Source organism: Salinisphaera shabanensis E1L3A, from assembly GCF_000215955.2.
In the GTDB taxonomy this organism is placed as follows: Bacteria; Pseudomonadota; Gammaproteobacteria; order Nevskiales; family Salinisphaeraceae; genus Salinisphaera; species Salinisphaera shabanensis.
The window spans coordinates 56,600-140,774 of the sequence record NZ_AFNV02000009.1 but is presented as its reverse complement, the minus strand read 5'-3'; the positions used below and the strand labels follow the sequence as shown (position 1 = coordinate 140,774).

Here is an 84,175-nt window from a genome sequence, read left to right as displayed (position 1 = left end):
GAACAACCTGGTGGGTTTACACAGCTAGCGTCCGCACGCCGGTTGGAACCCGAGGGTGCAGGCACGGGCAAAATGACTGTGGGCCTGTGACGATTCGCCCAGGCCGTTACGGCTTTCAGCCAACAAGAACAGGGCGCGCGGGTTGTCCGGTTGGTTCTCGAGCAGCGGTTCGAGCGCATTAATCGCGCGTTCGTAACGGCCCTCGTCGACATAGAGCCGGGCCAAGGCTTCCTGGGCTTCGGCATGCGCCGGGTTGAGCGTTTGGGCCTGACGATAGTCTTGTTCGGCTTCGGCGCGCTTGCCCCGCGCGGCAAACGCCTGCCCGCGGCGATAGTAGGCCTCGGCTGAAGAGGAGCGCAGTGCGATCGCAGCACTGAATTCGTTGATCGCTTGATCGAAGCGAGCGTCCGAAAACGCGCGGCGTCCCCTTTTCATCGCCGCAGCCGCGGCATAGCGCGTGTAGCCGCTTGCACCGTTGGCGACCAGCAGTTCGGCGATATCGCGCTCCTCGTGGTCGAGTGCATAGGCCAGCGGGGCGACGCCGGCGGCCTTGGCTTGTGGGTCGGCGCCGCGCGCAAGTAAAACCCGCACCACATCGTGATGGCCACCGACGACCGCCTGGAATAGCGCGGTACGGCCATGATTGTTCCTTGCTTCGATATTGGCGCCGAGATCGAGCAGATAGCCGATCATCGGTCGGTGTCCGGAACGCGCAGCCATGATCAATGGCGTATTGTGCTCATGATCGGGTCGGGTCGGATCGGCGCCGGCGGCGACCAGAATATGGGCGATCTCGGTATTACGCTGATCGGGCTGCCATGCCGCAATCCAAAGTGGCGTCTGTTCCCATTTATTGGCCGCGTCGGGTTTAGCGCCAGCGCCGACCAAGGCGCGCGCAACGGCGGGGTGGTAGTTCTGCGCGGCCCAGTGCAGGGCGGTGAATCCGTTGCGCCCGTCGCGCGCTTCCAGTTCGGCATGCCGATTGATGAGTACACGCACGACACGCAGGCTGCCGTATTCCGCGGCGACGTTGAGCGGCGTCTGGCCCTGGGCTGTGCGCAGGTTTGTCGAAAGGCCATTATCGAGCGCGACGGATACGGCGTGCGAATCGTCGCGGGCGGCGGCGTAGTGCAGGCACTGCCAACCGACATGCTGCTCACGCACCAGATCGGCAGTACGTGAAACCAGGCAAGCGATATCGCGATACGGGTCGACAGCGAGCGCGGTGACTATGCCGGCGACCGCAATCACGACGATGGCAAATATCGTCTTCATGCCCTCATCTTAGTGCAAACACCGTGGATGAGAGGCAGCATGGCTTGTACGAGTCGGTAGACTATGCCGTTTCGCTCGTCCCAACACCGACGTTTTTGCTCCATGATCGAACTGCACGACAGCCTCAGCGGCCAACGCCAGCCTCTAAAAACACTGGAGCCGGATCATGTGCGGCTTTATGTTTGTGGCGTAACTGCCTATGACTACTGCCATCTTGGGCACGCGCGGGTGATGATCGTGTTCGACATGTTCGTGCGCTACCTGCGTGCGATCGGTTGGCGCGTGACGTACGTGCGCAACGTGACCGATATCGACGACAAGATCATCAATCGCGCAAACGAAACGGGTGAGACGCCGGAGGCAATCTCGACGCGCTTCACCGAGGCCATGCGCGAGGACGAAGCCGCGCTAGGGCTGAAGGCGCCGAGCGCCGAGCCGACCGCCACGGGGCACGTCGATCAGATCATTGCCATGATCGAGCGGTTGATTGAAAACGGCGCCGCCTACGCCAGCGACAACGGCGACGTCTATTACGACGTGAGCACATTCGACAACTACGGCGCTTTGTCCGGGCGACGTCTTGCCGATCTGCGCGCAGGCGAGCGTATTGCAGTCAACGAAGCCAAGACTGACCCGCTCGATTTCGTGCTCTGGAAAGCCGCCAAGCCGGATGAGCCGAGCTGGGATTCGCCGTGGGGCCAGGGCCGTCCCGGCTGGCATATTGAATGCTCGGCGATGTCCACGCATTGCCTGGGCGCGAGTTTCGATATTCACGGGGGCGGGCTGGATCTGCAGTTTCCGCACCACGAGAACGAGATTGCACAAAGTGAGGCTGCGACCGGCCAGCGTTATGTCACCACCTGGATGCATAACGGCTTCGTGACCGTCGACGACGAAAAGATGTCGAAATCGCTTGGCAACTTCCTGACCATTCGTGACGTGCTCGCGAAGTACGATGCGGAAAGCGTGCGTTATTTCGTCCTCTCGACCCACTATCGCAGCCCGTTGGCCTACAACGTGGATGCGATGGATGCGGCGACCAGCGCCTTGTCACGGCTCTACACTGCGCTGCGCGACGTGGCGCCCAACGACGCGCAAAGCGAAGCGGCCGACGCCTACGAGGCCCGCTTTACCGATGCCATGGCGGATGACTTGAATACGCCGGCCGCGATCGCCGTGCTGTTCGAAATGGCGCGGGACTGCCAGCGTCTCAAACAGGATGATTGCCAGGCGGCCGGTGCGATCGCTGCGCGGCTGGCTCTGCTCGCCGGTCGGATCGGTCTGCTGGAACAGTCGCCGCAGGTGTTCCTGCAAGGCCACGCCGGTGAAGAGGGCCTGAGTGCGGATACGATCGAGGCCATGCTCCAAGAGCGTCGCGACGCGCGTGCCGCCAAGAACTTCGCCCGCGCTGATGAAATTCGCGATGCGCTTACCGCACAGAACATTGTGTTGGAAGATGGCCCCGACGGCACGCTCTGGCGCCGGGGCTGAACGCGCGAATCAGTCCGTTGCGGCCGATTGTTCGCGCATTTCGGCTGCGCGCAGCGTGTTGCTCATCAGCATGGCGACGGTCATCGGGCCGACGCCGCCCGGTACCGGGGTGATCCACGCGGCACGCTCGGCGGCCGCTTCGAACTCGATATCGCCGACGAGCTTGCCGGAGTCGAGCCGGTTCATGCCGACGTCGATCACGGTGGCGCCTTCGCGGATCCATTCGCCCTTGATCAAGCCCGGCTTGCCGACGCCCACAACCAGAATCTCGGCCTGACCGACCTCGTACTCGAGATCGCGCGTAAAGCGATGACATACGGTCGTGGTTGCGCCCTTGAGCAGAAATTCCAGCGCCATCGGTCGGCCGACGATATTCGACGCGCCGACAACGACTGCCTGGCGGCCACGAAATGGCTCGTCGATCGATTCGAGCAGCCGCACGATGCCGAGCGGCGTGCAGGCGCGCAGTTGTGGCACGCGCTGGGCGAGCCGGCCGACGTTATACGGATGAAAGCCATCGACATCCTTGTCGGGCCGTACACGCTCGATGACCTTGGTCGCATCGATATGGTCGGGCAAGGGTAGCTGAACGAGTACGCCATCGATCTCGTCATCGGCGTTGAAGCGATCGATCAGCGCCAGCAACGCATCTTGCGAGATGTCCGCGTCGGGGTAGGTCGCTTGCGACACGAGCCCGGCCTGCTGGCAGGCCTCGATCTTCTTGCCGACATAGATTTTCGAGGCCGGGTCGCTGCCGACAAGAATGACGGCAAGGCCCGGTGCGCGCTGGCCGCGCGCCAGGCGACGGTCGACCGCGTCGCGTACGGCATGTCGAAAATCCTGGGCGATCTGCTTGCCGTCGATAAGGCGGGCGACCATGGGCATCAAGGCGGTTGGAAAGAGAGCGCGGATTTTCGCACGCCCCGCGAAGGGCGACAATTTGCGCACCGATTGCCACCGGCTGGAACACGATGCTCGCATGCACCGCGGTGACCAGATAGAATTCGCGGCGCTGCACTCGCATGGCGTAAATGTATGGCGCGGGCTCAGCGTTGTATCGAAGAGCATTGGTATGTCGATCAGCGCCGAGCAATGCTTGTTTCGCGGCCGGGTTATGTGGCGAAGCGCAGCTGAGCCTGGTAACAGACTGCTCGCAAGAGCAGGTGCATGAATACGGCACAAAGGCCGTATAATTTGAAGAGATAGGAAAGACAAACCGGGGTATGGCGCAGTCTGGTAGCGCACCTGCTTTGGGGTGAGTCGTACACCGACGAACGCCGAGAAATGCATGTTTCGAGGCAGGGTTACTTGGCGAAGCATGGCTGAGCCTAGTAACAGACTGCTCGCAAGAGCAGGTGCATGAATACGGCACAAAGGCCGTATAATTTGAAGAGATAGGAAAGACAAGCCGGGGTATGGCGCAGTCTGGTAGCGCACCTGCTTTGGGAGCAGGTGGTCGCAGGTTCAAATCCTGCTGCCCCGACCATTCCTACTCGTCGCGCACGAGCGCCCCTCCAAGTTTTCCGCGCCCGTAGCTCAGGGGATAGAGCAACGGCCTTCTAAGCCGTCGGTCGCTGGTTCGAATCCAGCCGGGCGCGCCATCCATATGGGCCGCCGAAGCGCGGCCCATATGGATGGCATATTCGACTCGCCATTCGAACCAGCGACGAATAAACAAGCATGGTTCGACGAGCGCGCGAAGCGCGCGAGAACGGCGGAGCGAAGCGACGCCGGCCCGAAGGGCGAGCGGCGCAGCCGCGAGTAATCCAGCCGGGCGCGCCATCCATATGGGCCGCCGAAGCGCGGCCCATATGGATGGCATATTCGACTCGCCATTCGAACCAGCGACGAATAAACAAGCATGGTTCGACGAGCGCGCGAAGCGCGCGAGAACGGCGGAGCGAAGCGACGCCGGCCCGAAGGGCGATCCGGCGCAGTCGGCGAATAATCCAGCCGGTCGCGCGTTGCGAGACTAAAGCTTTCTTGGACGCCAGATGGATGTCCGCGCCGGCGCGTCGCGTACCTGGTAATTCTGCGATCAGCCCGCGCTTGCAGATAGGGGCCGCTAGCCATGATGCAAGCGGTTCTGTGCAATGCCCGTGTCGCAGGTCGAACGGCGCAATGACGATAAATAATTGCGCTGGCGTCTATCAGGGGTAGCATCGTTCAACGAACATGACTAGAATACGCCGCCTGCGCCGTCGCTGGCTTGTGATCGCGGCGGATCACGCAGGATGCTTTCGATGGTGGGCGTAGCTCAGTTGGTAGAGCCCCGGATTGTGATTCCGGTCGTCGTGGGTTCGAGTCCCATCGTCCACCCCAATCCTGTCGCCGGCAGGTTGGCGAAGGCAGTACCGGCGCTTATTATGGCGTCTCGCGATCGCCCGATCGCTTGAAGATTCCGGCAACGCCGGATCACGGATGGGCCGTTAGCTCAACGGTAGAGCAGTTGACTCTTAATCAATTGGTTGAAAGTTCGAATCTTTCACGGCCCACCAATTTCTCTTAATTCGCTCGACGGCTATCAAGCGCGGTTCGCGGATCGAGTTGGGATCGACGTCTAAGCGACTTTTCGTCATGTATGTCGGCTAATAGGGCGCGATAGACTGTTGAATGCCGGGTCAGCGCACCCATTTCCATGGCTGTACATCCGAAAGGACAAGAGTTTCGTCCATGGAAACACTCGATCTGAATGGCAACGGCGTTGTCGCATCACGTATCGGTTTAGGCACCTGGGCCATTGGTGGCTGGATGTGGGGCGGTACGGACGAAGCCGAATCGATTCGTACGATTCAGAGCGCGCCGGACCACGGCATCACCCTCATCGATACTGCGCCGGTTTACGGATTCGGCCGGTCCGAAGAAATTGTTGGCAAGGCCGTAAAACAGGGCGGGCTGCGCGATAAGGTCGCATTGGCGACCAAGTGCGCGCTCGAGTGGGATGCCAAGGAGCGCGTGGCTCGTAACGCCACCAAAAATCGCATTCTCAAGGAAGCCGACGATTCGTTGCGTCGTTTGGGCACGGACTATATCGATCTGCTGCAGATCCATTGGCCGGATCCGAACGTCGATATGTATGAGACGGCCAGTGCGATGGCGACATTGCGCGAGCAGGGCAAGATCCGTGCGGTCGGCGTATCCAATTTCACGCCTGCGCAGCTCGATGCCTTCAGTGAAGTGACCACGATCGACGTCGTGCAGAACCCGTATAACCTGTTCGAGCGCCAGATCGACGAAGATGTGCTGCCTTGGGCGCAGGCACACGATACGCGGCTGCTCGCCTACGGCGCACTGTGCCGGGGGCTGTTGTCGGGCCGTATGCATGCCGATCGCGAGTTTCCCGGCGATGATCTGCGTAACAACGATCCGAAATTCCAGCAGCCGCGCTTCGATCAGTATCTGGCGGCGGTGAATGAACTCGAGCAGTTCGCGCAGGACAACTATGGCAAGCACGTGCTCGACCTGGCCATTCGCTGGGTGCTCGATCAGTACCCGCACAGCGTTGCACTCTGGGGTGCGCGCACGCCTAAGCAGCTCGAAGCGGTGGATAACGTCTGGGGTTGGCACCTCGACGAGGCGGCCAGGAACCAGGTTAAAGAGATTGTCGATCGGCATGTGGTCGACCCGGTCGGCCCCGAATTCATGGCGCCGCCGGCACGTGACGCATAACGAATAGGGTGGTTTCGCGAGTGGGCTGGCCAGCCTTGATATACTCGTGGGTCAATATTCGCAGCAGTGGTCGCAATCCGGCGGCGCTGTACATACCAGACGATTGGATAGAGGTAGTTAATGGACGTTTCTGTTGAGAATCCCGGTGGGCTGGCCCGTCGCCTCAAGGTTCAGATCCCGGCCGAGCGGGTCAGCGAAGCGGTCGACGCCAAGGTCAAGCGCGTCGGACAGCACGCCAAGATTCCGGGTTTTCGACCGGGCAAAGTGCCGTTGAAAGTGCTTTACCAGCGCTACGGTGCTCAGGCGCGTCAGGAAGCCGCCGGCGAGCTGATCCAGAGCGTCTATCCTGAAGCCATCGAGCAGGCCGAACTCAAGCCGGCCGGGCAGCCGCAGATCGAGCTGGGCGAAGTCAACGAAGAAGGTCCGCTCGAGTTCACGGCCAGTTTCGATGTCTATCCGGAAATCGAACTGACTGGCCTGGATGGCCTGGCGGTCGAAAAACCGGTGGTCGAAGTCACCGATGCGGATATCGACAAGACCATCGAACGCATTCGTGAGCAGAACAAGGCTTACGAGGCAGTCGAGCGCGAGTCTCAGGACGGTGATCAGGTCGTGGTCGACTATGTCGGTCGTATCGATGGCGAAGCCTTCGAAGGCGGCACCGGCAACGATATCGAAGTCAATATCGGCGAGCAGCAGTTTCTGCCCGATCTCGAACGCGCCCTGGTCGGTCGTAAGGCCGATGAGCAGTTCGACGTGGATGTGTCCTTTCCAGAGGACTACGGCGCCAAGGATCTGGCTGGCAAGACGGCGACGTTCGATGTGACTGTCAAGGCCGTCAAGGAAGCCAAGCTGCCGGAAATCGACGACGAATTCCTGAAGCAGATGGGCGTGGAAGAAGGCGGTATCGACGCGCTGAAAGAAAAAGTGCGTGAGTCGTTGGATCAAGAAGCCAAACATGCGGTCGACACCAGCGTTAAGACGCAGGTGATGGACGGCGTTCATGCGGCCAACCCGATCGAAGTGCCGGAGTCGATGGTGGCGCAGGAAATCGATCGCATGCGCAAGGAAGCGTTGCAGCGCATGCCGCAGGAAATGCAGGGTGACGAGGAGCAGGCCAAGAAGCTGCTGCCTGATGAAGTTCTGCGCGAAAACGCCGAACGTCGCGTCGCCCTCGGCCTGCTGATTGCCGAAATCATCTCGGAGAAAGAGATCGAACTCGACCAGGATCGTGTCAGCAAGAAGATGGATGACATCGCTGCCGGCTATGGTGATCAGGCCGAACAGGTCAAGGCCTATTATCAGCAGAACCCGCAGCTGATGCAGGGGCTGCAGGCGATGGTCATGGAAGAGCAGGTGGTCGATACGCTGCTCGAAGGCGCGACCGTCACCGAAAAAGAGACCGAGCTCGACGAACTACTCAACGCCCAGCGTCAGAACGGCTGATCGAGGTACGGCCTCGACGTCACTGACGTGGCAAGGGAAACTAAAGTTTATGTCTGAACATAACGACAACATGCAGCCCCAGAATCTGGGGCTGGTACCGATGGTCATCGAGCAGACCGCCCGCGGCGAGCGCTCGTTCGATATCTATTCGCGTCTGCTCAAGGAGCGCGTGATCTTTTGCGTGGGCCCGGTCGACGACCAGATGGCCAACCTTATCGTTGCCCAGCTGCTGTTCCTGGAATCCGATAACCCGGATAAGGACATCCAGCTGTATATCAATTCGCCGGGCGGTGTGATTACTGCCGGCATGTCGATTTACGACACGATGCAATTCATCAAGCCCGACGTGGCCACGATGTGCTTGGGTCAGGCAGCAAGCATGGGCGCGGTATTGCTGGCCGGCGGTGCGCATGGCAAGCGCTACGCATTGCCGAATTCACGGGTGATGATCCATCAGCCGCTGGGCGGCTTCCAGGGTCAGGCAACGGATATCGAAATCCATGCCCGTGAAATCCTGCATGCGCGTGAACGGCTCAATGAAGTGCTTGCGCATCACACCGGTCAGCCGTTGGACAAGATCAAGCACGACACCGAGCGCGATTTCTTCATGAGCGCGCAGGCCGCGACCGACTACGGCGTGATCGACGATGTACTGACGTCGCGCGCAGCACTTTCGGGCCAAGGTGCCGATAAGAACAAGTAAGCGCTTCAAACACCGCGGATGTAAATTCCGTGACAAGCGTTTATCCGGTGTGCCATACAGGGCGTATGGCAGGCCCAGACTGAAGAGGTCCTAGACAATGGCGGAAGACTCCAACAGCAACGGCGGCTCTAACTCAGGCCGCACCCTCTATTGTTCGTTCTGTGGCAAGAGCGAGCATGAGGTTCGCAAGCTGATCGCTGGTCCGTCGGTATTCATCTGCGACGAGTGCGTGGATCTGTGTAACGACATCATGCGCGAAGAACTCGCGAGCAAGCCGGCCAAGAAGGGCCTGCCGAGCCCGCAGGAAATCAAGCATGTGCTCGACGATTATGTCATTGGTCAGGAGTCGGCCAAGAAGATTCTCGCCGTGGCGGTGTACAACCACTACAAACGCCTGAATGCCGAAACCGGCGAGGGCGAGGTCGAACTGCAGAAATCCAATATCCTGATGATCGGGCCGACCGGCTGCGGCAAGACGCTGCTGGCCGAAACGCTGGCCCGATTGCTGGATGTGCCGTTCGCGATTGCCGATGCGACCACGCTTACCGAAGCCGGTTATGTCGGCGAAGACGTGGAAAACATCATCCAGAAGCTGCTGCAGAAGTGCGACTACGATGTAGAGAAGGCCCAGCGCGGCATTGTCTACATCGACGAAATCGACAAGATTTCGCGCAAGTCCGAGAACCCGTCGATCACCCGTGACGTGTCGGGTGAGGGCGTGCAGCAGGCGTTGCTCAAGCTCATCGAAGGCACGACAGCATCGGTTCCGCCGCAGGGCGGGCGCAAACATCCCCAGCAGGAATTCCTGCAGGTGGATACCGGTGGCATCCTGTTTATCGTGGGCGGCGCGTTCGCCGGTCTGGACAAGACGATCCAGACCCGCGAGGGCCGGTCAGGTATCGGCTTCTCGGCCGAGGTTAAGGGTCAGGACGACCAGCGCTCGCTGGGCGATATGCTGGCGACGGTGGAACCCGAGGATCTGGTCAAGTATGGCCTGATTCCCGAGTTCGTCGGTCGTCTGCCGGTGATTGCCACGCTTGAAGAGCTCGACGAAACCGCGCTCATCTCGATTCTGCGTGAGCCCAAGAACGCGCTCACCAAGCAGTACGCCAAGCTCTTCGAGATGGAAGACTGCGAGTTGGAACTGCGCGAAGACGCGCTGAGGGCGATCGCCAATCGTGCGATGGAGCGCAAGACCGGCGCACGCGGCTTGCGTACGATCCTCGAGTCGATTCTGCTCGATGTCATGTACGAGCTGCCGGCCATGGAGAACGTCTCCAAGGTCGTGGTCGACGAGGCGGTGGTCAAGGGCGATGCCCAGCCGTATATCGTTTATGAAAACGCCGACGCGACCCGCGCCGGCGCCTGAAGCGTCTCGGACGGCGCACAATGCGCCGTCCAGCGCTCTGCGGTTTGTCTGTGCGTCGATTGAAAACGGCGCGGGCAGCCGCATTCTTAACAGTTAAATACACAGTGGCCGGCATCATGCCGGCCGCTTTTTAAGCGAGGGTCCAATGACGGACAACACCCTGGTACCTGTTCTGCCGCTACGGGACGTCGTCGTCTTTCCTCATATGGCGATCCCGCTGTTTGTCGGACGCGAGAAGTCGATCACCGCGCTGGAAGCGGCGATGGCTGAAGACAAGAAGATTCTATTGGTCGCGCAGCGCTCGGCGGATATCGACGATCCGGGCGCCGACGATATCTATGAAGTCGGCACGCTGGCCTCGATCCTGCAGCTGCTCAAGTTGCCTGATGGCACGGTCAAGGTTCTCGTCGAGGGCGCTGATCGCGCACGTCTTAACAATCTGCACGAAGCTGACGGCAGCCTCGTGGCCAGTTGGGACGTGATTGACGACGATGCCGACGATAGCGCCGAGACCGACGCGCTCATGCGCTCGGCGATTTCGACGTTCGAATCTTATGTGAAGCTCAACAAGAAAGTGCCGGCGGAATTGCTGCCCTCGCTGTCCAGCATGGATTCGATCGGTCGGCTGGCCGACACCATTGCCGCCCATCTGAACCTCAAGCTCGAAGAGCGCCAGGACGTGCTCGAGATCGCCGACGCGCAAGCGCGGCTTGAGCATATCGTGGCCAAGACCGACGCCGAGATCGAGGTCCTGCAGATCGAAAAGAAGATCCGCGGGCGCGTGAAGCAGCAGATGGAGCGCAGCCAGCGCGAGTACTATCTCAACGAGCAGATGAAGGCTATCCAGAAAGAGCTGGGTGAGATAGACGACGCGCCGAACGATCTCGACGAACTCGAAGAGAAGATCGAGAAGGTCGGCATGCCCAAGGAGGTCAAGAAAAAGGCCACCACCGAGTTCAACAAGCTCAAGAGCATGTCGCCGATGTCGGCGGAAGCCACGGTCGTGCGCAACTATCTCGACTGGCTGGTCGATGTGCCGTGGAAGAAGCGCTCCAAGACCAAGATCGATCTCAAGACCGCGCAGGACACGCTCGACGCCGATCACTACGGTCTGGAGCGGGTCAAGGAGCGCATCATCGAGAACCTCGCGGTGCAAAGCCGGGTGAAGAAGATCAAGGGCCCGATTCTGTGCCTGGTCGGGCCACCCGGCGTGGGCAAGACATCGCTCGGTCGTTCGATCGCCAAGGCTACAAACCGTGAGTTCGTGCGCATGAGCCTGGGTGGTGTGCGCGACGAAGCGGAGATCCGCGGGCATCGGCGCACCTATATCGGCTCGCTGCCGGGCAAGATCATTCAGAACATGGCTAAGGTGGGCGTGCGCAACCCGCTGTTCCTGCTCGACGAAGTCGACAAAATGGCACAGGATTTCCGCGGCGATCCGGCTTCGGCGCTGCTGGAAGTGTTGGATCCGGAACAGAACAACACGTTTGGCGACCACTATCTCGAGGTCGACTACGACCTCTCCCAGGTTATGTTCGTCTGCACCGCGAACACGCTTAACATACCGCCGGCGCTGCTCGACCGTATGGAAGTCATCCGTCTGTCGGGCTACACCGAAGATGAGAAGGTGAATATCGCCGAGCGTTATCTCGTGCCCAAGGCTATGAAAGAGAACGGCCTCAAGGACGAGGAGCTGGCGATCTCCGATAACGCGCTTACGGACGTCATTCGTCGCTATACCCGTGAAGCCGGCGTGCGTAACCTGGAACGTGATATCAGCAAGATCTGTCGCAAGGTGGTCAAGGAGCTGATCAGCCACGAAAAAGACGGGTCTGTGCAGGTCTCCAAGCGCAATCTCGACAAGTACCTCGGTGTGCCCAAGTTCCGTTACGGGCGCGCAGAGGAGACCGATGGGGTCGGCCAGGTCACCGGACTTGCGTGGACTGAAGTCGGCGGCGAATTGCTCTCGATCGAGTCGGCAGCGGTACCGGGCAAGGGCAAGCCGCTGCATACGGGCTCGCTGGGCGACGTAATGCAGGAGTCGATCCAGGCTGCTCTTACGGTTATCCGCTCGCGCGCGGCTACCCTGGGTATCGAGCGCGATTTCATGCAGAAATCTGATCTTCATGTGCACGTGCCTGAGGGCGCAACGCCCAAGGATGGCCCGAGCGCGGGTATCGGCATGTGTACGTCGATGATCTCGGCTCTAACGCAGATACCGGTACGTGCGGACGTGGCGATGACCGGCGAAATCACGCTCAGAGGCGATGTCTTGCCTATTGGCGGACTCAAGGAAAAGCTGCTGGCCGCACACCGCGGTGGCATCAAGATCGTTGTCATACCGCATGAAAACACCAAGGATCTCGCGGAGATACCGCCCAATATCAAGAATCGACTCGATATTCGTCCGGTGCGCAAAATCGACGAAGTGCTCGAAATCGCGCTCACACGAAAGCCGCAGCCACTCTCCGATGATGCTGCGGCCGCCGACAATACGGGCAAGAACGATCCGGCCGCCCTGCGAGCGCATTAGTCGCCGGTCGGCGGCAGATCGTAATGAGGTGTAACCCTTTGTTGACGGTACAAAGAGCCGCTTGGTATAACAGCGGCTTATTGTTCGCGGCCCGGCGTTTGAAAGCGCCAGCGTGAACGCGCATGGTCGGCGATGCGTTCGCGATCGGGCGTATGCCTAGGGGCCGGTTTTGGCCGGCTCCTTAATCGAATTCTCGTTTCATTCCTCAGGGGATATTTGCTATGAACAAAACCGAACTAGTCGACGCGGTCGCTGATGATGCTGATCTGTCCAAGGCCGACGCCTCGCGTGCCGTGGACGCCATGATCGACGCCGTGACCGACGCCCTGAAGAAAGGCGATAAGGTCTCGCTGGTCGGCTTCGGCGTGTTTTCCGTACGTGAGCGCGCCGCCCGTCAGGGTCGCAACCCGAAGACCGGTCAGTCGATCACGATTCCCGCTGGCAAAACTCCTGGCTTCAAGGCTGGTAAAGCGTTGAAAGACGCTGTAAACTAGCGCGCCTTCGCTGGGTGAACGGTTACACCGATCATGCCAGAGAGGGTGCTTAGCTCAGTTGGTAGAGCGTCGCCCTTACAAGGCGAATGTCGGCGGTTCGAACCCGTCAGCACCCACCATTATTAAGTTTTCGGAGCGGTAGTTCAGCTGGTTAGAATGCCGGCCTGTCACGCCGGAGGTCGCGGGTTCGAGTCCCGTCCGCTCCGCCAGTCTTTATCGATGCACGCATCGGTTCGGGCAAATCGAAGGCCCTCTCGTTTTGAGGGTCTTTTTTTGTCCATGGCTGTTTTGAGGGCTGATCGTCAATATCATGGTGCCAGGCGCCTGATTCGCGATTGGCCAAGTGTTTGGAGCGGTAGTTCAGCTGGTTAGAATGCCGGCCTGTCACGCCGGAGGTCGCGGGTTCGAGTCCCGTCCGCTCCGCCAGTCTTTATCGATTTACACATCGGTTCGGACAAACGAAAGGCCCTCCCCGGAGGGCCTTTTTTATGCGCAACGCCCGCGTTCGTTTGTTAAGCCGAACGGATCGCCGTTCGGGCCTCCCATGGGCGCGTCGTATACGGCACAATGGCGCTTTCGCAAAACGAGCGCATCGAGCTTTGACTTGGCGTTGCGTTCGATAGATCACATACGCCGGAGCGCGATCAATGCTGCAGAGAATCCGCGACAATGCCAGCGGCCCGTTGGCCTATGTCGTCGTTGCCGTCATCACCCTGGTTTTCGGTGTCTGGGGGATCGGCTCCTATTTCACGCCATCTGCGGACCCGGTCGTCGCCAATGTCGGTGGCACGGATATCACCCGCAACCAGCTTGAAAACGCATACCAGCAGCGCTATCAGCGTTTGCGCCAGATGATGGGGGATAACTTCGACCCCAGCATTCTCAACCCGGAGCGTTTACGCGCGACGGTACTGGATGGCTTGATCAACCGTGAGGTGATGGATCAGTACGCACAGGATGCGGGCTATCGTGTCACCGACGGCGCGCTGCTTGGCGCGATCCGCAACGACCCGCAATTTCAGGAGAACGGCGAGTTCTCTGCGCAGCGCTATCGCGGTCTGCTGGCGCAAGCGGGCATTGCGCCGGCCCAGTACGAGGCGAGTCTGCGTCAGGATCTGACCAGCCGTCAGCTACGCGACGAGATCAACGAAAGCGCCTTTGCCGCGCCTGCCGAGGTCGACCAGGCATATCGTCTGGCCAACCAGCAACGTCGTGTTCGTTATCTCTCGTTCGATCCCGCCAGCTATCGCGATGGTATCGAGGTCGACGAGGCGCAGATTCAAACCTATTACGACGACCATCCGGATGCGTTCAAACGGCCGGAACGCGTCAAGCTCAGCTATGTATCGCTGGACCGCAGCAGCGCGGCGGCCGATGCCGGCGAACCGGACGAACAAACGCTGCGCGCGCTCTTCGACGAAAACAAGCAGCAGTTTGGCGAACCCGAGCGTCGTAGTGGTGGCTTTCTACGAGTGGCTACCGGCGACGATGCGAATGCCGCTCGCGATACGATCCAGGAACTCGCTTCTGCGTCGGGCGATCTGCAAGCGCGCGCTGCCTCGAACGATAACGTTGAATACGAGAGCGTCGACGACGCACAGCGCGCTGATTTGCCCCAGGCTGTCGCGGATTCGCTCTTCGATCTGGAGCCGGGCAAGACTTCGACGCCTGTGAAAGGTCCGCAGGCGTGGTATCTGGTGCAACTGTCGCAGATCACGCCCGCGAGCGAGCCGTCGTTCGACGATACCGAGGTCCAGGCGCAGCTCAACGCAATCGCCAGCGCCCAGCAGGGCCAACAGGCCTTCAGCGACAAGAGCGATCGGCTTGAGTCGTTGGCCTACGAAGCGCCGAACGATCTCGATACGCTTGCTGACGAGCTCGGTCTCGAAATCCAGACGACGGACTGGGTCACCCGTGACGGCGGGTCGGGCATCGGCCAGTACGACGCCGTGCGCAAGGCCGCCTTCACCGATGCTGTACTCAAGGACGAGCTCAACAGCACGCCGATCCAGTTGGGCGCCGAGCGCCAGATCGTATTACGCGTGGCCGAGCATGAGCCCGCGACCCGCCAACCTCTGGATACGGTCAAGGACGATATCCGCGAGCGTGTCATCGCGCGCGAGGCGAGCCAGAAGGCGCAGGCCGCGGCCGATGCGGCGTTGGACAAAGCAAAGTCTGGAACGTCGTTGCAAACGCTTGCGCAAGACGGCGGGGCGATCGAGCAGAAAGGCTTTGTCCAACGATCGAATCGGGATGTCGACCCGCGCATTCTAGAAGCGGCTTTCAATATCTCTCAGCCCAGCGAGGATGCGCCCGGTTATCGGGTTACGGGCACCCGCGACGGTGATATCGCGCTCGTCGCGGTCGATTCGGTACGTGAAGCGCCCGCAAGCGAGGCTGGGACGCCGCGTGAGCGCTTTGCCAACCAGCAGCGTCAGTATATCGCCGGGCTTGAATACGCGGTGCTGGGCGAGTATCTGCGCGCTCAGACCGATATAGAGGTCAACGAAGACCGTATCAACTAGGCGCTTTGCCTGGGTCGCAGTTTGCTGCGACGGTTTTGTTGGGATGGCAGCCGCGGTGTTTTAGCACCGCGGTTTTTTTTTGAAACAAAAAAAGCGGCCCGCAGGCCGCTTTGATTCTATGCCGGTGGCAAACGCCGGATCACGCGCCTGCTGTTGCGCCCATGATGTGGTAGCCGGCATCGACATACAGCACTTCGCCGGTAATACCGGAAGCCAGGTCCGAGCCGAGGAACGCGGCCGCATTGCCGACTTCTTCCTGGGTCACGTTACGGCGCAGTGGCGCGCCTTCACGCGCATGCGAGAGCATGTCGCGGAAACCGCGGATACCGGCAGCCGCGAGCGTCTTGATTGGCCCGGCCGAAATGGCGTTGACGCGAATTCCCTGGGCGCCGAGTTCTGCGGCCATGAAGCGCATGCTCGACTCGAGGCTGGCTTTGGCCGGGCCCATGATGTTGTAGCCGGGCATGACGTGGGTGGACCCCAGATACGTCAGCGTGATCAACGAGGCGCGCTCCGACAGCATCGAGCGACCGGCCTTAGCCAGGGCGCCAAAGCTATAAGCGCTGATGTCGTGGCTGATGCTCGCGGCCTCGCGCGTGAGCGTATCCAGATATGTGCCGTTGAGTGCTTCGCGCGGCGCAAAGCCAATCGCGTGTACGAGGATATCGATCTCGGACCAGTGTTCGCCGAGCGACTTGAACAATCCCTCGATCTGATCGTCCTGCGCCACATCCAGGGGGAGCACGATCGATGCGCCGAGCCCTTCGGCCATCTTTTCAACCCTTGGTTTGAGCTTTTCACCCTGATAGGTCAGCGCGATTTCTGCGCCTTGATCGCGCATTGCCTGGGCAATGCCATAGGCGATCGAGCGTTCGCTGGCCAATCCCGTGATCAGCGCCTTCTTGCCTTCTAGAAATCCCATGTCTGCTCCTCTAAGCGTCGCGCCGAACGGGGTGCCATCAACTCGAAGACACCGGCTGCAACCGCAGTCGTTGTCCTGGACGAATGGTGCTCCCGGACGACATATCGTTCAAGCTGCGCAGGGTCGTGACCTGCATTGAAAAACGAGCCGCGATCGACCAAAGCGAATCGCCGGTCTCGACCTCGTAGAAATCGGGTAGGGGCGCTGGGCCGTCGATCGCTATCGATTGCCCAGGCTGCAGTCGCGTGTTGGGCTCGAGCCGGTTCCAGCGGCGTAGATCGGCGATCGTGACATCGTTGGCGTCAGCAATCTCCCAGAGCGAATCGCCGGCGCGCACGATATGTGTGCTGGGTTCCGGCGGTGTGGCCGAGCCGGGGATGGTGAGTTTCTGGCCGGGGCGTAGCGATGTACTCACGCCGGGGTTGCTGCCGCGCATGGCGGCGACGTTAACGTTGTAACGCTGGGCGATTTCCCATAGTGAATCGCCGTTCTGCACGATATATGTTTCGGCCGGTTCAGCAACGGGCGTGGGTTGGCCGGGCGCGCCGGTACGTGGAATCGTGAGTTTTTGTCCTATCCGAATCCGATCGCTCCGCAGCCCGTTGGCCTGACGAAGTGCTGCCACGCTCATATGGTATTTCGCGGCGATGACGCCCAGAACATCGCCGCGGCGCACGGTATAGCTGTGGGTATTGCGTTGTACGAGCGTCCTGGGCGATGCGCTCGCCAGGGCTTTCTCGAAGGCGTCCGCCTTACCGGCCGGGACCAACAGGCGCGTGCCTTTACCCGGCGCGCTCGCCCAGCGCTGGAGCGCTGGATTGAGGCGACGCAAATCCTCTTCCGACATGTCGAGCATGCCGGCAGCCACGGCGATTTCGGTCTGGCTCGGCAATGCCACAGCGCGGGTGCGTGGCGTGTTGTCCAGCAACGGCCAGTCGAATCCGAAGCGTTCGGGCGCGAACATGATTCGCCGCAGCGCCAGCAGCTTGGGTACATATTCAGTGGTTTCCAGCGGCAGTTCCAGATCCCAGTACGTAGCGTCGGGATCACTTTGCTGGGCACGGGCCAGGGCGGCGTCTACCCGTCCAGGACCGGCATTGTAGGCTGCTAGCGCGAGCAGCCAGTCGCCGCCATAGCGCCGGTGCAAATCATCGAGGTAAGACAGCGCGGCATCGGTCGAGGCGATGACATCGTTACGCCCGTCGTACCACCAGTCGCGGGCCAGCCCCATATGGTCGGCCGTACCCGGCATGAACTGCCACAGGCCGCTCGCGCCCATATAAGAGCGTGCCGAAGGGTCGTAACCGCTTTCCACGATGGGCAACAGTGCCAGTTCGGTGGGCAGGCCACGTTCGTCGATGCGACGTACGATATGCCACAGAAACGGCCGAGCGCGATCCAGCGATGCCTGTAGATGGCGTTGATGGGTGGCGAATTGCTGGGTCCAACGGCGTACACGATAGCGTTTGCCGTAGCCGTCGAGCTCGAAGCCGTTGCGAATCTGCGACCAGAGATCGGTTTCAGGGTCCGGCCAGTTGGCAGTACTCGCGCCAGCCAGTTCTAGATCGTCTTCGCCATCTTCACTGTCGAAATCATCCTCGACTTCGACTTCGACTTCGACCGCGTCCGCTGACGCTACGGCAGGAGCCGTATCCGCGTCGGAAGTGGCGGTTTCGTTCTGCGCGGCCGTATTTGCAGGCGTGGCGGGTGCGCTTGCGGGTGGCTTCGTGGCACAGCCGCTGAACAGCAGGGCGGTCGAGGCGATTAGCGCGGCAACCGCGCCACTCGCCTTAGGAGGCATCCTTCCATTCACGCAACACAGCAAAAATTTCACCCGCGTCGGTCAAGGGCCGGCCCGCACGCCGCTCGGCAGCCGCCACGACATCCGGCTGATCCCAGCGTAAAAACGGATTGATCTCACGCTCCTCGGCCAATGTGCCGGGCAAGGTGGGCTGATCGTTCGCGCGCAGCTCGTCGACTTCGCGAATCACGGTTGCGATTGCACTGCTGTCGGGTTCCACCGTTTGGGCAAATGCCAGATTCTTCTGCGTGTATTCGTGCCCGCCGTAGACCTCGGTCGCCTCGGGCAGTGCGCGCAGACGTGCGAGCGAAGCCTGCATTTGCGCATGAGTGCCTTCGAACACGCGGCCACAACCGCCGCGGAACAGGGCATCGCCGGCCAGCAGCACGCCGGGCGTAACGTATGCGATATGACCGAGCGTATGGCCGGGCACGTCAATCACCTCAAAATCGACGCCGAGAAAATCGAGCGTGAAATGATCGCCGCCAGTGACGGGATGGGTGATTTGCGCGATACGGTCCGCTTCGCCTGCCGGGCCGTAAACCGGCGCAGAATGCTCCGCGAGCAGGCTGTCGAGGCCACCGACATGATCGCCGTGATGATGAGTGATCAGATAGGCACCGACGGCAAGCCCATGTTCCGACAGGTATTGCTGTACGGGTTGGGCCTCGCCGGGGTCGACGATTGCGACCGTGTTGCTGCCCTGGTTTTTGACCACCCAGATATAATTGTCGGACAGAGCCGAAAGTGCTTTGATCTCGAGCATCCGCGAATGTTGCCAACCGCCTGAGGCAAAATCAATTGTTTCGATTCCTGCCTGGCCAATACACCGACTCCGCCGACTGGCTTGCCACGCCGCGTGCGCGACTGTTCCTGCAGTACGAGCGGCGGGTGTTGGCGCAGTTGTTGCCGAATCTGACCGGTTACCGCTGTGTGCAGATCGGCAGCTGGGGGCATGAACGTGCGACGCTGGCCAGCGCCGGCACATTGTGTCAGTGGCAGCTAGGCTTCGGATCGGCCTGTCGTGCCGATGTCGGCTTCGATGGCCGGCATCTGCCGCTGGCAAGCGGCAGCGTCGATGCACTGGTGCTCGCCCATGCGCTCGAACAGGTCGCCGAACCGCATGTGTTGTTGCGCGAATGTGCACGGGTACTCAACGCACGCGGCCAATTGGTGATCCTGGCATTCAATCCGTGGTCGCTGTGGGCGATGCGACAGCGTTTGCCCGCACGGCGCGCGCCGCGTTTTCAGCCGTGCTCGGCCCCGCCTAGCGCGTCTCGTCTCTACGACTGGTTGCGTCTGCTGGAATTCGAGCCCGAACGCCTGGTTCGCTATGGTCTCGGTTTCCCGTTCTTCGGTGGTTATCATCGCGTGGGCGAGGATCGACGCAGCGCGCGCTGTATCGCCTGGTGTGCGCAGTCTTATGCGCTGCTTGCGCGCCGTCAGGTTGCGCCGCGCACGCCGATTCGCAAACCGTTGCCGGGACAGCGCAAACGCGCGGCCGTCGGTTTGGCGCGCCAGGCCTCGCATCACGTAAGATGCCGCCGATGAGCGAACCTGTAGTGATCTATACGGACGGCGCCTGCCGCGGCAATCCCGGGCCGGGGGGCTGGGGCGCGCTGCTGCGCCACGGCGAAAATACCCGCGAGCTATGCGGCGGCGAAGCCAACACGACGAACAATCGAATGGAGTTGATGGCGGCCATCGAAGCGCTGAATGCGCTCAAGCGTGCTTGCCGTGTCGAGCTGCATACCGATTCCAATTATGTCCGCCAGGGCATTACCAGCTGGATGCACAACTGGAAGCGCAACGGCTGGAAAACGGCGGCCAAGAAACCGGTGAAGAACGACGATCTCTGGCGGGCGTTGGATGAAGCCACCCAGCGTCATGAGATCGAATGGCACTGGGTGAAAGGCCACAGTGGCGACCCAGGCAACGAAGCCGCTGATGCGCTGGCCAACCGCGGCATTGATGAGCTGAAACGTTAGAGCCCGTTTGCTCGCCCACGTAACTTGACCGAAAGCCTATGCGACAGATTGTTCTCGATACCGAAACCACCGGCCTGGAACCCGCCCAGGGCCATCGCATCATCGAAGTGGGCTGTGTTGAGCTCGCCAATCGCCGACTTACCGGCAACGATCTGCATCTGTATATCCATCCGGATCGCGAAATCGATCAGGGTGCGATCGATGTGCACGGCATCACCCTCGAATTTCTCGAGGACAAGCCGCGTTTTGCCGAGATTGCTCAGACGTTGGCCGAGTACCTCGAAGGCGCCGAACTGATCATCCACAACGCGCCATTCGATCTGGGCTTTCTCAATCACGAGTTCAAGGCGGTCAATCCGGCCCACGTGGCGCTCGAGTCGCGTCAGCCGGTGATCGATACGCTGGTCGAGGCGCGCCAGCTCTACCCGGGCCAGCGCAACAGTCTGGATGCGCTTTGCAAGCGCTTCGAGATCGACAACTCCAATCGTGAATTGCACGGTGCGCTGCTCGACGCGCAGCTTCTGGGCGATGTCTATCTATCGATGACCGGCGGGCAGATCGATATCGGTCTCGCCGCCGAAGACAGCGCCGAAAGCGGCGCCCTGGCTACCGCGGGTCTGGCCGAGCATCTTGCCCAGGCAGCAACCCGCCCGCGTGTGACCCGAGCCAGCGAAGACGAGCAGGCCGCCCATGCGCGCTATCTCGATATGCTGGCTAAAGCCAGCGGCGATCGTTGTCTATGGCGCAGCCTCGACGAAGCCTAGCCCACCTTCGCCAGCAGGCTACGCCGCGACCGGCAAGGCGGTGGCAACTCGATCAGTAGTAGAGCACGAGATAGACGACCAGTAACAACGCGACCCAGAGCGCCATCCAGCCGGTACTCCATGTCCGCGACATGACTCCGCGCGCGTCATAACGCAGGCGTAGTCGTCCCATGCCGCGGGCAGCAACGCTGTTCACGCCGCTGCCGAATTTGGTGACCACTGCGTGATACACGCGCTCGGCGACATAGCCGAAGCGTGGCAGCAGCATGCGATAGACCCAGTCGGTATCCAGATGCACGGCACGCTTGGGCAGCGGATAAAGCCCGGCCCGCCATGCCAGCCAGAACACCAGCGCCGAGAATGCCAGCAGCTGTAGCTGGCTGACGATATGACTGGCGGTATACGGGTTGTAGTCCACCGGGTACGGCAGGATCGAATACAGCAACGAGGGCATCAGCCCGAGCGCGATGCAGGCAACCGCAGTCAGGCCCATGGCGATCTGCATGTTGCGCGGCGCCTCGTCGCATTCAATCTGGTCGTTGGGGGCGAAGAAGGCGAAATACGGGATCTTGATACCCACGTACATCAGCGCCCCAGCCGACGCGGCGGTGAGCGTAATCCATGTGCCAGCCCAGTGTTCGTGCGCGACGGCTGCCAGAATCAACGACTTGCTCACGAACCCGGCCATCAACGGGAATGCGCTGATCGACGCCGCACCGATCACACAAAACGCCGCGGTCCACGGCATCTGGCGGGCCAGCCCGCCGAGTTCGGTCGCGCGGACATGACCGGTCTGACGCAGCACCGCGCCAATGGCCATGAACAGCAGCGCCTTGTAGAGAATATGGGTCACCGCGTGGGCGGCAGCGCCATTGATGGCGAGCTCGGTGCCAATGCCCACCGCCACGACCATGAAGCCGAGTTGCACGTTCAGGCTGTAGGACAAGACCCGGCGCAGGTCGTTGGCGAGCATGGCATAGACAATCGGAAAGATCGTCATCACCGCGCCGATGGGAATCAGCAGATCGGTGCCGGCATAGCCGCGCGCCAGCGCATAAATCGCCATTTTGGTCGTGAATGCCGACAGCACCACCGTGCCGGTTGCACTTGCGGACGGGTAGGCGTCCTGCAGCCAGTTATGCAACAGCGGGAACGCCGCCTTGATGCCGAACGCGAGCAGGATCAGCCAGCTGCCCGGTGCGTCCAGACCGAGATGACCGAAGGCCAGATCGCCGGTGGCATGAATATAGATCGCCGCGCCGCCCATCAGGAACATGCCGGAACCGATCTGTACCAGTAGGTACCGCCGCGCCACGATCATGGCGTCGCGCAGTCCGCGGATGACCAGCAACAGCGCCGAGGCAATCGCGGTGACTTCCCAGAACATGAACAGCGTGATCAGATCGCCGGCGAGTACGGCGCCCAGCGCCGAGCCGGCATAGATCAGCGCGGCCGCCGGCTCCAGGCGGCTGTGGGTATGCCACATGTACACGCCGGACAGGAAGGCGGCCACGTTGAAGATCACGCCGAAGGTGAAGGCGAGACCGTCGACGCGCAGCGGCGTGAGCGTGTAGTCGAGCAGTTCCATCGTGGTGGTCGTGCCCAGCGGAATCTGCCAGAGCCAGAGCAGGCTCGCGGCAGGCGCGCCCAGCAGTACGACCATACGCAGCCGGTAGGGCAGTAGGGGAATCACGCTGCCGGCGATAATCAGCAGCATCCCCGGGTTATTCAACCAGGCAGGGAGCATGTCAGGTGCGGTGCTCGTAGTAGTCTTCGCCGCGCATGATCAGGCGGCGCAGCAGGATGGCAGCCAGTACCAGCACTACGCCGGTCACGAACGCCAGCACGGCGTGGAATGCCGGCATTTCTGCAAAGCCGAACTCTGCGTGCGGATGAATGAACAGGCTGGGTACGAGGGTGAGCGCGCATACGACATAGAGCGCGCGCGCCCAGTGGGTACGTGCAGGAGTGCTTGGCCGGCGGTACTGCTGCGGGTTGCGTTCGATCAACATGGCGAATTCACCTCGTATTGCTACGGCGCCCACGGCGCAAGCAGTTTGAGAAACGGCAACGGATAGAAGAACCAGACGATGCAACCGGTCGCCGTGATCGATAGCGGAATCACGCAGGCCCAGGGTGCTTCATGCCAGTTCCGGGGTGTATCCGGGCGCGGGTTGTGAAAGAACGCCCGCGTTGGAATTTCCAGCAGATAGACGATATTGAGCAGCGAACTCAGCGCCAGCACCATGATGATAGCGGTATGGCCCGAATCGGCCGCGCCTTCCATGAGATACCACTTGCTCCAGATACCGCCCATGGGCGGAATACCGATCAGCGATACCGATGCGATGAAAAACGCCGTGAACGTGATCGGCATCGCATAGCCGAGCCCGTCCAGCTCGCTGACATATTTACGGTGGGTTGCGGTATAGATCGCGCCCGCGCAGAAGAACAGCGTGATCTTGGCAAAGGCGTGCATGGCGATATGCATGCCGCCGCCCAGAATGCCGAAGCTCGAGGCCATGGTCGCGCCGAGCACGATATACGAAAGCTGGCTGACCGTGGAATAGGCCAGACGCGCCTTGAGGTTATCCCGTGTCATCGCGATCAGTGACGCGCCGAGAACGGTGAAGGCGGCCACCCACATCATCAATTCGGAAGCCCCGGTATCGGCCAGGAACTGAACGCCGAATACGTACACCGAGAGCTTGAGTACGATGAATACACCGGCCTTGACCACGGCCACCGCGTGCAGCAGTGCCGATACCGGCGTGGGCGCGACCATCGCGGCCGGCAGCCAGCGATGAAACGGCATGAGCGCGGCTTTGCCGGTGCCGTACAGAAACAGCGCATAGAGTGCGCCGGCGCCCAGCACGCTGAGGCCCGCCTCGCCGAACAACCCGGCCTCGTCGAAGGTGATGCTGCCGGTGATCAGGTAGGTGATGATGATCGCGGGCAGAAAGAAGCCGATCGACGTGGTCAACAGGATGCCGAGATACACCCGGCCGCCGTTACGCGATTCGACATCACCGTGGTGGGTGACCAGCGGATAGGTCGACAGCGTGAGCATCTCGTAAAAGATGAACAGCGTCAGAAGGTTGCCGGAGAACGCAATCCCGATGGCCGCAGATATGGCCAGCGCGAAGCACACGAAGAAGCGGGTCTGGGCATGTTCTTCATTGCCGCGCATGTAGCCGGCGGCATAGATCGTGGTCACTGACCACAACCCGGATGCAACCAGGGCAAAAAGCAGCCCCAGTGGCTCAAGTGTGAATGTCAGCCCCACACCGGGCAGCACCTCGAACAGGGTCAGGGAGGGGCGCGCGCCCGCGGTGACCGGCTCGACGAAGAGCGCGATCCCTGCGAACAAGGCCACCGCCGTCGCCACGCTGATACTTTCCCGCAGATTCGGCCAGCGGCCGCACGCAGCCACCAGCAAGCTCATGAGCGCTGGGAACGCCACCAGCCAGCCTAGCCAATGCGCACTCATGAGCCGTCTCCCAGCACCGCACTGGCTGCCCGCTGAGCGGCCGCGATCAGCGGTGTCGCATACAGGCCAACCGCGATATTCGCGAGTACGAGAGTCCAGGTCGCGACCAGCATGAGCACGGGGGCTTCGCCTACGTCGGGCCGTCCTTCCGGTCGCTCACGGAAATACAGTACCTCCACGACACGTCCGATATAGATCAGTGCCATGAGTGAGCTCACGAGTATGGCCGCCGCAAGCCAGTAGTGGCCGGGGGCGATCACGGCTTCCAGTAGCACCCACTTGCTGATGAAGCCGCCGGTCGCCGGCACGCCGATCAACGACAACCCGGCGACGACGAATGCGGCCGAGGTGATCGGCATCTGGCGACCCAGCCCGGCGATATCGTTGAGCGAGATCGTACGCAGGCGCCAGAACATCGCCCCCACGGCCATGAACAGGGCACCCTTGATCAGGCCATGGTTGACCATGTGTACCACCGATGCCGATACGCCGGCGCTGCTGGCCAGCGCGAAGCCCATCACGATGTAACCGATCTGGGCGATGCTCGACCACGCCAGCAGACGCTTGACGTCGGTCTGAAAGATCGCGGCCATGGAGCCCGACAGCATCGCGGCGACAGACAAGACCAACAGCACCTCGCCCAGCGGCAGCCGGTCGAAGGCATAGGCGGCCCCGAATACGGTGAACAGGAAACGCATCAGCGCATAGACCGCGACCTTCGTGGCGGTGGCTGCGATGAACGCGCTCACGCTCGAGGGCGCATAGGTATAGGCGTTGGGCAGCCAGACGTGCACCGGGAATAGCGCGAATTTGAGACTGGTGCCAACCACAATGAAGGCGAGCCCTGCTTCGACGGTTCGCGTATCGGCAACCGCGGGCAGACGGCTGGCGATATCGGCCATGTTGAGGCTGCCGGTCATCATGTAGAGAAAACCGATACCAATCAGCAGAAAGGTGCCGCCGATGGTGCCCATGATCAGGTATTGAAACGCCGAAAGCAGCGCCCGACGCTTCGAGCCCATCGCGATCAGCGCATACGAGGACAGCGACGAAATCTCAAGGAATACGAACAGGTTGAATGCATCGCCGGTGACCGTGATGCCGGCCAGGCCACAGAAACACAGCAGCAGCGCGGCATAGAACAGATAGGCGCGCTCGCTGGCAATCTCGGCGGCGACGCTGGCCTTGGCATAGACGCTGCTGATCGCGGCGATGCCGGTAACCAGCAGCAGCACCACGGTATTGAGCGCGTCCAGGCGCAGCTCGATGCCGAACGGCGGCGACCAGCCGCCCATGGCGTAACTGATCGGCCCACCGATCTTGACCTGAACGAACAGCAGAAACGCCAGACCGAAACAGGCCCAGGTGGTGAGCAGATAGACGAACCACGAGGGCCCGCCACGGTGCAGCAGCACGCACAGGGGCGCAGCCAGCAGCGGCAGAACGATGACCAGGGCGGGCATCTGGGCGAAAAAGGCTTCGATCACGAGCGAGTCTCCCGATCGTCGTCTGCTTCGTCTTCTTCTTCACGGCCGTCGTCGTGGTCCTGCTGTGCGCTTTCGCGCTCCTGGCGTGCCTCGGCACGGGCCGTACGCTCGGCTTCTTCCTCGGTTTCTTCTTCCTGGGTCTCGAAGTCGGCCTCGAGCACGTCGTCTTCCTCGATACTGCCGTAGGCTTCGTTGATACGCACCACCAGCGCCAGGCCCAGCGCGGTGGTGGATACCCCGACCACGATCGCGGTCAGGATCAGCACATGGGGCAGCGGATGGGCATAGAGCGCGTCTTCGCTGCCCTCGCCGGACATGAGGATGGGCGCGGTCGAACCGCTGATCTTGCCCATGCTGATATAGAACACGAACACCGCGGTCTGGAACAGGTTCAGACCGATGAGCTTCTTGACCAGGTTGTCGTGCGAGATGACGGTGTAGAAACCGATCATCATCAGCACGATGACCACCCAGTAATTGAACAGGCCGAAGAAGTTATCGGCGATCGACGCCAGACTCATCGCGCGTCCCCGGGCGGTTGTTCGTCGTCGTTGCGGCGGCCGCGGCCGGCAAAGACGTAAAAGATCGATGTGATGACCGACACCACGGTCAGCCCGACGCCGAACTCGACCAGCAGCAGCCCGTAATGCTGGCCGTGGATCGCATCGTGGGCGAGATAGTCGTAGTCGAGAAAGTTGCCGCCCCGAAGCATGGCATAGACGCCGGTGCCGGCGAATATCAGCGCCCCGAGCGCGCCGGTGATGCGCAGCAGGTTGGGCGATACCGCCCGGCGTGCCTCGGCCAGACCGAAAATCAAGGCATACAGAATAATCGCGGCGGCGAACACCACGCCGGCCTGAAAGCCGCCGCCGGGACTGTAGTCGCCATGGAACTGGACATACAGCGCAAAGAGAATGATCGGGGCGATCAACAGCTTGGTGACCACCCGCAAGACGGTATGTTCACGCATCAGCGATTGCGCTCCGCAGACTTGTTCGGACGCCGCCAAGCCACGCCCAGCAACATGAGTACGCCGATGCCGGCCGTGAATACCACCACCACCTCGCCGAGCGTATCGTAGCCACGATAGCTGCCGAGTACTGCCGTGACGGTATTGGGTACGTCGATCTCATCGCTGACCGTTTTCAGGTAATGGTCCCGTAGCGGATGCTGTTGCACCGGTGTATCGGCGGCGCCGAAGTGCGGCATATCCAGGCTCGCGTAGATCAGAACGGCGCCGGTCAGGACCGTTACGCAAAGTCCGATCAGCGTGCGCGACCGGGGCACGGGCTTTTCACGAGCCCGAGTAAGCCCGAAGGTGGCCAGAAACAATACGGTGGTCACGCCGGCGCCGACGGCGGCTTCGGTAAGCGCGACATCGACGGCGTCGAGCAGCGTGAACAGGCTGGCCGAGAGCAGGCTGTACAGGCCGGTGAGCATGGCCACAGGGAACAGGTTGCGCAGCCGTGCGATCGCCAGGCCGACGATCGCCATGAAGCTCAGCAGAACAATGTTGAGCGCGATATCCGTGGTCACTTGGCAATCCTGTTGTCGGTGAACCGCGGCGACGAAGGCTTCGTCACGGGGTGCTGGCGTGGCGACGGCCTCATGCTACACCACCCCCCCGCGCCGTGCACGGATCGCAATCCGCAGGCCGGGGTAGCGGGCGTCGACAAACGCCCGGCCGTTGTCGGTCGGGGCGTGCATCAACGCTTATCGTGATCGACTTGCGGCTCGATCCCGTCTTCCAGCGCGGCGCGGGCCAGGGCATGGGTCGCGGTCGGGCTCGTGATCAGCAGAAAAAGCATCACGAATACCAGCTTCGCGGTTACGAGCGTGAGCCCCGCCTGCAGCATCAGGCCCGCAAGCATCAGGATCATGCCGCCGGTATCGGTGACCGATGCGGCATGCATACGGGTATAGAAATCGGGCATGCGCAGCATGCCGATACCGCCGATCACGCTCAACAGCGCGCCGCCGGCCAGCAGAATCCAGCTCGCGGTATCGATCAGAGCATTCATCGCAGAACCCGTCGAACGGTGCGATACGGATGACGGCCAGCCTTATACATCGGGCTTTTCCTTGCTGGCGGCTTCCCAGCCGAGATCGCCGTACTGCATGAACTTGAGCACCGTCACCGTGCCGATGAAATTGATCAGCGCGTAGATCAGGCCGAGATCGAGGAATTCCGGGCGGCCGTTTAGAAAACCCAACACAGCCACGAACAGCACGGTCTTCGTGCCGAACAGATTGATGGCCAGGATGCGGTCGTAGACCGTTGGCCCCAGCAGGGCGCGCACCAGGATCAGCAGCATGGTGACCACAACGGCGATAATGGCAACGAGAAACATCATTGGCTGGCCTCGCGGCGAGCGGGCGCGCCAAAGGGGCGTTCGAGCCGGCGTACACGCTGGTCCATGTCGCCGCCTTCCATATCCGTGGCGTTGTCTGCGGTTATTGCATGCACGATGGCGTCACCGCTTCGCAGCGCCACGGTCACCGTGCCGGGCGTCAGAGTGATCGAGTTGGCGAATACCGCCTGGCCGAGCTCGCTCGACTGATGGGCGCGCAGGCGCACGATCGTCGGCGAGATACGACGCCCGGGCAACACGATGCGCTTGGCGACATCCCAGTTGGATTTGGCGATTTCGCCGCCCAGCCAGAGCGCATACAGCGGCACCCGGGCAAGCAGATGCAGCGGCACGCTCTCGCGGTCGACGATGCCCATGCGATGGCATACATAGGCACAGAACAGCACCGAAAAGCCGCCCAGGCCAAGCACGATGGGCTTGTAAACGCCCGACAATAGGAGCCACAGGGTGGCAGCGCCGATGATCAGCCCGAGCAGATAGCGCACGCGGTCCCCGAAAGAAGTTGCTTGACTGAAGGCTACAAAGCGCCCGGGTTCCCGTCAATCGGAATCGGCGTCGGCCCGGCGTTCGGCCCGGGCCGCGAGCGTCTTGCGGCGGCGATGCGCGAAAAACGCGATAACGGCGCTGGCCACCAGCAGGCCGCCCGAAATCATCAGCTGTTTCGCGTCAATGAGTTGCTCGGGCGAGAACGTCTGCTGCGCGAGCAGGTCGGGCAGGTTGACGGTCGCGCCGAAGCTCACGAACGTGATCATGGGTGGCAGCATGCCGATGATGCTGGCCAGGAAGTAGGGCACCCAGGGCACGCGCAGCAGCCCACAGGCGTAGTTGACCAGGTCGAACGGCAAGAACGAGGCGCGCAGGACCACCGTGGTCGGGAAGGCCTGCTCGACGAGCAGCCGTCGGAACGCGGCGATGCGGGGGTTCTTGTGGTCCTGGGCGTGTTCTTCGCTGCGAAAGAAGCGGGCCATGAAGTAGGCGATGTTCGCGGATAGATTTTCGCCGATCAGTGCATAGACCAGTCCGGGCCCGAAGCCGAACAGGCTGCCGGCCGCGATGGTCAACCACATGGCCGGGAAAAAAGTCAGCGAACGCAGCCCGTAGATCACGATATAGGCCAGTGGTGCGAACGGATTGTCGACCACGTATTCGTAGACCAAACGCATGATCTCGCGAATCGACAACCCCTGCACATAGATCCACACCAGAGCGGCGACGAGCAGCGCGCCCCAGATAGCGCCTGCGATCAGCCGCGACCTGCGGCGCGACGATTGTTCACTCATGGCTTGCTCGCACTGGCGGTGATCACTCGGAAATAGGGTGGTTGCGGCTCGCGGGCGCGCTCGGCACAGTCATGTACGTGCAGGCCGGCTTTTTCGAGCCAATCGCTGAGCTGTGCCACCTCGAATCCGAGATTGACATGGTCATAGGCGGCCACCGTCGAGGCATGCTCGTGGCGCCCGATCGTGGCGAGCGTGAGCCGTCCGCCGGGGCGTAGTATCCGCGCGGCCTCGACCAACGCCGTCTGCGGCGTCTCGCTATAGCTGAGCGCATGCAAAAGAAACGCCTGATCGAAGCTCGCATCGTCGAACGGCAAGGCGTGCATATCGCCGATTCGAAAGCCGACGTTGGCCTGCTTGCCCAGGCGCGTACGTGCGGCGTCGATTACGGCGGCACTGCGATCGACGCAGGTCACGTGCCGGGCACGGCGGCACAGCAGCTCTGCCAGCACGCCATCGCCCGAGGCGATATCGAGCACGTCGCCAAGGTCGAGCAGTTCGATAAGTGCCCGGCTCATGGCCTCCCAGGTGCGCCCAGGCGAATACTGGCGCTCCATGCTACCCGCGACCGATTCCACCCAGCTGCTGCGCGCGCTGCGCTGGCGCACGATCGCCGCGGCGTGTTCGCGATCGCGGTGGATAACCGAATCGTCCAGCGTATCGAGCAGCGCGCCCCACAACGGGCGCATGTCGTGACGCCAGCGTTTGACGTCGACGCTGTAGAAACGCGCGTTCGCCACGGCGCGGTCCTGGACCAGTTCGGCTTCGCGTAGACGCGCCAGGTGGCTCGATACCCGGCTCTGAGTGAGCTGGGTCACATTCGTGAGTTCGGCCACCGTCATGGGCTGGTCGATAAGCAACAGCAACAGCCGCAGCCGTGTTGGCTCGGCCAGCAGGCGCAATAGCTGTGTGCTGTCGGCAAGATCGAGCATTGGCAACGAACCGGAGATAGAAGCGGTATCACGGCTACCCGCTACGGGGCCCGACGATCAAGGCCAATAGCGCAGCGCCAATAAAAAAAGGCCGCCCGTAAAGAGCGGCCCGGCGGGCGACAGGATACCCGATTCAGCTGGAGGTCGAGTTGTTACTGCTGCTGCTATCGTTATTGGAGTCCGACGAAGAGGCCGAACTGTTCGGCGTGCTCGACGCTGCCGTATTCGAATTCGAAGAACTAGAACTCGAAGCGCTGCCCCGTTTGGCTGCAGTCGATCCGCTGCTGCGTTTGCGAGTCGTCGTCGATTTCTTCGTGCCGGTCTTTGCCGTCGTGCCACCGCTTTTGCGGGTTGCGGTGGTCTTTTTCGCAGTCGATGACTTTGCTGACGCGGCGCGCTTGCTCGTTGTGGATTTGGCTTTCGTCGCGCCGGTGCCGGATTTACCGCTGCTGGACTTAGACGACGCGGTACGTTTCTTGGCGGTGCTTTTCGTCTTGGCCGGCGCTGCACTTTCAGCCTTGGCTGCGGCATCGCTGGCCGCGGACTCAGCCTTCGAGGCGGTCGTGCTGGCCTTGGCCTTGGCGGCGCTCGCGGTCTGGTTGGTCTTGCGCTTGGCCTGCGTCTTGCGCTTTTTGGCCTGGGTTGCCTGCGTCTTGGCTTCGGCCTTGGTTTGCACCGCAGCGTCCTGGGTAAGCTGTTCGCTGCCTTCCAGGTTGCGGCGAATTTCTTCGTTGATCTTCGAGCGCGTGCTGTCGAGGATCGCCATGCTCTCGCGCGCGTTATTCATGATCCGGTCAATAGTGTCCTGAATCAGCTGCAGCTGAGCGACGGCAAGCTCGCGCGGCGCGCCCCCCTTGCGCAGGGTCTTGAGGCTTGCGATTGCCTGTTCGTAGTGGGTCTTCAAAGCCGCGAGTTCGTGCTCGGCGAGTTGTTCGATTCCGTCGTAGACCGCGCGATTGGCCGACGTGAATGCACCGGTGTAGTTCTTGCGCAGCTTCTCTACATCTTTGCGCAATTTGCTGATGCGGTTATCGGATTTCGCCATGACCTGGATTCGCCTTGCGTTAAAAGGAAAACGTAGATAAGCACGCGCCGTGCGAGCTGTCAAAACACTGCGCAGTGTTACAGAACTCGCAGGGCATGCTTGCGCGGTTCGCGCATGCGCAGGCGCTTTGCCGATTGTGGCGTTATCGACAGTACGCTACCGTATCGGCCCGAGTTCCAGACCCCGGCCGCAGACTGCGACCGGGTCAATGTTCATCTTCAATGGAGTCAGCATCCATGCTTTATGAGGGATCAAAACTGTCGGTCGAAGTGACCGACGGGATCGCCGTGCTGTGTTTCGATGCGCGCGAAGAATCGGTCAACAAATTCGACCAGGCCACCATCAACGATCTCAACGAGGCCGCGAAGGCGCTGGCCCATGCTGATGATGTAAAAGGCCTGCTGGTCAAATCCGCCAAGCCGGCGTTCATTGTCGGTGCCGACATCATGGAGTTCGGCGAGCGCTTCAAGGCGTCCGACGGCGAAATGCGCGAGTGGATGGCCGACGCCAACCGTATGTTCTCCACCATCGAGGATCTGGACTTCCCGAGTGTCACGGCCATCAACGGCATGGCGCTCGGCGGCGGTCTGGAAATGTGCCTGTCGACGGATTACCGCGTGATGGGCGCCAAGGCGCAGATCGGCTTCCCGGAAACAAAGCTCGGCATTTATCCCGGCTTCGGCGGTACGGTACGCACCCCGCGTCTGATTGGCGCCGATAACGCAATCGAATGGATCGCCGACGGCAATCCGCGCCGTGCCGACAAGGCCTTCAAAGCCGGCATGGTCGACGCCGTGGTCGCCGAGGACGAACTCGAAGCCGCTGCCCGTGATCTGCTCGATCGCGCCATTGCAGGCGAGTTCGACTGGAAGGCGCGCAAGGCCGAAAAGAAAGCCCCGCTCAAGCTCAACAAGACCGAAGCCGCAATGACGTTCCAGACGTCCAAAGGCTATGTGCTTGGTCAGACCAAGGGCATGTACCCGGCGCCCATCGAGGCGATCGATCGCATGGCCAAGGCAGCCGGCATGGATCGTGACGGCGCCATCAAGGAAGAGACCGAGGGTTTCATCAAGCTGGCCAAGACCACTGAAGCCGCCGCGCTGATTCAGCTGTTCCTCAACGATCAGCTGATCAAGAAGAAAGGCAAGAAGTACGGCAAGATCGCACACACCATCGAGCAGGCCGCTGTGCTCGGCGCCGGCATCATGGGCGGCGGTATCGCCTACCAGAGCGCCTACAAAGGCGTGCCGATCCTGATGAAGGACATCAAGGAAGAGGCCATCGCTCAGGGCCTCGAAGAGGCAGCCAAGCACTTCTCCAAGGGCGTCGAGCGCGGCAAGATGGATACCGCGAAGATGGCCGAGGGCATGTCGCGTATTCGCCCAACCCTGACCTACGGCGACTTCGGCACTGTCGACGCGGTGATCGAAGCCGTGGTCGAGAACCCGAAGGTTAAGAAGAGCGTTCTTGCCGAGACGGAAGAAAAAGTCTCGGAAAAAACGATACTTGCATCGAATACTTCAAGTATTTCTATCGATACGCTCGCTGCCGATCTCAAGCGTCCCGAGAACTTCCTCGGCATGCATTTCTTCAACCCCGTGCACAAGATGCCGCTGGTTGAAGTGATCAAGGGCGAGAAGAGCTCGGAAGAGGCGGTCGCTACGATCGTCGACTACGCGCATCGCCTGGGCAAGACCCCGATCGTGGTCAACGACTGCCCCGGCTTTCTGGTCAACCGTATTCTGTTTCCCTACTTCTTCGGCTTCCAGCAGCTGATCACCGACGGCGCCGACTTCGCCAAGATCGACAATGTCATGGAGAAGTTCGGCTGGCCCATGGGTCCGGCGTATCTCTCCGACGTGGTCGGCATGGACACCTCGCAGCACGTCGAGGAAGTACTGGCCGAAGGCTATCCGGATCGCATGGCGCAGGACGGCACCTCGTCGCTCGACGTCATGGTCGAAAATGGCCGCCTGGGTCAGAAGAGTGGCGCGGGCTACTACAAGTACGAGAAAGACAAGAAGGGCCGTCCCAAGAAGACACTTGACGACAAGGCCTACGAGCTGGTCGCCAGCGTGCAGAAGGACGGCCAGAAGGATTTCGAGGCCGATGAAATCGTCGACCGCATGATGGTCCCCTTGATCATCGAAGCGGCGCGTGCGCTCGAAGAGGGCATCGCCGAAACCCCGAACGAGGTCGATATGGGCCTGATCATGGGGCTGGGCTTCCCGCCGTTCCGTGGCGGCGCGCTCAAGTATGCCGATGCGCAGGGCTTGAAGACGTTCTGTGAGAAAGCCGACAAGTACAGCCACCTCGGCAAGCTCTATGAGCCGACCGAGCGCATGCGTGAAATGGCCGCCAACGGCGAAACGTACTTCGGACAGTAAGGCGTTCGGCTCAACCAGTTTCGAGAGAAAATCATGCAAGACATTGCCAAACAAGACATTGTGATAGTTGATGCGGTACGTACCGCAATGGGCCGCTCCAAGGGCGGCATGTTCCGCAATACCCGCGCTGAAGAGCTATCGGCCGCGCTGATGAAAGCGCTGCTCGAGCGTAACTCGGCCATCGATCCGGAAACCGTCGAAGACGTGATCTGGGGTTGTGTCCAGCAGACCAAGGAACAGGGGCTCAACATCGGTCGTAACGCCGCACTGCTGGCCGGACTTCCGCATGCGGTGGCCGGGCAGACCGTCAACCGGCTGTGCGGGTCCTCCATGCAGTCGATTCACACCGCCGTGGGCCAGATCGCGGCGGGCATCGACGGGATCTTCATCTGCGGCGGCGTGGAGCATATGGGCCACGTGCCCATGGACTACAACGTGGATATCGCCCCGCAGCTGTCCAAATACGTGGCCAAGCCGGCCGCGATGATGGGGCTGACCGCCGAAATGCTGGCCAACATCCACAGTATCGACCGTGAAGCCCAGGACACGTTTGCGCTGAACTCGCATCAGCGTGCCCATCGGGCGAACGTGAACGGTGAATTCGACGACGAAATCGTGCCGGTTAAGGGCTATGACGCCGACGGTCATATGTTCATGGCGAAGCGCGACGAAGTCGTGCGTGCCGATGCAAGCATGGAAGGCCTGGGTTCGCTGCGCCCGGCGTTCAACCCGCGTGGCGGCACGGTCACGGCTGGCAACTCGTCAGCCATTTCCGACGGCGCCGCTGCCGTGCTCGTCATGTCGGCAGGCAAGGCGCAGGAACTCGGCCTGAAGCCCATGGCGCGAATTCGCGGCATGGCCGTGGCGGGCTGCGACCCGTCTGTGATGGGCCGCGGCCCCGTGCCGGCGAGCAAGAAAGCACTCGAACGGGCAGGCGTAAGTCTTTCCGATATCGACTATTTCGAGCTCAACGAAGCCTTCGCGGCGCAAAGCCTCGCCGTGCTCAAGGAACTCGGCATCGAAGATCGCCAGGATGTGATCAACATCCGTGGCGGTGCGATTGCCCTGGGTCATCCGCTCGGGACGTCGGGTGCACGTATCACCGGCGCGTTGGCACATATCCTCGAAGACAAGGATGCCACGATGGGTTTGGCGACCATGTGTATCGGCATGGGTCAGGGCATCGCGACAGTCATCGAGCGCGTGAACTAGCGTTCGGGCTTCATCGCGTCCGTAACGAGAGCCGGTGGGTGACACCGGCTCTTTTTTTTTTGCCTGACAGCGCTGCACCGCACGGTTAATATCGCGACATGATCATATCTTCGCTTCGTTCGTTCAGTCTGTTGTATCTGTTTGCCGCGATGGTCGCGACCTCGGCCTTGGCACAGGAAACACCGCCCACCCCGGCTGTCGCTGCACCGGCGACTGCGCGCATGGTGGCCAGCGAACGCCAGGATTTCGCGACCTATCCGCTGATCGTCGATCGCATCGCGCAGCGTGGCGGTATCAACGGCAACATCTCCGCAACACGGACGGTAGAAGGCGCGTTGACGCGTATCACCTATGAGTTGGCCGACAACGCACAGATCGATGAAGCCGCGACCGAATATGCTCAGCGCCTGGGCAGAGCCGGTTTCGATATCGTGTACGAGTGCGAGGCGAGCGACTGCGGCCCCACGTTCGTGCGTGCATCGCCCGGCTATCGGCTCGACGCCGAGCGTTTTCGTACCAGCGACGACAACCAGCGCTACCTTGCTGCCCGCAAGGCCGATAGCGGCGGCGATATCTATGTCGGCGTGCAGATTGCAGCAGGACGTACCGGCGTGGCCGTCCAGGTCGACACGCTCCGGGTGAAACCGCGCGAAATCGGTGCGATTTCGGTCAATGCGGCACAGATGGCCAACGACCTGGATACCCAGGGCCGTGTCGCGCTCTACGGCATCTTCTTCAATACCGATAGCACCGAGGTTAAACCCGAGTCGCGGCCCACGTTGTCGGAGATCGCGAAACTCATGGCGGAGCGCCCGAGTCTCAAGCTGCTGGTGGTCGGTCATACCGACAGCCGCGGCACATTCGACTACAACATCGATCTGTCGCAGCGGCGCGCGGAGGCCGTGGTTGGTGCGCTGGCCACGCGTTACGGCGTACAGCGCAACCGGCTCAAGCCGTGGGGTGTGGGCTACGCGGTGCCGCGCGCCAGCAATAACAGCGATGTCGGCAAGTCCCAGAATCGCCGTGTCGAGCTGGTCGTCTGGTAACGCGACAGCCTTCAGGCCTCAGCGCAGAGAAAAGACCACAGGAACCACCAGTTCGAGCCGGTTGCGGCGCATGGATGTGGGCATGCGCGGCAACGGTTCGGCGCGGGTGAGCATCTGCTCGGCGGCGCGGTCGAGCATTTCCGAGCCGGAACTCTGCGTGATACGACGGCTCACGATACGACCGTTCTGATCGACGACGATATACAGCCGCACGGTGCCTTCTGTTTCGGCTTGTCGCGCTGCCGCGGGGTATTCCTTGTGCCGCGAGAGCCAGGCGCGCAGGCGCACGATGTAGTCCTCGGTCGACTCATCGCTGCTGCCGTAGGCGCCGTTGGCATCGCTATCGATCTCGCGGGTTTCGGCGGTCGCGATTTCCGGCGCCTGTGCGGTCACCTGCTCGGTCGGTTCGACGGCGTCGATGGCGTTGATCGGGGCCACCGCGACCGCGTTGGCTGGCTCGGCGGCGGGGGCGACGACCGGTGCGGCCTCGATCGCTTCGGCGGCCGCGTTCGGCTCGCCGGTACTGGACGATGCCGGGCTTTCGGCCGGATCCGGACCGATATTGGCCACTGCTTCAGCCGCTTCTGGCGGCGCCGCGGCGCTCGCGTCGGGTGCGTTGGTTTCGGTGGCGGGCGGCGCGCTGGCGGCGGCCACCTCGGGCGTGGGCGCATCGATCGGGGCTTGCGCAGCCATGGCTTCCGGCGGTGGGCCGGGATTGAGCTGGTCGAGCGAGACCATCACGCCTTGTGGCGAATCGGGCGCCTCGTTGCGGTTGAAGCCACCGATCAGGAATGCCACCAGTAAGACAATATGCACGCCGACCGCAATTGCGAGCGCGAACAGCCATTGGGTATTGGAAATCTGCATCGCGGCCTTATTCCGGCGCGAGGGTGATCAGGCGTAGCCTCTCACCGCCGGCATCGCGCAGCGCCTGCATGACGGCAACGACGCGTGTGGCATCGCCGTCTCCGTCGGCCTTGAGTCGTAATGCCAGATTCGGATCGGTCTCGAGTGCTTCGCGCGCACGAGCCTCGATTGCATCGAGTTCGATAGGCTCGCCGTCGATAGCGATATCGCCACTGGCCGCAATCTGTATCTCCAGCCCGTCGCGTCGCGCCTGGGCTTCGCTCTGGGAGACCGGCGGCTGGATATCGAATGCCTCGGGCGAGGCAAGACGCCCGGCGAGCATGAAAAAGATCAGCAGCAGAAAAACGACGTTGGTCAACGGCAGGATGGAGTCATCGCCATTGATGCGTGAACGCTGGCTGCGCTTGAAGTGCATCGCCATGGCCTAGCGACCGCCACCACTGGGCGCGGTTTCCATCAGCGAGAGTTGCTTGACGCCGGCCGCAGAGAGCGCATCGAGTATGCGCACCGTATCCTGCAGCTTCACGCGTTCGGCTGGACGTACGAGTACACGCCGATCAGGCGCATCGGCGAGCGCGATACGCACGCGTTGTACCAGTTCTTCCATGCCTACGTACTGGCCGGCAAAACGTACGCCGTCCAGGCGAACGTCCACGAGTAGCGCGCCTTCCACGGCCGGCGCGCCGCTGCCTTCGGCGGGCGCGTCGAGCACGATCGAATGCAGGTCGAGAAAGCTCGACGCCAGCATGAAAAACAGCAGCAGGATGAATACGACATCAATCAGCGGCGTCAGGCTGATCAAGGATCGCCGCCGCCGTGCCGCACGCAGCCCGGCGCTAAACGAACGGGGTGTTGTGGCTGTGGTCGTCGTCATCGTCGCTTGCGATCGGGGCGGACGTTCGGGTGAGATCAGCGGTAAATACGCGCGTCACGACACTGTCCATCTCGTGGGCACAGCGATCCACGGCCCGCTCGAGCCAGTTCAGCGCCACGATCACCGGCATGGCGACTGCCAGGCCCACGGCCGTGGTCAGCAGCGCCTGCCAGATACCGCCCGATAGAACGGCGGGGTCCACCTGACTGCCGGCCTGTTCGAGATCGCGAAATGCTTCGATCATGCCCAGCACGGTGCCGAGCAGGCCGAGCAGCGGGGCAAGTGCCGCGATCACTTCCAGCGGGCGTAGATGGCTGCGCAGTGACTCCAGCATGTCGCCGCCGTATTGCATGATGTCTTCGCGTAGCACGCCTTCGGCGACGCCGGCGCGCTGGCGCAGCTCGATTGCGCGGGCGAGCGTGCGTGCCGCCGGGTTGGGCGAGCGGCGGGCGCTGGTGATCGCGGCACTGGCGTTGCCGCCACGATAGAGCTTGAGCGCGTTGCGTGCTGTGCGTCGATCATTGATACGTACACGCCGGAACTGGAACAGCTTGGCGAGTACGATCGTGATCGCGATCAGCGACATCAGCAGCAACAGGGCGACGACCGGCCCGCCCAGCGCGATGATCTCGACGGCACCGTTTATGGCGTCTAGGAACTGGTTCACGCGCGCGCTCCCGGTCCGGAATGCGTGGTTCGGGTCATCGGTGTGGACATCGCGCTACCGTGGTTATTTGATGAACGGCACGTTGCCACGCTGCGATACCGACAACAGCGACAGACAGTCGTTACGCACGCCCTGATCGTCGCGGCAATCGATTACATCGTTCAGCAGCAACTGGCCAATATCCTGGCAGGCCAGGTTCTTGATATCGAAGACCTTGATGCTTGTCTTGTTCTGCGCCATCGGCCCGATCTGAACGGCCAGCCTACGCGCGACAATGCCGTCGTTGTCGAACATCACCACGTCGAGCTGTACGTTCTCGTAGTTCGAGTCGGTCAGGTTCTGGGTTACGAGATAGGCACGACAAGCGCCTTCCACCGGCTCGAGCTTGTTGAGTTCGACCTCGATGCCGCCGGCCTGGGCCGAAGCGGTGGCGCTTGCGACGACAAGGAAGGCGGCGATCAATGCACGTATGACCATAACTAATGTCCCAAAGACGAGCGTGGGCGCGATTCGGCCCGGCGACAGCGCGCGAAACCCCGTGGCACTGAACCGCCGCGCCGTTTTCCCCCGGCGAAACGGCAGCGCGTGCGCGTTGTTGTGTTAAACCCTTGCCAGTATTGCTGTTGCCCCGCGCGGGCGCAACCGTTGGCCGTAGTCATCGACAGTGGCCGGGCATGGCGGCAGACTGCTGGCTGATGCAGTCATTCAGCAGGAGTGAGTCTTGAGCGTTTTTTCGCAAATGGCCGCGGCCGGTCATGAACAGGTTTGTCATATCAGCGACGCCGCCACCGGTCTGCGTGCGATCGTGGCAATGCACTCGAGTGTGCTCGGCCCCGGGTTGGGTGGCGTGCGCATCCGTGCATATGAAGATGAACAGGCCGCGTTGGTGGACGTGCTGCGTCTATCGGAAGCCATGAGTTACAAGGCCGCTTGCGCCGGTCTGCGCTGTGGCGGGGCCAAAGCTGTGGTGCTCGCGCCGTTCCCGCGCGACCGTGAGGCGGGCATGCATGCACTGGGCCGGGCCATCGATGGTCTGGCGGGGCGCTATGTGGCCACCGAAGACATGGGAATGAGCGAATCCGATATCGCTTTGCTCAATGAGGTCACGCCGCATGCGGTGGGCCGCAGCCTCGAGGCAGGCGGTTCGGGCGATCCGTCCCCGCATACTGCGGACGGCGTTATTGCCGGCATGCGCGCGGCCTTACGCGCCGCCGAGCGACCGATCGAGTTCGCGGGTCTGCGTGTCGCGGTTCAAGGCTGCGGACATGTCGGCCTGGCGATCGTCGAACGCCTGATCGCAGCCGGTGCCGAAGTAATTGCCTCCGATATCGATGACCAGGCCTGTGAAGGTGCGGCCGCGGCCGGCGCACAGATCGTGGATAACGACCGTATTCACGCCGAATCAGTCGATATCTTCGCGCCGAGCGGCGTGGGTGCGATTCTCGACGAAAGCCGTATCGCTGAGCTGAAATGCGCGATCGTGGCCGGGGCGGCCAACAACCAGCTGGCCACGCCCGAAGATGGGATGCGCCTGGCCGAACGCGGCATCGTCTATGCACCGGATTATGTGATCAATGCGGGTGGCCTGATCAACGTCAGCGATGAACTCGACAGCGAAGGCTACAACGCCGAGCGCGTGCGTTTTCGTGTGGCGTCGATCGAAACGACGCTGGACGAGATTTTCGAGCAGGCCAAGGCGCAACGCCGGCCGCCCGAATCGGTCGCGCTCGATATGGCGAAGAAACGTATCGAGGCAGGGGAACGCTAGTTGGCCCTCCGGCCCGGTTGCAGGCATGGACGCGACCAATAAACGGCAGATCGTTCTTTGCGACGTCGCCGTTGTTTTAGCGGCGGTTTCACAGAGCACGCCTTGACCGGATTGTCGCCGTGTCGTTCGCGGGAAACAGCAGCGCGGACTGGCGACCACAAAAAAGCCGCGCCCGGATTCGGGCGCGGCTTTGTATCGGGCCGTGCAGGAAGAATCAGGCCGCGTTGTCCCAGTCGGGGGCAAACGAGGGATTGATGATCCGACCGTCTTCCGAGTGCAGCGCTTCGACTTTGCGCATCTCTTCTTCGGTGAGTTCGAAATCGAAGATGTCGAAATTGTTGGTCACATGCTCTTTCTTGGACGAGCGGGGGATCACCACCACGTCGCCGTGCTGTACCAACCAGCGCAGGGCGACCTGGCCGCCGTTCTTTCCATGCGCCTTACCGATACGCTCGAGCGTCGGTTCGCTGAACACACGACCCTGGGCCAGTGGGCAATAGGCGGTAAGGGCCATGCCGTGCTCTGCCAGCTTATCCAACACCGGTTGCTGACTGATATAGGGGTGAAACTCGACCTGGTTCGTGGCCAGCGGTGCAGTCGACTGGCCCACGGCTTCTTCGATGAGCGTCGTGGTGAAGTTGCTGATGCCGATATTGCGCGCCAGACCCTGCTCACGCACTTCGTTGAGCGCACCGAGGGTTTCCTTGAGCGAAATATCCGGATTCGGCCAGTGCAGTAGCAGCAGGTCGACATAGTCGGTATCGAGTTTGTTCAGACTTTCGCGTACCGAGGCCTGCAGGTCGCCGTCAGCGAACTGGTCGGTCCAAACCTTGGTGGTCAGGAAGATGTCTTCGCGATCGAGCCCCGACTGCTTGAGTCCGCGGCCGACGGCTTCTTCGTTCTTGTACATCTGGGCCGTATCGATATGTCGATACCCCACTTCCAGTGCATGGGCGACCATCGATTCTGCGTCCGCGGGCTCCAGTTCGAACGTACCGAACCCAATAGCCGGGATTTTTGCGCCGTTTGCGTTGACGTGTTGCATAGAAGACTCCTGTTCCGTGCCGTCACCTTAGGTAAGGTCTGTTACTCATGCTTTCAATCGAGACAGCCTGTATGCACAACACCTTGTCGCTAAGGGCAAAAACATGAGTGGAGGCGTCGCACGGGCGTTCAAACTGGAGAAAGGCGAGTTCGTGCCGGTGGCCTGGTCGTTTGCCTATTTTTTCTGTTTGCTGTGCGGCTACTACATCCTGCGTCCGCTGCGCGACGAAATGGGCATCCAGGGTGGCGTGGATGCGCTCGCCTGGGTGTTCTCGGCCACGTTCATCCTCATGCTGGCCGTCGTACCGGCTTTCGGCTGGGCGGTCGCGCGTTTTTCGCGCCGCGGGGTGGTCGTGGCCAGCTACGGCTTTTTTGTCGTCAACCTGCTCGTGTTTTTTCTGCTGCTGCGCGCCGAGATCGAGCCCACCTGGACAGCGCGGGCATTCTTCGTCTGGGTGAGTGTTTTCAATCTTTTCGTGATCTCGCTGTTCTGGAGCGTGATGAACGATATGTTCGATCAGGCCCAGGCGTTACGCCTGTTCGGCCTGATTGCGGCCGGCGGCAGTCTGGGCGCGATTGCCGGTCCGGGTTTGACCACGCTGCTGGTCGAGCGTGTCGGCCCCGTCAATTTGTTGCCGCTATCCGCGGCGCTGCTGATTATCGCGGTCGTCTGCGCGTTGCAGGTCATGCAGCGTGCCGGCTCGCAAACCGGCGCCGCGCCGAATGCACGGGTGCGTAGCGAAAGCGTCTGGGCCGGGGCGACCCATGTCGCACGTTCGCCTTATCTGCTGGGTATCTGCGTGTTCATCGTGTTCTATTCCGCGCTGTCGACCTTCCTGTATTTCGAGCAGGCGCGCATCGTCGAGAATGCGTTCGATAGCAGCGCACAGCGCACGCAGGTGTTCGCGGCCATGGATCTGGCGACCAACACGCTAACGCTGGCATTACAGTTCTTCGCCACCGCGCGTCTGGTCGCCTGGCTGGGCCTGCCTATCGCCTTGGCGATGATCCCGGTCGCCGTGGCCGCGGGCTTTGGCGCGCTCGGCTTAGCGCCCACGCTTGCTGTGCTCGTGGTATTTCAGGTCGTGCGGCGGGCCGGCAACTACGCGATCACCAAACCCGCGCGCGAGATGCTGTTCTCGGTCGTGAGTAGCGAAGACAAGTACAAGGCCAAGAACTTCATCGATACCGTGGTTTACCGCGGCGGCGACGCAGCCAGTGGCTGGCTTTTTACTGGCCTGTCAGCCATCGGGCTGGGGCTGTCGGCACTGGCCTTTGCGGCCGTGCCGCTGGCCACGCTCTGGGCGTTATTTGGCATCATGCTGGGGCGCGCGCGTCGTGCGCGCGAGCGCGGGCAGGACGATCAGGAAACGACAACACAAATCCACCGAGGTGGGATATGAACCGATCCGATTCGATACTCGACAAATCGTTCACGCGCCGCCGCGTGCTTGGCTATGGCGCGGCCGGGGCAGGGCTTGCCGCAATGCCCTGGCAGGTTTCGCTTGCCGCGCAGATTGACGCCGCGGGAGGCGACCAGGCCATGCGCACGCGCGCCATTCCTGCGAGCGGCGAACAGATACCCGTGATCGGCATGGGTTCGTCCGGTTCGTTTGCAACACGTAGCGAAAGTACGCTCGCGGACCTGGCCACGGTCATGAAAGAGTTCGTCGCCATGGGAGGCACACTCGTGGATACCTCGCCGTCTTATGGCAACGCCGAAACCAATATCGGCAATATTGCGCGCGAAACCGGTGTGCGCGAGCAACTATTCATGGCGACCAAGGTGCGCAAGCGCAGTCGCGAACGAACGCTTGAGCAGTTTCGTGCGTCCATCGATGAACTGGGTGAGCCGATCGATCTGCTGCAAATCCATAACTTCATCGGGCTCGATAACCAGTGGGCCACGCTGCAACAGCTCAAGGAAGAAGGGCGGGTGCGTTATATCGGTATCACCCATTATCTGACCAGCGCCTTCGATGAACTCGAACATCAGATGGCGACCAAGGACCTGGACTTCGTACAGTTCAACTACTCCATCATGACGCCGGATGCTGAAAGACGATTGCTTCCACTGGCCGCCGATCATGGGATTGCCGTGCTGGTGAACCGCGCTTTCAACGATGGCCGGATATTCGGCGAGACGAAAGGCAAGGAACTGCCCGATTTTGCCAAGGAGTTCGATTGCTTCTCCTGGGCCCAGTTCGCGCTCAAATACGTGCTCGCTAATGAAACGGTCACCGCCGTAATTCCGGCCACCAGCGACCCTGAACACCTGCGCGATAACATGCACGCCGGCTACGGCAAACTACCTGACGCCGATATGCGCAAGCGCATGAGACAAACCATGCGTGCTTTGTAGAGGGGTCGGTACGTCGGTGCGACAGCAGTCGTCATCGCGCGAATAGACGCTTGAGCGGATCGTCCAGGGCGCGGCTACAAGCCGCGCTGAAAACCTTGGGTTCAGACGTCTCGCAAAATGTCTGGCCAATCCCCGGACTACAGTGGGCGTTGCCGGCGAGCAATCGCTAAACATGACATCAGCGCCATATAGGTTATGCGGCCTTGTTGAAGCGCAGTTCGTTTTCGTCGGTCCCGTCGAGATCGACCGTCACCGTATCGCCGGCGACGAACTCGCCGGCCAGGATCCGTTTGGCCAGCGGATTTTCCACCAGCGTCTGGATCGAGCGCTTGAGCGGACGCGCGCCATAGACCGGGTCGAAGCCGGCTTCGGCGAGCTTGTCGACTGCGGCATTCGAAATATCCAGCGTAAGCTCGCGTTCGGCCAGGCGGGTATGGAGTTCACGCATCTGGATACGTGCGATCTCGCGGATTTGCGCCTGGGCGAGCGGATGGAACACCACCGACTCGTCGATACGGTTGATGAACTCGGGCCGGAAATGCTGGGCCACGACTTCCATCACCGACTCGCGCATGGTGTCGTAGCTGGTATCCGACAGTTCCTGGATGAGCTGACTGCCCAGATTGGAGGTCATCACGATCACGGTATTGCGAAAATCCACGGTACGGCCCTGGCCATCGGTGAGTCGCCCGTCGTCGAGGACCTGCAACAGTATGTTGAAGACATCACTGTGCGCCTTCTCGACTTCGTCGAGCAGGATCACCGAATAGGGCTTGCGACGTACCGCCTCGGTCAGATAGCCGCCTTGTTCATAGCCGACATAGCCGGGCGGGGCACCGATGAGGCGCGCAACCGAGTGCTTTTCCATGAACTCGGACATGTCGATCCGCACCATGGCCGACTCGGTGTCGAACAGGAAGGTTGCAATCGACTTGCACAGCTCGGTCTTGCCCACGCCGGTCGGGCCCAGGAACAGGAATGAACCGATCGGCCGGTTCGGATCCGACAGGCCCGAGCGCGAGCGTCGAATGGCGTCGGAAACCGCTGATACCGCTTCGTTCTGGCCGATTACGCGTTCGTGCAACGAATCTTCCATGCGCAACAGCTTGTCGCGCTCGGCTTCGAGCATGCGATTGACCGGTATGCCGGTCCACCGCGAGACGATCTCAGCGACTTCTTCATCGGTGACGTTGTTGCGCAACAGCTTGGTGGCCGCGGGTGTTTGCTCCGCTGCCTGCGCTTCGGCCAGTTCGCGTTCGAGCTGCGGGATGCGCCCGTATTGCAGTTCCGACATGCGGTCGAAATCACGCGCACGCTGGGCTGCCTCGAGTTCCTTCTTGGCCTGCTCGAGTTCTTCGCGCTTGTTGGCCGCGCCCGCCACCGACGCTTTCTCCGACTTCCAGATTTCTTCCAGGTCGGAATACTCGCGTTCGAGCTCGTTGATTTCCTCGTCGAGCCGGTCGAGGCGTGTCTTGGAGCCCTCGTCGGATTCCTTCGACAACGCCTGTTTCTCGATCTTGAGCTGGATCAGACGGCGATCGAGCCGGTCGAGCTCTTCCGGTTTGGAATCGATCTCGATACGGATCTTCGACGCGGCTTCATCGATCAGATCGATCGCCTTGTCCGGCAGTTTGCGATCCGTGATGTAGCGCTGCGACAGCTTGGCGGCGGCAATGATGGCGCCGTCGGTGATATCCACACCGTGGTGGACTTCGTAGCGTTCCTTGAGCCCACGCAGGATCGCGATGGTGTCTTCGAGATCCGGCTCGTCGACGATCACTTTCTGGAAGCGGCGCTCCAGGGCCGCATCTTTTTCGATGTTCTCGCGATATTCGTTGAGCGTGGTCGCACCGATGCAATGCAGCTCGCCACGTGCAAGCGCGGGCTTGAGCATGTTGCCGGCATCCATCGAGCCTTCGGCCTTGCCGGCGCCCACCAGCGTATGGATTTCGTCGATGAAGAGAATGATGCGGCCTTCCTGCTTGGACAGGTCGGAGAGCACGCCCTTGAGACGGTCTTCGAACTCGCCGCGGTATTTCGCGCCGGCGATCATGCCGCCGAGGTCGAGCACCAGCACGCGTTTGTCGCGCAGCGATTCCGGGACTTCGCCATTGATAATGCGCTGGGCCAGACCTTCTACGATCGCGGTCTTGCCCACGCCGGGTTCGCCGACCAGGGTCGGGTTGTTCTTGGTCCGGCGCGAAAGCACCTGGATCACGCGGCGGATTTCCTCATCGCGACCGATGACCGGGTCAAGCTTGCCCTGTTCGGCGCGCTCGGTGAGATCGATGGTGTACTTGTCGAGCGCGCCGCGCTGTTCTTCGGCGTTGGCATCGTCGACGTTCTCGCCGCCGCGGATCTTGTCGATCTGTGCGGTGAGCTTGTCGCGCGTCGCGCCGGCGTTCTTCAGGATGGTGCCCGCTTCGGATTTGTCCTCGAGCGCGGCGAGCACGAACAGTTCGCTGGAGATGAACGAATCCCCGCGCTTCTGGGCGAGCTTGTCTGACAGGTTGAGCACTCGCACGAGCGCCTGGCTTGCGCCCACGTCGCCCGTGGCTTCGCCAACGGTCGGCAGATTGTCGAGTGCTTTGAGCAGGCGATTACGTATGTCACGCACATCCAGCCCGGCGCCGTCGAGCAGCGGCCGCACGGTGCCGCCTTCCGTATCGAGCAGCGCGAGCAGCACGTGTACCGGCTGGATTTCGTTGTGATCGCGACCCACCGCAAGGCTTTGTGCCTCGCCCAGGGCGCTCTGAAGTTTACTGGTTAGTTTGTCCATTCGCATGTTGCGCTATCCCTCTTTGACGGGTGCGGCGCCGTGTTCGGGCGCCTGTACCTTAGCTATGTGCTGTTAATAGGTGCTTTCGCGAACAATTCAACCATTGTTTGAAAGATGACGACTTGATCTGTGTCAGTGGTTATCGCCGGAAGCCGTTTTTACGCTGATATACTCGCGCGAGCGCCGAATCCGGCACACGACGATTTGATCTCACCGGGGTTTGAATGACCAAGGCCTATGAAGACGCTGAGTTCATGCTCAGCGATGAGGCGCGTTCGCTGCGCCTGCTCTCCGAATATCTCGAACCCAGAGCGCGGCTGAAAGAACTGAACGTGCATCGTGCCTTGATCTTCTGGGGGTCGGCGCGCCTGCGCCCGATCGGCCCGGACCCGGTCGACGATGCCGTGGACTTCTATGCCGAGGCCCGCGAACTCGCCGCGCGCATGACGCGCTGGACGATGGAGACACATGAGCCCGATGCGCATTACCATGTGTGTACGGGGGGCGGGCCAGGCATCATGGAAGCAGCCAATCGGGGCGCAGCGGACGTCAACCGCGAATTGTCGATGGGCTACAATATCGAACTGCCGCATGAGCAGGGGGCGAACGCGTATATCAGCGACGCGCTGAACTTCGAGTTCAAGTACTTTTTCATGCGCAAGTTCTGGTTCATGAACGTGGCCAAGGCGCTGATCATCTTCCCGGGCGGTTTTGGCACCATGGACGAACTCTTCGAGATGCTCACACTGATACAGACGGGCAAACAGCCGCGTATTCCGGTCGTGCTTTATGGTAAGAACTTCTGGGAGCGACTCATCAACTTCGATGTGTTCGTGGAAATGGGGCTGATAGCAGAGCGCGACATCGACCTGTTCTATCGGGCAGACTCGGTCGATGAAGCATTTGATTTTCTCACCGATGCGCTTGCGCAGGACACGGTGACCGCACAAAGCCGGCACGGCTGACTGTCATGGCTAACGGATCGTTCAAGAAGAAAGGCAGCGCACAGGGCAGCGCCAATCCGAATCCCAAGGTGCTTGTCGCCGGCTGGATCGGCAGCATGGTGCTCGTGGCGCTGATCACCGTCTTTGTCACCTATCAGTTTTCTGACGACGGGACGGAGCCGGAAGCCAGCGGCGCCGGCCAGGTCGCGCAGAACGAACCGGAACAGGACGTCGTTCAATCCTCGCCCGATACCCAGATCGAAAGCGAAGTCACGCCGCAGGACGGCCAGGTCGCAGAAAACGAACCCGAGCCGGAGCCTGCCAAGCCGCAGTTCATGCCCGATCTGAAGCTTGTCGGGCGCCAGGGTATCGTTCAACTCGCTGCCTCGAGCCTGCCGCCGAGCGATATCGTGGCGAGCTGGTGCCGCGACCTGGCCGCGCGCGTGCCGGGCGTCGAGAGCTCGGACTGCATGTCAGGTGCATTCGCTGACTCAGGCCACAAGTCGGTCAACGGTCGTCCGCTGATCGTGCGTCAGATCGATCCCACGCAGAAGGCTGCGGGCTCCGGTCGCGTACTGCTGATTGCCGCTACGCACGGTGACGAGCTCAGCTCCGTGGGCACGGTGTTCAACTGGATGAACATCATGGCCGATGAGGGCACGCCTTATGAATGGAAGGTCGCGCCCGTGCTTAACCCCGACGGTTTGTTTCATGAGCCGCCGACGCGTGTGAATGCCAACGGCGTGGATCTCAATCGCAATCTGCCGACGGCGGGTTGGGCCAAGGAATCGCGTGATTACTGGCGCCGTGTCGGTTTCGAGAAACGCCGCTTTCCAGGCGAAAGCGCCGGCAGCGAGCCCGAAAATAAGTGGCTGGCCGAACAGATCAAACAGTTCAAGCCGAACGTCATTATTTCGATGCATGCGCCGTATGGCGTACTCGATTATGACGGCGATTTCCCGGCCCCGCGAAAGATGGGCAGCTTGAATCTGCATCGCCTTGGCGTTTATCCGGGGTCGCTGGGCAACTTCGCGTCGCGCATGCAGGGTATTCCGGTGATCACGGTGGAACTCGACAACGCCGACGAGCCACCGAGCGATCGTGAGATCGAGCAGATGTTCAGCGATTTGAACAACTGGTTGGATCGCTACTTCCGCAGCGTTCGTCAAGCCAGCGCCAACAATTCCACCCCAGAGGCCGGCTGAGAGTGTTATCCGGGGTTCGCGGGGCCGGTCGTACAGCCGCCCGGTCTAGGGCGGGCGGCGGGCGATTCCGGCCAGGCCTGGCATGGTGGCGGCACGCGCAAGCGATGAGCGTAACGACTGTGGGAGCTGCTGCCAGTCGCGATAGTCGTCGATATCCCGGCGCGGGGCCAGGGCGCTGAGTTCCAGTCCGAGCGTTTTCGCCCGTGTTCGCGTGCTGCGCGCGACGCGAGGGGTACTCCATACCGGGCCGCGAAAAATACGCGCATTCGTGTGGCATAGACCGATCGCCCAGTAGCCTCCGTCCCAGGTCGGCGCCAGCCATACGTGATCCGTACAGGTGAGATGGGCCAGCGCGTGCTCAAGCCAGCCGCCATCGAGCGCGGGTTGATCGGCCCCCATCACCACGACGCGCTCGCTAGTCTGCAACGCCTGGCGTACGCCAGTTGCCATTCGATAGCCCAGTGTACCGAGGGCCTGCCGTCGTCGCGTGACGCCGTACCGTTGCGCCAGGCGCGCGAACGCCGGATGCCTGGTCTCGGGTGAACAAGCGAGCATCACGCGCCCGGGCGCGATTGCGACCGCCTGCGAAACAGCGTGTTCGAGCATCGCCCGATAAATCCTTGTTGCGCGGCGGTCGCCCAGGCGGCGCGCAAGCCGTGTCTTGCACTGGCCGACAACGGGCGCCTTGGCAAATATGCAAACAGAGAAATCGCCTCGCAGCGGCGTTTCGGAATTCGCGGGCGAAGGGGGGTTGGCAACAGACATAAGCCTGCTATCATACGCCGCTCGCTCGCAGGCAAGCGGGTACAAAATCTGGGGCCGTAGCTCAGTTGGGAGAGCGTCGCGTTCGCAATGCGAAGGTCGGCGGTTCGATTCCGCCCGGCTCCACCAGTCATCGATTCAGGCCGCTCTTCGAGCGGCCTTTTTCGTGGGCACGATAAAAGTGTGCCCATGGCAATCGAGGTCGGGCGTTGCGCGACTTTCTTGCGCGTGTTCCGTATGGCCATGCGTCGGCTCGCGTGGTCGCGGTTCGCGAGCGCGGTAGCGTTCGCGTTCGGCCAGCGGTTGCCGAACGCGCCGGGGCTCGTATGATCGGGGGTGTCGCCGCCGACTGCAGCGACGTAATCGAACGAGACAGGCGGATCGAATGACCAAACGCGACCTGGAACCCAAAATGGCCTCGGCTAAACTCGTCTATCAGCAGCTGCGGCACATGATTCTGGAGTTTGAGCTGTATCCGGGCAGTCGCGTGACCGAAACCGAGCTGGCGGAAATGTTCCAGGTCAGCCGTACGCCGATACGCGAAGCGGTACAGCGGCTCGAGTCGGAGGGGTATCTGTCGGTGCGCCCTAAGCAGGGCTGCTTCATCCGCGATCTAGATATCACGCGGTTGATGCAGTACTACGATGTGCGTGTCGCGCTAGAGCTGTTCTCATTGGACAAGGCAGCCCTGTTCATGCCCGATGCACAGCTCGAGAAACTGGCGGCCGACTGGGATCCGGTCACGCAGCCCGGCAGGTCGAAAAGCTCCGAGGACATGGAAGCGCGCGATGAGTCTTTCCATATCCGCCTTGCCGAAGGCGGAGGCAATTTCGCGGTTGCAGAATATCTGGCGGATGTGAATAACCATATCCGTGTCATTCGTCGACTCGATTTCACGCAAAACCAGCGTGTCGATTTGACTTATGTCGAACACCACAAGATCTGTACCTACTTGCTCGAGCGCGACGTGGCCGCTGCGAAAAATCTCATGATCGGTCATGTCAAGCGCAGCGAAGAATTCGCCAAAACCTTGACGCTGACGCAGCTAGCCCAGACGCGTATCCGTGCGCGCTCGCGCGGATAATCGATTGTCTGCGCCGTGGGCCGGGTTGCGTCGTTCACTCAGGCGCGGGTCGCGGGTTTAACGTACGCGAAAGACCCGGAAGGCGCCGTTCGACGGGTGGTTGTCGCTTCCCCCGCTGTATGACCATCGTCGTAGGGCGTCGCATCCAACCGACTGATTTGGCGCGCCAATTATATTCAGGCTAAGACGCTTAACACGATCTTCGTTGATTGGCCGTACGCGGCTGTCGTTCACTCCAGGCACAACGACAATTACACAACGAAAGGAGGAGCCATGATCATTTATGGCGTTGCGTTGCTGGCAGCCTGTATGTTGGCCGGCAATATCATCGGCGAGCTGATCGGCATGGCCATCGGCGTGAGCTCGAACGTGGGCGGCGTCGGTCTGGCCATGTTGCTGCTGGTATTCGTGGTCTATCGGCTACAGAAAGCCGGTTGCCTGGATACCTCGTCGCGGCGCGGTGTCGAGTTCTGGAGTTCGCTCTATATCCCGATCGTGGTCGCGATGGCGGCCAGCCAGAACGTGGTGGGCGCTGTCACCGGCGGGCCGGTCGCGCTTGTGGGCGGTCTGATCGTGGTTGCGGCGAGCTTTGCCCTGGTGCCGGTTATCGCACGGCTGGGTAAAGGCAAGTACGCCGTACCGCTGGACGATGTCGAAGCCGAGCGGGGTGATCGCAATGCATGAGCGCCTCGTTGATGTGTTCACCAGCAACGGTCTGATTACCGCGTTTGCGGCCGTCGGCCTGCTGATGCTGGTCTGCAACCTGATCTCGAAACATCTCACCCGCGGTCGTATCCACGGCTCGGCAATCGCGATCGCTGCCGGGCTCGTACTGTCCTATATCGGCGGCGTCTCGACCGGTGGCGAAGACGGTCTCGCCGACGTGGCACTGTTCTCCGGACTGGGGCTGATGGGCGGTTCGATGCTGCGCGACTTCGCCATCGTTGCCACGGCATTCGGCGTGGACGTCGAGGAGCTGCGCAAGGCCGGGTTGAATGGCGTGATCGCGCTGTTTGTGGGCATCATCATGCCGTTCGCGCTTGGCGGCGCGATCGCCTATGCGTTCGGCTACACCGATGCCGTATCGGTCACCACGATTGGCGCGGGTGCGGCGACTTATATCGTCGGACCGGTCACCGGCAGCGCGATCGGTGCCGGTTCGGATCTGATCGCGCTATCGATTGCCATCGGGCTCGTGAAATCGATTTCGGTGATGATCGTCACGCCCATGGTGGCGCGCGCGATTTCGCTCAACAATCCGTCCGCCGCGCTTGTTTTCGGCGGCATGATGGGCACCACCAGCGGTGTGGCCGGCGGTCTCGCGGCGACCGACGCCCGCCTGGTGCCGTACGGCGCGATGACCGCAACCTTTTATACCGGTTTGGGTTGCCTGCTGGGCCCGTCGGTGTTGTATCTGGTGGTTCGTGCGCTGCTCGGCGGCTAGGTCGGCGAGCCTAACTGGTGACCGCGATCGCTGCCTTTTCGAGGGCAGCGATCCGTTCATCGGCTCGGCGCGATTTCAAGTAGCACAGGCCGATGGTCTGGATGACGCGCTGATTTTCTGCCACCCGCGAGAACGCCAGTGCGCCGGGATAGATATCGTCGATGCGCTTGGGCAGCAGGGCATGGCCGACACCGCCCTTGACCAGGCTCGTGAGCGTGAAGATATCGTTCGCGCGCAACGCGACGCGCGGGGTGATGCCTGCTTCGAGAAACATCCGGTAACTATCACGGCCGGTGGAGAAGTCCTGCGACAGCAGCACGAACGGTTCGCCGTCGTAGCGGCGCAGGTCGACCGGCGCGCTGCTATGGGGGACCGAATCGGCCGCGCGTGCGAAATGGATCTCATCGTCGAACAGCGTTTTGACGATGCGATGCCGGCGTCTGCCGAGTTCGTGGACACAGATCAATGCGGCGTCGATATCGCCGGCCTGCAGCTTGTCTTCGAGATCGGCATTGGAGCCGAGCACGAGCTCGATATCGCAGTCCGGCACCTCGGCCTTGAGTGCATTGATGATGCGCGGTACCACGGAAACCGTGAGCGAGTAGAGCGAGCCGATTCGAAAGATGCTCGGCGAGATACCGGCCGCGGAACGGGTATCGTCGACACTGTGCTGAATACGTTCGAGATCTCGCTGGCATGACGTTCGAGCACGAACGCCGAATCCAGCGGTTCGAGCGACCGGCGGCGGTGGGCGAACAATGGGCAGCCGACGGCGGCTTCCAGCGAATGGATCGCTTTGTGGACCGACACGCTCGACAACGACAAGGCTTCGGCGGCTCGTGCCAGATGGCGTTCGCGCATGAATACGAGAAAGATCTCGAGCTTGCGCAGGGTGATCTCGTTGCTGCTCACACGTACTCCCTGAAGCTGCCGATGTTCGACGTTAACGAAACCAACGACAGGTTTATTGAACCGCCGCGCAGCGCATTCTAACGTGAGCGCGCTTCGCGCAAGCCAGGAACTTCTATGACTCAACGCCAATGGACTACGCGCCGCGACGATAAACAGGACCGCATGGCCCAGGTCGCGCCGTGGCTGGATGCCAAACAACTACCGGCCGACCGTATAACCGATGCGCTGTATGCGCTGATCGCGCCGGGCGATCGGGTGATCGCAGAAGGCAATAATCAGAAACAGGCCGATTTTCTCTCACGGGCACTGGCCGATCTTGATCCCGAGCGTGTGCACGATCTGCACATGATCCAGCCGAGCGTCGGCCGGCCCGAACATCTGGCCGTGTTCGAAAAAGGTATCGCCAGGAAACTGGACTTCGCCTTTTCCGGCACTCAGAGCCATCGCATCGGCGCGTTGATGATGGACGGCACGATCGAAGCCGGCGCGATTCATACCTACATCGAATTGTATGCACGCCTGTTTGTGGATCTCATTCCCAAGGTGGTGCTCACAGCCGCGTTCAAGGCCGACCGCGACGGCAATCTCTATACCGGGCCGTCGACCGAAGACACCCCGGCGCTGGTCGAGGCGGCTGCGTTTTCCGGCGGTATCGTGATTGCGCAGGCCAACGAGATCGTCGATGACGTCTCCCAGCTCGATCGCGTGGATATTCCAGGCTCCTGGGTGGATGTGGTGGTCCAGGCCGACAAGCCGTTTTATATCGAGCCGCTGTTCACCCGTGATCCGCGCCATATCACCGATGTACAGATCTTCATGGCGATGATGGCGCTCAAGGGCATCTATGCCGAGCACGGCGTGCAGTCGCTCAACCATGGCATCGGCTTCAACACCGCAGCGATCGAACTATTGCTGCCTACCTACGGTGAAAAGCTCGGTCTGCGCGGCAAGATTGCGAAAAACTGGGTGCTCAACCCGCATCCCACACTCATTCCGGCGATCGAATCCGGCTGGGTGGAGACGGTGCATTGCTTTGGCACCGAGCTGGGCATGGAAAACTATGTTGCCGCACGGCCTGATGTGTTCTTTACCGGTGCGGACGGCTCGCTACGCTCGAATCGTGCGTTCTGCCAGCTGGCTGGCCACTATGCGGCCGATATGTTCATCGGCTCCACGCTGCAGATGGACGGCGACGGCAATTCGTCGACGGTGACCACGTCGCGGGTGTCTGGCTTTGGTGGGGCGCCCAATCTGGGCTGCGACGCACGCGGTCGTCGTCATGCCACGCCGGCGTGGGCGAACCTCGCCCCGAGCGCGGACCCGATGGCGCGTGGCCGCAAGCTCGTCGTACAGATGGTGGAAACCTTCCAGGCCGGGCTGAAGCCGACATTCGTCGACAGCCTCGATGCGGTTACGGTGGCCGAAAAGGCCGGGCTGGATCTGGCGCCGGTGATGATCTACGGCGATGACACGACGCATCTGCTCACCGAAGAAGGCCTGGCCTATCTCTACAAGGCCGAATCGCTGGAAGAACGCCGCGCGATGATCGCGGCCGTGGCCGGCGTCACGCCCCTGGGCATGAGCGCGGACGCCGCCACCACGAAACGCCTGCGGGCGCAGGACAAGATCCGTACACCCGAAGATCTCGGCGTAAGACGTACCGAGGCCACGCGCTCGCAGCTGGCGGCCAGCAGCATTGCCGATCTGGTTGATTGGTCCGGCGGGCTTTATGAGCCGCCGGCACGCTTTCGGAGCTGGTAATGACACAACTGCATACAGCCGAAAACATACGCGCCGAAACGTTGCCGGCCATGCTCGCACGGGCGGCCAGCGACGCGCTGCGCGGCGAAGTCGATCTCACGCCCAAGCCGGGGCTAGTGGACCGTCGTGGCACCGGCGCGCATTCGGATATGAACCATGCCTTGATGCAGGCTTCGGTCGACGCGCTCGAAGTCGGCTTTCATGACATGGCCATGGCCGCGATCGACGAGCGCGATCCGTTTACCCTGCGCGCCGAGCTGGGTATTTTGGGCCGTGAAAGCGAGGCCCGCATGATGCTGGCCACCGGTGGAATCAATACCCACCGCGGCGCGATCTGGTGTCTCGGGTTAATCGTGGCTGCGTCGGCTATGCAACCGAGCCGCTGGCGCGCGAGCAGCTTGCTTGAACGAGTGGCCGCGATAGCCGCGATCGACGACCCGGTCGTCTCGCCGGCGCGACGCTCCAACGGTCAGCGCGCGGTACGCCGTTATCACGTGGCCGGCGCGCGCGGTGAAGCCTGCCGCGGATTTCCCCCCATACGCGATGCCGGCCTCGCGATGCTGCGGCGTGCGCGTAGCGTTGGATGCAGCGAACGCGTTGCCCGCTTGAACACACTGCTGGCGATCATGGCCGTGCTTGACGATACCTGTGTACTCAGCCGTGCCGGGCGCGCCGGTCTTACACGGGTTCAAGACGCTGCTACCGCGATCATCGACCACGGTGGCGTCGGCACGGTGTCGGGCGCGCGTGCGCTTGCCCGATTCGATCGCGAACTATTGGTCATGAATGCGTCGCCGGGCGGCAGTGCCGATCTGCTGGCCGCGACCCTGCTTATCGATGCGTTGGAAAGCGCGGCGGACCGTGCCTGGGGCCGGCACGCTGCAGGCGAACCATCCGCCAAGGAGAAAACATATGCAACGGTTATCGCTTGATTATCCGGCCGGCGAGCCGGCGGCCCAGCGTGCGCTGGCCGGGGTGGTGGGTTCCGGCGACTTGGAAGTACTGCTGGAACCGGCACAATCCGGGCGTTCGACGGTCGCGATCACGACATCGGTCGACGGCGTGAACGATATATGGACGGCGGTGATCGACCGCATTTTCGCCGATACCGATCAGCCCGCGGTCGCACTCGAAATCAATGATTTCGGTGCAACACCGGCGGTGGTGCGTTTGCGCATTGCGCAAGCCATGGAACAGGCCGCAAGCGGCCAGGGAAGTGCCTGATGGAAAGCGCGGAACTATTGCAACGTGAGAGCTTCGTGGAAAAGAACGCGCGTCAGCGGGTTCAACATCTTGTCGACGCCGGCACGCTGCGTGAGTTGCTGGATCCCTTCGAGCGACTGAGCTCGCCCTGGTTGGGCTTGCAGGACATCGTCACCCAGGCCGACGACGGCGTGGTGATCGCCCGCGGTAAGATCGACGGTGTGGCCGTGGTGGTCGCCGCGATCGAGCCGGCATTTCAGGGCGGTTCGATGGGCGAGGTCGGCGGCGCCAAGATTGCGGGTGCGCTGGAGCTGGCCCTCGAAGATGCGCGTGCCGGCAAACCGGTCGTGCCCGTGTTATTGCTCGAAACCGGCGGTGTGCGGTTACAGGAAGCCAACTGTGGTCTGGCCGCGATCGCCGAAATCCATGCGGCGATCGTGGCGCTGCGGGCGCACGTGCCGGTCATCGGCGTGATTAGTGGGCCGGTGGGCTGTTTCGGCGGCATGTCGATCGCGGCCGGTCTGTGTTCAACACTGATTGCGACGCGCGAAGCGCGGCTCGGACTCAACGGACCGCAGGTGATCGAACAGGAAGCCGGCGTGGACGAATTCGATTCGCGTGACCGGCCGATGATCTGGAGCCTGACCGGCGGCGCTCAACGGCATGCATGCCATCTCGTGGATAAGCTCTGCGATGACGATGCCGCCGAGATCCGTACGGCAATTGCGCGCGCGGTTGCGCAGCCTGTAGCCGACTTGCCGCGCACCCAGGCAGTGGACGCACATCTGGCGCAGCTACGCTCGCTGGACACAAGCCGTCGCGCTGACGCCGAATGGGCTCGCCAGGTCATGGCCCACGATATTCACGGCGCAGGAGATCCGTCATGAGTGCAACCGATCACGTTTCGCGCGGCGCCACGTGGCTTGCGGCGCTGACCGATAATGCATCGAAGGCCAAGGGTTTTCCGGCCAGCGTTCAGGTGGTCGATGCGCCGCTCGGCGAGTTGCCGGCCCGTTACATCGCGGTCGTTCCGGATACGGACAATGCGTATCCGCGTGCGGCCGGCGGTGAAGTCGGTCTGGTCGAAGGCTGGGCGTTGGCAAAGGCCGTGCGCGACATTGTGGCGGCGGATGCCGGCAACGAGCACAAGCGTGCTGTCGTTGCGGTGATCGATGTGCCCAGCCAGGCCTACGGTCGCACGGAAGAGGCGTTCGCTATTCATCAAGCGTTGGCGGCAGCGGCCGAAGCGTATGCGGCCGCACGCGAGGCCGGCCATCCGATCGTTGGATTGATCGTCGGCAAGGCGATGTCCGGTGCGTTTCTGGCCCACGGCTACCAGGCCAATCGATTGATCGCGCTCGATGATGCCGGAGTGCAGGTGCATGCGATGGGCAAGCAGGCCGCGGCGCGTATCACGCAGCGTACGGTCGAAGGCGTCGAGAAACTGGCCGAAACAATCACGCCGATGGCCTACGATATCGCCAGCTTCGACAAGCTAGGACTATTGTTTGCCCGCTTGTCGATAGGCGACGCCGATAAACCGGACGCTAACGACTTGCGCCAGGTTCGCACGACCTTGGACAAGGCGGTTGCGGATATCGGGGACGACGACAGCCTGGCATCGCGTTTGGACGCCGAAGGCCGTGCGGCCTCCGTCAAGGTGCGCGAGCGGCTACGGGCACAATGGGCCGGCGATTGAAGCAAACCGACTACAGTCGCGGGTGTTGCCGTGCGCCCGCGCGCCCGCACGACCTGCTCTGGACTCGGGCACAAAGTGCGGCTGACGACACGCCGGAATGGGCCCTGCCTGTTGTCGCGCACGGCGGGCCGTTCGTGGTGCGGCGTGCGCCGCGTGTCGCGGCTCGGATTCCCGTCGGCGTGCGTGGGCGACAACGCCAGGAGCGCTTTGCCATGACGATCGATCGCGACGCCGTCACGAAAATTGTGACACCGGAACAGTTGACTGCGCGAATCGCGCAACCCGCGGCGGAACGGCTCCGCGCAATTGCGGCGCTCGACGCGCTGCCGCAGCTGGCCGAAACGCTGGATTCACAGAACCTGTCGTGGGGCTTGACCGGTGCGGTCGGCTACGAGCTGGCCACCGGCCAGCCGGTTTGTCACACGGCATCGGATATCGACGTACTGTTACGTGTACCGCGGCCGATAACGCGGCTGGCCGCAAGAGAGATGATCGATTCGTTGGCGGCGCTAGCCCCGCGCTGCGATATTCAGATGGAAACGCCGTTGGGCGGGGTGGCGCTGGCGGACTGGGCCGCAGACAACGATCAGGTGTTGGTGAAAAGCGATCAGGGCCCGTTTCTCTATGCCGACCCGTGGCGCGAAGCCCCGCCCGTGCAATCCGCGTGCTACGCGGCCGGTAACTGATCGCGATGGGCGTCGTTTTTACGTTTCCGGGGCAGGGTGCGCAGCGCGCCGGCATGATTGCGGAGCTGCCTGACAGTGCCGCAGTGCACGATACGCTTGCAGAAACGGCCGACGTATTGGGTCGTGATGTTTCGACGCTGGACAACAGCGATGCACTCAAAGGTACCGAGACAACACAACTCGCGCTAACGGTGGTCGGGGTCGCCAGCGCGCGTCACCTGATCGCGGAGGCCGGCACGCCGGACGCGGCGATGGGACTGTCGATCGGCGCATGGCCGGCAGCGGTTATCGCCGGTGCGATCGGCTATGCCGATGCGCTCATTCTGGTGGCAGCGCGCGGACGGCTCATGGCCGAAGCCTATCCGCAAAGCTATGGCATGAGCGCGGTAATCGGGCTTGACGAAGATCGGGTTCAAGAACTGGCAGCCGATCTGTATAGCGACGATGCGCCGCTGTATGTGGGGAACGTGAACAGCGATACCCAGATCGTGGTGGCCGGGCGCGACGACGCGCTCGATCGTTTGGCGGAGGCCGCGACGGCAAAGGGCGCATCGCGGGTTCAACGCCTGGATATGGCGGTGCCGTCGCACTGTGCGCTTCTCGACGTGCCGGCCGAGCGACTGGCCGAGGCCGCAGCCGATACCACGTTTCACGCGCCGGCGTGCGCTTATTTCAGCGCCAATCGTCGACGCCGGCTCTGGCAGGCCGACGATATACGCGACGATCTGGTTTATAACATGGCCCGTACGGTGTACTGGGCGGCCAGTGCGCGCATCGTGCACGAGTCGGGTTATGAACTGGCAGTGGAAATGCCGCCTGCGCGCGTGCTGACTCGTCTGCACCCGGCGATGGAAGGCCCCGGCGAGGCCGTGGCCGTGATCGATGCCGGCTGGCATAATGCCGCGGCCCTGATCTGGCGCGCGCACACTTCGGCTGACTGAGTCGTCGCGCTTCGCGCGCTGCCCATTGGCTGCGTGCTTCGCAGTCCAAGGAGCCGCCTGCATGGCAACGTCCCTCGAGAGCCGCGCGGCTTACTTCGTATTCATCGCCGTGCTCGGCATGCTGACTGCCGTCGCGCCGTTATCGATCGACATGTATCTGCCAGCGATGCCGGGGCTGGCCCGCCAGTTCGATGTCGACGCGGCCTATGTCCAATACAGCCTCAGCCTGTTCTTCGTGGGTCTGGCTGCAGGGCAACTCACCTACGGCCCGTTGTCGGATCGCTACGGGCGCCTGCCCATTCTGTATTTCGGCCTGAGCCTTTATCTGCTCGCTTCGATCGCCTGTGCGCTATCGGATTCAGTCGGCATGCTCATCGTGTCGCGCGCTGTGCAGGGCTTCGGTGCGGCGGCCGGCCCGGTGATGTCACGGGCGATCGTGCGCGATCGTTTTCATGGCTCGAAAGCGGCGAGCGTGATGTCGTTCGTGGTGATGGTGATGGCCACGGCGCCACTGCTTGCCCCGATCATCGGCGGGCTGGTTCTCAAGCTCGCCGCGTGGCAGGGCATTTTCTGGCTGCTGTGTTTCTACTCGTTCTTGTGTCTGATTGCGTTGACCGTCCTTCTGGGCGAATCGCATGCACATGAACGCCGCACCCGGGACCGCAGCCTCGGCGCCCAGTATCTCGGTTATCTTTCGTTGCTCAAGCGGGGCCCGGTCGCGTTGTTCCTGCTGTGCGGCGGGCTGATGTTCGGCGCGCTTTTCTCATATGTGGCGGCGAGTTCGTTCGTTTATATCGATCAGTTCGGTGTGGATGAATCGCTGTTCGGCTTTTACTTCGGGGCCAATGTCTTTGCCATGCTGATCGGGACCGCCACCAACGGCCGACTGGTGATGTATTTTGGCTATCGCGCACTTCTTGGCGTAGCGGTGCTGAACACGCTGGTCTGTTCGTTCGTCTTGCTGGCAACCACGTTCAGCGGCTTTGGTGGCTTCTGGGGTGTGGCCATACCGTTGTTCTTTCTGCTATCGACCGTCGGCGTGGCCGGGGCGAATACGGTCGCCGGGCTGTTGGATATGGCACCCGATGCGGCGGGCGCCGCCTCGGCATTATTCGGTGTGGTGCAGTTTTCCTGCGGCGCGATCGCGACCTGGCTGGTCGGTCTGCTCGGCGGCGATGCGGCCGCCATGGCGATCGTAATGTGCCTGGCTTCGGCCGGCTCGACTCTGGCTTATATTCTTCTACGTCTGTTCACAAGCGCCTCGGTTGATCAGGCTTAGCTCAAGCGCGAAAGCACCAAGGCCTTGTCGAAAGACACGCGTTGTTTGAGGCAGGTTGGCCCGCGTTATCCGCCGCTATGGCGGGATCGCGGAGATCAGAAGGCGACGATCAGCCCCATACCGAAAGCGATATCGTCGCGAAAATCGCTATCGGTCTTGATCAGACGGTCGTCGTTGAGACCCAGCCCACCCTGGAGGGCGACACGCTGATTGATCCAGTTCTGTTTCATGAAGCCGCGCAGGCCATATTCCGACTTGAACAGGTTGTAGCTTTCCACTTCGGGTGCGTGTTCGCGGAATTCGCTGACATCAAGCGGGTTGGGTTCTGCCGTAGCAGCCGCCACGGCTTCATCGACCGAGGGCTCGTCGGTATCACCATGTAAAGAGGACGGAACTTGCAGATCGAGCGGATCATCCCGTTCGTCGTTTTCCACGAAAGCGCCGGCTGTTTCTGCGTCGACGCCCTGGGTCGAAGCCTGGTGTTTGCGCACTCTGCTCTCGTGGGTGTTGCCATGGTCGACCAACTGGGTCGAGCCATCCAGGCGCAGTTCCAGCTTCGCCACACCAGACCGTGTATCCGGCGACGGCGAATCGCCGAGCGGCGGTGACGAGGCGGCCGGATCGCGATGTCCGTCTTCGGCGACGGTTGGCGTCGGCGTAGTCGATGGATTGGTGCGGTCCGAAGACTGCCCATACCACCATGTTCCGGCCACGAGCGAACCTGCCGTCGTTAGCGACAGCAGAAGAATGATTCGAGGTCCGAATTTGCGTGGCGTTGTCATCGCTTCGTCCATGACAGAGTCGTCAAAGAAGCAGGGCGTCCCGTACCGTCGTAGGCCATGGATATCATCGCGCGAATACGCGCTTTGCACAATACATGCCGGTACGACAGCCAGCCCGGCATACGACCGGGCTGGCCAGACTCACAGGTGAGATCGGTCAGGGCTATTGCGAAGCCGCATATAGCGCCCCTGGGCGGCTAGACCTCGACGTTGAGCGCTACGTCGATATTACCGCGCGTGGCGTTCGAGTACGGGCAAACCTGGTGGGCGGCCTCGACGAGCTTGTCTGCTTGGTCCTTATCCATACCCGGTAGCGAAATGTTGAGCGTGACTTCGATACCGAAGGCCTCGCCGCTGGGGCCGATACCGACTTCGCCAGTGACGCTCAGGTCCTGCGGCAGTGAGACCTTCTGCTTGCCGGCGACGACCTTCATCGCACCGATAAAGCAGGCGGAGTAGCCGGCTGCGAACAGCTGCTCCGGGTTGGTGCCATCGCCGCCCGCGCCGCCCAGCGCTTTGGGTGTGGTCAGCTTGAGGTCGATCTGATCGTCGGCGCTTGTAGCGCGACCGTCGCGCCCGCCGGTTGCTTTAGCTTGTGCGCGATAGAGGACTTTATCTACGGCCATTTTTATTTCCTAAGTATGGGTTATCTCGCTTATAAATATTGTGTGTGCGCAATCTTATTCAAGCTCAAGCTGCTGCCGCCGATCCGGATTGAGTCAAGGGTGTTCGAATATTCGGAATCGGATCGGGACCGCCCGGTGTAACGTAATGCCAACCCTGCATCGCGCTGGGGCAATGGGCCGTATTCGATACACAGGCCGCTAGAATTGGGCGTCTGGCCGGGGATCGGGCATCGGCATGCGGCGGCAGAAGGGGTACTGCGGGATGGTGAAGGCTTTTCGACAAACCGGTCCGGAACGCGGCATGTGCGTGGTCGATGTTCGTCGGCGTATCGTGCAGGCCAACACGCCGCTCGCCCGGCTGCTCGGCAAGGATCGGCCAAGCGAGGTTGTGGGCCAGGCGCTTAATCGATTCCTGAACACGGATATCGACAAGGTGCTGGACCGGGCGCGAAGACGCCGAGCGCCGGTCGCAATCAATTTGCGTACGGTGCCGCGTATCGGGGCGGGGCGGAAGGTGCCGGCGTTCATCGCGTTTCACGAGGTCAACGCCGGTAACCCGCGCCGGTCGAGCGCGGTTGTGGTGATCACCCCGCGCGCTTTCGGCGACCATATCGCCACCACGTCTTACTCCCAGCGGCTCGAGATCGCTCTCGATGTCGGTGCGCTTGGCGCCTGGGGAATGGATCTGCGCACTGGCGAAGCCTGGCGGACCGACCGGCACGATCGAATTTTCGGCTACACCCAGAGCTTGCCGCGTTGGTCGTACGAAAAGTTTATCGAACATGTGGTGCCGGAAGACCGCGGTCGCGTTAACCGCACCTTTGAAGAGGCAGCGGACGCCAAAACGCGCTGGGTATTCGATTGCCGTATCGTGCGCAAGGACGGCGAAACCCGCTGGATATCGATCCAGGGCGGTTTCGAGGACGACGCCCAGGGTGCGCCGAAGGCCATGTTCGGTGTGGTTTGCGACATTACGGATCGCAAGCGTGCCGAGGAGCAGGTCGAGTTTCTTGCCTACTACGACTCGTTGACCCAGCTGCCCAATCGACGGCTGCTCGACGACCGGCTGGAACATGCCTTGCTGCACGCCCGGCGTAACGGGCGACTGGGCGTTGTTCTGTTTCTCGACCTGGACGACTTCAAGTCGGTCAACGATACCCAGGGACATCAGGTCGGCGACGAGATGCTCGTCGAAGTGGCCAGCCGTCTGCGCGATTGTCTACGCCCAGGGGATACGGTGGCCCGCTTCGGCGGCGACGAATTCGTGGTGGTACTCGAGGATATCGGCCGGAATAGCGATGAGGCCGTTGCCTCGGCTCGCGAGGTCGCGCAGATCATACGAACCACACTGCTCGCGCCCTACGAGCTGTCAGCGCGCGAACGACGACATACGAGCTGCAGTATCGGCACCGTTATCTTCGGCGACTGTCAGTCCGAGCCTTCGGTCCTTCTGCGCCAGGCGGACCTGGCGATGTATCGCGCCAAAGCGGCAGGTGGCAATACCGTGCGGGCGTACGAGCCGGAAATGCAGGCGGCGATCGACACCCGGGTAGCGCTCGAGCGCGATATTCAGCAGGGCATCGAAAACGACGAGTTCGTGTTGCACTACCAGCCGCAGCTAAACCTGCAGGACAACACGATCAAGGCCGAGGCGCTGTTGCGATGGCAGCACCCGAAACGGGGGCTGCTCTATCCCGGCGAGTTCATTCCCACGGTCGAAGCGTCCGGACTGATCCTCCCGCTTGGTCGCTGGGTATTGCAAAACGCCTGTCAACGTCTGGGCGAATGGCGCGATATCGAACCCATGGCATCGATCTCGATTGCCGTGAACGTGAGCGCGCGCCAGTTCCATGCCCCGGGTTTCATCGATGATATAACAACCGCGATCGCGCAGTTCGGTGTCGATCCCAGGCGGCTGGTGGTCGAACTTACCGAAAGCGTGTTGCTCGACAGTGTGGACAAAGCCCGGGCGATCATGGCCGAGCTTACGGTACGTGGCATTCGGTTTGCGCTCGATGACTTCGGTACCGGTTATTCATCGCTTTACTATCTCAAGCGGCTGCCGTTGCATCAGCTCAAGATCGATCGACGCTTCGTGTGCGGGGTGTTGTCCGACACCCACGACGCAGCGATCGTGCACACCATCATTACGCTCGCTCAAGCCATGGGTATGGAGGTGGTGGCAGAAGGCGTCGAGTGTGCCGCTACCCGTGATTTTCTGATTGCTCATGCCTGCGTTCAACAGCAGGGCTTTTGGTTCAGTCATGCCTTATGCGCCGACATGTTCGCGCATTACGTACGCGCCAATCCGTTCGAGCAGGCGCTGGCAGCGGGTTCGGCGGACCCCTGAAGTGCTGTTCGCCGCGCGACTTGGCTAGACCGTAAGCGGCTAAAGACATTCTTCGAAAAGCGTGAGCAGCCGCTTGTAATGGCGTGCGTCCGCGTTCGCGTTGTAAACCGGAGCGTCCTTGGAAGTATAGCCATGGCTCGCGCCTTTATAGAGTTCGGTGCAGAAATGCACGCCGGCCCTGGCCAGTGCTTCATCCAGCCGCGCGATCTGCGCCGGCGGCAAAAGCGTATCGCCGTCGGCATGACCTAAGTAAACCTGAGCCTGGATCGAATCGACATCGTGTACCGGGCTGTCCGGGTCGTCGGCCTGGGCGAGGTTCGCGGAATGAAATCCTGCGGCCGCTGCAACGCGTTCGGGATGATGGGCGGCCATACGCAATGCGAAGGCGCCGGTCATGCAACAGCCCACCACACCGACGTTCGACGTATCGAATTCGGGCTCGCCGTCGATGCCTGCAAGCCAGACATCGAAATCAAGGCGCTGTGCTGCCGGAGTGAGATGGGCCGCGTATGCGAACAGCGTGGGGCGTACGTCTTCATCACGAAACGATTTGCCCTCTGGCACGACCGAGCCCCAGGCGTCACGGTAATAGACATTGGGCATAAGCACGGCATAACCGCCATCGGCGACGATCTGTGCCTTTTCGTAATAACAGTCGCGCAGGCCGCCGATATCGGTTAGCAGGATCACCGCAGGCAAGGCAGCGGTTGCGCCTGCCGGCGTAAAAACGTGCGCATCGATCGTTCCCGCGGCCGCTTCAACTTCGATCGCTCGGTTCATAAGGCGAATATCTTTTCGGACTGAATGAACACGGCATTTCTACGTCGCCGAACTGCTGTCCGCAAGCGATCAATTTATGGGCTGCGTTGGGCGGCGAGATATCGCGCAGTACGCAGACAAAGACGCTCTGAACTATGTGCGAGACCTGTCTGCGATGCCTCGCATATCAAGAGCAGCGACCCATACTTTTGCGCTAAAGGGCCGCTAGCGAACGCCCCGCGGGGTACGCCGCGAGTGTATCGGCGGCGTTCAGCCAACCACGCGATTACGACCATCCAGCTTGGCACGGTAAAGATTCTCATCTGCCCGATGCAGCAGTGCCTCGAGCGGTTCGTCGGCCGTATCCGCAACCGCAATCCCGATACTGGCGGTCAGCCGTAATACGGTATGCCGATGTTGACATTCCAGAACCTCGACGGCGTCGCGCATGCGTTCCGCCAATTGTCGTGCCTCGGCATGTGGCGTTTCTGGCAGCAGCACACAGAATTCTTCACCGCCCAGTCTGCAGGCGAGATCGCTGCGGCGCAGCTGTTTGACCATCGTCTTGGCTATGGCGCGTAAAACAGCATCGCCGGTGTCGTGGCCGTGGGCGTCGTTGATGCGTTTGAAATAGTCAAGATCGAGCATCAGCAGCGAAAGCGGCAGACGCTTTGCCATCATAAGCCGAGCATAGCTTTGTTCGAGTTGCGAACGGTTGGCCAGTCCGGTCAGCGAGTCGGTCAACGCCATCGTGGACAGTTGCGTTTCGGCCTCTGCGCGGCTGGCTTCATAGACATGAGACAGTAGATAGCTGCATGCCGTCACAGTCACGATATTCGCGACCGAACCCGGATTGGTAAGTAACGGGTCCGAACCGAACCGCCATACGAAAATTGCAGCCGACAGGGGGACGAAAACCCCGCACAACACGCCGCCCCAGAATCTGCCGAGCAAAAGATGGGCAACCACCGGCATGATCAGTACCCATCCGAATACCGACACCGAGGTGGCAGGCGTAACCAGCGCATACGTCGTGCCGCTGTAGAGCACGATCAGATAGCTCAGCGTCCAGCGCTGCAGGTTCGGTGTGCGCTTCATAACGGGAAGAAGCCAAAGTGCGAACCCGGTAACTGCGATTTCGACCGACATCAGGAGGTATTTGCCAGCCGCGAAGTTGAGCGCAATGAAGATGCAGCCGAATAGGGCAGTGCATACAAGCAACACGCGCATCAAGGCGCGGCGGTGGCGCTGGGCGAGCGTGTCGCCGGTATCGATGAGCTCGCTCATCTCGCTGGCTTTATCGGCTGGCCACTCGCTGCCGACGATCGGCGCCAGAGAGCACTGGGCGCACAAATCGCGTCATGCGTTGCCACGCTTGCACGAAATTCGCCTCGGTGGCGTGGCTTGCTGCCACCATCTCCGCGTTTACCCACGACGCCATCCCCCCGGTTGTCGCCCGAAAATCTTTGTTACCGACCGGCCCCGGTTTGAGTATGCCCCGACATATCCGGCGTCACCAGCGCTGAGCCACGCGTGACCTCGAAGGTACTCAAGATCGCGTACACGGCGATGCGCCGAACAATCGAGTTTGGTTCACGCGCGTGGTGTGCTTAATCTGACCTGTTTTTTGGCGTTACGGAGTTCGTGATGGGTCGTTATCCACATACCCCCGATGGGCGCTATTTCGTTGCGAAAGGTCGGCTTTGGCGCTGCAGTGATCCAACTCTGGAGCCGGCGCGACGCGGGGCGAGTTTGCATACGGCGCGTATTCGATTTATCGCCCGGTTGGGCGACGATTTCGACGCCGGGTTAATATGGCAGAATGCATACGATATCCGACAACCTGCGGTTGGATAAGCGTCGCGCGCTGCCGGACGAGATCGCATTTCTGCGCGCGAAATATCCGGCACCCCAGTGGGCTACACACGGCAACTACGGCGAACTGGCGGCGTTCTGGTTGCAGGTCCACGATGCGTTACGCGAAGAAGGACGCGCGCTTGGCCAGGCCACGGAAGACTTCCGTGAGGGGCGTACGGATATGGCCGCCTTTCAGCGCGTTTTCGCCGTGCGTCTGCGCGGTTATCTGCAACATCTGGAAGGCCACCACCGGATCGAGGATGCGCATTATTTTCCCCGCTTTCGTCGCCTCGACGAGCGTTTGGTTTACGGATTCGATCTGCTCGAAAACGATCACGAAATCATCCATGGGCAGTTGCTCGCCGTCGTGGAAAGCGCACAGGCGTTCATGCAGGATCTCGCACGCGGCGGCGATGCCATGCGCTACGGCGCGGATGCCTATGCCGAACGTGCCGGCCGCTTACTCGCCTTGCTCGAACAGCACCTGGCCGACGAAGAAGAAATAGTGATCCCGACAATTCTGGAACACAGCGAACGCCCGTTTCGGTAAGCCTTGTCAGTCGTTCTGTGCTTGCTGCGTGAGCTTGAGCCAGCGGCCGGGCGGAATGCCGTAGGCATCGGTGAATTGGCGCGTCATATGACTTTGGTCGGCAAATCCGGCGTCGAACGCGGCGTCTGCCAGCGTTTGCCCGGCACGCAGGCGACGTTTGCAGCGCTCCAGCCGACGCATGGTCAGGTAGCGGTAGGGACTGGTGCCGAACAGAACCCGGAAATCGCGAGACAGGCGCCAGCGGTTCTGTCCGCTGACGGCCTCGAGCTGGCCGAGCGTTATCGAGCGTTGCGTGGTGTCGTCGATAAATGCGCGCACGCGCTGCGCGGCTGGATAGTCGAAACGCCTGGGCGCCGGGCGTGCGCCGGCGTGTGCGTTCATGGCGCTGGCAAGATCGAACAGGGCGTCGTCTTCCTCGAATGTTTCCAGCGGGCTATCGATATGGCGCAACAACCGCACAACGCTTTCGGCCATGCGCGTATCGGTCGTAATGCCGCCCGGGAGAAACGGCAGCGGCTGGCCGCCCAGCATGTCCTGAAAGACGTTCGGCGGGCTGTGCCGGTGGACGCCGCGATAGTGAAAGCTCTGAACGCCGGCGAGCGTAATGCCCACGGCATACGTATCGTGGCGATGCGGGTCGTAGGCATGGCCGCCGAAATATGCCTCGAGCCGTTCCAGGCGCGGTGTCTGGGAATGGACGAACCAATCCTTGTTGGTAGCAGAGCCGTTCATGAGGCAATGGCCGGTGTGGCAATAAAGAAATCGTAGACCATCGAGCAGGCGACCAGCACGAGTACGATCGCCATCGTCTTGTTTGCTGCGGCCATAACGCGACGATTTGTGATTCTACGCCCTGCAAAACGCCCAAGCAGGGCATAGGCGGCCGGTGCGCCGATTGCGCCGAGCGAAATCAGCAGGCCGTAAACGAGTATCGCGCCGCCGGTGATGTCCGCAGCCGGGAACATGACCGTCGTGACCGGCAATACCAGTACCCAGCCTTTTGGGTTGAGTAGCTGTAGACCATAACCCTCACGAAATCGCAGCTGTACACCGGGCGGCCCGGAGGCTTGCCAATCGGCGGGGGCGGTGAACACGTGATAGGCGAGATAGAGAATATAGGCGCTACCGGCGAGGGCGAAATAGAGCAGCAAGGCGGTTTTTACGACGGCTGCACCGACATAGCCCAGCACGACGAACACGCTCAGCATGGCTGAACCCACGCCAACGCAGTACCCGATCAACACAAGCAATGCGCCGCGCAAACCGGCGTTGAACGCCAGCAGGTTGACTGGCCCCGGTGAATACATCACACAAAATGTGTAGACAGCGATTTCCATGGTCGGCGACTTGGCGGCGATACGAGCAATGGAAAGAGCCTAGAACGCGGCGGTAGCCGGTTCTTGAACAATCGTGCAACGCGTGAGCGGTGGTGTGTCGTGTGGCTTCAATCGGCGCTGGCAGGCTGGTATTGCCAGAGTGTCGCCGGTGGCCAGTTACGATTGACACGCTTGAAACGGCGGGCGCAATAGCCCCAGCGCGACAAGGCCCGCCGGCGAATGGGCGAACCGGGCAGGTAGGTGATCTGGGTAAAGGTCGCGCCGGGTAGTGCACGCGAAAAGCAGCCGTCGAGCACGCGTTTCTGATCGGTTCGTGAGAAATGCAGAATGGGCAATGTCGACACGATCGCTGCGACCCGATCGATGCCGTGTGCGTCGAACAATGCGTCGAGCGCGCGTGCATCGCCCTGGACGATGCCGGTATGGCCAAAGCGTTGTTTGAGCAAGACGACGAGCGCGTGATCGTACTCCACGATACACAGACGGCTGCGATCGCATCCTGCATCGATCATGGCACCGGTAATCGGCCCGGTGCCCGCGCCGAGCTCGACGATATGGCCGTCGCGAGGCGCTGCGTCGAGCGCATCGACATAAGCCTGCGCGACGGCCGTGCCCGTTGGCGTCCAGGTTGCTATCTGGCGTGGCTTGGTCAGCCATAGCCGTAGGAGAAGCCGCGTGTCCGACATGAACAATACACCGGAAGAAAATGCGCACCCTGGATAGCAGGTGTAAATGACCAGTGCATGACGCTGCGAGCCGTCATCGGCGCGTCACCGAGCGGTCATTTCGGTATCACATGATGGTCGGAGAATCGCTGTCGTTGATTCGCGACCGAGACGGTGGTCATGACCGCAACGACGACAACGCACGCAACCGAAGCACGCCGTGCACGCTTCTACTACACGTTCGCCCGTACCCAGGACGCGATCGACGACAGTCTCGCGCTTCGTTATCGCGTCTTCGTCCAGGAAATGGGCGCGCGGGCGAGTCTGGCCGGCAATGGTCTCGAAGCGGATGGAATGGACGGTTTCTGTCTGCACCTGCTGGTGCGTGATGCGCGCGACGGGCGTACGGTGGCGAGCACCCGAATCCTGACCCATGAAGCCGCGATCGCGGCCGGCGGGTTCTACTCGGCCAGCGAGTTCGATCTGGATGCCGTACTGGCTTGTCGCGGTCGCTTTCTCGAGATCGGTCGTACCTGTGTGGATGCCGCCTATCGGCGCAGCCCGGCGATGCCGGTACTCTGGGCAGGCATCGCCGATCTGATTCGGGCCGATCGATACGATCATCTCATTGGCTGTGCGAGCATCGACCTGCGCGAGGGCCTCGCCTGTGCTCATGCGATCTATCGCCAGATCTGGGCGCGGCAACCCGCTGACCCGGATCGCTGCGTACGTCCGCTTATGGCACTGCCGCCTGCGAATGCGCCGCTCGACCGGGCCGTATGTCTGCCGCCTCTGATCAAGGCGTATTTAAGAGTGGGCGCATGTGTGGGCGGGCCGCCGTGTCACGACCCGGACTTCAACGTCGCAGATGTGTTCATGCATCTGGATCTCAACCGCCTGACGCCACGCTACGCGCGCCGTTTTCTCGGAAAGCCACTGAGCGAAGGCCGGCGTGCAGCGACTCGCCTGTCGGCCTGAAGCGTAGCCACGTGATGATTTACCTGGTTTACCTGCTGCGCAGCGAGCTTCCGCCGCCCCGGCGATAACCGGCGCGCCCGCGGGTGGCGCAGTGGAGCAGAGTGCGTATAATAGCTGCACTATACACATATATAGTCGCGCGCACGCCCGCGTGCGCCGTCTTCTGCAGGCCCATCCTCCATGTCTTCAAATGCTTTTCTGGCACGGCCCGGTGTCGTGCTGCTGCTTGCGGTCACGACCGTCGGCTTCGGCCTCGCGCTTTATGCTTATTTCGCACCGCTAACCGGTGTCACGGCAACACTCGGTGCGCTGGTCGCGATTCTTACGAGTGCAGTACTGGTTTTGTTCGCGTTCTTGCTAGCCACGCTTCATCCAGGCGGCATGCGTCGTTTTGTGTTCGTCTTGACCGTTATCGGGCTTGGCGGCAACGCCTTTGCTGGCGCGCTTCTGCACGAATGGTGGCTCTGCGGTGCGATGTTGACCGGGCTCGTCGGGCTCGGTGCCGATGCGCTTGGTGCAGGCGGCCATAACGCACAGGTGCACTCATGATTCGCCGCCCATCTACACTGCCCACGGCCGGCCTGAAATACATCGCGGGTACCGGCTTGCTGCTGATGAGCGCGCTTTCGGGGATGACCTTTGCGCAGCCACCGGACTCGTCCGACAGTCAGTCGTCGAGGGTCGAGAGTGTACCCGCACCTTCGGCCAGGCCCGGGGTGCCAACCGAGCCCACCTGGGACAGCTTCCACGGCCAGCTCAATGCCCAGAAATACAGCCCGCTCACGCAGATCACGGCTGACAACGTTGGCACGTTGGAAAAGGTATGGGAATTCCATACCGGCGACGTGTCCGACGGCAGCGGCGACATACCGGCGACGGTCTGGTCGGCCACGCCTATCTTTGCCAACGACACGATCTATATCGGTACGCCGTTCTACCGCCTGATTGCCCTTGACCCGGCAACCGGCGAACAGAAATGGGCGTTCGATACCCATACCCAGAAAGAGGCGTTGACCCAGCCAGTACTCAAAAACCGCGGCGTTTCCTACTGGGCGGCAGACAACCCGATCGAGGGCGAGGCCTGCCAGAAGATGGTCTATATGGGCACCATGGATGCGCGGTTGTTCGCACTCGATGCCGATACGGGCGAAAAATGTCCGAATTTCGCCGACAACGGCGTACTCGACGTTAATCAGTGGAACAACACCCACGCCGAGTGGCCGTTGTCGCTACTCCAGCCGCCCACGGTGGTGGGAGACCACCTGCTACTGGGCTGGGCCGGCAAGGACTGGGCGCTGGAGCAGGCGCCGCCTGGCACCGTCTTCTCGATCAATGCCCGTACCGGTAAGCGCGAATGGACGTTCCAGGCGCTTTCCGACGATATGCGCGAAAAGAGTGGCACGGCGAATGTGTGGACGCATATGTCGGCCGATGAAGAACTCGGTCTGGTCTACCTACCCGTATCGTCACCGTCTCCCAATTTCTGGGGGGGCAATCGCCAAGAGAAGGCGCCCCTAGCCACGTCGACGACCGCGCTCGATATCGAGACCGGCAAAGTCGTATGGTCGCGTCAGTGGGTGCATCACGATGTCTGGGACTACGACATCAACGCCGCACCCACGCTCATGGATATAACGGTCGACGGCGAACAGATTCCGGCGCTCATTCAGGCCACGAAGATGGGTTTTCTGTTCGTGGTCAACCGTGAGACCGGCGAAGATATATGGCCCATTGTAGAACGCCCCGTGCCCGGCGGCGATGGTTCGGTCGAAGGCGAGATTTATTCGCCAACCCAGCCATTTCCGACCAAGCCCGCGCCGTTGCTGGACCAGACCAAGAAACCGCCGGTCTGGAAGCTCGCGGATATCGTCGGCGGCGGGCAATGCTCGCGCCTTTGGGACCAACTCGACTACCGCGGTATGTACACGCCGCCGACCACGAAAGGCGAGGGCGCGCTGACCTATCCGGATAGCTCCGGTGGCGTGCAATGGGGCGGTGTTGCGTTCGACCCGGACAGCCAGACGGCCGTAGTGAATACCTCCCATATCGTTCAGTACGTCAAACTCTATAACCGCGAAGACTACGAAAAGGCCGATACCGGTTCAGGCAATGAAAGCGGTTTCTCGCCGCAGACCGGCGCGCCTTACGGCATGCGTTTGAAAGTGGCGATGAACTGGCTTGGCATGCCCTGCTGGCAGCCGCCGTTTGGCGAGCTGGTAGCACTGGACATGCATACCGGCAACGTGAAATGGCGTCGGCCGGTGGGCGCTTCGCAGCAATACGGCTTTTTCATGCCGGAAAAATGGGGTTCGCCCACTATCGGCGGGCCGGCCGTTACCGCGGGCGGCGTGGTGTTCATCGGTGCATCGATGGATGCCAAGCTGCGGGCATATTCGCTCGAAACCGGCGAACAGCTCTGGTCCGATCAGGCCCAGGCGCCTGCGGTCGCCAACCCGTCGGTCTATGAATATCAGGGCCGGCAGTATGTGGCGTTCGTTGCCGGTGGTAACACCATTCTCAAGGATCAGGTCGGCGATCAGGTGGTCGTCTACGCGCTGCCCGAAGAGTAGCGCGCTTGGCGCGATCAATAGCGATAGGACTTGTCGCTATCGACCTTCAACGGCCCGCCTTTGCGGCGGGCCGGTCTGTATGCGAATACGCGGTGCCTTGGTGAAGGCGCCAGGTGCTTACTCCACGCGTTGTGCAATCGCGTCGAGGCCGGCACGAAATACGCCGTCGGCGACCGTGTCGACCGTGGCACGGGCATCCTCCGCGGGGACTTCGAATTCGGCTTTCCATACCACCAGACTCGCCGCCTCTTCGGTGATCGGGATCACGTCGATCGTCGCATCGTAAGCCGTCACCGGCATGGGTGATTCGAGGATCACGTAGCGCAGGTGACGATCGGCATCTGACAGGGCAGTCAGCCGTTCGCGGATATGGCCGCCATCGGCCAGATGAAAACTGCGCACGCAGCCGATCGAATCGGCCGCACGCCCGTCCTCGATTTCGCTATCGGTAATAGCGGGATGCCAGTCCGGCATGCCGTTGAAATCGCGTAGCACGGCCCAGACGACATCGGCATCGGCACGAATTACACGACTGATAAAAATACGTTCCATAACAAGCTCCTGAATCAACGGTCGGAGGTGTCGACTTTCAGGTCGACGAAGCGGCGGGTCTGTTCGGTCAAGGCCTGTTCCACCGGCAGGCGTTCCATGCTGCTGGCACCATAGAATCCATGGCAGCCGGGGCAGCGCGACAACACATACTCGGCATCTTCGGGTTGGGCGATCGGGCCGCCGTGACAGAGTACGATCACGTCGTCGCGCACCGCGCGGGCGGCGTCGCCCCATTCATTGACGCGTTCCACCGCGCCGTCGAGGTCCACGCCCGTCTCGGCGCCGATGCTGCCGCCGGTGGTCAGCCCCATGTGGCAGACCACGATATCGGCGCCGGCTTCTGCCATGGCGGTGGCGTCGTTACTGGAGAAGACATAGGGCGTAGTCAGCAGGTCCGCCGCACGCGCACGGCCGATCATGTCCACTTCCAGGTCATAGCCCATGCCGGTTTCTTCGAGATTGGTGCGAAATGTGCCGTCGATCAGCCCCACGGTCGGGAAGTTCTGTACGCCGGCAAAGCCGATGCTCTTGAGCCGGTCGAGAAACACGTCCATGGAAACGAACGGGTCGGTGGCATTGACGCCGGCGAGCACCGGTGTGTGCTTGACCACCGGCAACACTTCGCGCGCCATGTCGACCACGATTTCATTCGCATTGCCATAGGCCAGCAGGCCGGCGAGCGAGCCGCGCCCGGCCATGCGATAACGCCCGGAATTGTAGATCACGATCAGATCGATGCCGCCGGCTTCTTCGCATTTGGCCGACAGGCCGGTACCGGCGCCGCCACCGACGATTGGCCGACCGTCACGGATCTTGGCGCGCAGGCTGTCGAGGATCGATTGGCGTTCAGGACGGGACATGGGGGCACCCTTGGTATCGCAGGTGCCGGCGACCAGTACGGTAGTCATCGCGTCTCCTTTTTTGGGTGCACGATACCACTTCATGAACCGGCGCTCGGTATCGACCGCGCCAGCGCTAAAACGTCGGTGGTTATGCCCCGGTCGATCGATGAAGCGATTACCATGCAGGCATGCATCGATTCGCTCTACAGCCGGCGTGCCACGCTAGGCCTTCAGCACAAGCATCGCGTCTATTGCGGTGTGCGTTGTTCTGGAGTCTGTTGCTGTGGGCGGCGACGGGCCAGAGCGCGGGCGGCCGCAACGCGCTGGACGCAATTGTCGAACGTGCCGGCAATCTGGAGCGAACGCATACGCTGCTCGTGGCAGTTGACGGCGAAACCGTCGTGGCACGCGGTTTTCGCGGTCACGACGTGGACACCACGGCCAATATCAAGTCGCTGTCGAAGACATGGATGGCCACGCTGGTGGGGGCAGCTATCGACCGCGGCATGATCGAAAGCGTCGACCAGCCGATCGGCGAGCTGCTGGGCCCGCGCATGCCGCACGGCGCCGATGAACGTGTGGCACGGATCACGGTCGGCCAGCTGTTGTCGATGCAGTCCGGACTGGAACGCACCTCCGGCGCCAACTACGGCAGCTGGGTAGCCAGCCGCGACTGGGTCGCCAACGCGTTGCAACGCCCGTTTGTCGCAGAACCGGGTACGCGCATGCTTTATTCGACCGGCAATACCCATGTGCTGTCCGCAATACTCACCCGGGCCAGTGGGCGCAGCACGCTGGCGCTGATGCGCGACTGGCTCGGCAAGCCGCTGGGGATCGATATCCCGCCGTGGACGCGTGATCCGCAGGGTATTTATTTCGGCGGCAACGAAATGGGCATGACCCCGCATGCACTGTTGGTATTCGGCGAAATGATTCGCCGTGGCGGACGGGTGGGCGAGCAACAGGTCATATCTCGGGACTGGATCGAGTCCAGCTGGCGCGGCCGCACCCGATCGATCTACACCGGCGACGCCTACGGCTACGGTTGGTTCACGACCGATCTCGCCGGGGTCACCGCCCATTACGGGCGCGGCTATGGCGGACAGGTCTTGTTCGTTGTGCCCGAGCGGCAGATGACCGTCGTGATGACCTCCGATCCGACGCCGCCCTCGGACGGCCGTTATTTCGGCCGTCAGGCCGAGATCGTCGAGGCGCTGATCGAAGCGGACTGAGCCGACGTTGTTCTGCGTCGCCGCCCGCGGTGCAACGCTTCGCTATCATACGCAGCCGATGGGTTTTTAAGACGTATAGCATGCATAGCCAGGACACGGAATTGTCGTTTGTTTGCCTCGGTACCGGTCGGGGCGCGACTACTGTTTACAGCGGCGAGCCGAGCAGCGCGATCGCGTTGCGTGTGGGCACGCGCTGCGTGCTGCTCGTGGATATCGGCTTTGGTGTCGTGCGGGCCTGTCGGCAGTGGCTGGGCGAGATTCCGGACACGATTCTCGTCACCCACAACCACAGCGATCATGCGGCCGAACTGCCCGTGGTGCTGGCCGCCGAAGCCGGCGCTTCGCGGCGCCTGCGCGTGGCAGCCGAACCGCGGGTCGGTTCGGTGTTGAAACAGCATCGGCTGCATGAGCTGAACAGCACCGGCGAGCCGCTGACTGCCTTCTGTGATTGGATCGATACCCCGGTCGACGAGCGCTGGTCCGTCACGCCGCGTTTGTCGTTGCGTCTACTGCGCGCGCGCCATAGCGAGCCGTGTTTCGGTTTTGTCGCCTACGACGACGCGCAGCCGATACTGGCCTATGGCGGCGACTCGGCGGTCGACCCGGGGTATTACGACCAGCTGTTCGTGGCACCTAACGTCATCCTCGATGCACGCGCCACCGGCAACGACGAACATGCCGATTTCGATGCGGTGGCAGACTACGTTGCCGCGCATCCCGCCAACCGCGTATGGATCACCGGTTACGGTCGTCCCGATCAGGCGCCGCAAGACATGACGCCGATTTTCCCGGGCGACGTGGTCACGCTGAGCCAGCGCGCCTCATGAACAGCGCGCGCCTGGTCGAATGGCTCGTGGTCTGGGTCTATCGTCTTTCGCCCTATGCCTGGCTCGATGCCGGCATGGCGCGTATGGAGCGTCGCGACCACGGTCGCTGGCGGCAGGCGCGCTATGTCGCGTCCGAGTGTTATATCGTCGGTTGGCTGGTGCTATCGGTTTTGTTGTGGTGGCAGGCGTCTGAGCTGCCGGCCTGGCTCGCGTGGCCGGTTTTGCTTCGGATAGCCGGCATTCTCAACAAGGAGATCGGGGTGGTGTTGTTCGGTCGCTGCAAGATCACGCCCGGCCGAATTGTAGCCGCCACTGGCCGGACGATCGTGCTCGCGCTGGAGAACTATGCGACCGCCGCGCTACTGATGGCGTTCGTCTACACGAAAATGGGGCGCTTCCATCTGCCAAACGGTGAATCCGGCGTGCTGGACGGCGGCCATGCGCTGGTTCAGTCGTTATCCGTCCAGTTTTCGATGAGCGGGGCCTACCGGCCATTGGACCTGGATACATGGGTGCTGGTGATGGCGCAGAGTGGGTTCAGCTTTCTGTTCAGCCTGATCGTTATTTCGCTGTTCGTGTCGTTGTTGGATATCGGCTCGGATCGACATTGAGGCCCGCGCGAAGCCCGGCGCTTGGAGGATCGGGCAAATAATCGACAGCCCGCGACACGCATTCTTTGACAGATACCACTATCCTCGACGGTGTTCATTTATAGCCCTTTTTGGAGGCTAGCGTGTCAAATAGCGTTAAAACCATTAACCCGGCGACCGGCAAGGTCATCCGCGAATTCGAAACGATTTCCGACCAGCAGCTGCAGGACAAGATCGAAAAGACGCACGAAGCGTTTCTCGACTGGAAGCAGCGCTCGTTCGACGAACGCGGCGCGCTGATCCGCAAGGTCGGCGATTTGCTGGTGGAGAACCAGGACCGCCTGTCTAAGCTCATTACCGAAGAAATGGGCAAGCCGATTAATCAGGCGCCCGGTGAACTCCAGCTCTGCCAGGGCATTTGCCACTACAGCGCCGATAACGCGGCGAGCTTCCTTGCCGACGAAGAACGCGATCTGCCGGGCGGACGTGCACTCGTCAGCCATCAGCCGATCGGTGTGATCTTTGGTATTCAGCCGTGGAACTTCCCGTTCTATCAGGTCATTCGCTACACCATCGCCAACCTGATGGCCGGCAATACCGTCCTGCTCAAACATGCGCCCAACGTCTGGGGCTGTGCCGAAGCGCTGGAAGACATCTTCCGCGAAGCCGGCATGCCCGAGAACGTATTCAACGTGCTCTATATTCAGGAAGACCAGGCCAGCCAGGTCACCGAGCACAAGCGCGTACGCGGCGTGACCTTCACCGGAAGTGCGGCCACCGGCCGCAAGATTGCCGCGGCCGCCGGCGAGCATCTCAAGAAGACGGTGCTGGAACTCGGCAGCAACGATGCCTTCCTCGTGCTCGAAGATGCCGATATCGACAAGGCCGTGGATGCCTGCGTGACCGGTCGTATCAACAACAACGGCCAGACCTGTGTTGCGGCCAAGCGTTTCGTGGTTGTGGACGCGGTGTACGAGCAGTTCCGTGATGCCTATCTCGCGAAGATGAAGCAGGTCGAGTTCGGCGATCCGAGCGACGAAAACACGCAGCTCGGCCCGATCGCGCGTGAAGACCTGCGCGACAACCTGCATGCCCAGGTCAAGGAGTCGATCGAGAAGGGCGCGACCTGCCTCACGGGCGGCGAAGTGCCCGATCGCGAAGGCTATTTCTATCCGGTGACCGTGCTCGAAAACGTCACGCCCGGCATGCCGGCCTATGACGGCGAACTGTTCGGCCCGGTTGCCTCGTTGATTCGTGCCAAGGACGAGGCCGATGCGATTCGTATCGCCAACGACTCGGTCTACGGTCTGGGCGGCGGCATCTTCTCGGAAGACGAGAAGCGTGCCGAACGGCTGGCCCGGGATCATTTCGATACCGGCATGGTTAGCATCAACGGCTACTACATCGCCCAGCCGAACCTGCCCTTCGGCGGCGTGAAGGATAGTGGATATGGCCGCGAACACGGCGGCTTCGGCATGCGCGAGTTCGTCAACAGCAAATCGCTGATGATTGCGCAGTAGCACTCGCTTGCTGCATGGCCATCCTTTGCGATGGCGTGGAAAAGCCCTCGGCTATGGCCGAGGGCTTTTTTTATGGGTGTGTTCGCCGGCGCGCGCCTGAAACGAAAGGGTTTGCCTCAGGAGGTGGCGGCGCGGTCGTTGAGGGCCAGCGTACCGGTTTCTGCGAGCTGGGTACGGTCGTGCGTCGGTGCGACCCCGAAGTAGCGCTTGTACTCGCGCGAGAACTGGGAGGCGCTTTCATAGCCCACCGCGTGGGCCGCGCCGGCCACGTTCTCCACCTGACTAGAGAGCAAATCGCGGGCGGCGAGGAGGCGAATACGTTTCTGATACTGCAGCGGCGACAGCCGGGTAACCCGCTTGAAGTGGTGGTGAAAGCTCGATGCGCTCATGTGCACGCTCGCCGCCAGTTCTTCAACCGAGAGCGACTTGGCATAGTCGGCGTGTAGATGGTTGATGGCGGTGCCGATACGCGCATAGGCACCGCGTTCGTGTATCAAGCGCCGCAACAGATGACCCTGCGGTCCGCGAAGCGCTTCAAAAATCACTTCGCGAACGCGTGCGGCATACAGCGCACGGGCAGACAGATCATCTTCGAGACAGTCGAGAAGCCGTAGCAGCGCGTCGGTCATATGCGCGTCCAGCGCTACCGCGGCCATGGGCAATGACGCGGTATCGGTCGCGTCCGGCTCGGGCCAGGCCTCATCGGGCATGGATGTCACGAGTTCGTCGAGCACAGCCGGCTCGACGCGTAGCGACAAGCCGAGCACGGGTATATCGCGTTCGCCGCGGGTTTCGCATTCGAACGGCACCGGAATGGCCTGTACGAGATAGTGCCCGGCGCCGTAGTGAATGACGCGATCTTCCAGATGCGCCGTTTTTTCGCCCTGGGCGACGAACACCAGCGACGGTTCGTATACCTCCGGTTGGCGAATGGTGCGCCCGGCATAACCGAGTAGCGACAGGCCATCCAGTGCGGTGGGCGTGAACCCGTCACGACTGATGTGGGGCGCGATACGTGCGGCCAGCCGCTCGGTCCGGCCATGCTCGCTCGCGCTAGGGGACATATCGACCACGACTGTTTTGTTCGAGACAAGCGATTGCACAATTATGCCTGTCTGGCCTGCATAGGACAGATGTGTCCTACGCCCGTGGCTTGAGCTCAACGACGCTTGCTCTATCATCGGCGTCCAGGCCCGCGTTGCGGGGCGCTGTGCGCACCGCATTCCTGCACGTTGTCAGTCCCCGGAGAGTCCGTGCCAACGCTTGCTTCAATCTATCGATATCCGGTCAAGTCGAGCGCAGCCGAGCCGCTCGATGTGGCCCGCGTACAACAGGAAGGTCTGGTCCATGACCGGCGCTTCATGGTTGCCAGGCCCGACGGCGTGTTCGTGACCGCCCGCAAGTATCCGGTGCTACAGACGATCACAGCTTGCTTCGACGGCGCGCAGCTGTCCCTTTTGCACGACGACTATCCGGCGGTGGCTGACTCGGTGGCCCAATTCGAGCGCCAGCACTTCGCGACCCGTGTATGGGCCGACGACTTCGCCGCCTGGACCACCACCCAGCGACTGGATGCCTGGGTGAGCCGTATTGTCGGCGAGCCCGTGCATCTGCTCTGGCTCGGCGAGCAGTCCTCGCGCTTTCGCGACACGATCGGCGTACGGGTGAGTTTTGCCGATGGCTATCCGTTGCTGCTCATCAGCGAAGCCTCGCTGGCTGATCTCAATGCCCGTACCGACGGCTCGCATGTAATGGCCCAGTTTCGCCCCAATGTGGTGGTACGTGATACCGATGCATTTGCGGAAGATGGCTGGAAACGTATCCGTATCGGCGATGTGACGTTTCGTGTCGACGCACCGTGTTCGCGTTGCGTCATGATCACCGTCGACCCGGCACGCGGCGAACGCCGCAGCGACGGCGAGCCCATGCGCACGCTACTGCGCTATCGCAAGGGCGCGGATAACCAGGTCTATTTCGGGCAGAACCTCGTCGCCGAGAACGAGGGCGATATCAACGTCGGCGAGACCGTAGACATTCTCGAATAAGACAAAGCGCGTCCTGATTCGCGATGCGATGCCAGGCGCTTCGCTGTTGGCGGAGCAGGGCATATGTTGTCTCGGCCTAACCGGCGTAGCTAACGCCAGGCTGCGTTGAACGATACCAGGCCAAACAATCCGCATCGGGCCGGCAGGCTTGTCGCATAAGCGCCAGGCCTGTTCGGCGCCGGCGCTGCGGCGCGGTTTATTTCTGCGCGTTCGACTCGGGTGTCTTGTCTTTGCTTTCGTCGTGCGTGACGGGGTTCTGGCCCTTGTATCCGCCAACCTCGTCTTTCTTCACCGGCGACTGAACACGATAGCCTTCTTCATGCGCGGCATAGCCGCCCGCCGCGCCCGCACCGGCTGCGGCCAGTACACAGCCTTGTAGCCCGACGCCGGCCAGGCCGAGAACCACAACGGCCAGTAGAGAACGAATATTGCGCATGAGTACACCTCGCGACAGCTAAAGATCGCGTCAGTATGCGCCGGTAATATGAGCAGCTGCTGAATACAGTGACTTGTGTTTGACACGTCATGTCGCCGCATCGGGTAACGGGAGGCAGGCCCTGCTTACTGTCCAACGGTTGCGTCGCTGCGCCAATAGCGCTGCATCTCCAGATACAAGAAAGACGCGGTCCAGGTGATCAGGATCAAGCCGGTCAACGATTCGATGCCGGTGAGATAGCGTATGCCGTCGAGCGGGTGAATATCGCCAAAGCCGAGCGTCGTAAACGTGGTAAAGGAGAAATAGGCGCAATCGAGTAGGCTGCCGTCGAACTGACCTTCGAATGCACCGAACCCGCCCCAGGCAAGCATGCCGTAGTAGGCAAAAGCGAATAGCCACACTTCCACGGCGTGCGCGCATAGCGAACCGAATACGCCGAGCACGATACGAAAGCGGTGGGCAAGGCGCATGCGCGGCAAAAGCGTGGTCATGCGATACAGAAATTCGTAGTGAATAAACACCGCCAGCGCCACGACGACGATATTGATAGCGATGATGCTCGGCACGGTAGGCTTTAGTTGGAGACTGCTCGCACAAGCGTATCCTGCGCCGCGCATTCACGACAGGCAGCCGCTTCAACCGGGCGGCACCAGGTCGCCCATTTCTATCGCTAGCGCTGGCGCCGCTATGCGGGCCTTGGCGCGCAGACGGCGCCGCGGCCGGGTTGTCATTCAGGGCTGATAAGATCGCCGCTCCGCCCACCCGCATGTACGGCAGACGATGGACACCGACGAATTCGCAGGGTCCAAAGCACAAGCCTTGCTCGACGCTCACGTGGCGTATCTTGCCGCTCGGCTGCAAGGGCCGGCGCTACAGTTCGAACTCGAGCGTCGCGTCGATTGGGTGCTGGCTGACGCGGCACGGCTGCGCCTGGGCGATGTGATCAGCGAGGCATCGATCAAACAGACTGCTATCGACTACGCGGCGCATATGCGCCTGGGCGGCGGTATTCCCGCATTGGTCGGGGATATCGCGGCCGCGGTCTACGAGCACCCTGTCCACGAGCACACAACGCTTGCCGAGTTGCTGCCCGATCGAGAATTCGAAGAGCTGCTCGACAAGTTGCTGGAAATGCAGCGCTTGCGCGAAGAGGTGATTCACCACTCGGTTTCCAATCCGGTGTTTGCCAATCTGGTCGCACAGTTGCTGTATTCAGGCCTGCGCGGCTATGTCGCCCAGGGCGGGCGACTGGCAGCCCGCGTGCCGGGTGCAGGTCGGGCGTTGAAGATCGGCCGCGCGGTTGTTGATCGGGCCTCGCCAAGGTTGGGCGATGCGCTTGAGCGCGGCATTCGGCGTTATGTGGCACGCAATACCGAAGCCGGCATCCAGGCCAGTGCGGCCTATCTGCACGACGCCTTTGAGTCGGAGGCGCTGCGTCAGGCGGTGCTCGATTTCTGGGACGACCACAAACATCGATCGGTCGCCTCGGTACGCGATGTAGCGGGGCAGCTCGATATCCAGGAACTGTTCGTCATCGGCTACGAATACTGGCAGCGCCTGCGGCGTACACCGATTTATCGCGAAGTGATCGAACGTGGCGTTGAAGTATTTTTCGATACCTATCGGGACACCACGCTTGTGGATCTGCTCGACGATATTGGTGTGACTCGCGACATGATCGTGCGCGACGGCATGCGCTTTCTGCCGCAGGTGGTCGACGCGCTACGGGCCGAGGGCTTGCTCGAACCCGCGCTTCGGCGCCAACTCGAAGACTTCTATCGCTCGGAGGCGGTGGCCGACATCTTGCGATAGCCGACCCTGCGACCAACGCTGGCCGGTCGTCAATGCGGCCGGCCAGCCAGGCGCGACTCATCCCATTGAAAGCACGCCGCAACCGAGCCCGTCATTCGGCGCGCCGGTACGTGACAACGACCGAGGCGCTGTGCCCAATCGTCGCACCTTAGAACATGGTGTTGTCGTTGGCCGATTTTTCTGGAACCGGCTGTATGACGTCCCAGTGCTCGACAATCTGGCCGTCCCGAACACGAAAGATATCGACAACGGCCTCGCCGCGATCTTCGGCATCCTCTTGCGAGTGCACGTGTAGCCACACGAGATCGTCTTTGGCGGCGCTGCGAACGATACGCGCTTTCGAGTTCGGATGATCCTTGAAGAAGCCCGCGAAGTAGTCGACGAACGGCGCCTTGCCGTCCGGCACGTGTGGATTGTGCTGGCGGTAATCTTCGGCGACGACCTGTGCCGCTTCACGCACGTCGTGATCGTTGAAAAAGCGGTTGTAAAAATTCACGACCAAAGCCTCGTTCTCGGCCTGCTGGCTTTCATGGTCCTGTGCCAGGGCGATCGCCGGTACAAGCAACAGTAGGGCGAGGGCGGTTAAGAGTGTCGGTGCGATCCGTTTCATGGCGATTTCCTTGCCGTGTTTGATGTTCAATAGCCGACAGTGAAGCGCTGGCGTCGGTGGGCCGGCTGCTCCAGTTCGTCGACGAACGCGATGGCAAAGTCTTCGAACGAGATGCGGGAGCCGGTCTCGCTCGAGATCAAGGCATCCCGGCCCAGGCGGAAACGCCCGGTTCGTTCTCCAGGCTCGAATACCGCCGACGGCGATAGAAACGTCCAGTCGAGATCGTTGATAGCGCGGAGGTAGTCCAGAAAGACGCCGCCAGCACCGGCCTCTGCCTTGTAGGCCTCGGGAAAGTCGGGCTGGTCGATGAGGTTCTCGCCGGGGGCAACTTCCAGGCTGCCCGCGCCGCCGACCACGAGGTACCGGGACACGCCCGCATCGCGCACCGCGCCAACCAGCGTGGGCGCATCGCTGGCAGTGAAATGTACGGAACTGATTACCGCATCGTGCCCTTTGAGCAGGCCGGCAGTTGCGCGCGGTCGTTGGCGTCGCCGGCGACCGGGGTCACACCGGGCAGTAGCCCAATGCGTTGCGGATTGCGCGCAATGGCGGTAATACGGTGACCGCGGTCGGAAAGTTCCTTGAGGATGCGCGATCCAGCGTTGCCGGAGGCGCCGATGAGTGCAACGTTTGACATGCTTGGCTCCTTGCTTTGGTCTGTTATAAAAGACTGGTCTAAGAAGTAGACCGTTGCCGCAAGTTATGCCACTCTCGTGGCTTGCACAA

Annotated in this window: 81 protein-coding genes, 8 tRNA genes and 2 pseudogenes; 49 read left to right on the top strand and 42 right to left on the bottom strand. The window is 61.6% G+C overall.

Annotated elements, in window-relative coordinates:
• Positions 1-24 precede the first annotated feature (24 nt).
• Positions 25-1,275 (bottom strand): ankyrin repeat domain-containing protein, encoded by a 1,251-nt coding sequence (locus tag SSPSH_RS07640; RefSeq protein WP_006915466.1) that lies wholly within the window; start codon positions 1,273-1,275, stop codon positions 25-27.
• Positions 1,276-1,377: 102 nt separating this feature from the next.
• Here SSPSH_RS07640 and cysS point away from each other — a divergent pair, with 102 nt between their 5' ends.
• Positions 1,378-2,766, top strand: a complete 1,389-nt coding sequence (cysS, locus tag SSPSH_RS07635; RefSeq protein ID WP_006915467.1) for a cysteine--tRNA ligase — start codon at positions 1,378-1,380, stop codon at positions 2,764-2,766.
• Between the two features lie 9 nt (positions 2,767-2,775).
• Here cysS and folD read toward each other — a convergent pair whose 3' ends face one another.
• Positions 2,776-3,645 (bottom strand): bifunctional methylenetetrahydrofolate dehydrogenase/methenyltetrahydrofolate cyclohydrolase FolD, encoded by an 870-nt coding sequence (gene folD, locus SSPSH_RS07630; RefSeq protein ID WP_006915468.1) that lies wholly within the window; start codon positions 3,643-3,645, stop codon positions 2,776-2,778.
• A 530-nt stretch (positions 3,646-4,175) separates the two neighbouring features.
• Between folD and SSPSH_RS07625 the strand changes: the two genes are divergently transcribed.
• The 14 genes from SSPSH_RS07625 to SSPSH_RS07555 all read left to right on the top strand — a co-directional run bounded on the left by SSPSH_RS07625 (position 4,176) and on the right by SSPSH_RS07555 (position 15,505).
• A tRNA-Pro gene (locus tag SSPSH_RS07625) sits at positions 4,176-4,252 on the top strand.
• A 39-nt stretch (positions 4,253-4,291) separates the two neighbouring features.
• Positions 4,292-4,367 (top strand) — tRNA-Arg (locus SSPSH_RS07620).
• A 645-nt stretch (positions 4,368-5,012) separates the two neighbouring features.
• Positions 5,013-5,088: transfer RNA gene (locus SSPSH_RS07610), tRNA-His, on the top strand.
• A 101-nt stretch (positions 5,089-5,189) separates the two neighbouring features.
• A tRNA-Lys gene (locus SSPSH_RS07605) sits at positions 5,190-5,264 on the top strand.
• 175 nt (positions 5,265-5,439) lie between these two features.
• Positions 5,440-6,435, top strand: a complete 996-nt coding sequence (locus SSPSH_RS07600; RefSeq protein WP_006915471.1) for an aldo/keto reductase — start codon at positions 5,440-5,442, stop codon at positions 6,433-6,435.
• A gap of 120 nt (positions 6,436-6,555) precedes the next feature.
• Complete coding sequence (tig, locus tag SSPSH_RS07595; protein ID WP_006915472.1) at positions 6,556-7,881, top strand: trigger factor; 1,326 nt, start codon at positions 6,556-6,558, stop codon at positions 7,879-7,881.
• Positions 7,882-7,930: 49 nt separating this feature from the next.
• On the top strand, positions 7,931-8,584 hold the full coding sequence (gene clpP, locus SSPSH_RS07590) for an ATP-dependent Clp endopeptidase proteolytic subunit ClpP (protein ID WP_021031565.1): 654 nt from the start codon (positions 7,931-7,933) through the stop codon (positions 8,582-8,584).
• 97 nt (positions 8,585-8,681) lie between these two features.
• Positions 8,682-9,953, top strand: coding sequence for an ATP-dependent Clp protease ATP-binding subunit ClpX (clpX, locus tag SSPSH_RS07585; protein ID WP_006915474.1), 1,272 nt, complete (start codon positions 8,682-8,684; stop codon positions 9,951-9,953).
• A gap of 145 nt (positions 9,954-10,098) precedes the next feature.
• Positions 10,099-12,486 carry an endopeptidase La gene (gene lon, locus SSPSH_RS07580; RefSeq protein WP_006915475.1) on the top strand — a complete coding sequence of 796 codons (2,388 nt, stop codon included), beginning with the start codon at positions 10,099-10,101 and terminating at the stop codon, positions 12,484-12,486.
• A gap of 221 nt (positions 12,487-12,707) precedes the next feature.
• On the top strand, positions 12,708-12,980 hold the full coding sequence (locus tag SSPSH_RS07575; RefSeq protein WP_006915476.1) for an HU family DNA-binding protein: 273 nt from the start codon (positions 12,708-12,710) through the stop codon (positions 12,978-12,980).
• Between the two features lie 43 nt (positions 12,981-13,023).
• Positions 13,024-13,099, top strand: a tRNA-Val gene (locus tag SSPSH_RS07570).
• A gap of 13 nt (positions 13,100-13,112) precedes the next feature.
• Positions 13,113-13,189 (top strand) — tRNA-Asp (locus SSPSH_RS07565).
• A gap of 140 nt (positions 13,190-13,329) precedes the next feature.
• A tRNA-Asp gene (locus SSPSH_RS07560) sits at positions 13,330-13,406 on the top strand.
• A 221-nt stretch (positions 13,407-13,627) separates the two neighbouring features.
• Positions 13,628-15,505, top strand: coding sequence for a SurA N-terminal domain-containing protein (locus SSPSH_RS07555; RefSeq protein WP_006915477.1), 1,878 nt, complete (start codon positions 13,628-13,630; stop codon positions 15,503-15,505).
• A 139-nt stretch (positions 15,506-15,644) separates the two neighbouring features.
• On the opposite strand, the gene SSPSH_RS07550 is transcribed toward SSPSH_RS07555, so the two are convergent.
• Genes SSPSH_RS07550 through gloB form a run of 3 tightly spaced genes read right to left on the bottom strand, consistent with a single transcriptional unit; the run spans position 15,645 to position 18,994 of the window.
• Positions 15,645-16,427, bottom strand: coding sequence for an enoyl-ACP reductase FabI (locus SSPSH_RS07550; RefSeq protein WP_006915478.1), 783 nt, complete (start codon positions 16,425-16,427; stop codon positions 15,645-15,647).
• 37 nt (positions 16,428-16,464) lie between these two features.
• Positions 16,465-18,228, bottom strand: coding sequence for a LysM peptidoglycan-binding domain-containing protein (locus tag SSPSH_RS07545; protein WP_006915479.1), 1,764 nt, complete (start codon positions 18,226-18,228; stop codon positions 16,465-16,467).
• The gene (gene gloB, locus SSPSH_RS07540; RefSeq protein WP_006915480.1) at positions 18,218-18,994 is read right to left on the bottom strand and encodes a hydroxyacylglutathione hydrolase; all 777 of its coding nucleotides are present in this window, start codon (positions 18,992-18,994) and stop codon (positions 18,218-18,220) included. Before gloB ends, SSPSH_RS07545 begins: the two co-directional genes overlap by 11 nt.
• Positions 18,995-19,029: 35 nt before the next feature.
• Between gloB and SSPSH_RS07535 the strand changes: the two genes are divergently transcribed.
• Genes SSPSH_RS07535 through dnaQ form a run of 3 tightly spaced genes read left to right on the top strand, consistent with a single transcriptional unit; the run spans position 19,030 to position 20,980 of the window.
• Positions 19,030-19,779, top strand: a complete 750-nt coding sequence (locus SSPSH_RS07535) for a class I SAM-dependent methyltransferase (RefSeq protein ID WP_006915481.1) — start codon at positions 19,030-19,032, stop codon at positions 19,777-19,779.
• The gene (gene rnhA, locus SSPSH_RS07530; RefSeq protein WP_006915482.1) at positions 19,776-20,216 is read left to right on the top strand and encodes a ribonuclease HI; all 441 of its coding nucleotides are present in this window, start codon (positions 19,776-19,778) and stop codon (positions 20,214-20,216) included. The genes SSPSH_RS07535 and rnhA overlap by 4 nt, the downstream gene beginning before the upstream one ends.
• Positions 20,217-20,254: 38 nt before the next feature.
• Positions 20,255-20,980: a DNA polymerase III subunit epsilon gene (dnaQ, locus tag SSPSH_RS07525; RefSeq protein ID WP_006915483.1), complete on the top strand. Its 726-nt coding sequence runs from the start codon at positions 20,255-20,257 to the stop codon at positions 20,978-20,980.
• A gap of 52 nt (positions 20,981-21,032) precedes the next feature.
• On the opposite strand, the gene SSPSH_RS07520 is transcribed toward dnaQ, so the two are convergent.
• From SSPSH_RS07520 to SSPSH_RS07460, 13 genes are all read right to left on the bottom strand, one after another.
• On the bottom strand, positions 21,033-22,727 hold the full coding sequence (locus SSPSH_RS07520; RefSeq protein WP_021031564.1) for a Na(+)/H(+) antiporter subunit D: 1,695 nt from the start codon (positions 22,725-22,727) through the stop codon (positions 21,033-21,035).
• Between the two features lies 1 nt (position 22,728).
• A complete protein-coding gene (locus SSPSH_RS07515; RefSeq protein ID WP_006915485.1) occupies positions 22,729-22,992 on the bottom strand; it encodes a hypothetical protein in 264 nt (87 codons plus the stop codon).
• A gap of 20 nt (positions 22,993-23,012) precedes the next feature.
• On the bottom strand, positions 23,013-24,470 hold the full coding sequence (locus SSPSH_RS07510) for a monovalent cation/H+ antiporter subunit D family protein (RefSeq protein ID WP_006915486.1): 1,458 nt from the start codon (positions 24,468-24,470) through the stop codon (positions 23,013-23,015).
• A complete protein-coding gene (locus tag SSPSH_RS07505) occupies positions 24,467-25,957 on the bottom strand; it encodes a monovalent cation/H+ antiporter subunit D family protein (protein WP_006915487.1) in 1,491 nt (496 codons plus the stop codon). The genes SSPSH_RS07510 and SSPSH_RS07505 overlap by 4 nt, the downstream gene beginning before the upstream one ends.
• The gene (locus SSPSH_RS07500) at positions 25,954-26,478 is read right to left on the bottom strand and encodes a cation:proton antiporter subunit C (RefSeq protein WP_006915488.1); all 525 of its coding nucleotides are present in this window, start codon (positions 26,476-26,478) and stop codon (positions 25,954-25,956) included. Before SSPSH_RS07500 ends, SSPSH_RS07505 begins: the two co-directional genes overlap by 4 nt.
• A complete protein-coding gene (locus tag SSPSH_RS07495) occupies positions 26,475-26,927 on the bottom strand; it encodes a Na(+)/H(+) antiporter subunit B (protein WP_006915489.1) in 453 nt (150 codons plus the stop codon). The genes SSPSH_RS07500 and SSPSH_RS07495 overlap by 4 nt, the downstream gene beginning before the upstream one ends.
• Entirely contained in the window at positions 26,927-27,493 is a 567-nt protein-coding gene (locus SSPSH_RS07490) for a DUF4040 domain-containing protein (RefSeq protein WP_006915490.1), read from the bottom strand. The genes SSPSH_RS07495 and SSPSH_RS07490 overlap by 1 nt, the downstream gene beginning before the upstream one ends.
• 170 nt (positions 27,494-27,663) lie before the next feature.
• The gene (gene mnhG / locus SSPSH_RS07485) at positions 27,664-27,978 is read right to left on the bottom strand and encodes a monovalent cation/H(+) antiporter subunit G (protein WP_006915491.1); all 315 of its coding nucleotides are present in this window, start codon (positions 27,976-27,978) and stop codon (positions 27,664-27,666) included.
• A gap of 42 nt (positions 27,979-28,020) precedes the next feature.
• Entirely contained in the window at positions 28,021-28,311 is a 291-nt protein-coding gene (locus SSPSH_RS07480; RefSeq protein ID WP_006915492.1) for an MrpF/PhaF family protein, read from the bottom strand.
• A complete protein-coding gene (locus tag SSPSH_RS07475; RefSeq protein WP_006915493.1) occupies positions 28,308-28,814 on the bottom strand; it encodes a Na+/H+ antiporter subunit E in 507 nt (168 codons plus the stop codon). The genes SSPSH_RS07480 and SSPSH_RS07475 overlap by 4 nt, the downstream gene beginning before the upstream one ends.
• 54 nt (positions 28,815-28,868) lie before the next feature.
• The gene (locus tag SSPSH_RS07470; RefSeq protein WP_006915494.1) at positions 28,869-29,609 is read right to left on the bottom strand and encodes a TVP38/TMEM64 family protein; all 741 of its coding nucleotides are present in this window, start codon (positions 29,607-29,609) and stop codon (positions 28,869-28,871) included.
• Positions 29,606-30,538 (bottom strand): ArsR family transcriptional regulator, encoded by a 933-nt coding sequence (locus tag SSPSH_RS07465; RefSeq protein WP_006915495.1) that lies wholly within the window; start codon positions 30,536-30,538, stop codon positions 29,606-29,608. Before SSPSH_RS07465 ends, SSPSH_RS07470 begins: the two co-directional genes overlap by 4 nt.
• 133 nt (positions 30,539-30,671) lie before the next feature.
• The gene (locus SSPSH_RS07460) at positions 30,672-31,583 is read right to left on the bottom strand and encodes a phasin family protein (RefSeq protein ID WP_006915496.1); all 912 of its coding nucleotides are present in this window, start codon (positions 31,581-31,583) and stop codon (positions 30,672-30,674) included.
• A 236-nt stretch (positions 31,584-31,819) separates the two neighbouring features.
• Between SSPSH_RS07460 and fadB the strand changes: the two genes are divergently transcribed.
• From fadB to SSPSH_RS07445, 3 genes are all read left to right on the top strand, one after another.
• Positions 31,820-33,970, top strand: a complete 2,151-nt coding sequence (gene fadB, locus SSPSH_RS07455) for a fatty acid oxidation complex subunit alpha FadB (protein WP_006915497.1) — start codon at positions 31,820-31,822, stop codon at positions 33,968-33,970.
• Between the two features lie 33 nt (positions 33,971-34,003).
• Positions 34,004-35,182: an acetyl-CoA C-acyltransferase FadA gene (gene fadA / locus SSPSH_RS07450; protein ID WP_006915498.1), complete on the top strand. Its 1,179-nt coding sequence runs from the start codon at positions 34,004-34,006 to the stop codon at positions 35,180-35,182.
• Between the two features lie 98 nt (positions 35,183-35,280).
• Positions 35,281-36,228: an OmpA family protein gene (locus tag SSPSH_RS07445; protein WP_006915499.1), complete on the top strand. Its 948-nt coding sequence runs from the start codon at positions 35,281-35,283 to the stop codon at positions 36,226-36,228.
• A gap of 18 nt (positions 36,229-36,246) precedes the next feature.
• Here SSPSH_RS07445 and SSPSH_RS07440 read toward each other — a convergent pair whose 3' ends face one another.
• The 5 genes from SSPSH_RS07440 to SSPSH_RS07420 all read right to left on the bottom strand — a co-directional run bounded on the left by SSPSH_RS07440 (position 36,247) and on the right by SSPSH_RS07420 (position 39,113).
• The gene (locus tag SSPSH_RS07440) at positions 36,247-37,095 is read right to left on the bottom strand and encodes an energy transducer TonB (protein WP_006915500.1); all 849 of its coding nucleotides are present in this window, start codon (positions 37,093-37,095) and stop codon (positions 36,247-36,249) included.
• 7 nt (positions 37,096-37,102) lie between these two features.
• Positions 37,103-37,516, bottom strand: coding sequence for an ExbD/TolR family protein (locus tag SSPSH_RS07435; RefSeq protein ID WP_006915501.1), 414 nt, complete (start codon positions 37,514-37,516; stop codon positions 37,103-37,105).
• Between the two features lie 3 nt (positions 37,517-37,519).
• Complete coding sequence (locus SSPSH_RS07430; protein ID WP_021031561.1) at positions 37,520-37,969, bottom strand: ExbD/TolR family protein; 450 nt, start codon at positions 37,967-37,969, stop codon at positions 37,520-37,522.
• Positions 37,932-38,636 carry a MotA/TolQ/ExbB proton channel family protein gene (locus SSPSH_RS07425; RefSeq protein ID WP_006915503.1) on the bottom strand — a complete coding sequence of 235 codons (705 nt, stop codon included), beginning with the start codon at positions 38,634-38,636 and terminating at the stop codon, positions 37,932-37,934. The genes SSPSH_RS07430 and SSPSH_RS07425 overlap by 38 nt, the downstream gene beginning before the upstream one ends.
• Positions 38,637-38,699: 63 nt before the next feature.
• Entirely contained in the window at positions 38,700-39,113 is a 414-nt protein-coding gene (locus SSPSH_RS07420) for a hypothetical protein (protein WP_006915504.1), read from the bottom strand.
• A 244-nt stretch (positions 39,114-39,357) separates the two neighbouring features.
• Here SSPSH_RS07420 and SSPSH_RS07415 point away from each other — a divergent pair, with 244 nt between their 5' ends.
• The gene (locus SSPSH_RS07415) at positions 39,358-40,404 is read left to right on the top strand and encodes a Glu/Leu/Phe/Val dehydrogenase family protein (protein ID WP_021031560.1); all 1,047 of its coding nucleotides are present in this window, start codon (positions 39,358-39,360) and stop codon (positions 40,402-40,404) included.
• Positions 40,405-40,618: 214 nt separating this feature from the next.
• Here the strand turns inward: SSPSH_RS07415 and SSPSH_RS07410 are convergent, their stop codons facing one another.
• A complete protein-coding gene (locus SSPSH_RS07410) occupies positions 40,619-41,449 on the bottom strand; it encodes an aldo/keto reductase (RefSeq protein ID WP_006915506.1) in 831 nt (276 codons plus the stop codon).
• Between the two features lie 103 nt (positions 41,450-41,552).
• Here SSPSH_RS07410 and SSPSH_RS07405 point away from each other — a divergent pair, with 103 nt between their 5' ends.
• Together SSPSH_RS07405 and SSPSH_RS07400 are read left to right on the top strand one after the other, a co-directional pair.
• The gene (locus SSPSH_RS07405; RefSeq protein ID WP_006915507.1) at positions 41,553-42,851 is read left to right on the top strand and encodes an NTP/NDP exchange transporter; all 1,299 of its coding nucleotides are present in this window, start codon (positions 41,553-41,555) and stop codon (positions 42,849-42,851) included.
• Positions 42,848-43,810: an aldo/keto reductase gene (locus SSPSH_RS07400; protein ID WP_006915508.1), complete on the top strand. Its 963-nt coding sequence runs from the start codon at positions 42,848-42,850 to the stop codon at positions 43,808-43,810. Before SSPSH_RS07405 ends, SSPSH_RS07400 begins: the two co-directional genes overlap by 4 nt.
• A gap of 193 nt (positions 43,811-44,003) precedes the next feature.
• Here SSPSH_RS07400 and clpB read toward each other — a convergent pair whose 3' ends face one another.
• Positions 44,004-46,589 carry an ATP-dependent chaperone ClpB gene (gene clpB / locus SSPSH_RS07395; RefSeq protein ID WP_006915509.1) on the bottom strand — a complete coding sequence of 862 codons (2,586 nt, stop codon included), beginning with the start codon at positions 46,587-46,589 and terminating at the stop codon, positions 44,004-44,006.
• Positions 46,590-46,813: 224 nt separating this feature from the next.
• Here clpB and SSPSH_RS07390 point away from each other — a divergent pair, with 224 nt between their 5' ends.
• Positions 46,814-47,554, top strand: a complete 741-nt coding sequence (locus SSPSH_RS07390) for an LOG family protein (protein ID WP_006915510.1) — start codon at positions 46,814-46,816, stop codon at positions 47,552-47,554.
• 5 nt (positions 47,555-47,559) lie between these two features.
• Positions 47,560-48,738, top strand: coding sequence for a M14 family zinc carboxypeptidase (locus SSPSH_RS07385; protein ID WP_006915511.1), 1,179 nt, complete (start codon positions 47,560-47,562; stop codon positions 48,736-48,738).
• A gap of 45 nt (positions 48,739-48,783) precedes the next feature.
• Here the strand turns inward: SSPSH_RS07385 and SSPSH_RS17870 are convergent, their stop codons facing one another.
• Positions 48,784-49,503: a TIGR04282 family arsenosugar biosynthesis glycosyltransferase gene (locus SSPSH_RS17870; protein ID WP_084623505.1), complete on the bottom strand. Its 720-nt coding sequence runs from the start codon at positions 49,501-49,503 to the stop codon at positions 48,784-48,786.
• Between the two features lie 50 nt (positions 49,504-49,553).
• On the opposite strand from SSPSH_RS17870, the gene SSPSH_RS07375 reads away from it, so the two are divergent.
• The 4 genes from SSPSH_RS07375 to madM all read left to right on the top strand — a co-directional run bounded on the left by SSPSH_RS07375 (position 49,554) and on the right by madM (position 52,028).
• A tRNA-Ala gene (locus tag SSPSH_RS07375) sits at positions 49,554-49,629 on the top strand.
• A 256-nt stretch (positions 49,630-49,885) separates the two neighbouring features.
• Positions 49,886-50,584: a GntR family transcriptional regulator gene (locus SSPSH_RS07365; protein WP_006915516.1), complete on the top strand. Its 699-nt coding sequence runs from the start codon at positions 49,886-49,888 to the stop codon at positions 50,582-50,584.
• A 273-nt stretch (positions 50,585-50,857) separates the two neighbouring features.
• Positions 50,858-51,268: a malonate transporter subunit MadL gene (gene madL, locus SSPSH_RS07360; protein ID WP_006915518.1), complete on the top strand. Its 411-nt coding sequence runs from the start codon at positions 50,858-50,860 to the stop codon at positions 51,266-51,268.
• The gene (gene madM / locus SSPSH_RS07355; RefSeq protein WP_006915520.1) at positions 51,261-52,028 is read left to right on the top strand and encodes a malonate transporter subunit MadM; all 768 of its coding nucleotides are present in this window, start codon (positions 51,261-51,263) and stop codon (positions 52,026-52,028) included. Before madL ends, madM begins: the two co-directional genes overlap by 8 nt.
• Before the next feature lie 10 nt (positions 52,029-52,038).
• Here the strand turns inward: madM and SSPSH_RS17865 are convergent, their stop codons facing one another.
• A complete protein-coding gene (locus tag SSPSH_RS17865) occupies positions 52,039-52,644 on the bottom strand; it encodes a LysR substrate-binding domain-containing protein (protein WP_275450706.1) in 606 nt (201 codons plus the stop codon).
• Positions 52,645-52,814: 170 nt separating this feature from the next.
• Positions 52,815-52,889 (bottom strand): annotated as a pseudogene (locus tag SSPSH_RS19870) (hypothetical protein); the annotation flags it as partial.
• Between the two features lie 165 nt (positions 52,890-53,054).
• On the opposite strand from SSPSH_RS19870, the gene mdcA reads away from it, so the two are divergent.
• From mdcA to SSPSH_RS07310, 8 genes are all read left to right on the top strand, one after another.
• On the top strand, positions 53,055-54,701 hold the full coding sequence (gene mdcA / locus SSPSH_RS07345) for a malonate decarboxylase subunit alpha (protein WP_021031557.1): 1,647 nt from the start codon (positions 53,055-53,057) through the stop codon (positions 54,699-54,701).
• A complete protein-coding gene (locus SSPSH_RS07340; protein ID WP_006915524.1) occupies positions 54,701-55,633 on the top strand; it encodes a triphosphoribosyl-dephospho-CoA synthase in 933 nt (310 codons plus the stop codon). The genes mdcA and SSPSH_RS07340 overlap by 1 nt, the downstream gene beginning before the upstream one ends.
• Positions 55,614-55,925, top strand: a complete 312-nt coding sequence (locus SSPSH_RS07335) for a malonate decarboxylase subunit delta (protein ID WP_006915525.1) — start codon at positions 55,614-55,616, stop codon at positions 55,923-55,925. Before SSPSH_RS07340 ends, SSPSH_RS07335 begins: the two co-directional genes overlap by 20 nt.
• The gene (locus tag SSPSH_RS07330) at positions 55,922-56,791 is read left to right on the top strand and encodes a biotin-independent malonate decarboxylase subunit beta (RefSeq protein WP_051339777.1); all 870 of its coding nucleotides are present in this window, start codon (positions 55,922-55,924) and stop codon (positions 56,789-56,791) included. The genes SSPSH_RS07335 and SSPSH_RS07330 overlap by 4 nt, the downstream gene beginning before the upstream one ends.
• Positions 56,788-57,603, top strand: coding sequence for a biotin-independent malonate decarboxylase subunit gamma (gene mdcE, locus SSPSH_RS07325; protein ID WP_006915527.1), 816 nt, complete (start codon positions 56,788-56,790; stop codon positions 57,601-57,603). Before SSPSH_RS07330 ends, mdcE begins: the two co-directional genes overlap by 4 nt.
• The gene (locus SSPSH_RS07320; protein WP_161627818.1) at positions 57,600-58,289 is read left to right on the top strand and encodes a malonate decarboxylase holo-ACP synthase; all 690 of its coding nucleotides are present in this window, start codon (positions 57,600-57,602) and stop codon (positions 58,287-58,289) included. Before mdcE ends, SSPSH_RS07320 begins: the two co-directional genes overlap by 4 nt.
• 5 nt (positions 58,290-58,294) lie before the next feature.
• On the top strand, positions 58,295-59,230 hold the full coding sequence (locus SSPSH_RS07315; RefSeq protein ID WP_006915529.1) for an ACP S-malonyltransferase: 936 nt from the start codon (positions 58,295-58,297) through the stop codon (positions 59,228-59,230).
• Between the two features lie 61 nt (positions 59,231-59,291).
• Entirely contained in the window at positions 59,292-60,509 is a 1,218-nt protein-coding gene (locus SSPSH_RS07310) for a Bcr/CflA family multidrug efflux MFS transporter (protein WP_006915530.1), read from the top strand.
• Between the two features lie 95 nt (positions 60,510-60,604).
• Here SSPSH_RS07310 and SSPSH_RS07305 read toward each other — a convergent pair whose 3' ends face one another.
• Both SSPSH_RS07305 and SSPSH_RS07300 read right to left on the bottom strand, forming a co-directional pair.
• The gene (locus SSPSH_RS07305) at positions 60,605-61,222 is read right to left on the bottom strand and encodes a hypothetical protein (protein WP_152522756.1); all 618 of its coding nucleotides are present in this window, start codon (positions 61,220-61,222) and stop codon (positions 60,605-60,607) included.
• Positions 61,223-61,488: 266 nt separating this feature from the next.
• Positions 61,489-61,917 (bottom strand): organic hydroperoxide resistance protein, encoded by a 429-nt coding sequence (locus SSPSH_RS07300; protein WP_006915532.1) that lies wholly within the window; start codon positions 61,915-61,917, stop codon positions 61,489-61,491.
• A 262-nt stretch (positions 61,918-62,179) separates the two neighbouring features.
• Between SSPSH_RS07300 and SSPSH_RS07295 the strand changes: the two genes are divergently transcribed.
• Positions 62,180-64,267, top strand: a complete 2,088-nt coding sequence (locus tag SSPSH_RS07295; RefSeq protein WP_006915533.1) for a putative bifunctional diguanylate cyclase/phosphodiesterase — start codon at positions 62,180-62,182, stop codon at positions 64,265-64,267.
• Positions 64,268-64,306: 39 nt separating this feature from the next.
• Here the strand turns inward: SSPSH_RS07295 and SSPSH_RS07290 are convergent, their stop codons facing one another.
• Both SSPSH_RS07290 and SSPSH_RS07285 read right to left on the bottom strand, forming a co-directional pair.
• A complete protein-coding gene (locus SSPSH_RS07290) occupies positions 64,307-65,047 on the bottom strand; it encodes a dienelactone hydrolase family protein (protein ID WP_006915534.1) in 741 nt (246 codons plus the stop codon).
• Between the two features lie 249 nt (positions 65,048-65,296).
• Positions 65,297-66,313, bottom strand: a complete 1,017-nt coding sequence (locus SSPSH_RS07285) for a GGDEF domain-containing protein (RefSeq protein WP_021031554.1) — start codon at positions 66,311-66,313, stop codon at positions 65,297-65,299.
• A gap of 535 nt (positions 66,314-66,848) precedes the next feature.
• Here SSPSH_RS07285 and SSPSH_RS07280 point away from each other — a divergent pair.
• Positions 66,849-67,433: a hemerythrin domain-containing protein gene (locus SSPSH_RS07280; protein ID WP_006915536.1), complete on the top strand. Its 585-nt coding sequence runs from the start codon at positions 66,849-66,851 to the stop codon at positions 67,431-67,433.
• Between the two features lie 6 nt (positions 67,434-67,439).
• On the opposite strand, the gene SSPSH_RS07275 is transcribed toward SSPSH_RS07280, so the two are convergent.
• The 3 genes from SSPSH_RS07275 to SSPSH_RS07265 form a co-directional block, all read right to left on the bottom strand.
• Positions 67,440-68,165: a helix-turn-helix domain-containing protein gene (locus SSPSH_RS07275; RefSeq protein ID WP_006915537.1), complete on the bottom strand. Its 726-nt coding sequence runs from the start codon at positions 68,163-68,165 to the stop codon at positions 67,440-67,442.
• Positions 68,162-68,770: a LysE family translocator gene (locus SSPSH_RS07270; protein WP_006915538.1), complete on the bottom strand. Its 609-nt coding sequence runs from the start codon at positions 68,768-68,770 to the stop codon at positions 68,162-68,164. The genes SSPSH_RS07275 and SSPSH_RS07270 overlap by 4 nt, the downstream gene beginning before the upstream one ends.
• 107 nt (positions 68,771-68,877) lie before the next feature.
• Positions 68,878-69,456, bottom strand: coding sequence for a class I SAM-dependent methyltransferase (locus SSPSH_RS07265; RefSeq protein ID WP_006915539.1), 579 nt, complete (start codon positions 69,454-69,456; stop codon positions 68,878-68,880).
• Between the two features lie 159 nt (positions 69,457-69,615).
• On the opposite strand from SSPSH_RS07265, the gene SSPSH_RS07260 reads away from it, so the two are divergent.
• From SSPSH_RS07260 to SSPSH_RS07250, 3 genes are all read left to right on the top strand, one after another.
• Complete coding sequence (locus SSPSH_RS07260; RefSeq protein WP_006915540.1) at positions 69,616-70,413, top strand: GNAT family N-acetyltransferase; 798 nt, start codon at positions 69,616-69,618, stop codon at positions 70,411-70,413.
• Positions 70,414-70,593: 180 nt separating this feature from the next.
• Entirely contained in the window at positions 70,594-70,962 is a 369-nt protein-coding gene (locus SSPSH_RS07255) for a hypothetical protein (protein ID WP_006915541.1), read from the top strand.
• Positions 70,959-72,983 (top strand): pyrroloquinoline quinone-dependent dehydrogenase, encoded by a 2,025-nt coding sequence (locus SSPSH_RS07250; protein WP_006915542.1) that lies wholly within the window; start codon positions 70,959-70,961, stop codon positions 72,981-72,983. The genes SSPSH_RS07255 and SSPSH_RS07250 overlap by 4 nt, the downstream gene beginning before the upstream one ends.
• Before the next feature lie 117 nt (positions 72,984-73,100).
• Here SSPSH_RS07250 and SSPSH_RS07245 read toward each other — a convergent pair whose 3' ends face one another.
• Together SSPSH_RS07245 and SSPSH_RS07240 are read right to left on the bottom strand one after the other, a co-directional pair.
• The gene (locus SSPSH_RS07245; protein ID WP_006915543.1) at positions 73,101-73,535 is read right to left on the bottom strand and encodes an SRPBCC family protein; all 435 of its coding nucleotides are present in this window, start codon (positions 73,533-73,535) and stop codon (positions 73,101-73,103) included.
• 14 nt (positions 73,536-73,549) lie between these two features.
• Positions 73,550-74,395 carry a phosphoenolpyruvate hydrolase family protein gene (locus SSPSH_RS07240; protein ID WP_040607725.1) on the bottom strand — a complete coding sequence of 282 codons (846 nt, stop codon included), beginning with the start codon at positions 74,393-74,395 and terminating at the stop codon, positions 73,550-73,552.
• 245 nt (positions 74,396-74,640) lie between these two features.
• Here SSPSH_RS07240 and SSPSH_RS07235 point away from each other — a divergent pair, with 245 nt between their 5' ends.
• The 4 genes from SSPSH_RS07235 to SSPSH_RS07220 all read left to right on the top strand — a co-directional run bounded on the left by SSPSH_RS07235 (position 74,641) and on the right by SSPSH_RS07220 (position 78,546).
• Positions 74,641-75,609 carry a serine hydrolase domain-containing protein gene (locus SSPSH_RS07235; RefSeq protein ID WP_084623495.1) on the top strand — a complete coding sequence of 323 codons (969 nt, stop codon included), beginning with the start codon at positions 74,641-74,643 and terminating at the stop codon, positions 75,607-75,609.
• An 80-nt stretch (positions 75,610-75,689) separates the two neighbouring features.
• Complete coding sequence (locus SSPSH_RS07230; RefSeq protein WP_021031552.1) at positions 75,690-76,436, top strand: MBL fold metallo-hydrolase; 747 nt, start codon at positions 75,690-75,692, stop codon at positions 76,434-76,436.
• Positions 76,433-77,047, top strand: a complete 615-nt coding sequence (locus tag SSPSH_RS07225) for a hypothetical protein (RefSeq protein ID WP_006915547.1) — start codon at positions 76,433-76,435, stop codon at positions 77,045-77,047. Before SSPSH_RS07230 ends, SSPSH_RS07225 begins: the two co-directional genes overlap by 4 nt.
• Positions 77,048-77,169: 122 nt before the next feature.
• Positions 77,170-78,546 (top strand): NAD-dependent succinate-semialdehyde dehydrogenase, encoded by a 1,377-nt coding sequence (locus SSPSH_RS07220; RefSeq protein ID WP_006915548.1) that lies wholly within the window; start codon positions 77,170-77,172, stop codon positions 78,544-78,546.
• A gap of 116 nt (positions 78,547-78,662) precedes the next feature.
• Here SSPSH_RS07220 and SSPSH_RS07215 read toward each other — a convergent pair whose 3' ends face one another.
• Positions 78,663-79,649 (bottom strand): AraC family transcriptional regulator, encoded by a 987-nt coding sequence (locus tag SSPSH_RS07215; protein ID WP_202962136.1) that lies wholly within the window; start codon positions 79,647-79,649, stop codon positions 78,663-78,665.
• Positions 79,650-79,799: 150 nt separating this feature from the next.
• On the opposite strand from SSPSH_RS07215, the gene SSPSH_RS07210 reads away from it, so the two are divergent.
• Entirely contained in the window at positions 79,800-80,591 is a 792-nt protein-coding gene (locus SSPSH_RS07210) for an MOSC domain-containing protein (RefSeq protein WP_006915550.1), read from the top strand.
• A 196-nt stretch (positions 80,592-80,787) separates the two neighbouring features.
• Here SSPSH_RS07210 and SSPSH_RS19080 read toward each other — a convergent pair whose 3' ends face one another.
• Complete coding sequence (locus SSPSH_RS19080; protein WP_006915551.1) at positions 80,788-81,027, bottom strand: hypothetical protein; 240 nt, start codon at positions 81,025-81,027, stop codon at positions 80,788-80,790.
• 125 nt (positions 81,028-81,152) lie between these two features.
• Positions 81,153-81,593 (bottom strand): potassium channel family protein, encoded by a 441-nt coding sequence (locus SSPSH_RS07200; protein ID WP_006915552.1) that lies wholly within the window; start codon positions 81,591-81,593, stop codon positions 81,153-81,155.
• A gap of 214 nt (positions 81,594-81,807) precedes the next feature.
• Here SSPSH_RS07200 and SSPSH_RS07195 point away from each other — a divergent pair, with 214 nt between their 5' ends.
• Positions 81,808-82,839: a hypothetical protein gene (locus tag SSPSH_RS07195; RefSeq protein WP_006915553.1), complete on the top strand. Its 1,032-nt coding sequence runs from the start codon at positions 81,808-81,810 to the stop codon at positions 82,837-82,839.
• 148 nt (positions 82,840-82,987) lie between these two features.
• On the opposite strand, the gene SSPSH_RS07190 is transcribed toward SSPSH_RS07195, so the two are convergent.
• A complete protein-coding gene (locus tag SSPSH_RS07190; RefSeq protein ID WP_021031549.1) occupies positions 82,988-83,449 on the bottom strand; it encodes a nuclear transport factor 2 family protein in 462 nt (153 codons plus the stop codon).
• Between the two features lie 26 nt (positions 83,450-83,475).
• Positions 83,476-84,086 (bottom strand): annotated as a pseudogene (locus tag SSPSH_RS07185) (NAD(P)-dependent oxidoreductase).
• Between the last annotated feature and the right edge of the window lie 89 nt (positions 84,087-84,175).

What these genes read in the sequence shown, in the direction of transcription:
- SSPSH_RS07265 (WP_006915539.1), bottom strand. Translation starts at nt 69,456, where the DNA reads ATGTCGGACACGCGGCTTCTCCTACGGCTATGGCTGACCAAGCCACGC.
- dnaQ (WP_006915483.1), top strand. Translation starts at nt 20,255, where the DNA reads ATGCGACAGATTGTTCTCGATACCGAAACCACCGGCCTGGAACCCGCC.
- SSPSH_RS07315 (WP_006915529.1), top strand. Translation starts at nt 58,295, where the DNA reads ATGGGCGTCGTTTTTACGTTTCCGGGGCAGGGTGCGCAGCGCGCCGGC.
- fadA (WP_006915498.1), top strand. Translation starts at nt 34,004, where the DNA reads ATGCAAGACATTGCCAAACAAGACATTGTGATAGTTGATGCGGTACGT.
- lon (WP_006915475.1), top strand. Translation starts at nt 10,099, where the DNA reads ATGACGGACAACACCCTGGTACCTGTTCTGCCGCTACGGGACGTCGTC.
- SSPSH_RS07270 (WP_006915538.1), bottom strand. Translation starts at nt 68,770, where the DNA reads ATGGAAATCGCTGTCTACACATTTTGTGTGATGTATTCACCGGGGCCA.
- folD (WP_006915468.1), bottom strand. Translation starts at nt 3,645, where the DNA reads ATGGTCGCCCGCCTTATCGACGGCAAGCAGATCGCCCAGGATTTTCGA.
- SSPSH_RS07340 (WP_006915524.1), top strand. Translation starts at nt 54,701, where the DNA reads ATGACACAACTGCATACAGCCGAAAACATACGCGCCGAAACGTTGCCG.
- SSPSH_RS07195 (WP_006915553.1), top strand. Translation starts at nt 81,808, where the DNA reads ATGGACACCGACGAATTCGCAGGGTCCAAAGCACAAGCCTTGCTCGAC.
- SSPSH_RS07440 (WP_006915500.1), bottom strand. Translation starts at nt 37,095, where the DNA reads ATGCAGATTTCCAATACCCAATGGCTGTTCGCGCTCGCAATTGCGGTC.
- SSPSH_RS07545 (WP_006915479.1), bottom strand. Translation starts at nt 18,228, where the DNA reads ATGCCTCCTAAGGCGAGTGGCGCGGTTGCCGCGCTAATCGCCTCGACC.
- SSPSH_RS07190 (WP_021031549.1), bottom strand. Translation starts at nt 83,449, where the DNA reads ATGAAACGGATCGCACCGACACTCTTAACCGCCCTCGCCCTACTGTTG.
- SSPSH_RS07510 (WP_006915486.1), bottom strand. Translation starts at nt 24,470, where the DNA reads ATGAGTGCGCATTGGCTAGGCTGGCTGGTGGCGTTCCCAGCGCTCATG.
- SSPSH_RS07480 (WP_006915492.1), bottom strand. Translation starts at nt 28,311, where the DNA reads ATGATGTTTCTCGTTGCCATTATCGCCGTTGTGGTCACCATGCTGCTG.
- SSPSH_RS07335 (WP_006915525.1), top strand. Translation starts at nt 55,614, where the DNA reads ATGCAACGGTTATCGCTTGATTATCCGGCCGGCGAGCCGGCGGCCCAG.
- SSPSH_RS07250 (WP_006915542.1), top strand. Translation starts at nt 70,959, where the DNA reads ATGATTCGCCGCCCATCTACACTGCCCACGGCCGGCCTGAAATACATC.
- SSPSH_RS07515 (WP_006915485.1), bottom strand. Translation starts at nt 22,992, where the DNA reads ATGTTGATCGAACGCAACCCGCAGCAGTACCGCCGGCCAAGCACTCCT.
- SSPSH_RS07300 (WP_006915532.1), bottom strand. Translation starts at nt 61,917, where the DNA reads ATGGCCGTAGATAAAGTCCTCTATCGCGCACAAGCTAAAGCAACCGGC.
- SSPSH_RS07555 (WP_006915477.1), top strand. Translation starts at nt 13,628, where the DNA reads ATGCTGCAGAGAATCCGCGACAATGCCAGCGGCCCGTTGGCCTATGTC.
- fadB (WP_006915497.1), top strand. Translation starts at nt 31,820, where the DNA reads ATGCTTTATGAGGGATCAAAACTGTCGGTCGAAGTGACCGACGGGATC.
- SSPSH_RS07430 (WP_021031561.1), bottom strand. Translation starts at nt 37,969, where the DNA reads ATGACGACGACCACAGCCACAACACCCCGTTCGTTTAGCGCCGGGCTG.
- rnhA (WP_006915482.1), top strand. Translation starts at nt 19,776, where the DNA reads ATGAGCGAACCTGTAGTGATCTATACGGACGGCGCCTGCCGCGGCAAT.
- SSPSH_RS07245 (WP_006915543.1), bottom strand. Translation starts at nt 73,535, where the DNA reads ATGGAACGTATTTTTATCAGTCGTGTAATTCGTGCCGATGCCGATGTC.
- SSPSH_RS07435 (WP_006915501.1), bottom strand. Translation starts at nt 37,516, where the DNA reads ATGGCGATGCACTTCAAGCGCAGCCAGCGTTCACGCATCAATGGCGAT.
- mdcE (WP_006915527.1), top strand. Translation starts at nt 56,788, where the DNA reads ATGAGTGCAACCGATCACGTTTCGCGCGGCGCCACGTGGCTTGCGGCG.
- SSPSH_RS07290 (WP_006915534.1), bottom strand. Translation starts at nt 65,047, where the DNA reads ATGAACCGAGCGATCGAAGTTGAAGCGGCCGCGGGAACGATCGATGCG.
- SSPSH_RS07495 (WP_006915489.1), bottom strand. Translation starts at nt 26,927, where the DNA reads ATGCGTGAACATACCGTCTTGCGGGTGGTCACCAAGCTGTTGATCGCC.
- SSPSH_RS07230 (WP_021031552.1), top strand. Translation starts at nt 75,690, where the DNA reads ATGCATAGCCAGGACACGGAATTGTCGTTTGTTTGCCTCGGTACCGGT.
- cysS (WP_006915467.1), top strand. Translation starts at nt 1,378, where the DNA reads ATGATCGAACTGCACGACAGCCTCAGCGGCCAACGCCAGCCTCTAAAA.
- SSPSH_RS17870 (WP_084623505.1), bottom strand. Translation starts at nt 49,503, where the DNA reads ATGTCTGTTGCCAACCCCCCTTCGCCCGCGAATTCCGAAACGCCGCTG.
- SSPSH_RS07365 (WP_006915516.1), top strand. Translation starts at nt 49,886, where the DNA reads ATGACCAAACGCGACCTGGAACCCAAAATGGCCTCGGCTAAACTCGTC.
- SSPSH_RS07310 (WP_006915530.1), top strand. Translation starts at nt 59,292, where the DNA reads ATGGCAACGTCCCTCGAGAGCCGCGCGGCTTACTTCGTATTCATCGCC.
- clpB (WP_006915509.1), bottom strand. Translation starts at nt 46,589, where the DNA reads ATGGACAAACTAACCAGTAAACTTCAGAGCGCCCTGGGCGAGGCACAA.
- madL (WP_006915518.1), top strand. Translation starts at nt 50,858, where the DNA reads ATGATCATTTATGGCGTTGCGTTGCTGGCAGCCTGTATGTTGGCCGGC.
- SSPSH_RS07470 (WP_006915494.1), bottom strand. Translation starts at nt 29,609, where the DNA reads ATGAGTGAACAATCGTCGCGCCGCAGGTCGCGGCTGATCGCAGGCGCT.
- SSPSH_RS07260 (WP_006915540.1), top strand. Translation starts at nt 69,616, where the DNA reads ATGACCGCAACGACGACAACGCACGCAACCGAAGCACGCCGTGCACGC.
- SSPSH_RS07255 (WP_006915541.1), top strand. Translation starts at nt 70,594, where the DNA reads ATGTCTTCAAATGCTTTTCTGGCACGGCCCGGTGTCGTGCTGCTGCTT.
- SSPSH_RS07285 (WP_021031554.1), bottom strand. Translation starts at nt 66,313, where the DNA reads ATGAGCGAGCTCATCGATACCGGCGACACGCTCGCCCAGCGCCACCGC.
- SSPSH_RS07465 (WP_006915495.1), bottom strand. Translation starts at nt 30,538, where the DNA reads ATGCTCGATCTTGCCGACAGCACACAGCTATTGCGCCTGCTGGCCGAG.
- SSPSH_RS19080 (WP_006915551.1), bottom strand. Translation starts at nt 81,027, where the DNA reads ATGCGCAATATTCGTTCTCTACTGGCCGTTGTGGTTCTCGGCCTGGCC.
- SSPSH_RS07445 (WP_006915499.1), top strand. Translation starts at nt 35,281, where the DNA reads ATGATCATATCTTCGCTTCGTTCGTTCAGTCTGTTGTATCTGTTTGCC.
- SSPSH_RS07405 (WP_006915507.1), top strand. Translation starts at nt 41,553, where the DNA reads ATGAGTGGAGGCGTCGCACGGGCGTTCAAACTGGAGAAAGGCGAGTTC.
- SSPSH_RS07390 (WP_006915510.1), top strand. Translation starts at nt 46,814, where the DNA reads ATGACCAAGGCCTATGAAGACGCTGAGTTCATGCTCAGCGATGAGGCG.
- SSPSH_RS07400 (WP_006915508.1), top strand. Translation starts at nt 42,848, where the DNA reads ATGAACCGATCCGATTCGATACTCGACAAATCGTTCACGCGCCGCCGC.
- gloB (WP_006915480.1), bottom strand. Translation starts at nt 18,994, where the DNA reads ATGCTCGAGATCAAAGCACTTTCGGCTCTGTCCGACAATTATATCTGG.
- mnhG (WP_006915491.1), bottom strand. Translation starts at nt 27,978, where the DNA reads ATGAATGCTCTGATCGATACCGCGAGCTGGATTCTGCTGGCCGGCGGC.
- SSPSH_RS07460 (WP_006915496.1), bottom strand. Translation starts at nt 31,583, where the DNA reads ATGGCGAAATCCGATAACCGCATCAGCAAATTGCGCAAAGATGTAGAG.
- SSPSH_RS07420 (WP_006915504.1), bottom strand. Translation starts at nt 39,113, where the DNA reads ATGGTCATACGTGCATTGATCGCCGCCTTCCTTGTCGTCGCAAGCGCC.
- SSPSH_RS07225 (WP_006915547.1), top strand. Translation starts at nt 76,433, where the DNA reads ATGAACAGCGCGCGCCTGGTCGAATGGCTCGTGGTCTGGGTCTATCGT.
- clpP (WP_021031565.1), top strand. Translation starts at nt 7,931, where the DNA reads ATGTCTGAACATAACGACAACATGCAGCCCCAGAATCTGGGGCTGGTA.
- tig (WP_006915472.1), top strand. Translation starts at nt 6,556, where the DNA reads ATGGACGTTTCTGTTGAGAATCCCGGTGGGCTGGCCCGTCGCCTCAAG.
- SSPSH_RS07295 (WP_006915533.1), top strand. Translation starts at nt 62,180, where the DNA reads ATGGTGAAGGCTTTTCGACAAACCGGTCCGGAACGCGGCATGTGCGTG.
- mdcA (WP_021031557.1), top strand. Translation starts at nt 53,055, where the DNA reads ATGACTCAACGCCAATGGACTACGCGCCGCGACGATAAACAGGACCGC.
- SSPSH_RS07410 (WP_006915506.1), bottom strand. Translation starts at nt 41,449, where the DNA reads ATGCAACACGTCAACGCAAACGGCGCAAAAATCCCGGCTATTGGGTTC.
- clpX (WP_006915474.1), top strand. Translation starts at nt 8,682, where the DNA reads ATGGCGGAAGACTCCAACAGCAACGGCGGCTCTAACTCAGGCCGCACC.
- SSPSH_RS07275 (WP_006915537.1), bottom strand. Translation starts at nt 68,165, where the DNA reads ATGAACGGCTCTGCTACCAACAAGGATTGGTTCGTCCATTCCCAGACA.
- SSPSH_RS07550 (WP_006915478.1), bottom strand. Translation starts at nt 16,427, where the DNA reads ATGGGATTTCTAGAAGGCAAGAAGGCGCTGATCACGGGATTGGCCAGC.
- SSPSH_RS07520 (WP_021031564.1), bottom strand. Translation starts at nt 22,727, where the DNA reads ATGCTCCCTGCCTGGTTGAATAACCCGGGGATGCTGCTGATTATCGCC.
- SSPSH_RS07500 (WP_006915488.1), bottom strand. Translation starts at nt 26,478, where the DNA reads ATGAGTCTGGCGTCGATCGCCGATAACTTCTTCGGCCTGTTCAATTAC.
- madM (WP_006915520.1), top strand. Translation starts at nt 51,261, where the DNA reads ATGCATGAGCGCCTCGTTGATGTGTTCACCAGCAACGGTCTGATTACC.
- SSPSH_RS07385 (WP_006915511.1), top strand. Translation starts at nt 47,560, where the DNA reads ATGGCTAACGGATCGTTCAAGAAGAAAGGCAGCGCACAGGGCAGCGCC.
- SSPSH_RS07600 (WP_006915471.1), top strand. Translation starts at nt 5,440, where the DNA reads ATGGAAACACTCGATCTGAATGGCAACGGCGTTGTCGCATCACGTATC.
- SSPSH_RS07280 (WP_006915536.1), top strand. Translation starts at nt 66,849, where the DNA reads ATGCATACGATATCCGACAACCTGCGGTTGGATAAGCGTCGCGCGCTG.
- SSPSH_RS07240 (WP_040607725.1), bottom strand. Translation starts at nt 74,395, where the DNA reads ATGTCCCGTCCTGAACGCCAATCGATCCTCGACAGCCTGCGCGCCAAG.
- SSPSH_RS07575 (WP_006915476.1), top strand. Translation starts at nt 12,708, where the DNA reads ATGAACAAAACCGAACTAGTCGACGCGGTCGCTGATGATGCTGATCTG.
- SSPSH_RS07640 (WP_006915466.1), bottom strand. Translation starts at nt 1,275, where the DNA reads ATGAAGACGATATTTGCCATCGTCGTGATTGCGGTCGCCGGCATAGTC.